Annotated in this window: 102 protein-coding genes and 1 riboswitch (1 of these 103 running past the window's edge); of the genes, 53 read left to right on the top strand and 49 right to left on the bottom strand. The window is 56.3% G+C overall.

Annotation, left to right across the window (positions count from 1 at the left end; all coding sequences use genetic code 11):
* The 3 genes from QT231_RS08350 to gabT (QT231_RS08340) all read right to left on the bottom strand — a co-directional run.
* A protein-coding gene (locus QT231_RS08350) for an Lrp/AsnC family transcriptional regulator (protein WP_308336451.1) crosses the window boundary here: on the bottom strand, positions 1-357 show its 5' portion. The gene continues 132 nt to the left of window position 1, outside the view; 357 of the gene's 489 nt are visible here — the first part of the coding sequence; its start codon is at positions 355-357; the stop codon falls past the left edge of the window.
* 66 nt (positions 358-423) lie between these two features.
* On the bottom strand, positions 424-1068 hold the full coding sequence (locus tag QT231_RS08345) for a hypothetical protein (protein ID WP_308336450.1): 645 nt from the start codon (positions 1066-1068) through the stop codon (positions 424-426).
* Positions 1069-1099: 31 nt separating this feature from the next.
* The gene (gene gabT, locus QT231_RS08340; RefSeq protein WP_308336449.1) at positions 1100-2392 is read right to left on the bottom strand and encodes a 4-aminobutyrate--2-oxoglutarate transaminase; all 1293 of its coding nucleotides are present in this window, start codon (positions 2390-2392) and stop codon (positions 1100-1102) included.
* Between the two features lie 338 nt (positions 2393-2730).
* Between gabT (QT231_RS08340) and QT231_RS08335 the strand changes: the two genes are divergently transcribed.
* Positions 2731-3657 carry a glyoxylate/hydroxypyruvate reductase A gene (locus QT231_RS08335; protein WP_308336448.1) on the top strand — a complete coding sequence of 309 codons (927 nt, stop codon included), beginning with the start codon at positions 2731-2733 and terminating at the stop codon, positions 3655-3657.
* A 72-nt stretch (positions 3658-3729) separates the two neighbouring features.
* Here the strand turns inward: QT231_RS08335 and QT231_RS08330 are convergent, their stop codons facing one another.
* The 11 genes from QT231_RS08330 to QT231_RS08280 all read right to left on the bottom strand — a co-directional run bounded on the left by QT231_RS08330 (position 3730) and on the right by QT231_RS08280 (position 17888).
* Positions 3730-4725 (bottom strand): threonine/serine dehydratase, encoded by a 996-nt coding sequence (locus QT231_RS08330; protein WP_308336447.1) that lies wholly within the window; start codon positions 4723-4725, stop codon positions 3730-3732.
* A 23-nt stretch (positions 4726-4748) separates the two neighbouring features.
* Entirely contained in the window at positions 4749-5735 is a 987-nt protein-coding gene (locus QT231_RS08325) for an ornithine cyclodeaminase family protein (RefSeq protein WP_308336446.1), read from the bottom strand.
* Between the two features lie 173 nt (positions 5736-5908).
* Complete coding sequence (locus QT231_RS08320; RefSeq protein ID WP_374694385.1) at positions 5909-7369, bottom strand: NAD-dependent succinate-semialdehyde dehydrogenase; 1461 nt, start codon at positions 7367-7369, stop codon at positions 5909-5911.
* 32 nt (positions 7370-7401) lie between these two features.
* On the bottom strand, positions 7402-9060 hold the full coding sequence (locus QT231_RS08315) for an ABC transporter ATP-binding protein (RefSeq protein ID WP_308336445.1): 1659 nt from the start codon (positions 9058-9060) through the stop codon (positions 7402-7404).
* Between the two features lie 4 nt (positions 9061-9064).
* A complete protein-coding gene (locus QT231_RS08310; protein WP_308336444.1) occupies positions 9065-9973 on the bottom strand; it encodes an ABC transporter permease in 909 nt (302 codons plus the stop codon).
* A complete protein-coding gene (locus QT231_RS08305) occupies positions 9970-10926 on the bottom strand; it encodes an ABC transporter permease (RefSeq protein ID WP_308336443.1) in 957 nt (318 codons plus the stop codon). Before QT231_RS08305 ends, QT231_RS08310 begins: the two co-directional genes overlap by 4 nt.
* 102 nt (positions 10927-11028) lie before the next feature.
* Positions 11029-12669, bottom strand: a complete 1641-nt coding sequence (locus QT231_RS08300; protein ID WP_308336442.1) for an ABC transporter substrate-binding protein — start codon at positions 12667-12669, stop codon at positions 11029-11031.
* A 207-nt stretch (positions 12670-12876) separates the two neighbouring features.
* Positions 12877-14151 (bottom strand): FAD-binding oxidoreductase, encoded by a 1275-nt coding sequence (locus QT231_RS08295; protein ID WP_308336441.1) that lies wholly within the window; start codon positions 14149-14151, stop codon positions 12877-12879.
* A gap of 34 nt (positions 14152-14185) precedes the next feature.
* Positions 14186-14860, bottom strand: coding sequence for a haloacid dehalogenase type II (locus tag QT231_RS08290; RefSeq protein ID WP_308336440.1), 675 nt, complete (start codon positions 14858-14860; stop codon positions 14186-14188).
* 168 nt (positions 14861-15028) lie between these two features.
* Positions 15029-16360, bottom strand: a complete 1332-nt coding sequence (locus tag QT231_RS08285; protein WP_308336439.1) for an FAD-binding oxidoreductase — start codon at positions 16358-16360, stop codon at positions 15029-15031.
* 52 nt (positions 16361-16412) lie between these two features.
* On the bottom strand, positions 16413-17888 hold the full coding sequence (locus tag QT231_RS08280; RefSeq protein ID WP_308336438.1) for an aldehyde dehydrogenase family protein: 1476 nt from the start codon (positions 17886-17888) through the stop codon (positions 16413-16415).
* 236 nt (positions 17889-18124) lie between these two features.
* Here QT231_RS08280 and QT231_RS08275 point away from each other — a divergent pair, with 236 nt between their 5' ends.
* Positions 18125-18994, top strand: a complete 870-nt coding sequence (locus QT231_RS08275) for a GNAT family N-acetyltransferase (protein WP_308336437.1) — start codon at positions 18125-18127, stop codon at positions 18992-18994.
* Between the two features lie 15 nt (positions 18995-19009).
* Positions 19010-20305: an amidohydrolase gene (locus tag QT231_RS08270; protein WP_308336436.1), complete on the top strand. Its 1296-nt coding sequence runs from the start codon at positions 19010-19012 to the stop codon at positions 20303-20305.
* Between the two features lie 127 nt (positions 20306-20432).
* On the opposite strand, the gene QT231_RS08265 is transcribed toward QT231_RS08270, so the two are convergent.
* The gene (locus QT231_RS08265; RefSeq protein WP_308336435.1) at positions 20433-21278 is read right to left on the bottom strand and encodes an alpha/beta hydrolase; all 846 of its coding nucleotides are present in this window, start codon (positions 21276-21278) and stop codon (positions 20433-20435) included.
* A gap of 411 nt (positions 21279-21689) precedes the next feature.
* A complete protein-coding gene (locus tag QT231_RS08260) occupies positions 21690-22328 on the bottom strand; it encodes an NAD(P)-dependent oxidoreductase (protein ID WP_308336434.1) in 639 nt (212 codons plus the stop codon).
* A gap of 110 nt (positions 22329-22438) precedes the next feature.
* Between QT231_RS08260 and QT231_RS08255 the strand changes: the two genes are divergently transcribed.
* Positions 22439-23344: a LysR family transcriptional regulator gene (locus QT231_RS08255; RefSeq protein ID WP_308336433.1), complete on the top strand. Its 906-nt coding sequence runs from the start codon at positions 22439-22441 to the stop codon at positions 23342-23344.
* Here the strand turns inward: QT231_RS08255 and QT231_RS08250 are convergent.
* The gene (locus QT231_RS08250) at positions 23341-24405 is read right to left on the bottom strand and encodes a LacI family DNA-binding transcriptional regulator (RefSeq protein ID WP_308336432.1); all 1065 of its coding nucleotides are present in this window, start codon (positions 24403-24405) and stop codon (positions 23341-23343) included. The two genes, QT231_RS08255 and QT231_RS08250, sit on opposite strands and share 4 nt — an antisense overlap.
* 185 nt (positions 24406-24590) lie before the next feature.
* Here QT231_RS08250 and ltnD point away from each other — a divergent pair, with 185 nt between their 5' ends.
* The 10 genes from ltnD to QT231_RS08200 all read left to right on the top strand — a co-directional run bounded on the left by ltnD (position 24591) and on the right by QT231_RS08200 (position 34791).
* Positions 24591-25523 carry an L-threonate dehydrogenase gene (gene ltnD, locus QT231_RS08245; protein ID WP_308336431.1) on the top strand — a complete coding sequence of 311 codons (933 nt, stop codon included), beginning with the start codon at positions 24591-24593 and terminating at the stop codon, positions 25521-25523.
* A 5-nt stretch (positions 25524-25528) separates the two neighbouring features.
* Entirely contained in the window at positions 25529-26827 is a 1299-nt protein-coding gene (gene otnK / locus QT231_RS08240) for a 3-oxo-tetronate kinase (RefSeq protein ID WP_308336488.1), read from the top strand.
* Positions 26824-27471, top strand: coding sequence for a 3-oxo-tetronate 4-phosphate decarboxylase (gene otnC / locus QT231_RS08235; RefSeq protein WP_308336430.1), 648 nt, complete (start codon positions 26824-26826; stop codon positions 27469-27471). The genes otnK and otnC overlap by 4 nt, the downstream gene beginning before the upstream one ends.
* A gap of 61 nt (positions 27472-27532) precedes the next feature.
* Positions 27533-28330: a 2-oxo-tetronate isomerase gene (gene otnI, locus QT231_RS08230; protein WP_308321463.1), complete on the top strand. Its 798-nt coding sequence runs from the start codon at positions 27533-27535 to the stop codon at positions 28328-28330.
* Positions 28331-28392: 62 nt separating this feature from the next.
* A complete protein-coding gene (gene denD, locus QT231_RS08225) occupies positions 28393-29355 on the top strand; it encodes a D-erythronate dehydrogenase (protein ID WP_308336429.1) in 963 nt (320 codons plus the stop codon).
* A gap of 104 nt (positions 29356-29459) precedes the next feature.
* On the top strand, positions 29460-30479 hold the full coding sequence (locus QT231_RS08220; protein ID WP_308336428.1) for a TRAP transporter substrate-binding protein: 1020 nt from the start codon (positions 29460-29462) through the stop codon (positions 30477-30479).
* A 73-nt stretch (positions 30480-30552) separates the two neighbouring features.
* On the top strand, positions 30553-31107 hold the full coding sequence (locus QT231_RS08215) for a TRAP transporter small permease (protein WP_308336427.1): 555 nt from the start codon (positions 30553-30555) through the stop codon (positions 31105-31107).
* Complete coding sequence (locus QT231_RS08210; RefSeq protein WP_215092781.1) at positions 31104-32381, top strand: TRAP transporter large permease; 1278 nt, start codon at positions 31104-31106, stop codon at positions 32379-32381. Before QT231_RS08215 ends, QT231_RS08210 begins: the two co-directional genes overlap by 4 nt.
* 51 nt (positions 32382-32432) lie before the next feature.
* Positions 32433-33890: an aldehyde dehydrogenase family protein gene (locus QT231_RS08205; RefSeq protein ID WP_308336426.1), complete on the top strand. Its 1458-nt coding sequence runs from the start codon at positions 32433-32435 to the stop codon at positions 33888-33890.
* Positions 33891-33918: 28 nt separating this feature from the next.
* Positions 33919-34791, top strand: coding sequence for an NAD(P)-dependent oxidoreductase (locus tag QT231_RS08200; protein WP_308336425.1), 873 nt, complete (start codon positions 33919-33921; stop codon positions 34789-34791).
* 13 nt (positions 34792-34804) lie between these two features.
* On the opposite strand, the gene QT231_RS08195 is transcribed toward QT231_RS08200, so the two are convergent.
* Positions 34805-35473 carry a TetR/AcrR family transcriptional regulator gene (locus QT231_RS08195; protein ID WP_308336424.1) on the bottom strand — a complete coding sequence of 223 codons (669 nt, stop codon included), beginning with the start codon at positions 35471-35473 and terminating at the stop codon, positions 34805-34807.
* Between the two features lie 101 nt (positions 35474-35574).
* On the opposite strand from QT231_RS08195, the gene QT231_RS08190 reads away from it, so the two are divergent.
* Genes QT231_RS08190 through QT231_RS08180 form a run of 3 tightly spaced genes read left to right on the top strand, consistent with a single transcriptional unit; the run spans position 35575 to position 40777 of the window.
* Positions 35575-36735, top strand: a complete 1161-nt coding sequence (locus QT231_RS08190) for an efflux RND transporter periplasmic adaptor subunit (RefSeq protein ID WP_308336423.1) — start codon at positions 35575-35577, stop codon at positions 36733-36735.
* Positions 36722-39796, top strand: a complete 3075-nt coding sequence (locus tag QT231_RS08185; protein WP_308336422.1) for an efflux RND transporter permease subunit — start codon at positions 36722-36724, stop codon at positions 39794-39796. The genes QT231_RS08190 and QT231_RS08185 overlap by 14 nt, the downstream gene beginning before the upstream one ends.
* Before the next feature lie 42 nt (positions 39797-39838).
* Positions 39839-40777 (top strand): diguanylate cyclase, encoded by a 939-nt coding sequence (locus QT231_RS08180; protein WP_308336421.1) that lies wholly within the window; start codon positions 39839-39841, stop codon positions 40775-40777.
* On the opposite strand, the gene QT231_RS08175 is transcribed toward QT231_RS08180, so the two are convergent.
* The 8 genes from QT231_RS08175 to QT231_RS08140 all read right to left on the bottom strand — a co-directional run bounded on the left by QT231_RS08175 (position 40774) and on the right by QT231_RS08140 (position 50064).
* Positions 40774-41535, bottom strand: coding sequence for an SDR family NAD(P)-dependent oxidoreductase (locus QT231_RS08175; protein ID WP_308336420.1), 762 nt, complete (start codon positions 41533-41535; stop codon positions 40774-40776). The two genes, QT231_RS08180 and QT231_RS08175, sit on opposite strands and share 4 nt — an antisense overlap.
* 331 nt (positions 41536-41866) lie before the next feature.
* Positions 41867-42631 carry a M15 family metallopeptidase gene (locus QT231_RS08170; RefSeq protein ID WP_374694384.1) on the bottom strand — a complete coding sequence of 255 codons (765 nt, stop codon included), beginning with the start codon at positions 42629-42631 and terminating at the stop codon, positions 41867-41869.
* 49 nt (positions 42632-42680) lie between these two features.
* Complete coding sequence (locus QT231_RS08165; RefSeq protein ID WP_308336418.1) at positions 42681-43955, bottom strand: TRAP transporter large permease; 1275 nt, start codon at positions 43953-43955, stop codon at positions 42681-42683.
* 19 nt (positions 43956-43974) lie between these two features.
* Complete coding sequence (locus tag QT231_RS08160; protein WP_308336417.1) at positions 43975-44466, bottom strand: TRAP transporter small permease; 492 nt, start codon at positions 44464-44466, stop codon at positions 43975-43977.
* A 95-nt stretch (positions 44467-44561) separates the two neighbouring features.
* Entirely contained in the window at positions 44562-45599 is a 1038-nt protein-coding gene (dctP, locus tag QT231_RS08155) for a TRAP transporter substrate-binding protein DctP (RefSeq protein ID WP_308336416.1), read from the bottom strand.
* Between the two features lie 126 nt (positions 45600-45725).
* The gene (locus tag QT231_RS08150; RefSeq protein ID WP_308336415.1) at positions 45726-46652 is read right to left on the bottom strand and encodes a LysR family transcriptional regulator; all 927 of its coding nucleotides are present in this window, start codon (positions 46650-46652) and stop codon (positions 45726-45728) included.
* 67 nt (positions 46653-46719) lie between these two features.
* On the bottom strand, positions 46720-47982 hold the full coding sequence (locus QT231_RS08145; RefSeq protein ID WP_308336414.1) for a D-amino acid dehydrogenase: 1263 nt from the start codon (positions 47980-47982) through the stop codon (positions 46720-46722).
* Between the two features lie 168 nt (positions 47983-48150).
* Positions 48151-48258: riboswitch (glycine riboswitch) on the bottom strand.
* A 135-nt stretch (positions 48259-48393) separates the two neighbouring features.
* A complete protein-coding gene (locus QT231_RS08140) occupies positions 48394-50064 on the bottom strand; it encodes an isovaleryl-CoA dehydrogenase (RefSeq protein WP_308336413.1) in 1671 nt (556 codons plus the stop codon).
* A gap of 207 nt (positions 50065-50271) precedes the next feature.
* Here QT231_RS08140 and QT231_RS08135 point away from each other — a divergent pair, with 207 nt between their 5' ends.
* From QT231_RS08135 to QT231_RS08125, 3 genes are all read left to right on the top strand, one after another.
* Positions 50272-50565, top strand: coding sequence for a hypothetical protein (locus QT231_RS08135; protein ID WP_308336487.1), 294 nt, complete (start codon positions 50272-50274; stop codon positions 50563-50565).
* 21 nt (positions 50566-50586) lie between these two features.
* On the top strand, positions 50587-50883 hold the full coding sequence (locus tag QT231_RS08130; RefSeq protein ID WP_308336412.1) for a YciI family protein: 297 nt from the start codon (positions 50587-50589) through the stop codon (positions 50881-50883).
* A gap of 192 nt (positions 50884-51075) precedes the next feature.
* A complete protein-coding gene (locus tag QT231_RS08125; protein ID WP_308336411.1) occupies positions 51076-51603 on the top strand; it encodes an HPP family protein in 528 nt (175 codons plus the stop codon).
* A 2-nt stretch (positions 51604-51605) separates the two neighbouring features.
* Here the strand turns inward: QT231_RS08125 and QT231_RS08120 are convergent, their stop codons facing one another.
* Entirely contained in the window at positions 51606-52178 is a 573-nt protein-coding gene (locus QT231_RS08120; protein WP_308336410.1) for a gamma-glutamylcyclotransferase, read from the bottom strand.
* 81 nt (positions 52179-52259) lie between these two features.
* Between QT231_RS08120 and QT231_RS08115 the strand changes: the two genes are divergently transcribed.
* On the top strand, positions 52260-53114 hold the full coding sequence (locus QT231_RS08115; protein WP_308336409.1) for a CbiX/SirB N-terminal domain-containing protein: 855 nt from the start codon (positions 52260-52262) through the stop codon (positions 53112-53114).
* A 94-nt stretch (positions 53115-53208) separates the two neighbouring features.
* A complete protein-coding gene (locus QT231_RS08110; protein WP_308336408.1) occupies positions 53209-54798 on the top strand; it encodes an ABC-F family ATPase in 1590 nt (529 codons plus the stop codon).
* Between the two features lie 39 nt (positions 54799-54837).
* On the opposite strand, the gene QT231_RS08105 is transcribed toward QT231_RS08110, so the two are convergent.
* Both QT231_RS08105 and QT231_RS08100 read right to left on the bottom strand, forming a co-directional pair.
* The gene (locus tag QT231_RS08105) at positions 54838-55437 is read right to left on the bottom strand and encodes a cell division protein ZipA C-terminal FtsZ-binding domain-containing protein (RefSeq protein WP_308336407.1); all 600 of its coding nucleotides are present in this window, start codon (positions 55435-55437) and stop codon (positions 54838-54840) included.
* Positions 55438-55469: 32 nt separating this feature from the next.
* Entirely contained in the window at positions 55470-55937 is a 468-nt protein-coding gene (locus tag QT231_RS08100; RefSeq protein WP_308336406.1) for a TspO/MBR family protein, read from the bottom strand.
* 167 nt (positions 55938-56104) lie between these two features.
* Between QT231_RS08100 and QT231_RS08095 the strand changes: the two genes are divergently transcribed.
* Positions 56105-56965, top strand: coding sequence for a LuxR C-terminal-related transcriptional regulator (locus QT231_RS08095; RefSeq protein WP_308336405.1), 861 nt, complete (start codon positions 56105-56107; stop codon positions 56963-56965).
* Positions 56966-57236: 271 nt separating this feature from the next.
* A complete protein-coding gene (locus tag QT231_RS08090; RefSeq protein WP_308336404.1) occupies positions 57237-58205 on the top strand; it encodes a tripartite tricarboxylate transporter substrate binding protein in 969 nt (322 codons plus the stop codon).
* A gap of 99 nt (positions 58206-58304) precedes the next feature.
* On the opposite strand, the gene QT231_RS08085 is transcribed toward QT231_RS08090, so the two are convergent.
* Both QT231_RS08085 and QT231_RS08080 read right to left on the bottom strand, forming a co-directional pair.
* Complete coding sequence (locus QT231_RS08085) at positions 58305-59804, bottom strand: aldehyde dehydrogenase (protein ID WP_308336403.1); 1500 nt, start codon at positions 59802-59804, stop codon at positions 58305-58307.
* Positions 59801-61048, bottom strand: coding sequence for a M20 family metallo-hydrolase (locus tag QT231_RS08080; RefSeq protein ID WP_308336402.1), 1248 nt, complete (start codon positions 61046-61048; stop codon positions 59801-59803). Before QT231_RS08080 ends, QT231_RS08085 begins: the two co-directional genes overlap by 4 nt.
* Positions 61049-61208: 160 nt before the next feature.
* On the opposite strand from QT231_RS08080, the gene QT231_RS08075 reads away from it, so the two are divergent.
* The 3 genes from QT231_RS08075 (at position 61209) to aguA (ending at position 65158) form a co-directional block, all read left to right on the top strand.
* The gene (locus tag QT231_RS08075; RefSeq protein ID WP_308336486.1) at positions 61209-62609 is read left to right on the top strand and encodes an aminotransferase; all 1401 of its coding nucleotides are present in this window, start codon (positions 61209-61211) and stop codon (positions 62607-62609) included.
* 126 nt (positions 62610-62735) lie between these two features.
* Positions 62736-64031, top strand: coding sequence for a Na+/H+ antiporter NhaC family protein (locus QT231_RS08070; RefSeq protein ID WP_308336401.1), 1296 nt, complete (start codon positions 62736-62738; stop codon positions 64029-64031).
* Positions 64028-65158 carry an agmatine deiminase gene (gene aguA / locus QT231_RS08065; RefSeq protein ID WP_308336400.1) on the top strand — a complete coding sequence of 377 codons (1131 nt, stop codon included), beginning with the start codon at positions 64028-64030 and terminating at the stop codon, positions 65156-65158. Before QT231_RS08070 ends, aguA begins: the two co-directional genes overlap by 4 nt.
* Positions 65159-65225: 67 nt before the next feature.
* Here the strand turns inward: aguA and QT231_RS08060 are convergent, their stop codons facing one another.
* Positions 65226-66344, bottom strand: a complete 1119-nt coding sequence (locus QT231_RS08060) for an alkene reductase (protein ID WP_308336399.1) — start codon at positions 66342-66344, stop codon at positions 65226-65228.
* 182 nt (positions 66345-66526) lie between these two features.
* Here QT231_RS08060 and QT231_RS08055 point away from each other — a divergent pair, with 182 nt between their 5' ends.
* Positions 66527-67282 carry an FCD domain-containing protein gene (locus QT231_RS08055; protein ID WP_308336398.1) on the top strand — a complete coding sequence of 252 codons (756 nt, stop codon included), beginning with the start codon at positions 66527-66529 and terminating at the stop codon, positions 67280-67282.
* 19 nt (positions 67283-67301) lie between these two features.
* Here QT231_RS08055 and QT231_RS08050 read toward each other — a convergent pair whose 3' ends face one another.
* The 3 genes from QT231_RS08050 to QT231_RS08040 are packed head-to-tail and all read right to left on the bottom strand — an operon-like array spanning position 67302 to position 70726.
* Positions 67302-68561, bottom strand: coding sequence for an allantoate amidohydrolase (locus QT231_RS08050; RefSeq protein ID WP_308336397.1), 1260 nt, complete (start codon positions 68559-68561; stop codon positions 67302-67304).
* A gap of 53 nt (positions 68562-68614) precedes the next feature.
* Positions 68615-69316, bottom strand: a complete 702-nt coding sequence (locus tag QT231_RS08045) for a DUF1028 domain-containing protein (protein WP_308336396.1) — start codon at positions 69314-69316, stop codon at positions 68615-68617.
* 15 nt (positions 69317-69331) lie between these two features.
* Positions 69332-70726 (bottom strand): TIGR00366 family protein, encoded by a 1395-nt coding sequence (locus tag QT231_RS08040; RefSeq protein WP_308336395.1) that lies wholly within the window; start codon positions 70724-70726, stop codon positions 69332-69334.
* Positions 70727-70799: 73 nt separating this feature from the next.
* On the opposite strand from QT231_RS08040, the gene QT231_RS08035 reads away from it, so the two are divergent.
* Positions 70800-71303, top strand: a complete 504-nt coding sequence (locus QT231_RS08035; RefSeq protein ID WP_308336485.1) for a Fic family protein — start codon at positions 70800-70802, stop codon at positions 71301-71303.
* An 80-nt stretch (positions 71304-71383) separates the two neighbouring features.
* Here QT231_RS08035 and QT231_RS08030 read toward each other — a convergent pair whose 3' ends face one another.
* The 5 genes from QT231_RS08030 to QT231_RS08010 all read right to left on the bottom strand — a co-directional run bounded on the left by QT231_RS08030 (position 71384) and on the right by QT231_RS08010 (position 76131).
* Positions 71384-71758, bottom strand: a complete 375-nt coding sequence (locus QT231_RS08030; protein ID WP_064235385.1) for a hypothetical protein — start codon at positions 71756-71758, stop codon at positions 71384-71386.
* A 137-nt stretch (positions 71759-71895) separates the two neighbouring features.
* A complete protein-coding gene (locus QT231_RS08025) occupies positions 71896-73083 on the bottom strand; it encodes a Xaa-Pro peptidase family protein (protein WP_308336394.1) in 1188 nt (395 codons plus the stop codon).
* 69 nt (positions 73084-73152) lie between these two features.
* A complete protein-coding gene (locus QT231_RS08020) occupies positions 73153-73893 on the bottom strand; it encodes a sulfite exporter TauE/SafE family protein (RefSeq protein WP_308336393.1) in 741 nt (246 codons plus the stop codon).
* A gap of 11 nt (positions 73894-73904) precedes the next feature.
* The gene (locus QT231_RS08015; protein ID WP_308336392.1) at positions 73905-74597 is read right to left on the bottom strand and encodes a lysozyme-like domain containing protein; all 693 of its coding nucleotides are present in this window, start codon (positions 74595-74597) and stop codon (positions 73905-73907) included.
* 115 nt (positions 74598-74712) lie between these two features.
* Positions 74713-76131, bottom strand: a complete 1419-nt coding sequence (locus QT231_RS08010) for a PLP-dependent aminotransferase family protein (RefSeq protein WP_308336391.1) — start codon at positions 76129-76131, stop codon at positions 74713-74715.
* 263 nt (positions 76132-76394) lie between these two features.
* Between QT231_RS08010 and QT231_RS08005 the strand changes: the two genes are divergently transcribed.
* The 7 genes from QT231_RS08005 to QT231_RS07975 all read left to right on the top strand — a co-directional run bounded on the left by QT231_RS08005 (position 76395) and on the right by QT231_RS07975 (position 82801).
* Positions 76395-77810, top strand: a complete 1416-nt coding sequence (locus QT231_RS08005; RefSeq protein WP_064235374.1) for an APC family permease — start codon at positions 76395-76397, stop codon at positions 77808-77810.
* A 30-nt stretch (positions 77811-77840) separates the two neighbouring features.
* Positions 77841-79292 carry an NAD-dependent succinate-semialdehyde dehydrogenase gene (locus tag QT231_RS08000; RefSeq protein ID WP_308336390.1) on the top strand — a complete coding sequence of 484 codons (1452 nt, stop codon included), beginning with the start codon at positions 77841-77843 and terminating at the stop codon, positions 79290-79292.
* Between the two features lie 10 nt (positions 79293-79302).
* Positions 79303-80574, top strand: a complete 1272-nt coding sequence (gene gabT, locus QT231_RS07995) for a 4-aminobutyrate--2-oxoglutarate transaminase (RefSeq protein WP_308336389.1) — start codon at positions 79303-79305, stop codon at positions 80572-80574.
* A gap of 353 nt (positions 80575-80927) precedes the next feature.
* Positions 80928-81548 (top strand): LysE family translocator, encoded by a 621-nt coding sequence (locus tag QT231_RS07990; protein ID WP_308336388.1) that lies wholly within the window; start codon positions 80928-80930, stop codon positions 81546-81548.
* Positions 81549-81647: 99 nt separating this feature from the next.
* On the top strand, positions 81648-82088 hold the full coding sequence (locus tag QT231_RS07985; protein ID WP_308336387.1) for a hypothetical protein: 441 nt from the start codon (positions 81648-81650) through the stop codon (positions 82086-82088).
* 162 nt (positions 82089-82250) lie between these two features.
* Positions 82251-82505, top strand: coding sequence for a type II toxin-antitoxin system ParD family antitoxin (locus tag QT231_RS07980; RefSeq protein WP_308336386.1), 255 nt, complete (start codon positions 82251-82253; stop codon positions 82503-82505).
* Positions 82505-82801, top strand: coding sequence for a type II toxin-antitoxin system RelE/ParE family toxin (locus tag QT231_RS07975; RefSeq protein WP_308336385.1), 297 nt, complete (start codon positions 82505-82507; stop codon positions 82799-82801). Before QT231_RS07980 ends, QT231_RS07975 begins: the two co-directional genes overlap by 1 nt.
* A gap of 145 nt (positions 82802-82946) precedes the next feature.
* Here the strand turns inward: QT231_RS07975 and QT231_RS07970 are convergent, their stop codons facing one another.
* The gene (locus QT231_RS07970) at positions 82947-84524 is read right to left on the bottom strand and encodes an FAD-binding domain-containing protein (RefSeq protein ID WP_308336384.1); all 1578 of its coding nucleotides are present in this window, start codon (positions 84522-84524) and stop codon (positions 82947-82949) included.
* Positions 84525-84630: 106 nt separating this feature from the next.
* Between QT231_RS07970 and QT231_RS07965 the strand changes: the two genes are divergently transcribed.
* Entirely contained in the window at positions 84631-84933 is a 303-nt protein-coding gene (locus QT231_RS07965; RefSeq protein WP_035560873.1) for an antibiotic biosynthesis monooxygenase, read from the top strand.
* 68 nt (positions 84934-85001) lie between these two features.
* Here the strand turns inward: QT231_RS07965 and QT231_RS07960 are convergent, their stop codons facing one another.
* On the bottom strand, positions 85002-86597 hold the full coding sequence (locus QT231_RS07960) for a hypothetical protein (RefSeq protein ID WP_308336383.1): 1596 nt from the start codon (positions 86595-86597) through the stop codon (positions 85002-85004).
* Between the two features lie 225 nt (positions 86598-86822).
* Positions 86823-87749, bottom strand: a complete 927-nt coding sequence (locus QT231_RS07955) for a 1,4-dihydroxy-2-naphthoate polyprenyltransferase (protein ID WP_308336382.1) — start codon at positions 87747-87749, stop codon at positions 86823-86825.
* A 372-nt stretch (positions 87750-88121) separates the two neighbouring features.
* Here QT231_RS07955 and QT231_RS07950 point away from each other — a divergent pair, with 372 nt between their 5' ends.
* From QT231_RS07950 to menH, 7 genes are all read left to right on the top strand, one after another.
* Positions 88122-89900: a 4Fe-4S binding protein gene (locus QT231_RS07950; protein WP_308336381.1), complete on the top strand. Its 1779-nt coding sequence runs from the start codon at positions 88122-88124 to the stop codon at positions 89898-89900.
* A 51-nt stretch (positions 89901-89951) separates the two neighbouring features.
* Positions 89952-90926: an NrfD/PsrC family molybdoenzyme membrane anchor subunit gene (nrfD, locus tag QT231_RS07945; RefSeq protein ID WP_308336380.1), complete on the top strand. Its 975-nt coding sequence runs from the start codon at positions 89952-89954 to the stop codon at positions 90924-90926.
* Positions 90927-90937: 11 nt separating this feature from the next.
* Positions 90938-93532, top strand: coding sequence for a molybdopterin-dependent oxidoreductase (locus QT231_RS07940; RefSeq protein WP_308336379.1), 2595 nt, complete (start codon positions 90938-90940; stop codon positions 93530-93532).
* Between the two features lie 23 nt (positions 93533-93555).
* Complete coding sequence (locus QT231_RS07935; protein ID WP_308336378.1) at positions 93556-94257, top strand: 4Fe-4S dicluster domain-containing protein; 702 nt, start codon at positions 93556-93558, stop codon at positions 94255-94257.
* Between the two features lie 132 nt (positions 94258-94389).
* On the top strand, positions 94390-95712 hold the full coding sequence (locus QT231_RS07930) for an isochorismate synthase (protein WP_308336377.1): 1323 nt from the start codon (positions 94390-94392) through the stop codon (positions 95710-95712).
* 5 nt (positions 95713-95717) lie between these two features.
* On the top strand, positions 95718-97469 hold the full coding sequence (gene menD, locus QT231_RS07925) for a 2-succinyl-5-enolpyruvyl-6-hydroxy-3-cyclohexene-1-carboxylic-acid synthase (protein WP_308336376.1): 1752 nt from the start codon (positions 95718-95720) through the stop codon (positions 97467-97469).
* Positions 97459-98217: a 2-succinyl-6-hydroxy-2,4-cyclohexadiene-1-carboxylate synthase gene (gene menH, locus QT231_RS07920; RefSeq protein ID WP_308336375.1), complete on the top strand. Its 759-nt coding sequence runs from the start codon at positions 97459-97461 to the stop codon at positions 98215-98217. Before menD ends, menH begins: the two co-directional genes overlap by 11 nt.
* A gap of 6 nt (positions 98218-98223) precedes the next feature.
* Here menH and QT231_RS07915 read toward each other — a convergent pair whose 3' ends face one another.
* Positions 98224-99693: an anion permease gene (locus QT231_RS07915; RefSeq protein ID WP_308336374.1), complete on the bottom strand. Its 1470-nt coding sequence runs from the start codon at positions 99691-99693 to the stop codon at positions 98224-98226.
* A gap of 300 nt (positions 99694-99993) precedes the next feature.
* On the opposite strand from QT231_RS07915, the gene frdA reads away from it, so the two are divergent.
* Genes frdA through QT231_RS07880 form a run of 7 tightly spaced genes read left to right on the top strand, consistent with a single transcriptional unit; the run spans position 99994 to position 106568 of the window.
* Positions 99994-101781, top strand: a complete 1788-nt coding sequence (gene frdA / locus QT231_RS07910) for a fumarate reductase (quinol) flavoprotein subunit (RefSeq protein WP_308336373.1) — start codon at positions 99994-99996, stop codon at positions 101779-101781.
* Positions 101778-102521 (top strand): succinate dehydrogenase/fumarate reductase iron-sulfur subunit, encoded by a 744-nt coding sequence (locus QT231_RS07905; protein WP_308336371.1) that lies wholly within the window; start codon positions 101778-101780, stop codon positions 102519-102521. Before frdA ends, QT231_RS07905 begins: the two co-directional genes overlap by 4 nt.
* 16 nt (positions 102522-102537) lie before the next feature.
* The gene (locus QT231_RS07900; RefSeq protein WP_308336370.1) at positions 102538-102933 is read left to right on the top strand and encodes a fumarate reductase subunit C; all 396 of its coding nucleotides are present in this window, start codon (positions 102538-102540) and stop codon (positions 102931-102933) included.
* A 2-nt stretch (positions 102934-102935) separates the two neighbouring features.
* The gene (frdD, locus tag QT231_RS07895) at positions 102936-103322 is read left to right on the top strand and encodes a fumarate reductase subunit FrdD (protein WP_308336369.1); all 387 of its coding nucleotides are present in this window, start codon (positions 102936-102938) and stop codon (positions 103320-103322) included.
* A gap of 47 nt (positions 103323-103369) precedes the next feature.
* Complete coding sequence (menB, locus tag QT231_RS07890; protein WP_308336368.1) at positions 103370-104230, top strand: 1,4-dihydroxy-2-naphthoyl-CoA synthase; 861 nt, start codon at positions 103370-103372, stop codon at positions 104228-104230.
* The gene (gene menC / locus QT231_RS07885; protein ID WP_308336367.1) at positions 104230-105180 is read left to right on the top strand and encodes an o-succinylbenzoate synthase; all 951 of its coding nucleotides are present in this window, start codon (positions 104230-104232) and stop codon (positions 105178-105180) included. The genes menB and menC overlap by 1 nt, the downstream gene beginning before the upstream one ends.
* Positions 105177-106568 carry an AMP-binding protein gene (locus QT231_RS07880; RefSeq protein WP_308336366.1) on the top strand — a complete coding sequence of 464 codons (1392 nt, stop codon included), beginning with the start codon at positions 105177-105179 and terminating at the stop codon, positions 106566-106568. The genes menC and QT231_RS07880 overlap by 4 nt, the downstream gene beginning before the upstream one ends.
* Here QT231_RS07880 and QT231_RS07875 read toward each other — a convergent pair.
* Genes QT231_RS07875 through QT231_RS07855 form a run of 5 tightly spaced genes read right to left on the bottom strand, consistent with a single transcriptional unit; the run spans position 106565 to position 111898 of the window.
* A complete protein-coding gene (locus QT231_RS07875; RefSeq protein WP_308336365.1) occupies positions 106565-107959 on the bottom strand; it encodes an amidase in 1395 nt (464 codons plus the stop codon). The two genes, QT231_RS07880 and QT231_RS07875, sit on opposite strands and share 4 nt — an antisense overlap.
* 2 nt (positions 107960-107961) lie before the next feature.
* Positions 107962-109236, bottom strand: coding sequence for a Zn-dependent hydrolase (locus QT231_RS07870; RefSeq protein ID WP_308336364.1), 1275 nt, complete (start codon positions 109234-109236; stop codon positions 107962-107964).
* 18 nt (positions 109237-109254) lie between these two features.
* Positions 109255-110106 (bottom strand): FCD domain-containing protein, encoded by an 852-nt coding sequence (locus QT231_RS07865; protein WP_308336363.1) that lies wholly within the window; start codon positions 110104-110106, stop codon positions 109255-109257.
* Between the two features lie 11 nt (positions 110107-110117).
* Entirely contained in the window at positions 110118-111641 is a 1524-nt protein-coding gene (locus QT231_RS07860; RefSeq protein WP_308336362.1) for a sodium:solute symporter family protein, read from the bottom strand.
* A 14-nt stretch (positions 111642-111655) separates the two neighbouring features.
* Complete coding sequence (locus QT231_RS07855; protein ID WP_064235348.1) at positions 111656-111898, bottom strand: hypothetical protein; 243 nt, start codon at positions 111896-111898, stop codon at positions 111656-111658.
* Between the two features lie 324 nt (positions 111899-112222).
* Here QT231_RS07855 and QT231_RS07850 point away from each other — a divergent pair, with 324 nt between their 5' ends.
* Positions 112223-113596 carry an aspartate aminotransferase family protein gene (locus tag QT231_RS07850; RefSeq protein WP_308336361.1) on the top strand — a complete coding sequence of 458 codons (1374 nt, stop codon included), beginning with the start codon at positions 112223-112225 and terminating at the stop codon, positions 113594-113596.
* 61 nt (positions 113597-113657) lie between these two features.
* Complete coding sequence (locus QT231_RS07845) at positions 113658-115154, top strand: CoA-acylating methylmalonate-semialdehyde dehydrogenase (RefSeq protein WP_308336360.1); 1497 nt, start codon at positions 113658-113660, stop codon at positions 115152-115154.
* The last annotated feature ends 189 nt before the right edge of the window (positions 115155-115343 follow it).

The raw sequence follows: 115343 nt of genomic DNA, 5'->3' as shown, positions 1-115343 counted from the left end.
AATACTGCGGGTGATAAAGCGCAGTAAATAGTCATAGCCACCGCTGATAAGGTGGCACTCCATGACTTCATCAACCTGACGAATTTTTTGCTCAAAGCGTAGAAAATCTTCCCGGTGGTGATCCGACAGGGTGACCTCTGTAAAAACGGTCACGCTCTCCATTATTTTGGCCAGATTGAGGCGAGCCTGAAACGAAGTGATATAGCCGGCGGCTTCTAGTCGCTTGACTCGCTGTAGACAAGGGCTGGGCGATAGCCCGACTGCATCGGCCAAATGAACGTTGGTCATCCTTCCATCTGCTTGAAGCTGTACCAGAATATTGATGTCGATACGGTCAAGACGAACGCTAGCCACCATGCAAAGCCCTTTATTTATTAGGGGGGCAATAAGTTACGCCCCGTTGATTTGAACTAATACCTTTGTCTAAAGCAATTCGCCGCGCAGGGCAAGCTGGTGTTGATAAATAAAGTCGCTAAGCGAGATACACGCCTGCGTTTGTGGCCGGTCAGCTTTGGCACGGCGCGTGATACGGCAGTGCCCCCCACGGCTATTTACCGAGGCGGGGCCAGCAGTTAAGAGCAGAACCTGGCTATCCGCCTCCATCTCCCGAAGCTTGGCACGCGCGGCCACAAAGCTGCCAGTGGTGAGACGCTCATTAGCTAAAAGGCCTATGCGCTGATTAAAGGCAAAGAACTCCTGCTCATTGAGGGACGTCACCACTTTGAGCCGATAGAACTTGCGCAGATAGTGAATAGCCCCAGGGGCATCTTCATAAAGTGAGCCAAAGCCAAGTGAGCTGGCAAATTCAATTCCTTCTTGCCAATCCACCTCCAGCCCCCAGCAGTTGGCCAGGGCGCGATAGACAGTACAGTGAGCCGAAACGGCGCCCATCTGCTCATCCGTGAGTTCATGCAGCGCCTGTACATAGTCTGCTAATACCTGCTCCTGCGGTGGCGGGGCAGGCATCAACGCTAACAGTGGCGATAGGCCACGCACAATGTCTCTATCGCGATCGATCAGCACGCCATGGGCATCCATGCATAGCGTCGTATAGTCGGTCAATTGCATGACGTCCTGCTCTCCCGGCGTTGGCGATGAATTAGTCAGTGGTGTTCGATAATGCGTTGTCTAACATCGCCACTGCTTCGTCGATTTGTTCGTCGCTCGTATTCAATGGCGCCAGGAAGCGAATGACATTGCGATGAACTCCACACTTGATTACCAGTAAACCCGCCGCACGACAGTGATCGATGACCTGTTGCACCAGTGCGGCGTCTTCAGGTGTGGCCCGCGGGCCGTTGAGAAGCTCAATGGCAAGCATCGGGCCTTGCCCGCGTACTTCGGCAATCAAAGGGTGCTTGGCTTGCAGTCGACGTAGTCCTGTTTCCAGCCGTTTGCCCATGGCGATGCCACGTTCAAGCAGTTGCTCATCTTCAAAAATATCCAGCACCGCCAGTGCCGCCGCACAGCTCAGCGCACTGCCGCCATAGGTGCCGCCAAGCCCACCCGGCGCGGGAGCTTGCATCATCTCGGTACGCCCAACCACGCCTGAAATCGGCAAGCCTCCGCCCAGGCTTTTAGCGACAGTGACCAGGTCTGGCTGGATATTGCTGTGTTCAAAGCCAAACATCTTGCCCGTGCGCCCGAAGCCGGTCTGAATTTCATCGGCGATGAGCACAATGCCGTGGCGTTCAGTCAATGTGCGCAGGGCCTGCATAAACTCGATCGGCGCAGGCAGGAAACCACCATCCCCCTGTACCGGCTCGATCAGAATAGCGGCGACCTGATCGGGGACGACTTCAGTGGCGAACAGCGTATCCAGCTCGGCAAGTACGTCCTCGCTACTGACGCCCCGCAGCGCATCCGGGTAGCTGACGTGGTGGATAGCGGGGGCAAAAGGGCCAAAATTTTGTCGGTAGGGCTGGCTCATGCCGGTGAGCGTGGTGCCCAGTAGCGTGCGCCCATGAAAGCCACCGCGAAATGCAATCACGTTGGGGCGCCCTGTATGGGCGCGGGCGATTTTGATGGCGTTTTCCACCGCTTCAGCACCGGAGGTAAAGAGCACGCTTTGGTAGGCATTTTCGCCGCCAACCAGCTTGGCCAACTGGCTAGCCAGTTCTATATAGCCTGGGTAGGCAGCCACCTGGAAACTCATATGAGAAATACGTTCCACCTGGGCCTGAACTGCTGCCACCACTCGTGGGTGATTATGGCCGACATTGAGCACGCCGATACCGCCCACAAAATCCAAATAGCGATTACCGTCGACGTCATAGACTTCGCTGCCGCGGGCATGAGAAATGACAATAGGGTGGGCGTTCACCACACCGCGGGGAATGTGCTGCTCGCGCTGGCTTAGCATGGCGTGGGAAGGGTGGACGTCGGTCTTCATCTGCGGGCTCCTTGAACATATTCACGGTTATAGTCACGATTTTCATGTTGTGGTGTGTTGGCGCCGCTGGCAGAACGTGGAGCGCGAGCGCCAGCACCCCATACGTTCTTGAGCTTACCGTTGTTAGCAAGCTAGTTACGCTTGGCATGGCGTCGGTAACCGCGTAATCCTTCGTATTTTCTAGTCTGTGCAGCATGATTCACTGTCATGGGGGGCGCAGTGTAATCTGCGCCTTAAGCGCGGATTTAGGCCCATGGCTTCGCTTCACAGCCGCCAAAACAGTATCCGCTGCCTGTTAAACCACCGTAGGATGAAGTTTTAGCTAAGGAGACGCTGCTATGGCACTGCTGTATAAATCCGACCCGGTGCGCGGCGCCCGTTGGAAAGAACTTTTTGCCCAACACGCGCCGGATATTGAGTTCCGCCAATGGCCCGATATGGGTGACCCTAACGAGATCCGCTATTTGTTGGCGTGGATGCCCCCGGAAAATTTGATGGAGTGCCTGCCCTCCCTTGAGGTGCTGTTTGCCACGTCTGCGGGTGTCGATCAGTTTGATTTTGACGCACTGCCTTCAGAGCTGCCGGTCGTACGGATGCTCGACCCCGCCATTGAGGACGGCATGATTGAGTACGCTACCTTTGCAACGCTATGGTTGCACCGCCGCATGGGCGACTATGTGCGCCAGCAGCGCGAGGGAAAATGGCAGGCGCATATGCTGGTACCCACCGCAAAACGGCGCATCGGTATACTCGGTTTAGGTCAGCTTGGCTGCGCCATCGCTACCCATCTGGCAGGTTACGGCTTTGACGTGCGCGGCTGGTCGCGTTCGCCAAAACAGGTGGCGAATGTTCACTGCCACAGTGGCCAGGAAGCGCTGGATGGGTTCCTTGCTGAAAGCGATATTGTGATCTGCGTGTTGCCGCTGACCGACGCCACCCGCGGCATTCTCAATAGCGACTTTTTTGCGCGTATGCCCGAAGGCGCGGCCTTGATCAATATTGGCCGTGGCGAGCACCTGGTTGACCATGACTTGACGCAAGCCCTCGACGAGGGGCAGTTGAGTGCGGCGGTTCTGGATGTATTGAGTGAAGAGCCGCCCGCCGATGATCACCCCTTCTGGCGAGACGAACGGATTTTGCTGACCCCCCACGTGGCCGCGATGACCCAGCCGGATAGCGCTTTCCCGGTTCTGCTGGACAACCTGCGTCGTTATCAGCGCGGAGAGGCAATGATTGGCAGAGTCGATCTGCAGCGTGGCTACTAGGCGTTGTACGAAAACTGCCTGCACTCGCCGTCTTTTCGTGCAACACCTGACCGTTAACAATAGCGTTCCTACCTACTCACTCGCCTTGGGGATTGGCGAGTGAGTAGGTTTGTATATCTCTGCTAGTTCACATAAGTCCCAGTTTCCGCCAGTCAGTACAGCACAGACTTTTTCATCTGGTCTGGTTTTTATATGACCGGCCAACAAGGCGCCGATGCCAATTGAAGCGGCAGGCTCTACTACCAGTTTTGCATCGTTAGCAAGAGTTTGCATGCCTGCAATAATATAACTGTCTTCTACGAGAATGATTTCGTCGACATATTCTTCAATAATAGGGTATGGGTTTTGGCCAGGTACGCTTATTCTTAACCCATCCGCAATGGTGTTTTGTAAAGGAAGCGATATACGCTCTTTATGTATCCTGCTTTGAAAATATTTGGGGGTTAAGGAGGGTTCCACACCGATCACACGCACCGATGGTTTTATTGCTTTTATAGCGGTGGCGATCCCTGAAATAAGGCCTCCGCCGCCCATGGGAATAATGACCGTGTCGACATCTTCCAAGTCTTCTAATATTTCACATCCAATGGTGCCCTGGCCCGCCATTACCATCGGGTCTTCAAAAGCGTGAACAACTGCGTACTTATTTTCTTCCGCAATTTCATACACCCTTTTCCATCTAGCTGCCGTATCACCATCGAACAGTATGACCTCGGCACCAAGCGCTTTTGTATTGGCAATTTTAATTTTTGGCGTGGTTACCGGAAGCACTAATAGCGCTTTTACACCCAGCAACCTAGCGGCGTAGGCAAGCCCCTGTGCATGATTGCCCGAAGAAGTAGCGATTATGCCATTAGCTATCTCTCCTTTTGGGAGGGATAGTGACTTGTTTAAAGCCCCACGAATTTTAAAGGCGCCGGTAATTTGTAGGTTCTCTGGCTTAAGGTATATTTGACAGCCAAGCGCTTCATCCATTTTTTCACCGCGTAATAGCGGTGTGTGCTTAATGTGAGGTTTTAATCGTTCTTGGGCTTCTCGAATATCCTGAATAGTAGGACGGTCGCACATAGTCCTTATCTCCATAAACAGCATTAAAAGAATTCAAAAGAAGTCCCAATGCTGTTCTCTATTGCATTGCTGTAGATTTTGAAGGCAGTGGTGTTGTCTTGTATGGCCATGCCGGTAGAGTCGAAAATGGTAATTTCAGTATCGTTTTCTCTTCCCGGCTTTTGGTTCAGAAGTATTTCGCCAATTTCACCATGGATATCGTTTCTAGTGATGATGTTTTTATTCAAAGGATGCCAAGTTTCTCCTTTTGTAACGCACTGCTCGATGGAGTCATTGACGATTTTTGCGTTTCTGAATATCTCTGGATCCAGTTCTTGTTTACCTTGTTGGTCTGTACCGATGGCCACGATATGTGTGCCGGGCTTAATCCAGTCTGCATCCACGAGTGGGCCTTGACCACGGGTTGTCGTAATGAGTATGTCAGCCTGCTCAACGGCCTCTTTGTTTGAATTTGCTAGTACCACAGGAATACCGAACTCTCTTTCGATATCTTCCTTATAGCGGGAAAGCGTCGCCGGGTTTCTGCTCCAGGCGTGGATCTCCTCAATCTTCATCACTTCATTGATGGCTCGAATTTGCATCCGGGCTTGGTTGCCGGTGCCAATCGTCGTGATTTTTTTTGCGTTCTTTCTGGCCAGCACTTGTACCGAAACAGCCCCCGCTGCTCCCGTTCTAAGGCCGGTGATCAAACTGCCATCCATAGCGCAAATCAATGCGCAGCTCATCGCATCGAACAGCAGTATGTTACCCATGCCGCTAGGCAGACCGTGTGCGGGGTTATCAACAAAACCGCCTGAAGAGGTCTTCATCGATATTATTTCATTGGCTTTATAGTACCCCGCTTTAAAATCAATCTCTCCGCGAGGATCAGGGAGATCTATCCCTATATAGTCAGGTTGTACCACCTTGCCACTGCTGAATGCTTTGTATGCCTCCCTGACAGCATCGATGGTTTCCCTCATACATATTAACTTGCTGACTTCTTCCTTTTTAAGCAAAAGTGTCTTCATTTAAGTGTCTCTTGTTTTTTAATCAGATATAAAATCCGATGTTAATAACGATTGCATGAGACCTCCCCATAAGTGATTTATGGGTATCTATATGTTTTTATAGAAAGAGGCGACCGCCATGGCGCGGGCGCCTCACTTACTTTCCCAGGTACTTTTCCAGGTACTTTCCCAGGCTAGTTAAGTCCGCCCATATGAAACGCTTTCTCTTCCAGGTACTCCTCCAGGCCTTGGTGGGCGCCTTCACGGCCCAGACCCGACTGTTTCATACCACCAAACGGCGCTACTTCCATTGAAATGGAGCCGGTATTGAGGCCGACCATGCCGAACTCCAGCGCTTCGCCCACCCGCCAGGCCCGGCGCACGCTTTCGGTAAAGAAGTAAGCGGCTAGCCCAAAGGGCGTTGCGTTGGCAATACGAATAGCCTCTTCTTCGCTGTCAAATTGCATGATGGGGGCGACGGGGCCAAAGGTCTCTTCCTGGGTGACCAGCATGGCTTCGGTTACCTTGGTGAGCAGTACCGGCGCCACAAAGCGATCCTGACCACTGGGTACCTCGCCGAGCACTCGTTCAGCCCCATGGGATAGGGCGTCATCGAGATGGCGGGCGACTTTGCTCACCGCCTGGTCATTGATCAGTGGGCCAATAGTGGTGCCTTCCTGCATGCCGTCGCCACAGCGCAACGCCTCGATTTCCGTCGCCAAACGGGCCACAAAGCGGTCATGAATACCGGATTGAACCAGAATACGGTTGGCGCAAACGCAGGTCTGACCGGCGTTGCGGAACTTGCTCGCCATGGCTCCGGCCACCGCCAGTTCCAGGTCGGCATCGTCAAACACGATCAGCGGGGCGTTGCCGCCCAGTTCCAGGCTGAGGCGCTTGATATCGTCGGCGCTCTGGCGCATCAGCAGGCTGCCCACCCGGGTTGAGCCGGTGAAGGAGAGTTTGCGCACGGTGGGGTTGGAGGTTAGTTCACCGCCAATGCCTTCGGGCAATCCGGTGACGATATTCACTACGCCGGGGGGGAAACCCGCACGCTCCGCGAGTACTGCCAAGGCCAGTGCTGACAGCGGCGTCAGCTCCGACGGTTTGATGACAATCGGGCATCCGGCCGCTAACGCGGGTGCGCACTTGCGGGTAATCATGGCAATGGGGAAGTTCCATGGCGTAATCGCACCGCACACGCCCACCGGCTGTTTAAGGATCACAATGCGACGATCCGCGCTGGGCGAGGGGATGGTCTCGCCGTAGGCGCGGCGCGCCTCTTCCGCAAACCACTTGATAAAACTCGCGCCGTACTGGGTTTCGCCACGCGCTTCGCTGAGGGGCTTGCCCTGTTCCAGCGTCATCAATACCGCCAAATCCTCGCTGTTTTCCAGTATCAGCGCATGCCAGCGCTCCAGCAGTGCTGCGCGGTCTGCCGCTGTGCGGGCACGCCAGGCGGGCCACGCCGCTTCGGCGGCTTCGATTGCCCGGCGGGTTTCGCTGGCACCCATGCTGGGTACGCTAGCCAGCGCTTCGCCGGTGGCGGGGTTGGTGACGGTCAGCGTGGCCGCATCGTCGGCGTCGCACCATTGTGCGTTGATAAAGGCCTGCTCGCGTAGCAGGTCACTGTCATTAAGGGGCAGCGTCGGCATGCTTTTCTCCTTGTCATTAATAGGGTTAGTGATTAAACGGTCGCGGTTGTGGGCTGCGTATGGGTTGACCATTCACAAGCCTCCAGCCAGCCAGGCTGGAGTTCAGGCACCGAGCCGATCAGCTTGCGGGTGTAGTCGTGCTGTGGCTGGTTGAGCACCGTGCTGCAGGGGCCGAATTCCACACACTCCCCCTGGTAAAGCACCATGACGTCATCGCACAGCGAACGTACCGTCGAGATATCATGGCTGATAAACAGGTAGGCGACGCCCAGTTCACGGCGCAGTTCGGCCAGCAGTTCGAGAATGGCGGCGCCCACCACGGTATCTAACGCCGAGGTCACTTCATCGCAGAGAATCAGGTCGGGTTCGGCGGCCAGCGCCCGGGCGAGATTGACGCGCTGCTTCTGGCCACCCGATAGCCCGCTGGGCTTGCGGTCGAGCAGCGTGCGCGGCAGTTTGACCAGGTCCATCAACTCTTCGACCCGTCGCTGTCGGGCATCGCGGCTCATCTGAAAATAGGTTTCCAGCGGGCGGTTGAGCAGCCGCCTAACCGTGTGGGCCGGGTTGAGCGCATTGTCGGCGCTCTGGAAGACGATCTGAATACGCCGAAACTGGTCGGGTGTGCGTCCTCGCAGCGTCGGCGGTAGCTCACGGCAATTGAACTGAACTTCACCCCGTGACGGTGCCACCAGACCAGCGACCGCTCGGGCAAGCGTCGATTTGCCTGACCCGGACTCACCTATCACACCTAACGCCTGGCCGCGATCAATGCGCAGTTGGATATGATCCAGCACGACATTATTCGGGAGCCCATTGCGATCAGAGCGCCCATAGCCCACTTGAAGATCATCAATACGCAAGAGTTCGTCGCCGCTGGACTGAACCCGGGAGGGCACGCGAGTCTCCGGACGCGCCGCCGCCAATAAGCTACGCGTATAGGCATGGCCCGGATTGTCCAAAATTTGCCCGATGGGCCCTTGCTCCTGCTCTTCCCCGGCCTGTAGTACCAGCACGTGATCGGCAATCTGGGCAACCACAGCAAGATCGTGAGAGACATACAGCGCCGTGGTACCACGCTCGCGCATAACGCGCTTGAAAGCCCGCAGCACATCGACCTGAGTGGTCACATCCAATGCGGTGGTCGGTTCATCCAGAATCACCAGCGCGGGATCGGTAATCAAGGCCATGGCGGCCATAAGACGCTGTAGCTGACCCCCGGAGACCTGGTGAGGGTATCTGTCGCCGATATGTTCCGGGTCGGGCAGCGCCAGCTCGCCAAACAGTTGAATGGCTTTTTGCCGCGCTTGCTGGCGATCCATAACGCCATGGATAAGCGCGCCTTCGATGACTTGATCCATTAGCCGGCGCGAGGGGTTGAAGGCTGCAGCGGCGCTTTGGGCGATGTAGGTCACCCGGTGGCCGCGCAACGCGCGGGTTTCCACGGCTGAGAGGGTGAGTATGTCGGTCTCGCCCAGTTGCACGCTGCCCCCGGCGATCCGACAGCCGCGCCGAGCGTAGCCCATCATGGCCAGCGCAATGGTGGTTTTGCCTGAACCGGATTCACCGATCAGTGCCATCACCTCGCCAGGCTTAAGCGCAAAATTGATCTGACTGACGATCGTGCGCTCATCCTCGCCAGGCGGGGTCGCACAGATATCAAGATCGCGGACGATCAGCGATTCACCTTGCATGGCATCACTCCTTCTGGTTGTCGCGGCTGTTTGAGAGACTGTCGATCAACAGGTTGGCACCGACGGTTAATGAGCCAATCGCCAGCGCCGGGGCAATCACGGCCAGCGCCCCCTGGCTAAGCCCACCGATGTTTTCACGCACCAGGGAGCCCAGGTCGGCGACCGGCGGCTGCACGCCTAAGCCCAGAAAGCTCATGCCGCTGAGCAGCAGGACGATAAACACAAAGCGCATGCCCATATCGGTGAGCACGGGCTGGATCATGTTGGGAAAAATTTCCACGGCGGCGATATACAGCCGTCCCTCCCCCCGGGTACGGGCGACTTGAACGTACTCCAGGGTGGCGAGATTTTTGGCCAAACTATGGGCAATACGGAAAGAGCCCGGCGCGTAGCTGAGCACTGCCGCCAGAATCAGCAGTGGGATAGAGGTGCCAAAGGCGGAGACCATCACCAGGGCCATCATTTTGCTGGGGATCGAAATCAGCGTATCGAATATCCGCCGAACGCTCTCCTCGAGCCAGCGCGGCAGGAGCACCGTCAACATGCCAAAGCCCGCGCCAACCAGGGTTGACAGTAACGCGGCCACTAGCGCCAGCCCCACGGTGTAGCGTGCCCCGGTGAGCATGCGACTGAGCATATCGCGGCCCATATAGTCGGTGCCCAGCAGGTGGGCTGTGCTCGCGCCGCCGTATATCTGATCAGAGACAAAAGCCCCCATGGGATAGGGCGCGAAAAGTGGCCCAAACAGCGCCACTAACAGCCAGAAGCTGAACAAGCTAAGACCGATCCAGCGGGTGAGTTGCCACCCTGAACGATTGCGCTGTTTAGGTACCGCTATCGGTAGGCGGCTTCTTGGCGAGACATAGGGATGACGTTTGCCCTTGCTAACAGGCATTGTCTTGGTGTCGTTCATCGGTTTCGCAGCCTCGGGTTGGAGAGGATCGCGCATAGGTCAGCCAGCATGACCAGCAGCAGATAAGCGCCGCAAAAGATCATGGCGCAGGCCTGTACCAGGGCGAGATCGCGGTTGGAAACCGCATCGACCATTAAGCTGGCGATGCCTGGATAGTTGAAGATGGTTTCGACGATGATCACCCCGCCCAGCAGGTAGGAGAGGCTAAGCGCTACCGCATTGGCAATCGGGCCGACGGCGTTAGGCAGCGCATGGCGCAGTACACGCCGCATCGGGGGAGCGCCTTTGAGCCGGGCCATCTCCACATAAGCGCTGTCGAGCTGATCGATTAAGGCTGCCCGCGTCATGCGCGCCATCTGGGCAATCAACACGCTGCACAGGGTGAGCACCGGCATGGCGTAAACTTTCATAAAGGCGCCCAAACTGTCGACGGTGGATACGTAGGAGAGCGCCGGTAGCCAGCCGAGTTGCACGGCGAAAATCAGCACCGCCAGGGTGGCGACCAGAAACTCGGGTACCGCCACCATCGACAGGGTGATCAAGTTCAGGGTGCGGTCAAGCACGCCACCTCGGCGCATGGCGGCGGCGATACCCATAATCAGCGCCACGGGGACTGATATAACCGTGGTAATCGCGGCTAACAGTAGCGAATTGGGCAGCCGGTCATTGACCAGTTGTATGACATCGACGCCATTACTGGCGGAGCGGCCAAGGTCGCCGGTGGCAAAGCCACTTAACCATTGCCAGTAGCGCAGCAAGGGCGGCTGATTAAGACCTAGCTGGGCTCGCAGTGCCTCCACTTGTTCCGGCGTGGCAAACTGCCCCAGCACCTGCTGGGCGGTGTCCCCTGGCAGCAGCGAGGTAATCGCAAAGATCACCAGGGAGACCAGCAGCAGGGTAATAAGACTGGAGGCTAAGCGACCTAGTACCAGTCCAAAGAGTGAGTCGCGCATCTTTCTTCTCCGGCTCAAGGGCCATGTTCATCATCATCAAGCGTCGTTAGCCGCGCCGGAGATAATACCCATGGCCTGTGATCACAGTAGGGAGAGCAGGAATTAGCCTTTCCACCAGATATGCTCGGCGAACATATAGCCCATGAAACTGCCCAGGGGGACGGTACGATCCATGCCGCCAATGCGGGCATCGAAGCTTTCAATGCTGCTTAGGAAGACGGGGATGCCGATGCCGCCCTCTTCATGGATCATGGTCTGCATGTCGGCGTACATCTGCTTACGGGTGGCCAAATCCGGCTCTCCCCGCGAGGCAATCAGCAATTGATCAAACTGCTCGTTGTGCCAACCGGCTTCGTTCCAGGCAGCGCTGGAGAGGAAAAACTGCGAGAGCAAAATATTCGCCGTGGGTCGGGGATTGATATTGCCGAACCCCAGCGGGTGCTTCATCCAGTGGTTCGACCAGTAGCCGTCAGAGGGAACACGGTTGATATTAAGATTGAGCCCTGCCTGAGCCGCGGACTGCTGGAGAAGCACGGCCATATCTTCCGACGAGGAAGCAGCAGGCGACGCCACCAGAGGCACGGTTGCGCCAGCCAGCCCTGCCTTGGCAAGCAAGGAGGCCGCCCGCTCGGGGTCGTACTCACGCTGGGGTAGCCCATCGAAGTAGTAGGGGGAGCTGGAGATAATCGGATGGTCGTTGGCAATCTCCCCATAGCCGCGCAGGGCGACGCGCTTGATCTGCTCGCGGTCGAAGAGGTACTTCATCGCCTCGCGGAATTCGGGGCGGCTGGTGGGCTGCTGGTCAAAGCGCATGACCAGGTCGGTGTAGTTACCTGCGTTCGTCGCTTTTACCTGATAGCCGTCACTGGTTTTCAAGCGCTCTGCGGAGTTGCCACTGACTTCATTGATCATCTGCACATCGCCAGAGAGCAGCGCATTGACTCGTGATGATTCGTCGCTAATCCCCACCACCTCAATGGCATCCAGATAGGGATGGCCATCGCGCCAGTAGTTCTCATTCCTAACGCCGACCGAACGCACACCGGGGGTAAACTCTTGGCACTTAAAGGCGCCGGTACCCAGCCCTTTCGAGAAGTCGGTCGTGCCATCTGCCACAATCACCAAGTGCGAAACGGCCAGGATAGAGGGCAGCTCGATATTGGGCGAGGAGAGGTTGAATTCGACGCGGTGATCGTCCAGTGCCCTGATACTGTCGATCTGTTCGACCATGGAGGCGACCTTTGAACCCGTCGCGGGATCCTTATGGCGCATGATCGAAAAGATCACATCCTGGGGTGTCAGTGGTTTGCCATCGTGGAAGGTAACGCCGCGCCGCAGGGTAAAGATCCAGTGGCTGCCGTTATCGGTATTCTCGAACGACTCCGCCAGGCAGGGCTGGGGTGTCAGATCTTCATCGTACTGGGTCAGGCCGTTATAAAACATGTAGGCGCGGACATAGTCGATGGCCGTCGCTCCTAAGGCGGGATCCAGTGTGTCTTTTGTGGATGCCGAGTGCGCCGCTATGCGGATACGGCCGCCGTATTGGGGTGTTGCGCTTTCGCTATCCGCCGCCCAGGCCGAGGAGAAACCGGGAAAGGCGCCAGACGCGGCGGCAAAAACGCCCGCCGCGCCAAGGACTTTCATAGCTTCGCGTCGAGACAGCCCGCGCCGCATGGCGTTGTAAACCTGCATGCTTTGTTCGGGAGAAACAAACAGATCATTAGGATTCTTTTCACGTGTCATAAGCCTTCTCCTTACTGCGATTAAGTATTGTTGTGAGTCTGGCAGCGCGTGCTTAACTGGTTTTTGTAATAGCTTTATTTTTAATAGCCTTGTTCTTAATAGCTCTGTTCTTAATAGCTTTTTTCTTAATAGCCCTGTTTTTGTAATCGCCGTTTTGATCGCTCTCTTGGTGAGTTTGGGAAGTAGTGTGAGTGCTGTGGTGATGGCTTAATGCAATCGATCCTGTAGTCGGTACCAACTGCCCACCAGGGGTAAAAACCACGGTTTACCAAAATGGCCGGGGATAGCTGGCCACTTGGTATCCTGCCAAGGATGGTTTTGGCGGTTGCCAAGCATCACCTCGGCTAACACATGCCCCATATGCACCGACATCTGTACGCCATGGCCGCTATAGCCCATGGCGTAGTACATGCCGTTGTGCTGGCCTGCATGGGGAAACCGATCCTGGCTCATATCGACCAGCCCGCCCCAGCAGTAGTCGAGCCGCACCCCTTTTAGTTGGGGAAAGGCCTCCTCCAGCCCGCGGCGCAGTATCTCGCCGCTTTTGGCATCCGATTGGCTGCCGGACATGGCAAAGCGTGCCCGCCCGCCAAACAGCAGTCGGTTGTCGGCGGTAAGCCGGAAGTAGTGACCGACAATGCGGCTGGTGACATAAGAGCGCCGCTGGGGCAGCAATTGGGCACACTGGGCGGCTGAAAGTGGTTCGGTGACGACGATAAAACTGCCCACCGGCACCAGGCGGCGGCGAAACCAGCTTAGTGGGCCTGTCTGCGAAGCGCCGGTGGCCAGCAGCACGTTTTCGGCGCGAATGTCACCGCTGGGTGTGCCTAGCTGGTACGCGGACTTCTCGCGGGTGACGCGGGTCATCGGCGTACGTTCAAAAATATGCGCGCCATGCCTCGCCGCTGCTTCGGCCAAGCCGACGCCGAAGCGCCCCATATGCATCTGGCCGCCGTTACGCTGAAGCAATCCGCCATGGTAGAGCGACGAGTCGACTTCCTCTCTAACGGCGGCGGCGGAGAGCATCTCCACGTCGCTATCCACGTCGCGGCGAATGGCGTCGCAGGTGCGCGCGAGCTTGTCGTAGTGTTCCGGTTTAGCCGCCAGTTTCAGCTTGCCGTGGCGCAGGTAGTCGCAGTCGATCGCTTCTTCGGCCATCACCTGCTCGACGCTGGAGACGGCCTCGGCGTAAGTGGTGTAGTGAGCAATCGCGCGCTCGCGGCCAAGCTGCTCGACCAAGCTGGCGTAGTCTTGGGCCACGCCGGTGTTGCACTGGCCGCCGTTGCGCCCCGAGGCTTCGCCAATGATTTGGCCTGCTTCCAACAGTGCTACGCGGGCCCCGCCCCGGGCCAGCGTGCGGGCAGCCGATAGCCCGGTAAAGCCACCACCCACCACCGCAACATCGTAGTGCTCTTGGGTGAGGGCCTGCTGGCCCCCGGTAAAGGCGGGCGCTGTGGACAGCCAATAGGAGTTGAGTTGCATGGGCGGCTCCTGCACGGTTGGCGAAACAGTCAGCTTAGAGACCGACTAACGCGGGCAAGTCGCGGATATCATTAATCTTGGTCGCCCCATAGCCGTCGCAATAGGGCTCGTGGTTGCGCGCCACAAACGCCTTGTTCTTGATGCCCATTAGGTGAGCTGAAATAAGGTCATAGCGGAAGCTCGATGAGACGTGCAACAGCTCTTCGGGGTGGCAGTCCAGGCTGTCGATCATGGCCTCGAAGGCGGCTAAACGTGGCTTGTAGACTTTGAACGTATCGGCGGTGACGACCTTGTGAAAGGGCACCTCGAGCTTTTGCACGTTCGACATGATTTGGCTGTCATCGGCGTTGGAATAAATCACCAGGGGGATTTTGTCGGCAATTTTCGCCAGCCCCTCAATCACGTCCGGGTGTGGGCCCCAGGTAGGGACGGCCTGGTAATAGAGCATGCCTTCGTTGTCACGGTATTCGATGCCCCAGCGTTTGCAGGTGCGCTCCAGAGCGCTGCAGAGAACCTCCGCATAGGGTTTCCACTCGCCGAGTACTTCATCGTAACGATAAGCGCCAAAGTCCTGCACGAAGCGCTCCATGCGTTCAGCATCAGGGATGCGATCGGCAAAAATTTCGCGCGTCATGCGCCCCATCTGGAAGTTGGTGAGTGTGCCGTAACAATCAAAGGTGATGTACTTAGGGCGCATAATCTCGCTCATGGTGTTTGATCCTCTTGTGTCATGATTGGAGTAATTGGAGAGTCCTTAGCGCAACGACTCATTTCATTACAGCATTCTTGAGCAGGCGCCCGACGCTGAAAGTACGCGCCCGGCTAACACAAACCGCCTTTTTTTGGGATTGATGCAGCACAGAATGCGGCAGGTCGATCACATCATTTCGGGCTGGCGGATACGGCTGCCATCGGAGAAGCGTTTGATGTGGTAAGGAGCAGGATCGACAACAGGCGTTGCATTGGTCGCCAAATCCGCTGCCAGTCTTCCTGCACCAGGCCCAATGCCAAAGCCGTGACCGCTAAAGCCAGCGGCGACGATAAAGCCAGGGATGGCCTCAACCGGAGAGATGATCGGTATCATATCCGGCGTGGTATCGATCATGCCGCCCCAGGCGCGGGCAATATGGACACCTTGGAGCGCGGGGTACTCTGTCTGTAGGGCAGCCAGGGCGGCACGTGCCTGAGGTAGGTCAGGGGCGGGGTCAAGCACCCGCTGGCGCTCAAACGGCGATACCTGATCAAACTGCCAACTGCCGGCCGCTTCTGGCCCGTTAAAGAAAGACGCACCGATGCGTATCTGCAGCTTCTTGGCTAATTTACTGCGGTAGGCGGCGTAGAATTTGCTCGCGTAGCGTAGCCCCTGGGGGCTGATTTCCACCCGGCCAAGGCCCGACAGCGCCAAGGTGTAGCTGCCATCCAGGCGGCGGCGTAGAGCGACCTTGGGGGTAATTAAACAGCCCGGCGTGACCTCCGGTGCGGCGGTAGTTTGCAGTGTGGTGCCCATGATATTGGCCGAGGGGAGCTCAACGCCGTGGCGACGGCAGAAGCGAGAGCTCCAGGCCCCGCCTGCACAGATAACCGTCGAAGTTTTTATCAATCCATGTTCAGTCCACACGCCACTCACACGCCCGTCATGCAGATCCAGGCCGCGCACCGCACAGTTTTGATGAATATAGGCGCCGTGTTCACGGGCGCCAATAGCGATGGCCGAGCAGGCCATCGAGGGTTCGGCCTGGGCATCGTTGGGTGACCAAACGCCGCCAATACAGGGTGTGGTGCTGCCCGGCGAGCGCTCACGGGCTTCTTCGGCACTCAACATATGGCTGATGAAGCCCCGTTCCCGGGCCTGTTTTCCCCATGCCTCCCACTTGGCAAGGCTGGCTTGGCTATCGGTGGTGTAGACGATGCCGTTGCGCCGAAAGCCCACGTCGCGGCCTATCTCTTGGGAGAACGCCTCCCAGCGGTCAAGGCTATACATGGCCAGCGGCAGTTCGAACATGTCGCGATTCTGCTGACGTACCCATCCCCAGTTGCGGCTTGACTGCTCGCCGCCGATAAGTCCCTTCTCCAAAACGGCAACCGAGACCCCTTGTCGCGCCAGTTCATAGGCGGCGGTCGTCCCCACGATGCCGCCACCGATCACCACCACATCAACCTGCTCGGGAAGGGCCGGGCTGTCGTGTACGGCGTCCACGTTGATAAACATGCTTGCTACCTCTATTTGGTAGATAAAGTAATCATCTAATACGCGGTGTCACTCACTGGTCGAGATCGATCAGCACGCTTTTGTGTTGCAGGCAGGCGTCAAAGGCAGCACGGCCCAAGTCCCGGCCCACCCCAGAGCGCTTGTAGCCGCCAGTAGGAAGAATGTAGTCGTTACTGCGGCCGTAACGGTTAACCCATACCGTGCCCGCCGAGAGTTTTCTTACCGTGCGCAGCGCGCGCCCCAGGTCAGCGGTATGAATACCGGCTGCCAGGCCGTAAACATCGTGCTCGGCCAGCGCTAAGGCCTCTTCTTCACTGTCGAAGGTTTGAATGGTCAGCACAGGGCCGAAGATTTCTTCCTCCACGGCGGGATTATGGCGATCGTTTGTATGCAGCAGGGTGGGTTGGTAAAAGTGGCCGCCATCATGGCGTTCGAAGCGCTCTCCTCCGCTCAATAGGTCAGCGCCTGCCTCGCGAGAGCGTGCCACAATCGATTCAATGCGGGTCAACTGGGTGTTGGAAATAATCGGTGAAAACCAACCGCCCGCCTGCCAAGTGTGGCCAGGGGTGAGGGCTTTGAAAAGCCCGCTAAGCCGTTCAATTATGGGCTCAAGCAGCTCGCGTTGGATCAATAACCGCGAGCCGGCGACGCACACTTGCCCGGCGTTGCCGGTAATGGCGGCGGCAAGGGTTTTGGCGGTGCGATCAATATCCGGGATATCGGCAAACACCAGTTGCGGGCTCTTGCCACCCAGCTCCAGGGTGACCGGCTTGGGCCCGGTTTCGGCACAGGCGCCCATGATGGTGCGCCCGGTCACCGTTGAGCCGGTGAAGGTGACCTTGGCCACATAGGGGTGACGGCATAGCGCATCGCCAGTGACCGGCCCATTACCCTGAATGACGTTGAACACCCCTGGTGGCATGCCCGCTTCGATGGCTAACTCCGCCAGCCGCACGGCGGTGAAAGGGGTCATCTCGGAAGGTTTGAGCACCACTGTGTTGCCTGCGGCCAGCGCGGGGGCGACTTTCCAGCAGGTCATGCTGAGGGGAAAGTTCCAGGGGGCGATCGCGCCAACGACGCCCAGCGGCTCGGCAATCTGCATACCCAGGTGGTCGTGGGCGGTCGCCGCGACCTCGCCGCCGTGTTTGTCGGCGAATTCCGCAAAGAAGCGAATACCCTCGGCGGTGTAGGGCACATCCCAGGCCCGCGTCTGATCGATCGGCCGGGTGGAGCCGAGTGATTCCAGTGGGGCGAGATAGTCAATATCGGCTTCAATCAGATCCGCCCAGCGGCGCATAATACGTGCCCGCTCCCGCGGCGCGCAGCGTGACCAGTCGCCGCGCACAAACGCCTGGTGGGCACTGGTGACGGCATCATCGACGCGGTTGGCATCGGCCATGGGCAGTTCGGCATAGACAGCCCCGTCGGAGGGGCGGGATACGCTGAGCGCACTTGGGTCAGTGACGTGCTGGCCCTGAATAAAGTGCGCACAGGGCAAGGCAATGCGGGCAGGATCGAAACTTGGCATAAGAGTCCTTGAAGTTAGTTCAATAGCGTTTTCGTTTAGCTACCATCCTAGGTCGTATGCCCCAGCATGGGGTGCTGAGTACAGGGTGCTTGGGCGCAGGTGATGCGCTCCCCCATAGCAGCGACGGTTAAATCTGCTGAATTGCACGAAGTGCTCTTTTATGGCGTGGCATCGCTGCGTCCTGAGTGCCAAAGTAGCGGCAAACCGATTAACACCAGCGCAAGGAAAATAGTGCGATGACCCACTCCCCTTTGACGTCTGCTTCAGCTAGTGCTCCCGCCCGTTTTGAGCGTGAGGGCTTAACGTGGCGAACAATGACCGTTAACGATCTTGAGGCGGCGCATCGCCTGTCGCTTAAACTTGGCTGGCCCCACCGCATCGACGATTGGCGCCAGATGCTTGATGTGGGTGAGGGCGTCGTGCTGGAAAGCGTTGACGGTGAGCTGGTGGGAACTGGCCTCTGTTTCAGCCAAGGTGCTGTGGCTACCCTGGGACTGGTGGTTATTAGCGACGAGTGGCAGGGCCTCGGGCTGGGGCGCGAGATGATGGTGCGGCTGATGGCGCTGGCAGACACGCGGACGCTGCTATTAGTGGCCACGACCGCCGGCCGGCCCTTGTACCAAAAGCTGGGTTTCGAGCCGTGCAATCGCATTTGCCAATACCAAGGGGTGGTCACCGGCGCACCGCCTGCGCCGCCGCTGCCGGGTTTACGTGGGATGCAGGCAAGCGATCAGGCGGCACTGCTTGCTCTCTCACCCGATAGCCCGGCTCATGCGGCGGTCGCTCAATCGGCTACCCATGGGGTGGTCATTGAAAAGGCGGGCGTGATTGAAGGGGTAGCGCTGAAGCGAACGTATGGGCGCGGTGCGCAAATTGGCCCCATTCTGGCACGCAGTGCTGAACAGGCTCAGGCGTTGGTATTGGCGCTGCTGGCGGAGAGTGAGGGGGAATTTATACGCATCGACTTAGTGGATCCCGACGATGATAGCTGGCTGACTGCTTCAGGGCTCAGCTGCGTCGACGAAGTGACCCGCATGTACTATGGCGAGAGCGTTGAGGAGGGGCCGTTAACGCGCTTTGGCTTGATATCTCAGGCCATGGGCTAGCGGTGGAGAGACCTTATGAACGCGAATATTGTGGATGCTGCTAACGCTATCACCCCCCAACTCAATGCCCAGCGGCGTGACTTTCATCGCTACCCCGAGCAGGGGTGGATGGAGTTCCGCACCGCCAGCCTTGTGGCTGAACGGCTTAGCCAACTGGGGTTCAGCGTTCAGCTGGGGCAAGCGGTGGTGAGTGAGTGCGCCCGCATGGGCGTGCCGGATAGGCAAACCCTGGAAGAAGCTTTGGCGCGTGCGCGCGCACAGGGCGCCATTGAACGCTGGTTGCCTGCCCTGGAAGGGGGCTTTACCGGTGTGGTGGGCACACTGGATACGCAGCGCCCTGGGCCAACCCAGGCGTTTCGTTTCGACCTTGATGCCTTACCCATCGTAGAGTCCAGCGAGGGTAATCACCGCCCTTACCAAAAGGGTTTTCACTCGCTCAATCAAGGCTCAATGCACGCCTGCGGCCACGATGGTCATGCCACCATTGGCTTGGGAATGGCCGAACTGTTGAGCCAATTTTCCAGTCAACTGGTTGGTAAAATAAAATTGATTTTCCAACCCGCCGAAGAGGGCGTGCGGGGGGCCCAGTCGATGGTCGAGGCGGGTGTCGTCGATGACGTTGACAGACTGGTTGCCACGCATCTGGGCCTCGGCCATCCCAGCGGCCAGGTGATATGCGCGGCGGATGGCTTTCTTGCCACCACCAAGCTGGATGTTCACTTTTCCGGTAAGGCGGCCCATGCTGGCGGGCAGCCAGAGATGGGCCAAAACGCCTTGCTGGCGGCCGCCCAGGCGACCCTGGGTTTGCACGCCATTGCCCCTCATAGCCAAGGCGTTTCGCGTATTAACGTAGGGCAACTAACAGCGGGAAGTGGCCGCAATATCATTGCCGATAGCGCCTTGTTAACGCTGGAGACCCGTGGCGCTACTGCGGACATAAACAGCTATATGGAAAACCGTGCGTTTGAGGTGCTCAAAGGGGCTGCCGCTATGCAGGGAGTAAGCATCTCTACCGAACGCGTGGGCGCTGCCAGTGCCTGCGCCGCCACTCCTGATCTGGTAGAAAAAATTGCCGCCTGTCTAGCCGATCACCCTGGCATTACCCAGTTAGTGAGGCACGACGTGACGCCCGCGGGTTCTGAAGATGCTACCTCGTTAATGGCCAGGGTGATGGAGCGTGGTGGTCAGGCAACCTACATGATTTTCGGTGCTGACCTTGCGGCTGGCCATCATCACGCCTGCTTTGACTTTGATGAGGCAGTAATGCCACTGGCAGTCGGCGCATTGATGCAGATAGCCCTTAATCCTTGAAATTAAAAAAGATAATGTCGTTGTTTTTTTGCTAAAGGATATATCAAAACACCTCGCTAAGCGGCGATGGCACTTAGCGAGGTGGCTCTGTGTTGTTGAGTAGCAGTGATAGTCAGCCCCCATTGAGTTAGGCAACCTGACTTTCAAGCTCACCAGGAATCAAGAATCCACGCAGGATTTTCTCCATTCTCTGCCGTGCGTCAGCATGCTCGAGGTCAAGAAAATGGCCTGCATTGGGCACGACTTCAAACTCGCACTTCGGCATATAGTCGTTGGCGATTAGGATGTCTTCTGGCGTCGTGTACTCATCCAGTTTGCCATTTACGAAAAGCGTCGGTATCTCAATATTACCCAGTAGCTGCTCGTAGTCGGTGTCGTTCATGGAAAGTATTTGCTCAATATGAAAGCAGACCTGTTGAAGCTCTTGGTCATCTAACCGCGAGAGATGCCGATAATTAATATATTTTAATAAGCGGGGTAAGTATTTGCCCACTTCGTCATTAAGCAGATTAGCAGCGGTTTTGACATCGCCAATCTGAATATAATGGCGTGCACCATTGATATAGCGCAGCATGCCGTCGTTAAGCTGAGTGGAAAATGAGGCTAGTACCGCTCTTTTAATAGAGGTGGGGGCTTGCGCCAAGGCCCTCATGGCGGCATAACCTCCCCAAGAAACGGAAAGTAACGACGTTGGTTGGTAACGTTCAATCAGGGTTAGGAGGATATTGACTTCATCCTCCTTGGTAATGATACCACCCACAGGGTTATGTGGTTTCGATTGGCCAGCAAAAGGCAAGTCAAACAGGATAACGTTTAACCCGTCACTCAAGTATTTGACGCAATTGGTAAAAGAAGCCGTGGTGGCTAGCGCGCCATTGACCATAATAATACTTTCAGTATTTTGTGGCTGTTGATAGATTTCTACATGCACGCAATGATTGCCTATCTCAACGAGTTCGGTTTGGGCTTTCATGATCTTTTCCTTGCAGTAATTGGGTCAGTTAATGCGAGTTCTATTAATGCGAGTTCTATTAATGTGAGCTCTATGCGCGTGCATGTCTGAGTAATTGATTCTGAACCTATCAAGTTCATTAGCTGTCACAAATGTGCAAGTTTTTTTAGTGTTTCTTTATTTGTGTTTACCTGATTGTTGAGGGTATAGGCTGCTGTGTATGTAGGATATTGTGGACGCGGTTTGTAAGAGATTCGCTATGCTAATGTAAGAAATATCTTATAAGTAAGTTTTTAATGCGCAGTTGTTAAATAATGTGTAGTCGGGTGGTGTTTGGATTAGTTCGCGTAGTTAAATATAACTGATGAATATTACGGGGGATTAAACATACCCCCTCTCCTGTCTCAGGTGAGGGGGTTATGGGAACTGGCTCTAGTACGCGACGCAGAAACGCTGATTGGTATGGCGTGGGTTTTCTAACTCATCAATCATGGCGATGGCGTAATCCTGTACGGAAATACGGCTATTGCCTTCGCTATCGGCCAATAGTGTATCGCCGCCAATCCGGAAACTGCCCGTGCGTTCGCCGGGGAAAATCTCAGCAGCGGGGGAGAGAAACGTCCACGCTTGAGCCGTTTGCCCGCGCAGTGTTTCAAGAGCCGTTTTCGCTCCTTCCGCTGTAGCCCGGTACTCTGCTGGGAACCCCGGGGCATCTAACAAAAACTTACCCGGCGCTACTTCGAGTGTGGCTGCGCCACCTACTACCAGTAATCTAGGCACAGACGCGTGTTGGGTGGCGGCCAAAATCGAATTAAAGCCTTTGAGATAGTAGTCGTAAACATCCACCTGGGCATGGCCGCTAAAGGCGCTGATAACAGCTTCAAAACCGCGGAGCTGCTCGGTAAGTGCATCGGTATTTAACACATCGCTTTTAACGGTAGTGACATTCTCCTGTGCTGCCACCCGTTCAGGGCGAGTCACTAACGCCGTCACGTGATGGCCGCGGGAGCGCGCTTCGGTTAATAGGGCGGAACCAATAAATCCGCTGGCGCCAATCAGCGCAATCTTCATCGTAGTACTCCTTCAGTGGGTAGTCGCTGCATTGTCGGACGCTTTATTGATTTGAAAAATAGCGATTAACGTAATTTACTGTTGTCGATTTCATAACAATAGGGTGTCATATGACCACCGCCAGCGAGTTCGACTTAAACGGTTTGCCGATCTTTATCGCCCTGGTGGAGGCAGGTAGCTTTACCAAGGCGGCGGAGCGGCTAGGCTGCACGAAAACTCGGGTAAGCCTGCAAATTCGCCAGTTGGAAACGCGCCTGGGCGTAACCCTGTTCCTTCGCACCACGCGGCGGGTTCAACTTACCCAGGCCGGCGAGGCGCTTTATCATCAATGTCACCCGCTGTTAACAGATCTACAGGGGGCGCTCGCCAGTGCCGTGAGTGACACCCAACAGCTGCATGGCGAGCTGCGTATCACGGCCCCTGAAGATTACGCCGCCGGGGTGTTGAGCGAAGCGGTGGTGGCGTTCAGCCGCTTGCACCCGGCGCTGCATATAGAGCTACGCAGCGGCGACCAGATAAGCGATATGGTGCAGGACGGTATCGATTTAGCGTTTCGTTTAGGCTGGTTAAAAGACTCAACGCTGCGAGCCCGTCGGCTAGGCGCCTTTCAGCAGCATGTGGTGGCTGCGCCTGATTACTTGAAATGCCACGGCACGCCCTCGTACCCCGAGGCACTGGAAGCGCACGATTGGATCGCCTTTACGCCGTTAAAAGCGCCGTTAACCTGGAATTTTCAGCGAAGAGATGAGCGATACGAAGTGCAAATGAGTGCGGGGTTGGCAGCCAACTCAACGGTGAGTTTAGTTGCGCTGCTGGTCGCTGGCGGTGGTCTCTCAGTATTGCCGGATATTACCGCGGCGCCGGAGATAGCCGCCGGACGTTTAGTACGCGTGCTTGACGAGTGGGCACTGCCCGAAGGAGGTGTTTATGCGGTATATCCGCCAGGGCGACACGTGACCGCTAAAGCGCGTGCATTTATGACCTTCTTTGACGCCTGGTTAGCAGGTAGAACTTAAGTGCTGCCGCCAGTTTGCAGCGTAAAACCTACATCGTGTTGGCGACGGTAGACGTTTTTACCGCTTAGTCGGCGGATGAGCTCTTTGGCAGCGAGGCGTCCCATCTCCTCTCTGGGGGAGAGAATAGTAGTGAGCTGCGGCGTCACATGTTGACCAAGGGGGAGTCCGTTAAACCCCGCAATGGCGATATCTTTCGGTACATTGAGCCCTTGGCGTTGAGCGGCCAGCAGGGCGCCTGCCGCCAAGTCGTCGTTGGCAAAGTGAATGGCTTGGGTGTGAGGGTATTGAGCTAATACTTGGGTAAGCCCTTCCGCGCCCGCCTGCAGGCTGCCCAGGGTGTCTAGTTCCAGTAGTGGGGCGTCGAGCCCTTTCTCCTTTAGCACCGATTGATGCCCATCAAAGCGCATGCTGGCACGATAATCCTGCGAGAGCCGCGCGCCCACATAAACAATATGACGGTAGCCTTTGTCGATAAGATGGCTGGCCATGCAGCGGCCTGCCGCCACGTGATCCAGCCCAACGTTAAGATCCATGCCTTTGCCAAGCTCCATTACCTCCATAATGGGGTGATCCCAGTTCGCCAGCAGCGTATGGCAGGCCTTGTTATGGCGCAGTCCAGCGGTGACCAGTGCAGAGCATGACCAGCCCAGAAAAGTGCGCACCAATTGATACTCTCGGTCTAAATCGTAGTCGGTATTACCCAGCAGTATCTGGTAACCCTCAGCTTCGAGTGTTTCCTGTAGGCCTTTAATGACCTCAACAAACACGCTGTTGATCAGTGACGGCACAATCACCGCTATCAGCCGCGAGCGGGAAGAGGCCAGGCTACCGGCCACTAGGTTGGGTACGTAGCCCAACTGCTCTACGGCTTGTAGAACACTCAGGCGAGCACTATCGCTGACCTTATCAGGGTAGTTCAGGGCTCGAGATGCGGTAATCGGTGAAACCCCTGCCGCTTGGGCCACTTGGCTGAGCGTGACCTGATCCGAGCTTCGGCGCTGCCTGGTAGTGTTGGGAGAGTCAGCGTTGGGAGAAACTTTGCTAGGCGAGTCTTTAGACATTGGTCGCACGATCCTGATTTTCAACTTGTCGTTACGCAAACAGTAATCTAAAACGAATGGTAGCGCTATCATGACAGCGCTACCACTGCGCTGGTGGCGATAAGCTCTGGTGGCGATGAGTGAAAGAAGAAACAGCGAAGCACCGCGAAATAGCAACAAACACAACAACAGCGAGGTGTCGGCGGGTGAGTCAACACGATAAGCAATCACTTCAAGTAGGTGTCATTGGTTTGGGTGCTATGGGCATGGGCACCGCAACCAACTTGCTCCAACAAGGGTTGAACGTAACAGGTTGCGATATCTCCGCTGCGGCCAGAGAGGCTTTTGTGGCAGCAGGGGGCCAAAGCGTAGCGACTCCTGCTGAGCTTGCTCACTGCCATATTGTGTTGGTGGTCGTCGTAAATGGGGGGCAGGTTGAGCAAGTGCTGTTCGGTGAGCAGGGTGTGGTGAGCCACTTGGCCCAGGGCAGCTTGATCGTGCAGTGCGCCACGGTGGCGCCCAGTCAGGCGAAACAGTTTGGCGAGCGTGTGGCGGCAGAAGGGGTGATGTTTTTGGATGCGCCCATTAGCGGCGGTGCTGCCAAAGCCAAAAGTGGTGAGCTATCGGTGATGGCGTCAGGGGCAGAGGAGGCATTCACCTACGCCGAAGTAGTGCTCGATACCATGGCTGCCAAGGTTTACCGCCTTGGCGATACCCCAGGCGTTGGTTCAAGCATGAAGCTGGTCAACCAGCTACTGGCAGGGGTACATATCGCCACCGCTGCCGAAGCGATGGCGCTGGGCATTCGCATGGGGCTCGACCCCGAGGTTATTTATGAGGTGATTACCCACTCGGCGGGTAACTCCTGGATGTTTGAGAACCGCGTGCCGCATATTCTGAGTGGCGACTACACGCCGCTTTCAGCGGTGGATATCTTCGTCAAAGATCTCAATATCGTGCATCAAACCGGCCGTGAACTGGCGCTGGCAACGCCCGTTGCTTCAAGCGCTCTGCAGCAATTTACCGCTGCCAGCGGCGCGGGTTTTGGCCGTGAAGATGACTCGGCGGTCATCAAAGTCTACCAGCGGCTATCCGGCATCACGCTGCCCGAAGCTGCCAACGATGCCGAGGAAGTCTGATGCGCATGGGGGTGGGAGCGAAAATCGTCTTAGGCGCCATTGCCGACGACTTCACGGGGGCCACCGATCTCGCCAATAACCTGGTGCGTGGGGGTATGCGCTGCCTACAGGTGATTGGCGTGCCCTCGCAAGAGGTCAACCTTAACAATATCGACGCGGTGGTCGTGGCGCTTAAATCTCGATCCTGTCCGGCGGATGAGGCCGTCACGGACTCCCTCGCCGTGCTTGGGTGGCTTCGTCAACAAGGCGCTCGACAGCTGTTCTTTAAGTACTGCTCCACCTTTGACTCCACCGATCAGGGCAATATCGGCCCGGTGGCCGATGCTCTACTGGAAGCCCTCGGCGCTAATCAAACCGTGATGGTGCCCGCCTTTCCAGTAAATGGCCGCACGGTGTACCAGGGCCACTTGTTCGTCGGTGACCGTCTGCTTAACGACTGCGGGATGCAGCACCATCCATTAAACCCCATGCAAGACGCAGACTTAGTGCGCGTACTCTCCCGCCAAACGCCGCACCCGGTGGGTTTGGCCAATCGTGCCATGCTGGCCCAAGGAGCAGACGCTACCCGTGCGCATTTATCTACGCTGGCAGAGCAGGGGGTTCGCCATGTGATTTGCGACACCTTGGATGAGCAGGATCTAGACGTCCTAGCTGAAGCGACCGTTTTGATGCCCTTGGTCACCGGCGGCTCTGGTCTGGGGCAGGCGCTGCCTGCTCAGTATCGCAAGCAGGGCTGGTTAGAGACAATTACGCAACCAGGTCGTTTAACCCCTGCTTCTGGCAGTGCGCTGGTACTCTCTGGTAGCTGTTCCCGCGCCACACTCGCTCAGGTGGCGGATTTTTTGGACAAACATCCTGACGGTGGCTTTGCCCTGGATCCGTTATCGCTTAGTGAAGGAGACAAGCAGCAGGAGCAAGCGCTGGTCTTTGCCCGAGAGCGCCTATCTAGCAACTCGCCGGTATTGATTTACGCCTCGGCCGATCCAGACAAGGTCTGCGCCGCCCAGCAAGCCTTGGGCGTTGCGCGCGCGGGCGCACTGGTTGAAGAAACAATGAGCCAACTGGCGGTTGCTTTGGTCAACGAAGGCGTGGGTCGCTTGTTGGTGGCTGGCGGCGAAACCTCAGGCGCAGTGGTCTCGGCGTTAGGTATTACCACCCTACGCATCGGCGAGCAGATTGACCCCGGCGTGCCCTGGACACAAGCCGCGCTGGCGGGTCGTGATGCACCGTTGTCGCTGGCGCTGAAGTCCGGCAACTTTGGTGGCGTTGATTTCTTTACCCGCGCATTTGAGGTGCTGGTATGAGTACTCATGATCAAAACAGTCTGCGTGAGCAGATCAGCACCCTGGGCAAGTCGCTATTTGATCGTGGCCTGACCATGGGCTCCAGCGGCAATATCAGCGTGCGCTTGGAAGATGGCGGCTGGCTGATGACCCCGACCAATGCCTGTCTGGGCCGGCTGGATCCAGTGCGGATCTCCCATCTGGATCAACACGGCCAACTGCTAAGCGGCGACCAGCCCACCAAAGAGCAGTTTCTGCATATGGCCATGTACGAGGAGCGTCCGCAATCTGGGGCTATCGTGCACCTGCACTCTACCCATTCGGTAGCGGTGTCCTGTTTGCCAGGTGTTGACCCTTGCGACTGTATTCCTCCGCTGACCGCCTACTACGTGATGAGGGTAGGCAAGCTACCGCTGATTCCCTATCACATACCCGGCGACCCCAAGCTGGGCGATGCGGTGCGTTGCTTGGCCGGCAAACACAGCGCGGTACTACTGGCCAACCACGGGCCCGTGGTGGCGGGGAAAAATCTCGAAGCGGCGGTGTATGCCACTGAAGAACTTGAAGAGACCGCTAAGCTTTATCTGTTGTTGCGTGGCGAGAATCCCCGTGGGCTAACGCCAGAACAAGTCGCCGAGCTGGAAGCGCGTTTTCCACGTGATTAACACTATTTAATTTAACAACTAAGCACTTAACAACTAAGCACTTAACAACAAGAGCCCCACGATGATTCGATTAGCCGCCAACCTCAGCATGCTGTTTAACGAGCACGCCTTTATGGATCGCTTTGCCGCGGCTGCGCGTGCGGGCTTTAAAGGTGTTGAGTACCTATTTCCTTATGCGTTCTCCCCAGAAGAGCTGCGCCAAGCACTGCAAGAATCGCAGTTGGAGCAGGTGCTGTTTAACCTGCCCCCGGGGGATTGGGAGGCTGGTGAACGAGGCTTAGCGAGCCTGCCAGGCCGGGAAGGGGAATTTCGTGACTCGGTAATCGAGGCGCTGCGTTACGCCGAGGTGCTCAACTGCTCCCGCGTGCATGCCATGGCCGGGCTGCTCCCGGAAGGCGCCGATGCGGCGACCCAGGCTGACCACCATGCGACCTACACCCGCAATCTCCGTTTTGCGGCGAGTGAAGCGGCCAAAGCGGGCCGAGAAGTATTGATTGAGCCAATCAATACTCATGATATGCCAGGCTTCTTTTTGTCCCGCCAAGCCCAAGCCATGGCGGTATTGGAAGAAGTCAGCGCGGAAAACCTGAAGCTCCAATTTGATCTTTACCACTGTCAAATGATGGACGGCGACTTGATTCGCCACCTTGAGCGCCAGTTCAGCAGCATTGGCCATATTCAAATCGCGGGCGTGCCCGAGCGCCACGAGCCTAATGTGGGTGAAGTGCATTATCCCGCCATTTTTGAACGCCTAAGCGAGCTGGGGTATAGCGGCTGGATCGGCTGTGAGTATCGCCCCAAAGCAGAGACTCGAGCCGGTTTGGGCTGGGGCACCGCCTGGGGGCTAACCCCTCAGTGAGCTGGCTACATTGAATAAACAATAGCTGAATAAACAATAACAACAGCGCATAGGAGCAAGAAATGCATATAGCCATCACCGGCGCGGCCGGTTTTCTAGGTCAGCGCTTAGTGCAGCAGTTGCTTGCGAAAGGCGAGCTTTGTCAGAAGGCCATCACACGGCTAACGCTGATTGATCAGGTGGAAGCACCGCAGCCCGCAGCAGGAAACGTGGCTGTGACATCAATAGCGCTGGATATTACCGACCCCGGCGCACTGGATAGCGTATTGAAGCAACGCCCGGACGTTATTTATCACTTGGCCGCGGTGGTCAGCTCTGCCGCGGAAGCCGATTTAGAGCTGGGCATGCGGGTGAATTTTGATGCGACTCGGGCGCTGCTGGAAGGCTGCCGGGAGCAGTCACTGTCCGATACCCGCTTGATTATGGCCAGCTCGGTGGCGGCCTACGGCGGCGAGTTGCCGGAGGTACTGGATGATATGACGGCGCTTCATCCACAGAATTCTTATGGTGCCCAAAAGGCCATGTGCGAGCTGCTTATTAACGATTACAGCCGCCGCGGATTGGTAGACGGCCTGGTGCTGCGATTACCGACCATTGTTATTCGCCCTGGTCGACCTAACGCCGCTGCGTCCAGTTTTGCTTCCAGTATTTTGCGTGAACCGTTAAATGGCGAAGAAGCGATTTGCCCGGTGCCGGTAGGGCTTCCGATGTTTGTGATGTCGCCGGGTAAAGTGGTGGATGCGCTGATTCATGGCGCGGAAGTGCCAAGTGAGGTATTGGCACCTTTTCGAGCCTTCATGCTGCCGGGTATTACCGTCACGGTAGCTGACATGCTGGAAGCGCTGCGTGAAGTCGCGGGAGAGAAAGCGCTTGCGCGGGTGCGTCATGAGCCCGACCCACGCATCGAAGCCATTGTGGCTAGCTGGCCTGCTCAATTTGAAACCACAAAAGCCAAGCAGCTCGGCTTTGTGGGTGATGACAACTTCAAACAGATTATCGATGCGTTTGTGACTGAGCCGTCATAAGTTCCGCCCTGCCTTACGCGGCAGGCAACAGCATGGAGCGATGCTACCTATAGCGTGTGTCGCTTCACTACCCACCCTCACAACAATATAAAGAGGGCACTTCAATGACTAAGCAACGCTTTACAACACCTCCGACACTGACACGCCATGCCCTGGTGGCAGCGATTAGCGGTATCGCTACCGTTGGTATCGCGCTCCAAGCCCAGGCGGCCACGGAAGTGAACTTGGGCCATACCCTCTCGTCTACCTCTCACTACTCGGTGGGTGCTGATGCGTTTAAGGAAACGCTTGAGCGCCTGTCCGACGGCGAGTTTACCGTGACCGAGCACACCTCGGGATCACTCGGTGGCGAGCGGGAGATGATCGAAGGCTTACAGATTGGCACGGTCGACGTGGTGATTACCTCGACGGGCCCGCTGGGTAACTTTGTACCCGAAAGCTATGTGCTTGACCTGCCTTTCCTGTTTGAAAACTACGATCAGGCGCGCTGTGTGCTCGACAGTGAGCTTGGCGATGAGCTGCTGGAAAAAATGGGTGAGCACGACTTGGTGGGTTTAGCGTGGTCTGAAAATGGCTTTCGCCATCTGACCAACAGCCAGCGGGAGATCGCCACGCCAGCCGATGCCGAAGGTCTGCGCGTACGCACCATGGAGAACGCGGTGCATCAGGAGGCATTCCGTCAGATGGGCGCGCGTCCTACCCCCATGGCCTTCCCTGAGCTGTTCACCGCGCTCCAGCAGGGTACTGTTGATGGCCAGGAAAATCCTATCACCGTCATCGTAGCGACCAACTTCTGGGAAGTGCAGGACTACCTCTCTCTCACTGGGCATGTCTACTCTCCGGCTATCGTACTGGGCTCGCCCATTTTGCTGGACGGCTTAAGCGATGAAGAGCGGGGCTGGTTTATGGAAGCCGCTGTAGCTTCTGCTGAAGCGACCCGTGAAGAGGTCTCGCGTTTGGAGCGAGAAGGCGTAGCACTGCTGGAAGAGAACGGCATGACGGTAAAAACTGATATTGATATCGCTCCTTTCCAGGAAGCGGTTCAGCCCGCCTACGAGATATTTACCTCTGAGTACGGCACGGAAATGCTGGAACGTGTTCAGGAACAGGCCAGTAGCTGTTAACTAACACTGTCGAGCGCTTTCCCTTCCTCGGCCTCCGTAAATGCCGGAGGCCGCTTTGGCATGGTGATCTCTTATGCTAGCGGTATTTCTTCGTTTTGAGCGTCAGTTAACCCGGCTCGCGATGCTGATCGCCGTGGCGATGTTGACGATATCGGTGACGCTCAGTTTTTATCAGGTACTCACCCGCTTTGTGTTTAACGCCCCCTCTACCTGGACGGAAGTTGCTTCCCGAGCGGCGATGATCTGGTGCGTGTTTATGGCGGCGGCTGCCACCTTTCGAGGCGGCTATATGATGGCGGTAGAGGTCGTTTATAAAGTCGTTCCAGCACGTTTTATAACGCTACTCGAAATAGCGATTGTGCTCTGCAGCCTGCTGGTTCTCGGCGTACTGATCCATTACGGCATTCAAATGACCATGCGGGTGAGCAATCAAACCATGTCCGGGATGAATATTTCGATGGCATGGGCGTATGCGGCGATACCGACAGGGTCGTTTTTTGCCATTGTGGCGGTGATTGCGCGATTACTGGCGCAGCTTAGCGGCCGCGAGAAAGTGGGGCCGGAGAATAGTGAAATTGTGCCTGAAGCCCAGGATGGGCAGCTCTCTGAAGGAGGGGCGAAGCCATGAATATGGTTATTGGCCTATCGCTGATTATTCTATTCACCTTCGGCGTTCCGATCGCGATTTCAATTATTCTAGCGTCGATTATCGGCATCGAATTCTTTACCCGCCTGCCGCTGTTGTTAGTGCCTCAGCAGATGTTTATCGGTATCGATAAATTTCCGCTGATGGCAATCCCGTTTTTTATTCTTGCCGGGAATCTAATGGCCGCGGGGGGCATATCTCAACGTTTGGTAGACTTAGCAAAATCCATTGTTGGTCGTGTGCAGGGCGGGTTGGCGATGTCCTGTGTACTCACCTGCATGATGTTTGCGGCGGTGTCTGGTTCCAGCGTGGCGACCACCTTTGCGATTGGCGCCATTTTGATTCCAGCCATGGTGAAGCATGGTTATCCCAAACCCTTGGCGGCCTCCATTCAGGCCTCATCCGCTGAGCTTGGGGTGCTTATTCCACCGTCGATTCCACTGATCCTGTATGGCGTAAGTACCGATACCTCCATCGGCCAGCTGTTCCTCGCCGGTATTGGCCCTGGCATATTGATTGGCAGCGCGCTGATTATCTTTCTCTATCTGTTCTGCAAAGTTCGCGGCTACGGCAAAGACGACTACAAAGACAGCACCGGCTTTATGGTCTCGGTAAAGCGTGCCTGGGTGGCGATGTTGATGCCGGTGGTGGTTATCGGCGGTATCTATGGCGGGATATTTACCCCCACCGAAGCCTCCGCTGTAGCGGTATTTTTTGCTCTGATTGTGGGCGGTTTCTACTATCGCGAGCTGAAGCTGGATGACATGTGGCCGATTTTGCGCCAGAGCGTGATTTCTACTGCCGCCGTTATGTTGATTATTGCTGCCGCCTCGCTGTTTAGCTTTCTGCTCAGCCGCACAGGGCTGCCTGCGCAAATCGCCATCTTGGTCACCAACACTATCAATGACCCCATGATGTTTTTGTTGGTGGTCAATGCTTTGCTGCTGATCGTCGGTATGTTTATAGAAACGTCCGCTGCTATTTTGGTACTGGCACCGATCCTCACGCCGATAGCCATTCAGTTTGGTATTCACCCCGTCCACTTCGGCTTGGTCATGGTGGTCAACTTGGCGCTTGGCATGATTACCCCGCCGCTGGGCGTGAATCTGTTTGCTGCCTGTGCCGTCGCCAAAATATCGATTGATCAAATGCTGCCATGGTTGGTGCGCTTTGTGCTGGTCGTACTCGCATGTTTGATGGCGATTACCTATATGCCTTGGATCTCCATGGGACTGGTGAATACTTTCTACGGTTAGAAAAGTCGTTATGTTAAGTGAACTCAACAATGACAATAAAAGGAGCGTTAAATGTCGTATTCAATGGCCTTGCCACCGCAGCAAGCACTGATCGGTGGTGAGTGGGTAGAAACGGCCGCTACCCTACAGATAGAGGCTCCTGCCACGGGAGAACCCCTGGCGCGTATTGCGCGTAGCCAGGCAGAAGACATTGATGCAGCGGTAAAGGCAGCACGGCAGGCATTTTCCGGTCAGCTACGTGAATGGGCCCGCTGGTCTGCCCGGCAGCGCAGCGAATGGCTGCTGCGCTTTGCCGATGTGATCGAAGCGCACCACGAACAGCTAGCACAGCTTGAGTGTGCCGATACCGGTAAGCCGATGACCCAGGCCAAAGGCGATATTGCCGCCTGCGCCCGCTACTTCCGTTTTTACGGCGGCGCGGCGGATAAGCTCCACGGTGAGACCATTCCCTTTGAAAACGACTTCGCCGTGATGACCCTGCGCGAACCCTACGGCGTATGCGCGCAAATTATTCCCTGGAATTATCCTTCCCAGATATTTGGCCGCTGTGTGGCAGCGGCATTATCGGCAGGCAATACCATCGTGCTAAAACCCGCCGAAGATGCCTGCTTGAGCGTGCTACGTTTGGCGGAACTGGCCGTGGGTCATGGCCTGCCTGCCGGGGCACTTAATGTGGTGCCAGGGCTTGGCTATGAAGCAGGCGCCGCGCTTGCTGCCCATCCCAACATTGACCATCTCTCGTTTACCGGCTCCCCGGAAACCGGCACACACGTTGCCCAAGCCGCCGCGCAGCACCATGTGCCGGTTACGTTGGAATTGGGAGGCAAATCCCCCCAGCTTGTATTTGCCGATGCGGATCTCGACGCTGCGCTTCCCGCGGTGGTGCGCGGGATTATTCAGAACGCCGGGCAGACCTGTTCAGCTGGCAGCCGCCTGCTGGTTCAACGTGACATCGCAGATAGCGTGGTAGCGAATCTTTGCGAGCGCTTCGCCGCTCTGCGCTGTGATGCGGGGGAAGCGGATGCGGACTGTGGCCCGCTGATCAATGCGCGTCAAAAAGCCAAGCTGGAAGCGCGCCTGACGACCGCCGAAGCCGATGGTATCCGCGTGGCGGCAAAAGGCCAATTAGCGCCGAGCGCACCGGCTGGCGGTCATTTTGTGTTGCCCCAGCTGTTGATCGATATTCCTGAAGGCCATGAAGTGCTGCGCGAAGAGCTATTTGGTCCGGTGCTAGTAGTGCAGGTGTTTGATGATGAGGCCGAAGCGCTTGCCCTCGCCAATGCCACTGATTTTGGTCTATGTGCAGGTGTCTGGACGCGGGATGGCGGGCGTCAGCTACGCCTAGCCAAAGGTATTCGCAGTGGCCAGGTATTTATTAACAACTACGGCGCCGCCGGTGGTGTTGAGTTACCTTTCGGTGGCGTTGGCCGCTCCGGTCATGGCCGTGAGAAGGGCTTTGAAGGGCTGCGTAGCTACACACGGATTAAAACTGTCGCGATTAAACATTAACGGGTGCTTCACTTGTAAGGAGATAACAATGACAACATCACGCCAGGTAGGCATCGTCGGTGTGGGCCTAATGGGCCATGGGATTGCCAGCAGTCTGCTCCGCGCAGGCCATCAGATCAGCTTTCTTGAGCACCCAGGCAATCAGCCAGTAGAGGACTTGCTGGAAGCCGGCGCCACCATGCTAAATTCGGGACGAGAAGTAGCGCAAAACGCTGAGGTGGTGATTCTGTGCGTCACCGGCTCACCCCAGGTAGAGGCCGTGCTGTTTGAACCCAACGGCGTATTGGAAGGGTTAAAGGCAGGTGGCGTGGTAGTGGACTGCTCTACAGCATTGCCCAGCTCAACAGAAAAAGTCGCTGCCAGAGTCACCGAAGCGGGCGGGCGCTTTATGGACGCGGCCATGACGCGCACGCCCAAAGAAGCGGCTGAAGGGCGGCTCAATTTGATCGTTGGCGCCCCAAAAGCGCTGTTCGATGAAACGCTGCCGCTATTACAGGGCTTTGCCGAAAATATTGCCCATGCGGGCGATGTGGGCGCGGGGCATACCCTTAAACTGCTGCATAACTTTGTCTCTTTGGGATTTTCGGCAGTATTGGCCGAGGCTACAGCGGCATCTCGTAAAGCGGGTATTAGTGATAGCGCATTGCTAGAGGTATTAGGGGCTGGAGGCGGAGGTGGAGTTGTGCTCGAACGACTGCGCCCCTATATCGCTGATAATGATCCTTCAGGCTTTAAGTTTAGCGTTGCCAATGCCAGCAAAGATCTGGGTTACTACCACACGATGACCGAAGATCTCGCCGTAGAGGGAGGTATCGCTGAAGCCGTTCGCAACCTGTATACATCGGTTGAAGATCAAAGCCTTCCAATACCCGCGCTAATCGGTGTGCTTGAGCGGCGTTAAGATAGAGAGTGACTCAACCGTTGTTATCTCGGCTGGGTTCCCCATACGCCGCCAAAAACACATCCACGGCGCTGCTGATTTGGCGGTGAAGCTCTTCATCGCAGGGCGGTTGGCGCACGCCCATACGGACTTCTGTGACCAGCGTGCCCTGCCACATGCTGCACAGTTGGTCGGCGGCAGATTGGGGTGCGGTAAACGTTAAGTGCCCGGTTTTGGCTAACCCCTCCAATTTCTCCTGAAGCCACTGTTTAGTGGCCCACGGGCCTGCCTCGAAATACGCCCGTAGCAGCTCCGGGTACTGCTCGCCCTGGGCGGTCATTACCCGTTCAACCGCCAGCACATGAGGCTCTAATAAAAAGCGTACCAGGCCTAAACCGACCTCGATCAGCGATTGGCGCACCGCCCTGTGGGTGTCGGGCAGTTTATCCAACCCGCGGCGGATGATGGTGGTTTCACGCCGGATCACACTACCAAACAGGGCCTCTTTGGTTACAAAATGGCCGTACACGGTGACTTTGGAAACCCCCGCTTCTCGGGCAACGGCTTCCATCGTTACCCCCTCTAAGCCGTGGCGAAAAAACAGGCTTGTCGCCGCATCCATCATGGCATTCCGTTTAGCCATATCTTTAGGTCGGCCAGCGCGGCGTGTTGGTTCCGGCGATGTATGTTGAGAATCTGTCATCCAGTGCAATCCGTGCCCATCGAGTAAATAAATATTGAACGTACGCGTACAGGTATTATAGTGGACGGTATCGTTCAAGAATAAACCATTTCGAGGCCATTATGGTTAGGTTATTAGCGTCTTCTTGGCGGCACCGACTACGCGGCATGTTGGCGGCGCTGCTGATGATAGGTGTCACACTGGTGGCGGTGTTTTTCCTGACCAGCCAGCGCAGCAGTGCTCAGCTGGCCCGCCAGCAAGGCGCTGATAACGCCCTACTGCAGGTGGCGGCCGAGGCCCTGAAACAGGCTGAACAGCTGCAGCGGGAGGTGCGCTTAACCGGGCGTGTGGTGGCGCGCCAGTCAGTATCACTGGCGTTCGAACCTGCGGGGCGGGTCACTGCTGTGTCCGCCGACAGAGGCGATGCGGTTGAGCAAGGGGATGTGCTGGCCACGCTGGATACCCGCCGATTAGAGAGCCGCTTGGCGGAGGTCGCCGCGCGCAGTGAAGAAGCCCGTGCCAGCCTCGCCCTTGCCCAGCGCCAGGAGGAGCGTGAAGCGCAGCTAAACCAGAATAACTTTGCCAGCCGTACCGCACTGGATCAGGCCCGTACCGATCGGTTAACCCTTCAGGCTCAACTTGCGGCGCTGGCTGCCGAGCGCGATAGCCTGACCGCCGATTTGGATGACAGCACATTAAAAGCGCCCTTTACCGGACGGGTGATCGAGCGCCATGTCAGTGTCGGCAGTCTGGTGAGTAGCGGCACGTCGGCTTTCGATCTTATCGATGTCGAGCAGTTAGAAGCGCGTCTTGGCCTACCTGCCGCGCTAGCTGCCACGTTTACCCCAGGCGAGGCCGTTGAACTGAGTGTCAATGGCGAGGCGATCCGCGCAGAGGTGCGTGCCCGGCTGCCCCAGGTTGACAGCGACAGCCGTACCCAGACGCTGGTGGTATCACTGGGTGAGCCCGGCAGCGCCGTGCCCGGCGACTTGGCAGAACTGCGCTACACGATTACCGAGCCCGCAAGCGGCTACTGGGTGCCTTTGGATTCCCTGCAAGCCGCTGAACGCGGCCTGTGGAACGTATTGGTGGCCGAGCCGCTAGAGAATGATCACTACCGTGTGGCCCAGGCCAGCGTGGAACTGCTGCATAGCGAAGGCGACCAAGCCTTTGTGCGTGGCACGCTAGCGCCGGGTATGCGGCTGATTACCAGCGGCACCCACCGGATTACCCCAGGACAGCAGGTCACGTTGAGCGAGGAAGTGGCCAATGAAGCGCCTTGAGTGGTTATTTAACCGACGACTGCTAGCGCTCGCGCTGGGCCTTCTCGTGGTTGCCGGGCTGTCAGCCATTCAAACGTTGCCACGTGCGGAGGATCCTCACTTGGTAGCGCGCATGGCTACCGTACTAGCGACTTTTCCGGGTGCCACCCCAGAACAGGTCGAAGCCTTGGTGGCGCGCCCCATTGAGGATGAGCTACGCACCATCGCCGAAATTAACGTGCTGGAATCCACCTCACGCCAAGGCATTGCGGTGATTAGCCTTGAGCTCGAGGACGCGGTGACTAACGTAACGCCGGTGTGGAGTCGCGTGCGTGACAAGCTGGCCGACGTGGCGCCTACACTGCCTGATGGCGTGCAAACGCCAGAGCTGCTGGATGACCGGGGCTACGCGTTTAGCATCGTGGCCGCGCTGCGCTGGACATTGGACGCCCCACCCAATCCCCAACTGATGGAGCGCTACGCCGAGCGTTTGGAAGCAGCGTTTCGAAACGTCCCTGGCACGGAGTATACCCACCGCTTCGGCGTGGCGGGGGAGCAGGTAGAGGTGAGCGTTAACCCGCTTGAACTGAACGCCTTGGGGCTCTCGGTTGGGCAGTTAGCGGCCACTATTGAGGCAAGCGACGGTCGGCGTACCGCTGGTGAAGTGGTTACCGACGGCCACCGGCTAACGGTGGGGCTAAGCGGTGAGTTCGATGCGCTTGATAGGCTGCGCGATATAGAAGTGGCGACTCGTCAGGGGCAAACCGTCAGGCTTGGCGAGTTGGCAGAGCTACGCCGCGGCGTACAAGCCCCCCCAGCCGCGGTGGCACTGCTAAACGGCGAGCGTGCGGTGTTTGTCGGCGCACGTATGGCGCCCGGCCAGCGTATTGATCGCTGGGTGGAACAAGCCCAGCAGCAGTTGGCGGCGTTCGCCGACGAGCTGCCGATCGGTATCGCGGTTGAAGAGGTCTTCGAGCAAGCCAGTTACACCAATCAGCGTTTGAGTGACGTGGCAGTTAGCCTATTGATAGGGCTGGTGCTGGTGGTCGCGATCCTGTTCCTGACTATGGGATGGCGCTCTGCGGTGACAGTGGGACTGGCGATCCCCGCTACGGCCCTGCTTACCCTGGCGTTCTTCAAGCCGCTGGGTATCGATATCCACCAGATGAGCATTACCGGCATTATTGTGGCACTGGGGTTGATGGTCGATAACGCCATTGTGATGACCAACGCGCTGCGCGAGCGTTTTTTGAAAGGCGATTCAGCGCTGGCCGCTACCCGGGACACACTGCGCCACTTGGCAGTGCCGCTGCTGGCCAGTACCTTAACCACCATTCTGGCGTTTATGCCGATTGTGTTGATGCCAGGCCCTGCGGGGGAGTTTGTAGGGCCCCTGGCCATGGCGGTGATGGTTGCGCTGGTAAGCTCTTATCTGGTCTCGTTGCTGCTGGTGCCGGCCCTGTCACCCATGCTGTTAGCCAAGGTCGCTGACAAACCTCCAACACCAAGCGGTAGCGGCATCAGTCATAGGATTAAGCGCGGCTTTCGCCGAACGGTACGTAGCGCGCTGTGTCACCCTTGGGCCGCGATGATCATTACCCTGTGCGTGCCGGTGGGTGGCATGGCGTTGATGCCCACGCTCGACGTGGCGTTTTTCCCACCCGCAGACCGCGATCAATTTCATATAGAGGTTCGCTTGCCTCCTGCCAGCAGTATGGCCAACAGCGAAGCTCTGGCCCATGAGGTCGAGGCCATGATTCGGGAGCTGCCGGGCGTCACCCGCGTCTCGGCGTTTGTGGGTGAAAGCGCGCCGATGATGTACTATAACGTGCTTACCAATGAGGATAACAACCCAGCGTTCGTGCATCTGATTGTGGACACAACGTCTTTACAGATCACTAACGAGCGGGTGCCCGCCCTGCAGCAGGCGCTTGATCAGCGGTTCCCCCAGGCCCAAAGCGTAGTGCGCAAGTATGAACAGGGGCCCCCGTTTAAAGCCCCGATTGAACTTCGTGTCTATGGTGATGATCTAGCGGTACTGTCATCGCTTGGGCTTGAATTGGCGGGGCTCATGCACCAACTGCCGCAAGTCACCCATGTGCGGGCGGGCATGCAGCGTGATTTGCCCAGGTTAACCCTTGATATCGACCACACGGCACTAAGTGATGCAGGATTAACGCCGCAGCGACTAGCGGAACAAGTGGGGGCGGCGCTCTCGGGACAATCGGCAGGCATGCTGCTGGAGGATACCCAGCAACTGCCGGTGCGGGTACGCTACGCTGATGAGTGGCGCACTAACGCCGAGCAGTTGGCAGCGCTGCGCTTGGTCAGCGATCAAGTAGCGGAGGGCCTGCCGCTGGCGGCGGTGGCGGAGGTGTCGCTCACGCCTGCCTGGAGCGCGATTACCCGTCGTAACGCTGAACGGGTGCAGTTGGTGCAGGGGTACCTGGTGGCTGACGCTCTTCCAGCGGTTTCTATGGCTCAACTAGATGCTAAACTTCAGGCGGCGTTGCAATCGGGGGCATTCCAATTGCCTCCAGGTTACCGAATTGAGACCGGTGGCGAAGCCGCCGAGCGTGATGAAGCCGTGAACCAGTTGCTTGCTTCGGTGGTGTTGCTGGTCATCGCCATGGTGGCTACCGTGGTGTTGGCCTTTAACTCCTTCCGGCGGGCCGCCATTGTGTTCATTGCCGGAGCTCAAGCAATGGGCATGGGTATTGTGGCGCTGCTGCTAAGCGGGCATGCGTTCGGCTTTGTGATTATCGTCGGCATCATGGGGCTGGTAGGGGTGGCAATTAATGCCACTATTATCATTATTGCTGCCTTTGATGACGATGAAGCCGCCCGCCGCGGCGACATTGAGGCCATGCTGGCGGTGATCAGTGGCCCCACCAGTCGACATATCGTCTCGACTACGATCACTACCTTTGCCGGTTTAATACCGCTGATGGTGACTTCCGGCGGCCTTTGGCCACCCTTCGCGCAAACTATTGGATTTGGTCTACTCTTAGCAACGCTAGTGTCGTTTGTCTTTACCCCAGCGCTATATCGGCTGTGGGTATCGCGACCTGTAGATGTTTAGCACCATGACCGCACGACTATTTTACAAGGACGAGTAAATAGCATGTATCAGCACTATAGCCAGCAAGGTTCGGAACTTGATGAAGAGCGGCCAGGCCACGCGGTGGCAATTCTCCGCTTTAAAGGAAGCTCACCTGGGGTTCACATTGTCGACGTTAATACCGACTATCAGCGGTTATGGGGTGGCAGCCGTGAAGATTGGCTGGGAGTGGCGCCCATTATCGTTCAGCAAGAGGCCGCCAACCGGCAAATTTTTGACCAGTTGCACGATGCTCTGAACCCATTGATCAATGATGCGGAAAGTTTTTTTGAGGGCATTGGTGGGCTGGAAGTAAACCGCCGTCATGATGGGTCGCGTCGATATGTTGAATGGCGAATTACAGCGATGGGCGTAAGACACAATGACGCGATTACGCTCGTGTTAACCCAGCGCGATGTGACCGAGCAGAAGGAGAAAGAAGCCCAGCTTAAGCGGCTAGCAACCACCGATATGTTAACCGGGCTCGTTAACAGGTCTCAGTTTGATACGGTACTGAAAAGCGAAATCAACCGCCAAAACCGCTACGCTCGCCCGCTCTCTTTGATCATGTTGGATATCGATTATTTTAAACAGATCAATGATAACTACGGGCATGATGTCGGTGACCAAGTACTGGTTGAGCTCGCTGATTTGCTTAAGCGCAATCTACGTAAGGCGGATTGTTGCGCACGCTGGGGTGGTGAAGAGTTTATGCTGCTGGCGCCTGAAACCTCGCTTGAACAGGCCGTGCGGCTGGCAGAAAAAGTGCGCGGCGCAATAAAATCCACCGACTTCCCCGTGGAAGGTTGGGTCACGGCAAGCTTTGGTGTTGTGGAAGTGCTCTCCAATGAGTCAGTAAAGAGCGTTATGAAGCGAGTAGATAACGCCCTTTACCTTGCAAAAGAGGAAGGGCGTGATCAGGTGTCAACGGGTGGTTTATTATCGTCTGCCAAGCAAGCTTAGGTAGGGTCGCGGTCAATCGCAAACGAAGACCACGCTTGGCGAACGGTCATGATTTCCAAGCGATTGATATTGATATGGTCGGGAAGCGTAGCCAAATAGTAAAGTTGCTCGGCAATATCTTCCGCCTGAAGTGGTGTGGTGCCTCGGTAAAGCGCATCGGAGGCGGCTTGATCGCCTTTGGTTCTAACCAGAGTAAACTCGGTTTCTGCCATACCGGGCGCTAGATCAGTGACCCGCACGCCTGTGCCCAATAAGTCGCAGCGTAGGTTATAGCTGAACTGTTGCACAAAGGCTTTGGAGGCGCCATACACATGCCCGCCAGGGTACGGCCACTGCCCCGCCACCGAGCCAAGATTAAGAATACTCGCCCCTTTTCCGGTTTTAAGTAGCAGTGGCAGCGCCGCGTGAGTCACGTTGACCAGGCCCGTGATATTGGTATCGATCATGGTGTGCCAATCTTCCAGCGCCACCTTTTGTGCCGGTTCCGGCGCCAGGGCTAAGCCCGCATTATTGATCAAGCAAGTTAGCGGTAAAAATTCTGCTGGCAGATTACTGATGGCACTTGTGACTGCCTCACTATCTCGTACATCAAGCGCCAGCGTTAGCACAGGTACCTGCTCGGAGAGCTCCTCTTCCAGTGCTTTTAGGCGCTCAACGCGTCGCCCGGTTAGAATTAACGACCAACCCGCTTTGGCAAAGCGCTGCGCTGCCGCTTTACCAAACCCCGAAGTAGCTCCCGTGATAAGTACGCTAGGCATTGCACTATCTCCATGTTGGTTAATGCTTAATAGGGCGACATTGCCCATGATTATTTCACTGTAAGCAACGTTGGCCCAAGGCATTAGGGCCAGATAACAACAGCCGATGTGACATTCGCTGTCCCGTTGATGTGTCGCGACTGGCCCTACAGCCTCAAGGATCAAACTCACTAGGCTGGCAAGCACACTATTTCCTAATGGATTAAACAGGGTGCCTGCCATGAATGCCACTATTGCTGCTTCTTATTCATCGTGGCTTACCGTTTGGCGGCAAGCAGGATCGAAATAGTTGATGTTCTGCACGCGCGCCAGGATTATCCCTAACTCATCATTACCCCAACTGCCTGCGCCAGCGGTTCTCAATGGTATCCAGCTCGGCCGGGCCGTAAAGGGCATGATCATGTTGCCCGTAGTAGGCCCATAATTGATCGCCGTAATCGAAGTGCCACCACTCGCTGGGCAGGTTGGTGAAGCCTTGCTGCCGCATGGTGTGATAGAGCAGGCGACGGTGATCCCGCGCCTTGTGTTGCTGTGGGCTCAGCGTTTCCAAATGCTCGAAATAGTCGCTATGAGAGGCCGGTAATGCCTCGTCAAACAAGGTGCCCATATCCAGCGGTAAGCCATCGGCATCACACAGCGTGACGTCGACCGCCCCGCCAGTAAGGTGCGGGCTGGGGGCGAGAGGATCACGGCTGGGTACCGAGACAAACTCTCTTGTGCGCTCCAATAGCTCCGCTTCAGTGAGGTCGGGTTGGTGGTGGTGGATGGCTTCGTGCAGGGTGTCGAACAGATACTGCTGCACCCGCCATGGCCGCCAGCCGTCCAGTACGATTAAACCGATGCCATCGGGTAAGCTGCGTGCAGCAGCGAGTAGCGCCCGATAAACACCTTCACGTACAAAACACTCCGCTACCGCACCTGGAATGCCCAGCCGCGCATAGGCGGGGAACACGCTGACCGGTGCCGGGGCGAGACTCATCGGCATCAGGCGCTCGCCGTTATCTTCAATAGGCGCACGGCGGAGCTGTTCCCAGCAGGGGGCTGGGTAGCTGAGGATAGGCGGCAAAGCCTTCAATAGTGTGTTTAAAGGCATCATGTTATCCAAGCAGAGTGTTCTTCAAGAAGAGCATTAGCAAAACTGGCTATCAAAACTGAGTCGGTAGCCACAGCGTCAGCGGTGGAAACAGGATTAATAGAATAAGCACCGCAATTGCTGTCAGCACAAAGGGCCAAATGGTTCTGAACAGCGACACTATCTCTAGCCGACTGACCGCGGCGGCCACGAACACACAGGCCCCCAATGGTGGTGTGATTAACGCAATAGTAATGTTCAGCGTGATGATGACGCCTAGATGGATGGGGTCGATACCCGCCATCATGGCCACCGGCGCAAAAATAGGCGTCAGTAGCATTAATGCCGACACCTCCTCCATAAACATCCCCGTTATAAAGGTAATGGCACTCAGTAACAGTAGAATCAGTACTGCGTTATCTATGTAAGGAGATAACAGTGAGACAAATTGCGCGGGCACTTGCGCATAGGAGAGCAGCCAGCTAATCGTGGCCGAGGCTGCCATGATCAAAAAGATCGCTGAGGTTAAGCGTGCCGTATCAAGGATGGCTTGCCAACACTCCTTGAAACGCAACCCTCCCAGCACAAAACCACATAGGGCCACGTACAGCGCTGTCAAAGCGCCCGACTCAGTAGGCGTCACAAAGCCCAGCACGATACCCGCAACGATAATGAAGGGGGCGATAAGTGCAGGCAGGGCGGCTACGAAGGCTATCGCAAGCTGGCTGAGCGAGGGCAACTGACCGCTTTTAGGCAATCGGTGACGCCAGGCATACCAGGCGTTCATGCCCATAAAGGCAACACCCAGCAGCAGTCCGGGCACGACGCCTGCCATAAATAGATCACCTACTGAGGTGTTCGTCAGTGAGGCATACAGAATCATAAAGATACTGGGGGGAATGATCGGGCCGATCAGCGAGCTCCCAGCAGTTAAACCAGCGGCAAACGCCCTTGAGTAGCCCTCCTTCTCCATGGCCGGCACTAACAGCGACCCCAGCGCCGAGGTGTCGGCCACCGCTGAGCCATTAACGCCTGCGAAGAAAACGCTCGACACCACATTGACGTGGCCCATGCCGCCCCGCAAGTGCCCTACTATCAGGCGGGCAAACCCCATCAGGCGCTCCGTTAAGCCGCTGACGTTCATTAGGTTGCCTGCGAAGATGAACAGCGGGATAGCCATTAAGGAGAACACATTGATACCGCTAAAGAATTGCTGAGGCAGCATACGCGGAATCATCGAGGGGTCGACAAACAGAAAACCCACTATCGCGGTGGTAAGCAGTGCGATGAACAGAGGAAGCCCAAGTAGTACATGGCCTAAGAAAACCGCCAGCATCGTCGCAATCATAAAGAGTCCTCAACGGTTTTCATAAAGAGTCCTCAACGGTCTTGAGCGGCGCGGGGCCATAGATAAGCGCATGCCAAGCAAGTAGCAAAAAGCCAATGGGTAGCGAGAGGAGTGGCACCGTGCGGCTAATGCCGAGCCCGGACGTGGTAAACATGTTGACCGATAACGCATAGCGATAGCTTACCCATGCACCCCCGGCTGCAATCACCAGGGTGAGTAGCCACTGGTACACATTGAGCAAACGAGCGAAGGGGGCGGGCAGCAGTTTCTCCAACAGCCCAACGCGCATATGCCCACCTTCCGACCAGACGGCCCCAGCCGCAAGCATCACCGTGGCGATGATTAAGAAACGCGACAGCTCATCTGTCCAGATAGGCGCGCCACCGGCGATATAGCGGGCAAACACACCGTATAGAATGGCCGCAACGTTGAGGGATAACAGCGCGCCCGCCAGGGTCAGAGTAACCGGGCGGCTAATAGCCAGTAGCCGGGATCTAAGCGTATGAAACATGGCAGCCTTCCATGAAGCGCTAGAACATTAAGCACAGAAAATAGAGGGCCAGTAAGGTACCAGCCCCTGTGGTTGCAGCAGTGTTGAAAAGCCCGTTAGTCGAGCAGTTCGCTCATACCCGCGTCTTCAAGCGCCATATCGATCCAGCGTTGCTCGATATCACGCTCTTCGAGCCATTCAAGATAAGCAGGCTGACCAATTTCGCGGAAAGCGGTGAGTTCCTCTTCAGAAGGGCGAATCACTTCCATACCTTGTTCTTCCAGGTAGGCAATACGTGAATCGACCTGCTCCTCGTTGTGCTCACGGGCATTTTGATTAGCTTCGGCGACGGCTTCCTGAAAGGCGCTACGAAGTTCCTCATCCCAACCAGCGATCATTTCGCTATTTCCCACCAGGAACTGGTTGGAATACTGGATATTGGCGAGGGTCAGGTAGTCCTGTACTTCGTAGAGGCTGCCCAGAATGATATACATCGGCGGGTTCATCTGGCCGTCGGCCACCCCTGTGCGCAGTGCCATGTAGGTTTCTGTCCAGGGAATAGGCGTGCCAGAGGCGCCGAAGGATTCGTAGAGAGCTACCTGGCTGGGATCCATGGCTCGGAAGCGCAGACCTTCGAAGTCGTCAGGGTGGCTGATAGGTCGTTCGTTATTGGTGAATGCTAAGAAGCCCCCTTCTTCGACAACCGCCAGCATATCGATACCGGCACGCTCTTGCAGAGCATTCCCAACTTCCTGCCAATATTCGCCTTCATCGAAGAAGTTACGTGCCGCCTCAAAGTCGTCGAATAGAAACGGAATCGCGCTGACGAAAATTTCATCAACGAGAGGCGAGACACCCGCAAAAGACGCCACGTTGAGCATTGGTGTGCTCATGGTCTGCTCCATGCGCTCCTGCTCCTCGCCCAGCATGCTGTTCGGGTAGAGCTCAAGCTGGATCTCACCGCCGGTTTTCTCATCTACCAACGCTTTAAGGTTCTCTGCAAAGACGTGGACAGCATTCTTCTCGGGATCGGGGGCACCGTTGTAACTCAGATTAATCGTGGTGGCTGCAAGGGTGTTTCCTGCCATAAAAGCAGAGCCAAGCAGGCAAGCTGAAATGAGTCGTTTAGGTGTAAACATAGGTTGAGCAAGCATCGTAAGTCTCCTGGTTTATTGTCGTGAGCTAGAAGGCGCTAAAGGCGCGTTATTAGATTTATAAGGAGTGCCTACTAGAAGACTATGTATTGAAGCGTTGACTATGCAATACCCAAACTGTGGCTTTTATTGCAACAGTCGTGGCGCATCGGCCGAGAAAAAGCGCATGCCTTTGTGCAAATGATCGATGCAGGTGGTTGAGGCAATAGTGAGGTCTTGTCCTTTCAGGCTAACAATTTGGGCGCGGGTACCATTCATCACCGGGTACTGCATCGGTAGCGTAAAAATTTCACCTCGCTCTATCTCATCCATTACGGTGAGCTCAGGCATAAACGTAATGCCGATGCCTGAGCGGACGAAATTCTTTAACACCGAAACAGAGTTGGTATGTAGGCGTGCTTCAAGATGAATACGCTCCTGGTGAGCCACCATATTGACCATTTGTCGCATACCGAAAGGGTTGTCCATCAACGCCAGCGGCCAATCTTTTAAGTCATGCAGCGTTACGGGGCGATTCAGCTCAATGAGAGGATGTTTGGGGGGCACAATGACATCGAGTGGCTGGCGCGTTTCCACATGGCAAAAAAGTTGTGGGTCTACCGGCGGTGCATAAAGTAGCGCTATATCCACTTCACGATCTTTGAGTAACGACATCGCTTCATTAACGCCCGCCATGCGAATTTCAACATTGATACCTGCAAATCCTGACATGAAAGTGCCTAACGGTGCTGCGATCAGGTCAGCGATAAACCCTTCTCCCACGGCAATGCGAACTTCGCCTTTCGCTAGGCTCTGAAGTGCCATGAGCTGGGATAGTACGGCCTCTTCTGATGCTCGCTGGGCATGAAAATGGTGCACCAGGAGCTGGCCCGCTGCAGTAGCACGCATCCCCCTTCCGTGCCGCTCACATAGCTGGGTATCCAACTCTTCTTCGAGCGCTTTTAATTGGCGGCTAACGGCAGAGGCGTCAACATTGAGGTGGGCGGCGGCGCGCCTGAGCGAGCCGCGGCGAATCACTTCATTGAGGTAGGTTAATGCACGCTGGTTAAGCATAAAACACGCCTATGATGGGAGGTTTTATATCTTACCGGAAGCCTGCCTGGACTTATCATGGTTGAGACTAGCTAAGCGACTGGGCAGCTTGCTGAGCGCGAACGTTTTTATCCTCTACCGCATCCGCAAGCATATCGGCGGTAATGGCTGAGAGTGTCCAGCCGAGGTGGCCGTGGCCGGTGTTGTAGAATACCGTGGGCAGTTTGCCGGGGCCGACCTTGGGCAGCATATTGGGAAGCATTGGGCGCAGGCCCGCCCAGGGCACCACGCGGCGGGTGCTGACGCCGGGGAAGCACTCTTCGACCCAGCGAATCAGCGGGCGGATGCGGTTGTCGCGGATATCGCGATTAAAGCCGTTAAACTCGGCGGTGCCGGCGATACGGAAGCGCTCATCCCCAAGGCGGCTGGTGACCAGCTTGGTTTCATCATCCAGTAAGCTAACGGTAGGGGCGGCCTGTTGGGAGGCGGCATCGTCAAGCTGCACGGTAATCGAGTAGCCTTTGACCGGGTAAATATTGACCCGGTCGCCTAGCTTGGCGGCCAGGGCACGGCTGCCCACCCCGGCGCATACCACCACGCTATCAAAGGTTTCGCGCACGGGTTCGCCGTCAGCCTCGCCTTCAATAGTGGCGGTGACCCAGGCATGGTGTTCGTCCGCGCTAAGATCCTGCACGCTATGGCCATATTTAAGCGTTACGCCACGGCGCCCAGCGGCTTGGGCTAACCCATGGGTAAACTTATGAATATCGCCGGTGGCGTCGCTTTCAGTAAAGAAGCCGCCGTAGTAGCTGCCCGCCAGCGTCGGTTCGATGGTGCGCATTTCCTCCGGCGTCACCGGCTGTCGCTCGAGGCCGCCTTTACTGAGCAGATTGGAGACCTTGGCGGCGTGGTCGTAGCCCGCTTTATCGCGGTAGATATGCAGAATGCCTTTCTGCTTTAAATCGAAGTCGATCTGCTCGTCTTTTGCCCACTGAAACAGATGTTCGCGGGCCGCGATGGCCAGCCGCGTGGTCTCGGTGGTGTTGGCAGCGTAGCGGGGGATCGAGGCGATAAACTCGCCAAACCAACTGAGCTTGTGCCAGCTCGGTCGAGGATTGACCAGCAGCGGGGCGTCGTTTCTGAGCATCCAGCGCAGGCCTTTGATCACGGTCGGCCAGTGGTTCCACACTTCGGCATTGGAGGCAGAAAGCTGACCGCCATTGGCGAACGACGTCTCCATCGCGGCGTAGCGATGCTTTTCAAAGACGGTGACCTCATAGCCACGTTTGGCCAGGGCGTAAGCGCTGGTAATGCCGGTGATACCACCACCGATAACGGCAATGCGTTGCATAACTCTCTCCAGATTGTATGAGCGTCGGGGAATCCCACCTAACGGCGTAAATGCTGCTGGGCGTACCCCTTCCGTCATGGAACCTGAGAGATTCGCGTGCCGCTGCGAGGCGCGCTTGCTCCTTCGGTGGGCTGAGTGACGCAGTCATCAGCCGCTCTTCGGAAAGTGATAATAATAGCGGTCCGGTTGCCTGAGAGTTTCCGGGGCAGTTGCTCCTTCGGCGCTGGCGTCATCGCGATTGCTGTCAGATGCGCCAAGCTCTCCCGCTATTACCTTGTGTCTTATTGTCTTAAATGCTGCTGTCTTTATGTCTTTATGTCTTTAATACGGTCAGTTGTAACGTGATTAGTTTTAGCATGAAAGACGACGATGGTCTTGAACGCTTATTCCACGGGTCTCATTCCAAGGGCTTTATTCCAAGGGCTGGGCCCGCGCAATAATCGCCGCACAATCAAGCCCGGTGGGCAGGGTGCCGGTGTTGAGGCCACTGCGCTCAGCGAGCCGCCCCGCGCAGAACGCATCGGCCACATCAGCGGGAGCGTGCTGTACCAGCAGGGCGCCTTGCAAAGCCAGGGCCATGCCGTCGGCCAACTGACGAGCGCGGTATTGGAGCGCTTGGGTATCCTGCATTTGCTGCTGTAACTGGTGAATAAAGCGATCCAGATGCGCATCAGCGCCTTGTGCCTTGGCGAGTTCGGCAAAGTAGGCGTCGAGCACCTCGGGCTGCTTTTCAATCGCGCGCAGGATATCCAGGCACTGAACGTTACCACTACCTTCCCAGATGGCGTTGATGGGCGATTCGCGGAACAGACGCGGCATCATATGGGTTTCCATAACGCCGCTACCGCCAATCACTTCCATCGCTTCATAGGCGTGGTGGGGCGTGCGCTTACAGATCCAGTACTTGCCGACCGGCGTGGCTATGCGCGAAAGCAGGCGCTCGTGCTCGTTATCTTGCTGATCCATCGCTCGGGCCATGCGCAGCATCAGGGTGGTGGCGGCTTCGCTCTCGAGGGCCAGGTCGGCGAGCACATTCTGCATTAGCGGCTGCTCGCTTAGGCGTGCCCCGAAGGCATGGCGATGGGTGGCGTGGTGAATCGCCTGGGCGGTGGCCTGGCGCATGCCAGCCGCGGAGCCGATCATGCAGTCGTAGCGGGTCATGGCTACCATCTCAATGATGGTGCGCACACCGCGCCCTTCATCACCCACCATCCAGGCAAAGGCACCCCGCAGCTCCGTCTCACTGGAAGCATTGGCCACGTTGCCCATTTTGCGTTTTAACTGCTGGATATGGAGCGGGTTTTTAGTGCCATCGGGCCGCCAACGTGGCAGCAAAAAACAGCTCAAACCGCCGGGCGCCTGGGCGAGTACCAGGAAAGCGTCGCACATCGGCGCGGAAACAAACCACTTATGCCCTACTAACTCGTAAGCTTTACCTGGCCCGCCTTGATCAATCGGGTAGGCGCGGGTGGTGTTAAGCCGCACATCGGAGCCGCCCTGCTTCTCGGTCATCGCCATGCCCAGGGTGACGCCCTGTTTTTCGAAATAAGGCACATTGCGCGGGTCGTAGTGTGGCGCGGTGATTTTATTGCCCCAGCTCTCAAGCAGGCTGGGCTGGTGGCGTAACGCAGGCAAGGCGGCGAACGTCATGGTGATCGGGCAGCCGTGAGCCGCTTCCACCTGAGTATTCAGATAATAGTTGGCGGCGCGTGTAACATGGGCGCCCGATCCTGGATTTCGCCAAGGGCTGGCGTGTAGGCCTTGCTCGAACGCTGTTTGCATTAGCTGGTGATAGGCCGGGTGAAACTCGATCAAATCGACTCGATGGCCTTGCCGGTCGTGGGTTACCAGCTGTGGCGAGTGGCGGTTGGCGTCAAACCCTAAGGCGATGGCTTCAGACGAGCCTGCCCACTGTCCAAACGCCTTGAGTGAAGCGTCGTCAGTGCCGCCTTCGCGCTTGACGCCTTCCTGAAGGGCCTTGTCAGAGGTGTAGCTGTTGTAGTTCTCAAGCGATGGCGGCTGGTTTTCCACCTGATGGGTGCTGGCTTGTAGTTGGTCGGCAAGGGGGTAGTGGTGAGTCATAGCAAGAACCTAGCGGGTAGAGGCGATAATTGTGTTTATTTAAACGAACGTTTTATAGTTCTCATAGTAGTTGCTTGGCAGGAAAGACGCTAAACATTGAAGGCGAAAGGTAGCGAGATAGTGTGCTGCTTTGCTCAGTCAGCGTATTTAAACGACAATGCTTCTTATCTTTCTCATTATTGAGTACTATCAATGCAAGCAAACGCGATGCAGGCAAATGACTTTTTTGACGAAATCGGCGAAACTATTGGTGAAGCGATCCGGGTGGTGGTGGAGTTTTTGCTGGGTATTTTTACCAACTTCTTTGGAGCGTTCGGCGATTTTATCGACGGCCTCACTCGTTCGCTGGGAATCAATGATTCTTTTTTCAGCATTGCCGTCTTAGTGATCGGGCTGCTGATTCTGTGGGGCGGTTTGCGCGCGTTTCTGCGCGGCTCGCTGCTAGGCGGTATTGTGCGTACTGTATTGGGGCTATTTATTCTTTCATGGTTGATGATGTAGACACACAGTGAGGAGTAATAAATGAAGCAATACGCGTTAGTAGCCTACGACTACACCGATGAGGGCGCCTTGGGCCGTCGCTTGGCTTGTCGCGAGCCGCACCTGGAAGGCCTGCGTACCCTCCACCGTTCGGGTAATTTCGTCAGTGGTGGGGTGATATTGAATGATGAAGGCAAAATGGTCGGCTCTAATGCACATTTCCGATTTGCCACCCGAGAAGATTTAGAGGTTTGGTTGGCGCAGGAGCCTTATATGACTGAGCGTGTTTGGGAACAGGTCGATATACGCGAAGTTAAACTGTTTGACCCCTCTATTTAGTCCCTGTATCTAATAAGACGAGCGAGCCAGGCGTTTGTTTATAAAATTGTGCGTAAAAATCATCCCCCGCCTGGGGGCTAGCCTGGGTTAATTTGCCCTTGAGTCAGTTTCATCAAGGGCATGATGGATTGTCATTTGCTTATTTGGTGCATTTTGGCATCATTTGCACTCATTTTGTGCAAAGCGAGTGCAATGAAAACTTATCTTGGCAAGATGCGGGGGCAGCCAGTTAAGCGCACCCGGGTAGGCTGGCAGGATGCTTTTTGGTCATGGGTCGGTGCCTTTACCGGTATGGCGGTCATTTGCTGGTTAAGCTCGGCTTGGCTGTCGCAACAACTGCTAATCGTAGGCTCCTTCGGCGCAACCTCGGTGCTCATCTATGCGGCACCTGAGAGCCCCTTTGCTCAACCCAGTCATGTGCTGTTTGGCAGCATGCTCTCTGCCGGTATTGGCGTTGCTTGCTACCAACTGCTGGGGGCGACACCGCTCTCTATGGCCCTGGCCGTGTCACTATCAGTGCTGGGTATGCAGCTAACTCACACGGTTCACCCACCGGGAGCAGCGGCGGCTCTGATTGCGGTAGGCGGAGGTGCCAGCGTTCACCAATTGGGGTGGTGGTATCCTCTTTTACCAATCGGTGCGGGTAGTGTTGTGATGCTAATAATCGCCATCCTGGTCAATAACCTTGCCCGTCACCGGCGCTATCCGCGCTACTGGTAATGTTAAAAACGGCTCAACTGCTGCTCCAAGGCAAAGATATGGGCGTCTTTGGCGCCTAGCTCGCGCAGCGCCTTGGCCAGGTTGACCAGGTACTCGCGGTTGGGGCCGCTGGGGCCATGGGCGTTGGCAATTTGCTGGGCGATCTCGGCAAGCGGCGCTTCACCCAAAAAGGCGGGATTGTCATCGCTGGCCAGATAAATAAGCCCTTCGCTCTGTTCGATCCCATTGCCCTTCTCATCAACAAACGTCAGTGGTACTTTTTCCCGCAAATAGCCGTTTTTCTCCCGCACATCCAGCGGGGCGAGCACTTCAGGGGTGATGCGGTAGGCCATACCGTGGCAAATCGAATCCTTGGCGCGGATCAGCGTCGCTACACGCCCAGGTGCTTCAGGGGTGCCGCGATGGTCGTGGGAAGCCTGCCAAAACCGCCGTTCCCAGCCTTGAATATAAGCCGGGCGGCGCTCCAGAAAGTCAAAATCGGCCTTCCAGATCAGCGAGCCGTAGCCAAACAGCCAGATAGCCGCATGGCCCTCGAAGAAGTTTCTTTGCTGGTTTAAGGCAGTGGTGTCAAACATTAGTATCAAGCATCATGTTCTCGGCGTATTTGTTTCAGCGTCTATCTTATCATGTCACTGACGATCACTTGGGAGACAGACATGCGCGCGATTTTTCTGGTCGATAATGGCTCCCTGCGGCCCCAGGCAACGCTGAATTTGCGCCGCGTGGCGGCCTTGCTTAGCGAGCTGATTGGCGAAACCGTGCAGGCGGCTTCGCTGCTGCACTCCAACAAGATACCAGCTGAAAAGGTTGAGGGTATCCCTGCGACAACGCTTGGCCCCGCTGCCGAGCGCAGTGCCGAACAGGGGGCAACGGAGATCGTCGTACTCCCGTTCTTTTTTGGCCCTAGCAAAGCCCTCACCGGCTACTTGCCTGAACGTATGGCCACGCTGCAAGAGCGCTTTCCTCATGTAAAAGTGCGTGTCGCTCAGCCCTTGGTGGATGAGTTCGGGGATAACGATCTGCGTTTAGCCCATCTGCTGGCCGACAACGTGCGCGATAAACTTCAGCCAGGTACCAAGCCGCATGTGGCGCTGGTGGATCACGGCAGCCCGATTCCTGAAGTTACCGCCGTGCGTAACCGCCTGACAGGCCAGCTTAGTGTGCTGCTTGGTGAAGAGGTGGCATGCGTTGCTGCTGCCTCCATGGAGCGCCGCGAGGGCGAGGAATACCGCTTTAACGAGCCGCTGTTGGAAAACTTGCTTGCATCACCCGAGTTCAGTTCAGGGCCAGTTATCTTGGCGATGCTGTTTCTTTCGCCGGGTCGCCACGCCGGGGAGGGCGGCGATATTGCCGAGATTAGTGCGGCCGCTGAACAGCAGCATCCAGGGCTTTCCGTTACCACGACCAGGCTGGTGGGGGAGCACCAAGGGATCGTCGATATTTTGCACTCGCGGCTGCGCCAAGCACTTGATGATCAACGCTTTCTACTCGATATTCCGGCAATCACCTGATGTGACGAAAGTCTGATGGGTGAATACCCGTCCAATAGCGCGTAGAATCGCGAGCCTTTCGTATTGTAAATGTAAGCTAACCGGGCTCCTTTTTGTGATCGCAACCGCCAATATCACCATGCAGTTTGGGGCCAAGCCCCTGTTTGAAAATGTCTCCGTTAAATTCAATAACGGCAACCGTTACGGCCTGATCGGCGCGAACGGCTGCGGCAAATCCACCTTTATGAAAATTCTTGGTGGTGATTTGGAGCCCTCTTCCGGCCAGGTGATGCTGGATAGCAGTACCCGGCTAGGTAAGCTACGACAGGATCAGTTCGCGTTTGAAAACGAGCGCGTTATCGATACCGTGATTATGGGCAACGTCGAGCTCTGGTCGGTCGCGGCCGAGCGCGAGCGCATTTACTCGCTGGCAGAGATGAGCGAAGAGGACGGCATGGCCGTCGCTGATCTGGAAGTGCGCTTTGCCGAGCTCGATGGCTACACCGCTGAGTCCCGCGCAGGTGAACTGCTGCTAGGCCTGGGGATTCCCATTGAGCAACACACCGGCCCGATGAGCGAAGTCTCACCGGGTTGGAAGCTGCGCGTGCTGCTGGCCCAGGCGCTGTTCTCAGACCCGGACGTGCTGCTACTGGATGAGCCTACCAACCACTTGGATATCAACACTATCCGCTGGCTGGAAGATATTCTTAAAGCGCGCAGCAGTACCATGATTATCATCTCCCACGACCGCCACTTCCTGAATAGTGTCTGCACCCATATGGCGGATCTGGATTACGGCGAAATTACCCTGTTCCCGGGTAACTACGATGATTACATGACCGCTGCCACTGCCGCCCGCGAGCGTCAGCACTCGGATAACGCCAAGAAGAAGGCCCAGATTGCCGAGCTACAGCAGTTCGTTAGCCGCTTCTCTGCCAACGCCTCGAAGGCCAAGCAGGCCACTTCGCGAGCGCGTCAAATCGATAAAATCAAACTGGAAGACATCAAACCATCCAGCCGGGTTAGCCCCTTTATCCGCTTTGATCAGGCCAAGAAGATCCACCGCAACGCCGTTAATGTGGATGGCATTACCAAGAGCTATGGTGGTGAAAAGCCGCTGTTCGAGCGTCTCTCCATGACCGTAGAGGCCGGTGAGCGGATTGCGATTATCGGCCCTAACGGCATTGGCAAAACCACACTGTTAAAAACCCTGGCGGGCGAGTTGCACCCGGATGCTGGCGAAGTGAAGTGGACCGAGGCCGCTGAAGTGGGCGTTTTTGCCCAGGATCACAGTGACGATTTTGCCGTCGATGCCACGCTGTTTGAGTGGATGTCGCGCTGGACCAAGGGGGGCGAGCAGGTAGTTCGCGGTGCTTTAGGACGGATGCTGTTTTCCAGTGATGATATCGGCAAGTCAGTGAAGGTGATTTCCGGTGGCGAGCAGGGGCGCATGCTGTTCGGTAAGTTAATCCTCACTCAGCCCAACGTAATGCTGATGGATGAGCCGACCAACCACCTGGATATGGAGTCTATCGAGGCATTAAACCTAGCCTTGGAGAACTACCCCGGGACGCTGCTATTTGTCAGCCACGACCGCGAATTCGTTTCATCATTAGCCACGCGCATTATTGATATGCAGCCGGAAGGCATCGTCGATTTCAGCGGCAGTTATGACGACTACCTGCGTAGCCAGGGGGTGGTGTAAGCCTATGTGTACAAGCTATTTTTATAAGCATCGCTAAGGCTATTCGCCAATGATCTGAGCGTAGGTTCCTTCGGTTGCCGCTTGGTGCTCGGTATCCAATACATTGGCATTGAATAGCGTCGCCGCTTCCTTAGCAAGTTCAACAAAAACAACCATTTGCTGGTTTCGGCGTTTACGCAATGGGGGCTTGACGATAAGGCTGATACCTTTGATCTTTTCGCTGCCGCGCTCATCTCTGAAGAGATCCGGCAGCTCTCCCGGTAAAAAGGCATTGGCAATAGTAATGGGGTTAGCGGGTTGCTGTCCGTTGATTAAGAATACTTTTTTGAGCGGTTCGTAATGAGCGTCTTTCTCACGCAACCACTCGGTAAGCTGCTCATCTGAACGCTCACTCGGCTGATCAAAAATAATAAATAGTGAGTGCTGTTTCACATTGTTAGTGCGCTTGGCCGGTGTGGATGTTTCGGACTGTTCTGGAGGGCTATTCGCTTGAGTCGGTGTTGGGTTAGCGGCTTTCTCTTTCGCTGCGCGCCGTCGGCGCCGCCAGGGCACAATGACATAGATAAATATCGCCGTTGCCATTGCACCTAATACCAGCGATATGAAGGCGAGTACTATTATAGTGGTAGTGCGATCCATACTCTCAGAACCCTTTGTTTTTTAATCAACGCTCAGGCTTTATTGAGCCGAAAAATAGTGGCATTTAGGGCTAGCGCAAGTGCAACCCAGAGCCAGTAGGGCACCATAAGCCACGCGGCTAGGGCGTCTACCTGGAAAAACAGTGCGATGGCAATCGTAATTAACGCCAATAACGCCATGATATCTACCATCGCAGCGACAATTCGTTTACGCCCAAAGAACAGCCACGACCAAGCAGCATTGACCAAAAGCTGCAGCGCGTAAGTCACTAAGCTTGCCGAGCGCCATGCTGAGTCATCCACTATATAGATACGCCATGCGGCGATAGCCATCAATAGATACAGTATGCCCCAAGCGATAGGGAAAGCGATATTCGGAGGTGTCCAACTTGGCTTACTTAGTTCGCGGTACCAACCATCAGGCCGAAAGCGCGCACCGGTCGTGGCGGCAAGGCCGACGAGCAGTAGAGACACCAGTAGCGCTAACAGCGAACCAAACATTCATCACCCGTGTGTTCAAACGAAAGAATCAATAGCTTAGCAGCGTTTATCTAGTGCGCTCAACACAAAGCCATTAATGGAAGCAATCAGTCAATGGTATTTACTGAGTTTACCGTGTTATTGCAAAGCAGTATTGTCTTGTCTAACAATCTGATGAAGCGCTTTTTATGAAATATTGCCCGACAACCGATGATATCGATTGCGCCTTTCTGGCGAGTGCGGGAAGTGCTGCTTGGCATCGGCATATGGCGATCTTAGTAAGTTCATCGGGGCAGCGCGATTTCCCCTTACGGCTGGAGCAAGTGCTGCGTGCGATAACCGGGTTCGATACGATTCTGATCAATACTTACAAAGGGCGTCACAGACCACTTCTAATTCATGATGATTACCCGCCTGAAAATCGCCCTCAAGCAATAGATCGCTACCTCAGCGGAGCGTATTTATTGGATCCCTTTTTTACCGCCATGAGTGGTGGCCTGGATAGCGGAGTGCACCGTTTGCGGAAGCTAGCCCCTGATCGTTTTGAATCCAGTGACTATTATGCCCACTATTATCGCGGGTTAGGGTTGGCGGATGAGGTTGGTCTTTTCGCGCGTGTGGGGGATGATGTTTTGATGGTGGTATCGCTGGGTTTTCAGGCAAAAGCGCCCTTGAAGCGACGTGCGCTGCAGGTGCTGAAGAATGTGGAGCCGATGATCGAAACCTTGTTAATGGAGTTCTGGAAATGGCAGGGCGCCCTCTTCCAGCCCACATTGGAAAAGTACGCCCCAGTGGAAGCTGCTTTCGCCAGCTTCGGCCGAGAGGTTTTAACGGCACGTGAACAAGAAATCGTTCGCCTGTTGCTCGCGGGGCACTCTACCAAGTCGGCGGCCCGGGAGCTGGATATTAGCGATGGCACTGTGAAGGTACACCGTAAGCATATTTACCAGCGCCTGGATGTCTCCAGTCAATCCCAGTTGTTTCAGCTCTTTCTTGAACACATTTCTCTCGTCTCGCTGCAAATTAATGCGAGAAGCGACAGGAACTGAGTATGTCGAACGGCATATGAGGACACTGTGTGTGGCCAAAACAGATTAATGGCTGCCCCCATCTATCCTGCAACTGAAGAAACGTTTCTGCGCATCCTGATCGCTGCAATTGTTTGATGGGACGGCCGAGTGGGCAATTTACGTATACCCCAATGAGGGTATTTTTTTTAATTTCTTATGTTGCTAGTTTTCTTATTAAATAACGATAACGATTTTCTAAAGTGTAATGGCGTCAGCACACAATAACTAACTAATTAATAAGGTGATGACCATGTTGGATAAAAAAGTAACGCGCTTTATCTCTGCTATCGTAATCGCTTCGAGCACAGTAGCATTAAACGCTTCAGCGTCAGATTATCCCCAACAAGATATCCGTATGGTTATCCCCTATGGCCCTGGAGGGGCAACCGACGCCATATTTCGTTTAGTCTCGAAAGAAGCAGAAAAGCATTTAGGCGTGTCGGTGATACCTGTCAATATGGCAGGCGCTGGGGCAACGACCGGTTCACGTCATGTCAAAGAAGCGCAGCCGGATGGCTATACGCTTCTGGGGAGTCACGATACGATCGCGCTTTCACGCCTCGCGGGCACGGTCGATTACTCTTACGATGCCTTTGAGCCCGTGGCACTGTTGACCCAAACGATTGTGATTCCGATGACCTACGCTGACCATCCCGTAGGCGATATAACTGAACTGGCCAGCTATATCTCTGAACATCCGGGTGAAGTAACTTTTGGAATGACGCCCTCTTCGGTGGATCACTTCTACTGGGTGCGGCTATTCGATGCGCTTGGTGTTAACACAGAAGACGTACGATTTGTCGGGTATCAGGACACCAACGAGCAGATTGCGGCACTGATGGCGCAAGAGATAGATTTCGTTAACGCTGATATGCCTTCAAGCCGTGCTTTTTTCGAGAGTGGTGATTTCCGGCCTTTAGGTGTGTCTCATGATGAACGCCTTAAAGGGTTAGAGGAGGTGCCTACCTTAAGAGAACAGCAGGTGGACTTGGTCAGTGCTACCAATCGAGGCATTTTCGCTCCCAAAGGCACCCCCTCACATATTTTAGAGGTATTGGCGGATGCTTATTCTAAAGCGCTTGAAGATGAAAGTATTAGAAGTCGTATAGAGAATGAGTTTGGCTCAGTCGTTCATTTCCTACCCACCGATGAATATCAGCTTTTCTTAGACGAAAATGAAGCTGCGTTAACACGAGCCGCAGAAAATATCGATTTCTAAAACTAACTGTTGAGTGTCTATAGCGCCCTGTATGGCTTTTTAAATCAGCATACAGGGCGATTGTATTGATAAATTGTATTGATGAGTTGTGGTTTTATATCAAGCGTTGAGGGACATCCAGATGGTCTTGATCTCCGTATATTCGTCAATGGAGTGCAGTGATTTATCCCGCCCATTTCCAGACTGCTTCACCCCACCGAACGGCACTGTCATGTCCGGGCCTGCCCAGTTATTAACGTAGACCTGCCCAGAGTGCAGCTTGCGTGAAACGCGCATAATACGATCAATGTCCTGGCTCCAGACGGCGGCAGCCAAGCCGTATTCGCTGTCGTTGGCCAGGGCCAACGCCTCTTCTTCGGTATCGAAGCCAAAAACCGACAGCACCGGCCCGAAGATCTCCTCGCGACCTATGGTCATGGCCGGGGTGACATCGTCAAATACGGTGGGAAGAATAAAGAGCCCGGGGCTATCTAATGGCTGTCCGCCGGTACGCAACGTGGCACCCTCTTCTTGCCCCTGGCGGATATAATCAAGCACCCGCTGGTATTGAGTGTCATCTACCATCGCCCCCATAAAGCTTTGCGGGTCGAGTGGGTCGCCTGGTTGCATGGCAGCCGCAGCGTCCACCACTTTCTCAACGAAGGCATTGCGAATGCGGTTTTCCACCAACAGCCGTGAGCCAGCGATACAGACTTCACCTTGATTATGAAAAATGGCAGCGGCGGCGTGCTGAGCTGCGACGTCTAGATTTTTGCAGTCGGCAAAGATGAGGTTGGGGCTTTTGCCGCCGCACTCCAGATAAACGCGTTTCAAATTGGACTGGCCCGCGTACTGCATGAGCTGTTTGCCCACTTGGGTGGAGCCGGTAAAAGCGAGGCAGTCGACCTGCATCGATAGGGCAAGCGCTTTACCTACGGTATGACCATAGCCGGGGAGTACTTGGAACACCCCAGCGGGCAGGCCTGCTTGTTGGCTTAGTTGAGCAAGGCGTAGCGCCGATAACGGCGATTTTTCTGAGGGCTTGAGAATAACGCTGTTACCGGCCGCCAATGCCGGTGCAATCTTCCAGGCGGTCATCATGAGCGGGAAGTTCCAGGGGACGATGGATACCACTACCCCGAGTGGCTCGCGCACAATCAAACCGAGGTGATGATTGTCTGTCGGGGCCACTTCACCGTAAAGCTTATCGATACTTTCGGCGGTATAACGCAGGCAGCCGATGGCGCCGTCAATATCCCCCAGGGCACTGGTAATCGGTTTCCCCATATCCAGAGTGTCTAGCAGCGCAAGCTCGTGTCTATGGGCCTGCATTAACGCCGCAAGTTCAAGCAGCGTGGCTTTGCGCTGACCTGGCGCGCGTCGCGACCACTCTCCTCGATCAAAGGCCTGCCGAGCAGCATGAGTAGCGAGCTCGGCATCAGCGTCATCACAGCTGGCGACCTTGGCTAACACCTTGCCGGTGGCTGGGTTCACCGTGGATAGGGTGGCGCCGCGCTGTGCCTCGACAAAGGTGTCGTTGATATAGGCGCGGGTTTCAAAGGAGAGCGTGTCTGCCAGTGATTGCCACTCGGACTGGTGCATGGGGACAGTTGTACTCATTGGGTAACCTCAAGGTCATTAGCGTTATGCAGTAGCGCGTCGCAAAGCACTTGGGCGCCAAGTGCACACTGCTCCGGCGTTGAGTACTCGGCTTCGTTATGGCTAATGCCATCGCGACAGGGAATAAAGATCATCGCGGTGGGAGCCACCCGTGCCACATTCACCGCATCGTGGCCCGCACCACTGAGCATTCGGCGGTAAGCAATGCCGCGTGTCCTTGTCGCCTGTTCGATGGACGCAATACACTGCTCGTTAAATGCGACCATTGGGGAGTTCCAGAGGCGCTGCGGCGATACCACTACACCAAAGGTCTCTACCAAGGCATCTAGCTCGGTATAAAAGCGGGCCTCCAGCGCGTCTAGCTGATCGTCGTGCACATGACGAAGATCGACAGTCATGGTGACCTGGGCAGGAATCACGTTGCGAGAAGGCGTATCGATCTCCAGACAGCCAAAGGTCACCTTGCTGTCACCGCTGGTGTCGGCGGCGGCGATGGCGTATAGACGATCAATGAGCCGGGCGGCAGCGGCGAGGGCGTCATGACGATATGCCATGGGGGTAGTACCTGCATGAGCAGCGTTGCCTTCAATCGTCAGATCAAACCAGCGCATCCCTTGCACCCCGGTGACCACACCGATATCTAAGCCCTCTTCTTCAAGCACCGGCCCCTGTTCGATATGCAGTTCCAGAAAGCTGGCTAACCGAGGCTCGCCAATAGGCAGGCTGCCCTTCATGCCTGTCTCATCAAGGGCCTGTTCAAAACTGACCCCCTGTTCGTCCTGGCGAGCTAGGGTTTCATCCACAGTAAACATCCCCGCATAGGTACCAGAAGCCACCATCGCGGGGGCAAAACGGCTGCCTTCTTCGTTCGTCCAAACGATCAGTTCCAGTGGTCGCTCGGTAACGATTTGGTGATCGTGCAGGGTGCGAAACACTTCCAGACCCGCGAGAACCCCCAGCACGCCGTCGAAGCGGCCACCTTTCGGCTGGGTATCCAGGTGGCTGCCGACAGCGGCGGGCGCCAGATCGTCACGTGCGCCGGGTCGACGAAAAAAAAGATTGCCCACTGCATCACTGCGAACGTGACAGCCAATGTCGGCGCACCACTCAATCAATAGCTGCCGACCGGCAGTATCTTCTGGCGTAAGTGCCAAGCGGTTGCTGCCGCCGTTGGGGGTAGCGCCGATCTCTGCCATCGCCATTAAACTTGACCATAATCGCTGGGCATCAATGGAAACTTGCATGGCGTATCTCCTGTTGTGTTTGTTGGGTTAAGGAGATCCACCTTAGGCGGCCTTCCGCGCAGCCGATATACCCCAATCGGGATATATTCCCGGCACTGTTTTCCCCGCTAGCCTGTGAAGCCACCTCTACAACGGCTTCCTAATAAGCGAGGGCATAATGATGACTCAGCAGCAGGCGCAAGCCTCTTACGACGCGCAAGACCTTTGGCAAAAAGATAAAAATCACTTTATTCACCCATTCACCGACTTCAGCTTGTTCCACGAAAAAGGCTGTGACTTGATTACCGACAGTGATGGCATCTATGTCGAAGATGTACACGGCAATCGCTTTATCGATGGGATTGCGGGCCTGTGGTGTGTCAATGTGGGCCACGGCCGTGCCGAAATTGGCCAGGCGATGGCCGAGCAAGCCACTCGCATGGCCTACTTCTCCACGTTTAATAACCTATCCAATGCCCCGGCCACTGAGCTGGCTGCCAAGCTAGCCGAGCTTGCGCCTGCTCACTTGAATCATGTGTTTTATAGCTGCGGCGGATCAGCGGCAAACGATGCCACCATCCGGCTTGTGCATTACTACTTCAATCGCTTGGGCAAGCCTTCGAAAAAGCGGATCTTGTCGCGCACCAATGCCTACCACGGCACTACCTACATGGCGGCGAGCCTGACCGGTATTGCCAGCAATAACTGGCAGTTCGATACGCTTGATCTGGTGACACATTTGAGCGAAGCCAACTGCTATCGCCGTCCCGAGGGGATGAGTGAGGCCGAGTACTGTGATCACCTGGTCGATGAACTTGAGCAGACCATTGACCGGCTAGGGGCAGATAACATAGCAGCCTTCATTGCTGAGCCCATTATGGGCGCGGGCGGCGTATTGGTGGCACCGCAGGGGTATCACTCCCGCGTACAGGCCATATGCCGTGCCAACGATATTCTGTTTATTGCTGATGAAGTGGTGACGGGCTTCGGTCGTTTAGGGCATTTCTTTGCTTCAGAAGCCGTGTTTGAAACCCAGCCCGACATTATCAACGTGGCAAAAGGGCTTTCATCTGGATATGCCCCACTGGGGGCAACGCTGATATCTGACAACCTTTATGAGGTGCTCAGCACCCCTCAAGGCCCGGGCGGGGTGTTGAGCACTGGATTCACCTATTCAGGGCATCCCGTTAGCTGTGCTGCAGCGTTAAAAAATATCGAAATCATTGAACGCGAACGCATTTGTGAAAATGTTCTAGAGGTTGGCCCCTATTTTGAGTCACAGCTCAAAACCCTCGCCTCTCATGAAACGGTAGGCGATATACGTGGCAGTCATTTCATGATGGCGATTGAAAATGTGGCAGATAAAACGACCAAGGAGTTGCTCCCAGTGGAAGCACGCGTGGGTGACCGCGTGGCGGCTGAAGCACAGAAGCGAGGCGTAATAATTCGACCCGTTGGCCATCTCAATATCATTTCTCCGCCCTTGATCTGGACGCGCCAAGTCGTGGATGAAGTCGTAGCGATTCTTGATGACGCTTTTGCCGCCACCACGCGCTCTCTCAAAGCGGATGGTTATCTATAAGCACTTGCTATTAGGGACGGGCGTTAGCGCCCGTCTTGAGTAGTGATCTACTACAACGATAAAGAGGTATAACCAATGGAAGAGTATGGAGTTTTAAGCCTTATACCCACGCTAGTGGTTTTAGTCATGGCGATTATTACCAGGCGCACGATTGAGTCCCTGTTGACTGGGGCGTTGGTAGGCTTATTAATGTTTCAACCTCTCAATGTTATTACCCAAGGGTCGGATATTCTATTATCGGTATTGGGTAATGACACGGTGACGTGGATTATTCTGGTGTGCGGGCTATTTGGTAGCTTGATTGCCTTGCTGGTAAAAACGGGCGGTGTGTTAAGTTTTGGTGATGCCGTTACCCGACGCATCCATACCCGTCGACAGAGCTTGTTAGCTACCTGGGGGCTGGGACTAATAATTTTTGTCGACGACTATCTCAATGCGCTGACCATTAGCGCTTCCATGAAGAAAGTCACTGATCGCTTTAACATATCCCGCGAGAAGTTAGCGTATATCGTTGATTCTACTGCAGCGCCAATCTGTATTCTTGTACCTTTTTCCACCTGGGCTGTGTTTTTTGCAGGTTTGCTGGAAGAGAACAATGTCGCTGGTAACGGCATGGAGCTGTACATCCAAGCCATACCGTTTATGTTTTACGCTTGGATAGCGGCGGCGCTGGTGCCCTTGGTGGCATTGGGTATTATCCCCAACCTTGGCCCAATGCGAGCAGCTGAGGCCCGTGCTGAAGCTGGCCAGCCGCAACCAGATGGCGCTGACGACAGCGCGCTGGAAATAGAAGACACAGGCAAAAAACGCCCTCATCTGCTCAATTTTCTGCTTCCCATTGCGACGCTGATTTTCTTCACCTGGTATTTTGAGATTGATGTGCTGCGCGGCGTGATTGTGGCGCTTGCAGTGACGCTAGTGCTTATCGCGGTGCAACGGCTGTTAAGCTTCAACGATACGTTTGACACCGCGTTGGATGGCTTCAAAGCCATGATTATGCCACTCGGCACGCTGGTGGCTGGGTTTGTGCTTAAGGAGGTGAATGACCTACTTGGCTTAACCAACTATGTGATCGAGAGCGTTCAGCCTTTAATGACCGCGGGCATGCTACCGGCGGTTGTCTTCGTCACCATGGCCTTTCTCGCTTTTGCGACCGCCTCCTTCTGGGGACTGTTTGCCGTGGCGATGCCTATCGTATTGCCGCTTGCCAGTAGTATGGATGCGCATATGCCGCTCGTTGTGGGGGCTTTAATCTCCGCCAGTGCCTTCGGCAGCCACGCCTGCTTTTACGGCGATTCAACCGTCCTGTCTGCCCAAGGGGCGGGGTGTACGCCAATGGCCCATGCGTTAACGCAACTTCCCTATGTCTTAATAGCCGCTGGCGTGGCAACTGGCTTCTTTATAGTGGTGGGGAATATATGAAACACGCCACTAGCATACCTACAACGGCCACCGAGTCTCTGACGCGCGAGGCAACACCCAAAGCGTTGGGCTTTTCGATGCCGGCAGAGTTTGCCCCTCATGCTGCCTGCTGGATGCTGTGGCCCCAGCGCCCAGATACATGGCGCTATGGTGCAAAACCCGCCCAGCAAGCCTTTGTCGATGTAGCGCTAGCGATTGCCGAGAGTGAGACGGTCTTTGTGGGTGTCAATGATGAGCAGTATGAAAATGCCCGCAATCAGTTGCCTGCGCATATTCGGGTGGTTGAGCTGTCCAGCAATGATGCCTGGATGCGCGATGTCGGGCCCACCTTTATTACCCACCCCGATGGGCGGCTTGCCGTGGTGGACTGGGAGTTCAATGCCTGGGGCGGGTTGAAGGAGGGGCTCTACTTCCCATGGGACAAAGATAAGCGGATTCGTTGTAAAATCAGTGAGATGCTGGGTATTCAGCGCTTCGAGGCCCCACTCGTATTAGAAGGAGGAGCCATTCATGTGGATGGTGAAGGTACGCTCATCACCACAGAAGAGTGCTTGCTGAATCCTAACCGTAATCCGGAGATGAGCCGTGCCACGATCGAATACTGGCTGCAGGAGTATTTAGGTGTCAGTCACATCATCTGGTTACCGCGTGGCTGTTATCTTGACGAGACCGATGGCCATGTGGACAACTTGTGCTGCTTTATTGCTCCTGGCCATGTGGCGCTAACGTGGTGTGAGGATGAGCAGGATCCCCAGGGCGCTATTTGTCGGGAAGCATTGCGTGTGCTGGAAAATGCCACGGATGCTCAAGGCAGACGGCTCACTATCCATAAACTGCCCCAGCCAGGCCCGCTCCATATTGCCGACGATGAAGCCAGTGGGATTGATCGCCTGAACAGCTCGCATCCCCGGTTACCTGGGGATCGCATGGCAGGCTCTTACGTCAACTTTTATATTAGTAACTCGGTCATTGTAATGCCCTTGCTGGATCCTCGTTACGATGAACAGGCTAAAGGCATTCTATCCAGGTTATTTCCCACGAAGAGGGTGATCGGCGTTACGGCAAGGGAAATACTGCTTGGTGGCGGGAACATTCACTGCATCACTCAGCAGCAACCACGCGTGTAGTGCTTCGCAGGGAAAACGCCCTGTTCAGTCACAGGCTGAACAGGGCGCGGGGGGTTACATTTGTCTGTTACTGGATGCGATCATAGCCATTATCCATAAACGGATAGTCGGTGTAGCCCTTCTCATCGCCGCCGTAGAAGGTTTCATGGTTGGGCTCGGTGAGCGGTGCGTTAACGCGGAAGCGTTCCGGTAAATCAGGATTGGCAATATAGGGGCGTCCGAAAGCAACCGCATCCGCAGTGTTTTCACTAATGCGGGCTTCAGCGCGCTCGGCATCGTAATTACCGCAGTAGATCAGGCTGCCGCTAAAACGCTTGCGCAACTGCTCGCGGAAACCGTCAGGGAAGGTGATATCACCACCGGCCCAGTTGGGTTCGTTAAGATGCAGATAGGCAAGGCCGCGCTTTGACAACTGCTCGGCCATGTAGAACGCCATCGCTTCTGGCTCATCGTCGGTCAGGCCAAACAGTTCGATAAACGGCGTCATGCGAATGCCGACCCGGTCAGCGCCATAAATTTCAATCACTGCGTCGACCACTTCCAGCGGGAAGCGGGCGCGGTTTTCCAATGAACCGCCGTACTGGTCGGTACGCTGGTTGGTGCCGGTGGCCAGGAACTGGTTCAGCAGGTAAGCGTTAGCGGCGTGGACTTCGACCATATCGAAACCGGCCCGCTTGGCGCGCACAGCCGCCTGGCGGTAGTCGTCGACAATGCCGGGAATCTCATCGGTTTCCAGCGCGCGCGGTGTGCTGGTAGGGTGCTGGCCTGCGGTGCCATCTTCAAACTCGACGAAACACTGGGCGCCTTCACCTTTGAGTGCACTCGGCGCAACGGGCTGTTGACCATCAGGTTGAACCATTTCGTGGGAAACGCGCCCAACGTGCCACAGCTGCAAGGCAATACGGCCACCCTTGGCGTGTACTGCGTCCACCACACCTTTCCAGCCAGCTTCCTGCTCATCTGTCCAAATGCCAGGTGTATAGACATAGCCACGGGCAGTGGTGGAGATATTGGTGGCTTCGCTAATAATCAGCCCCGCACCCGCACGCTGGCCGTAGTAAGCTTCCTGCATCTTACCCGGGACACTATCTGGCGTACGCGAACGAGTCAGCGGCGCCATGATCACCCGGTTAGGAACCGATAGGCTGCCCATCTGGGTGGGAGTAAACAGTGTTTCGAAAGCCATCAATTGCGCTCCTTTTGAATGCTTCGATGAAATAGTACGCGTTAGAATAGACCAGTTTACTAGCTGACGCCAGCCGGGGGTTTAAAAACCTATTCGTGCGCTAGATAGCTGTCTTTTGCACATCCCAATGTGTGCTCTCTCTGGTAATCTTGTAGCTTATTAGTCAGGAAGTTCTCGTCGGCATGTTAAAAAACGCAACACAACGCCGCCCTTATCGGGTGGCGGAAACCATCAAGTGCTGGATCGTGGATAGGCACCTGAAGCCAGGTGACCGACTACCTAGCGAGTCAGAATTAATGGACACGCTAAATGTGTCGAAAGGCACTGTTCGAGAAAGCACGCGGGTACTGGAAGCCCAGGGGTTGGTTGAAACTCGCACAGGGCCCGGAGGTGGAGCCTTCGTGCGCGAAATGAGTGATGCCAAAGCAGTTTCATTGCTAAGCAATTATCTGTTTTTTAAAGATATTTCAATTAAGGATATTTACCAGATACGTTTGGCGTTAGAGCCTGAGCTAGCCGCCTCGTTGGCGGGCAAGGTGGCCGACAACGATATGGCACGCTTACGTGAAAGTCTGCATAGCTACGCAGACCCTGCGGAGGATAGCGAGACTGAACGTCAGCAGCATCTTGATTCTCTGCATTTTCACCTAATGCTCGCCGAATTAGCCGGGGGAAATCAGCTGCTGACGTTTATTATTCGCTTTACCATACAGGTGCTTTCGGATTTGACGGTTTATCACCGTCTCTATGAGCCTGTTACCCATGATCTAGGGCAGACAGGCTGTCGCTATCATGCAAAAATTTTGGATGCCATTGAGCTAGGCGATGCTGAAAGCGCTTATAGCATCATGCGCGAGCATATGTTGGATGCTCTGCGGGTAATGAATCATCAGGAGGCGCAGGTGCGTAGAGGCTTTCTGCCTGAGCCACTGTTATAACGAGCCACAGTTATCAGTGTTATGGGCGCCCAAGCTGCTGTAAAAATGCCATGATCACTCGTGTCGCCGCTTCGCCATCTGCTGCGCTGATGGCTTCGTCGGGGTGGTGGCTAAGCCCATCTTTGCAGCGCACAAATAGCATCCCTATGTCGGTTAATGCCTGCATCGCTAAACCGTCGTGCCCCGCACCGCTAAATAGCCGCTCTGCAGGTTGGTCTGCATGGGCGCAAGCCTGTTCGAGAGAGGCCATCATCCAGTCTGCACAGGTGACCGCGTCGGCACTGTAGGTGTTTTCCATATCAAGCGCTAAGCTGCGGCGGGTAGCCACTTCCTGTAAGGCAGCTGTTACCGCTTCTCGCCCTCGCTGGCGAATGTTGGCGTCTGGTGAGCGTAGCTCTACTGTGAAAGTTACCTGTGCGGGAATGACGTTGACCGCATTGGGGTGGACGTTGAGCTTGCCGACCACGCCAACCAAGTTGTCGGTACTCTGCAGCACGCTATCGATGGCAAGCACCATTTCCGCCGCGCCTACTAGCGCATCGTAGCGCATGTCCATCGGTGTGGTACCTGCGTGCCCGGCCTTGCCGCTTAGCTTGACCCGGTGGCGTTCGATGCCTGTTAGCGCGGTCACGATTCCCACCGCATGATTACGCTGTTCAAGAATCGGGCCCTGCTCAATATGCACCTCTAAAAAGCCCAGCGTCTTGGCGGGATCGCGGGCAATATGTGGGATATCTTTAGGTGTGCAGCCGAAGGCTATCAACGCCTCTTGCAGTGTGGTGCCCTCGGCATCCTTTGCTTCAAGTTGGTCTGGAGTCACGCTCCCAGCCAGCGCTTTACTGCCAACCAGGGTGGTAGGAAATCGCACGCCCTCTTCGTCGCCAAACGCGACCACTTCAACCCCATAGGGGAGGGTAATTCCTTCGCGTTTCAGCGCTTCAAGTGCCAATAGTGGTAGGGCAACGCCCAACATACCATCGTACTTTCCCCCCTCAATCACCGAGTCCTGGTGGGATCCCATAATGAACGTTTTTTCGCCAGCCTGGGCCTTGGAGCAGCGGCCCACAAGATTACCGGCGGCATCCAGTTGTGGAGTGAGCCCAGCCTGCTCCATCCAATGGCTGATCAGCGGCAGCACATCACGGTGTTCTTGAGAGCAGAATAGCCGTGTGACGCCGGAACCGGGTTCAGAAAACTGGGCGGCTTCGTCCAGGCGGTCGATTAATACTTGCCCTAAGGCGCCTTGGCTAAACGCAGTGTATACAGCGGTGTTGGTCATAAACTCTCCGGTCAGTATTGGCCTGGAAGGCCAGCAAAAGAGTAGGAAAGCTGTTAGCGCAGCGGTAGCTGGCGCCAAAAGGCTTGAAAATCGTCGCCCATAAACTGGTCAGCTAGGCGCTGGAGAGCGCCCACGACGTCTTCCGACCAGTCGACGCGCAAATCAATAGGCGCTTGATGAAACGACTCAATGCGCAGCGCTGCCGAGCGGGCACCGCGCCTATCGCCACCCGCGGTTAGTGCTGCTTCCAGTGCGCCAATGAGATGCGCCAGCAGCTGTTGATCGTGATGGCTGGGGTAGCAGGGCGTCTCGTTACCTTGAATAGCCGCACTGCTATTAGTGGCACTGCGGGTTAAAAATTGGTCTGCGAAGATCTGTACGACGTCGGTGTTCTGCAGCATATTGCCGACGGCAGAAACGCTTGAATAGCAGGCTTCGCCTATCTCGGCCACATTCGCAGCGCCGGAGTGCACCGATGAGCGGCCATATGCATCCATTACCAAGCACTGACGCAGCGCAGAGTCGCTATCTTGGCTAACGGCGGCGCTCAATGCCTGTTGAGCACTGGCGCCAGCGGCAAGGGCTTCGTATACCCGAGCCGGGTACCATGGATTGGTAAACCGCCCCTGGGTAACGCATGCCCCAATACCCCGCCAGCAGTGATGCACATAGCCACCCACCGCCACTCCTCCAGTGGCGGTGATGGTCGCGACGGTGCCCGTGATGGGATGACAGTGAACCAGTGAAAGTGTCATCGCGATTCCCTGTGGTCAGTAGCCCACCAGATGGCCAATCACCAGTCCCACCCAGGCCAGAACATACACCAGTAGCATAAAAGGCATAATCGCCTTCAGCCATTGGGCGTAAGAGACACGACCCAGGGCGAGCATGGCCAGGGTGCCGCCCGATGTTGGTACAATTAGATTCGTTAAGCCGTCGCCAACCTGGAAAGCGGTAATCATCAGTTGACGGCTCATGCCGACAAGATCTGCCACCGGAATTAGAATCGGCATGGTCACTAGCGCCTGGCCAGAGCCAGAAGGGATAAAGAGGTTGATAACACCCTGCACCACACTGGCCATAATCGCGGAAAATATTGACGGAATACCGTCGATCATAGCGCTCAGCGAGTTAACGATGGTGTCGATAATCACGGCTTGCTCAAGAAGAACCTGAATAGAGGCCGCCACCCCGATCACCAGTGCGCCAGCGGTTACGCTGGCGGCGCCCTCCATCATCTGTTTAACAATCCCATTCGCCGAGAGACCATTTAGGGCGCCAATGATGATCGCTAGCAGTAGGAAAGTGCCGGCAATTTCGTTGATGTACCAGCCGCGGGTGAAAACGCCGATAAGCATGGCGATCAAACCACCCACAAACACGACCATGGTGAGAATGTTGCGTTTGGTAAGACGGTATTCATTAAGCGGTTTGCTCAGCGCTTCAGCGTTATCTGGCTCTTCAAACTCCATCTTGACCACTCGCTTGCAGATATATAGGGAAAGCAGTGCAAGCGATGAAACCACCAGTAGTGTACGCAGCCATGCGCCAGAGAACGTCGGAAGCTCTGCAATACCTTGAGCCACCCCAACGGTATATGGATTGATAGGGGAGAGTGCAAAGCCGATCCCGATACCACCAACGGCCATCGCGGTGCCCACCAAACTTGAACAGCCAATGGCACTGGCGATGAGTACCGCAATGGGCACTAGCGCAATGTTATTTTCAAACCCAACGGCGACGCCAAAAAAGCCGTAGATAAAGGTGCCGACGACGATAATCATGTTACGCCGCTCAACCCCAACGCGGTTAACCGCAACGCCAATCGCGTTCTCTAACGCGCCGGTCTTTTGCAGAATATGAAATAGTCCTCCGGCGATAAAAACGATAAATAAGTACTGCGAGGCGGAGATAAGCCCTTCAGGAATCGCCACAAAAATATTGAATAGCGGAATATTGGCGACATCTTCCAAGTAGGCAAAAGAGCCTGGCACGACCACCGTTCGGCCGTCTTGGGTAACACGTTCAAATTCGCCAGCAGGAATAATAAAGGTCAGCAAATACGTAGCGACCAGGATAATAAAGATGAGCACCATGGGGTCGGGAACCGCCTGATACCACTTTTTACGCGAGCCAGAGGCTGCCGCGGAGTGTTGTTCGGCCATGAGGATACCCTTGCTTGTGATGTGTCTCAGCGTAGACGCTCATTGGCGCCTTACTTTGAATTTATCATGATAAATAGCAGGGTCAAGCAGGAGCTATTTTTTAGAAGCAGGGCGAGCTTCGATCAGTCGCCGCTATCGAAACCGGCGTATCGGCGAGTTTTTAAAAGAGCTGGATTTAACTGAAGGACGTTCAACGGGGGTTCCCAAAATTCTTCGGGTGATGAAGGCAAATGGTTCCCCATTGCCGGTGTTCGAAACCGACGATGAACGCAGCTACTTTTTAATTCGTTTACCCGTTCACGAGGGTTTTTTGGTCGGCAAAGAAGCAGTAGATGATGTCACCCCCGGGATTTTACGCCTGCTTGAGTCATTCGAAGGTGAGGCAGGAAGAGCTGACTTGATGGCTGCCTTGAGGCTACAAGCTGAAAAGCACTTCAGAGAACATTATCAGCAAATCGCAATTAAGCAGGGCTTAATAGAGATGACGATCTCGGACAAACCTCGTAGTCGCCTGCAAAAATACCAATTAACCGATCTCGGTAAGCGCGTTCTTGCCACTAAGAATACGCATCAATGAAAACCAGCCCTATCATCTGCCACACTAGCAATCGCCATGAGCGCATACCCACTTGGAGCGAAGAAACGCCAGAGGGTTGGTCAGTGCCACTTCGTCCAAGGCCAGCGCCGCTTGACGGGGGTATCGATCTGCTGGAGCGCGCTAGAGAGCGGCAGCATAATGGCACCCAATTGACGATGGCAGACGGCACTACTGAGTACCCCAGGGCACTGTTTGAGTAGCAGCTCGCACTGCTGGGAGGCGATATAAAGCTGTTCGATAACAGGTGGGGCGAACAGCGGTTTGGCTTGTTGGCAGCAGCGAGTGAGTTCCCGCGAGAGCATTGACAGCATGCTGGTATCGAGCCAGCAGGGCAACGGGTCTTCCAGGCGGCCAGCAATCGAGTGCTGAACCGCTTCAAAAGAGGTGCGCAAAAATATCAACGTTTGGCGGAGTTGGCGCTGCTCACTGGTCATGGTGCTTACCCTTACCTCAAATGATCGTCACCTCATATAGATGAGAGAGCTAAAAATAGTGTTTCTCATTTGCATCTATGCTGACGATAGCGCTACTCCATCGACCTGTCAATACGGTGGCTATAAGGCGCAAGCACCTATGAGTGCGCCTCAAACAGCTGCCAGTCGTTAGTGGTCAGCGGTTTGGCGCCGTTTTCAGTCACCACCACGGTGTCGCTTATGCCTACCCCCCACTGGCCGGGTACGCGCAGGCAGAGTGGCAGGTGGAAAACCATATTGGTTTCAAAGGTGCGGTTCTGGCCTTTGGCGATAAAGCCGGTACCTTCCACCCAGCTAGGTGGAAACTGCGCGCCCACGGCGTAGCCAAATACACCGGAGAAGAAATACTGGTCGCGCTGAGGGGCGAGCAGGGCGTCGGCAGCCTGGGCGGCGTCATCAAAGGTGTTGCCTGGCCGCATGGCGCCGCACAGCGCTTCAAAAATTGAGCGGCATAGATCCCGGGTGGCAGAGAGAGCTAGGCTTGGCACGCCGGTTACCGCGGTGCGCATCATGGGTGCCGTATAGCGTTGATAAGCGGCGCCGAACTCTAAGAAGACCGGCTCATTGGCCTGGATGACACGCCGTTTATGGTTGACATGAATCACGCCAATGCGGTGTCCGCTGGTCACAATGGGCTGCAGGCTCATAAACTCGCTGCCATTTTCGAGCAGCGCTTTGGCTCCCACGGCGGCAATATCGTTATCGGTCATGCCGGGGCGAATGCTCTGTATGGCGATCTCTAAGCCTAGGGCGGTAATTCGTGCGCTCTCTTGCAGCATCTCAAGTTCAGCAGGGCTTTTAACAATTCTGAGGGCATCGACTAACGCGCCTGCCTCGTTAAAGCGTTCACGGCCAATGGTTTGCATCAGCGCATCAATCACTCCAAAACGTAGCCCGCTGCTCCAACCATCTATGCCGATTTTTTGACAGGGGGTAAGAATATCGGCCAACGGTGTGATGATTTCGTCCAGATTTTCCCAGCGATAGCCAATGATCTCATCCACGCGAGCGGTCACCACTGCGGCGCCGGTTTCAATTGAAGCGACTTGCAGCACTAACCGCTCCTGCGTGCAAACCAGGCAGGCGTGAACCGAGACTTCAAAGGTGTGATAGCCGGTGAGGTAATTAATGTCGGCGGGATCGGTAAGCAGCAGAGCATCTAAGCCATGTGCGGTCATTGCCTGACGGATCTTATCCAGGCGTGCCTGATATTCGGCAGCGGGAAAGGGCAGTTCACTCTGGGCGAGCGTTTCCGCAAGGGCTTCGCGGTAGTGGTGATAATCCATAGCGACCTCCATCAATAGGTAAGGTCAGTATAGGCACCAGCTTTAAGCTCGCCGTTATCTCCCTCAACGCTAGCGGGTGAGCAGGAATATCCCCTGAAAGAAGTAGAAGGCTCCAATACCAGTAACGATCCAGCGCGTCCAGGTGCGGAAGTTGGCATCGGTGAGGCGGTGTAAAATGCGGTTGCCGGTGTGGGTGCCAAAGATCGCAAATGGTGCCGCTAACAGCACAATGCCCCATTCGCCGGCGCTAAGCGCCATGGCGGCACCCAGGTAGAAGATGATCTTAATGCTGTGGGCCACTACCTGAATCATCGCCTTGGTGGCCACGACCTGGCGGCGATCCATGCGTGAGCGCACAAAGAATATATCGATTAGCGGCCCTGAAACCCCGGCGGCAATTGTCAAACCGCCAGAGGCGATGCCACAGCACAGCGCATGACTGGCGCGGTTAGCATCCAGGTGAAACCAGCGCTTGGGCATCCATACCAAAATCGGCATTAGGCCAATCAAAATAGATACGCTGGCGGCGTTAGGGCTGTAGTTGAATAGCATCAGCAGGCCAGCAGCGCTCAGCACGCCCAGCGTCATAAACGCGACGATACGCCAGACAATAAAGCGCCGCGATAGCCACGCTCGTGATCCATTCGCGGTGAGCTGTATCACGCCGTGCACCGCCATCGCCGTGCCCGCGGGAAAAATCAGCAGCAAAAACCATAGCAGTACCAAACCGCCCGCCATGCCAAACACACCGGAGAGCATCGAGGTGAAAAACACCACGCTAACCAGTGCCGCACCTATCCATAGTGACATTGTTAAACCCCTTAACTACGGCAAAACGGCCAGACCTGATAAAACTTGCGGCACTGAAACTCTGCTTCGCATGCGTTGAGCTGGGATTGATAGCGGTTCGTGCGGGCCGCTACTTGTCTGCCCGCACTCAATACATGAGGCTTGCCACGGTAAGTGCCTCGTTGGTAGCCGCCCGCGCCTTCGTGGTAGGCGTAGTAGAGATGCTCAGGATTGCTGAGCGATATACCCGCCTGCTGCTGGGATCGGCGGTTGTACCAGCCAATAAAATCGGTGGCGTGTTTCATATGGGTACGCCGGGCGAACAGGCTGCCCGCTTGATCCTCATACTCTTCCCACACAGGGTCTTGGGCCTGGGCGTAGCCCTTAGCAGAAGAGGGGCGTGGGCCGGGGATAAAGCCCAGGTAGTATTTGCGGTCTGGGCGGACATGGCTGCGAAACGATGACTCCTGCTGAATAAAAGACATCTGAGTGGCGATCGGCGTGCCCCACTTCTCCTCTGATTCCTGGGCATAGTCGTACCAACTGGGCTGCTCGCGGAATATTTCGCAGATATTGCTTTGATCCTGGGGCGGGTTGGGCGCAAAGGTGGCGCAGCCAGACAGGAGCAGCACGAAGCTCAGCGTCAGCCACAAGCGTAATGTAGAGACAGCCGACGGGAGAAAGGGCGAGGCGAAAGCAGTCAAACTATCAACAGGGTGACGCATAAAATGTCCTTATAGGTAAGCTCTTCTAGATAGGAGCTTGTGAATAAGTTATTGAGAGCTTGTGGATAAGCTGTGTGATTAATGTTCCACAAGAACTGCTGAGTAACCCAGCCGACTAGCGGAGCAGCGCCTCTAAGCAGCGTCTTAGCCGCTGTGCCTCGCGCACTAAGGTTTCACCCGAAAGCATACCCACGCCCATCACGAGCCCCGAGCGCGAGTCGCCCTTAGCGCATACCGGGCTTAGTGGGCGGACAATCAAATGCTCTTTTAACAGCGTTTGAGCAATCTGCACGTCATTGATATGCGGTTCAAATTCTACGCATAAGCTGATGGCGTTGCTCGGCGGCGAAACGCGGCGCACCTGCGGCAGCGAGCGTAGTTGATCATGCAGCACCTGTTGGCGCCCTAAGTAGTCGCGCTGAATGCGTCGACACCAGGCATCCAAATCGCCATCAAAAATAAACTGTGCCAGCACGGCCTGATCAAGCATGCGCCCTTCGCGGAATAGCTCGCTACGTAGGCGGTTCATTGGTCCCGCTAAGTGGTGCGGAACGACTAAATAACCTAAGCGCAGGCCTGGAAACATCATCTTGGAAAACGAGCCTACCAGCAAGTGACACTCCGAGTGTGGGTCGAAGAGCAGGTTAGGGTGGTCATCGCGGTTAAATTCGTAATCATCTTCGACAATATAAGCAGGCGCTAAGGCATCGCATAAGCGCTGTTTATCCACCGCGCTGGTAGGCACGCTAAGCGGATAGTGGTGCGAGCCGGTCAGGTAGGCCAGTTTGACCGGGCCAGAAGCAGGCGGAAGGGTGTGCCCCTGGCCTGGCAGCCACGCTACGGGTTCGATTTCCAAACCTGCGGCGGTAAAGACATTGCGCGCGCCCCAGTAGCAGGGCGACTCCATGGCAACGGTGTCACCCACATCGGCCAACGCCACGGCGCATAGCTCAATGCCGTTATGGGTGCCGTCGGTGATGATGATCTGCTCTGTGTCGCAATTGATATTGCGCCAGCGCGCCAAAAAATCGCGGATCGCGCGCTTTAACGGCCCGTAGCCACCGGTGGAGTAGGAGAGCAGCAGGGCGTTTTGCGGCACTGTCACGCTGGCGTATAGCTGCCGCCATTTACGCATCGGGAACTGGGCGATATCAGGAATGCCAGGTACGAAGGCGCCACTTTGGATCATGCTCGCGCCTGGGCCATCCAATACCCGCTGGGCGCGCGAGGAGAGCTGCGCATTGCCACGCAGGGGAAGAGTGGGCGTAACCGGCCTACACGTCCAGGTGCCTTGACCATGGGCGGTTTTAAGCAGTGCCTCTGCGAGTAGCGTATGGATCGCCAGCGCCAGGGTTTGGCGAGCAACGCCCAAGGCATCCGCCAACTGGCGGTGGGAGGGCAGCCGCAGCCCGGAAGGCCACTGCTGGGTAATGGCTTGGCGCAAGGCTTGCTCAATACGCACCTGTTTACTCAACCGCTCCGGCTGGAGTGCATAAAGTTGTACAAGTTGGTGCACGACCTCCTTGCGATTCATCTGAATGCCTCCTTAATCCCGCTTGACCCGCTAACGGCGGGCTCTTAGACGAAAGCAGTAGGAAAATATTGCACCCTTTCGGTGCGCCTAAAAAGTGGTCTAGTCGAACCTAAAAGTGGTGCATTCGCGTTTTCTCTCCCGCCTGCTAGCGTGTTGCTATCTTGTTTAGTAAGACCGTTTAAAACGCGGTCGTTAATCAGGATCAGGATACTGCGCCCCTGAGCGCCAACGACAACATCCAATAACTCGCAGGACACTCTACAATGACTACTCCCTCATCAGAACAGGAAGGGCTCGTCCGGGTATTGGCCCGTGGCGATGTATTAGCGCTAGCTTTCGGCGCGATGATCGGCTGGGGCTGGATTGTACTGACCGGCACAGCGATTCAATCCGCTGGCAGTCTAGGTGCCATTATAGCGTTTATTATCGGTGGCTTAGCGATTGTCTTGGTCGGCCTTACCTATGCAGAGCTGGCCGCTGCGATGCCTAAAGTCGGTGGCGAGCACGTTTACAGCTACCGCGCTTTAGGCCACTTGCCTTCATTTTTGTGCACGTGGGCAATTATTCTAGGCTACTTAAGCGTGGTGGCTTTTGAAGCCGTCGCCCTGCCCACGGTTATCGAGCACTTGGCGCCCAACTACGCCGTTGGCCACCTCTGGACAATTGCCGGGTGGGAAGTTAAAGCCACTTGGGTCGCGGTAGGCGTGGGCGGTTCGCTGGCCATGATGGTCATTAACTACTTCGGCGTGACCACCGCTGCGCTGCTGCAAAAAGTTGTCACCGGATTAATTCTGCTGGTGGGGGTGATGTTTGTCACCGGTTCGCTGTTTGAAGGCGAAACCATCAATATGATGCCGCTGTTCACCCAGGCCGATACCGGCGTGGTAGCGGGGATTGTGGCAGTGCTGGTCATGGTGCCGTTCCTGTTTGTGGGTTTTGACGTTATTCCTCAGGCCGCTGAAGAGATTAACCTGCCCTATAAAGCCATCGGCAAAGTGCTGATGATGTCGGTGATTTTGGCCGTAGTGTGGTACGCGCTGATTATTCTGGCCACCAGCTTGGCATTGAATAGCGATGAGTTGGCGGCAAGCTCGCTGAGCGTGCCGGATGCCATGGGCTCGCTGTTTAACGCCGCGTGGGCTAGCAACTTAATGGTCATGGCGGGTATTGCGGGCATCATTACTAGCTGGAATGCCTTCTACATTGGCGGCTCTCGGGCGATTTACGCGCTGGCGAAAGCCGGTATGCTGCCTGCCCCATTCGCCAAGCTGCACCCGCGCTACAGAACCCCGACCAATGCCATCTTTATGATGGGTTTTCTCTCCTGCATCGCGCCCTTCTTTGGACGCCCTGCGCTAGTGTGGATCGTTAACGCCGGTGGCTTAGGCATCGTTTTGGCCTACCTGTTTGTGGCGATCTCCTTTGTGGTGCTTCGGGTGCGCGAGCCGGATATGCCCCGCCCATTCAAAGTGAGTAACGGCAAACTGTGCGGCACCCTAGCCATCATTCTGTCCTTTGGAATGGCATGCCTCTACCTACCGGGTAGCCCTGCGGCGCTAAGCGGTGCGGAGTGGACTATTTTTGCTGGTTGGGCGGCGCTAGGTATTGTGCTGTATGTGCATGCACTGCGCACCTACGGGCGTGAGTACAGCGACCGCCATATGAAAGTGGATCTGTAAGCCTCTAACAGCGTTACTCAGGAGAATAATATGAGCTTTATTGAACAGTGGTTGCACGATGGCGTCGCTGGCCTGATCGGCGATGAGTGGCGCGCAGGGAAACAGACATTTGCGGTCGATAATCCCGCCACCGGCGAAACGATTGCCCGCGTAGCCGACATGGGCGCGGATGATGCCCGTGACGCAGTGGCCGCCGCTTATAACGCGGGTGCCAGCTGGCGCGCGACACCTGTGAAGCAGCGCTCGGCGGTACTGCGTCGCTGGTTTGAACTGATCATTGAGCACGCCGACGACTTGGCCCGCCTTATGACCTTAGAGCAGGGCAAGCCGCTGGCAGAAGCCAAAGGTGAAGTGGTCTACGGCGCCTCATTTATCGAGTTCTTCGCCGAAGAAGCTAAGCGCATGGCCGGTGAAACCCTGCCCAGCCACGGTGCTGACAAACGCCTGCTGGTGCTGCGCGAACCGGTGGGCGTGGTCGCTGCGATTACCCCCTGGAACTTCCCGCTGGCGATGATTACCCGCAAGTGCGCCCCGGCCCTGGCCGCTGGCTGCACCGTGGTGATCAAACCTGCCGAAGCCACGCCGTTAACGGCCCTGGCCGCTGCCTATCTGGCGCTTGAGGCTGGACTGCCCGCCGGTACGATTAACGTCATTACCGCCTCAAAACCGGCGGCGGTGGGTGAGGTGCTCACCACCGATTCACGGGTGCGCAAAGTTTCGTTCACCGGCTCGACCCCGGTGGGCAAACACCTGCTTGCCCAGTGCGCCAGCACGGTGAAGAAAACCGCCATGGAGCTGGGCGGCAACGCGCCGTTTATCGTCTTTGACGACGCCGATGTAGATGCCGCCGTCGACGGTGCCATTGCCTCCAAATTCCGCAACGCCGGGCAAACCTGCGTGTGTACCAACCGCTTTCTGGTGCAGGACGGCATTTACGACACCTTTGTCGCTAAGCTCACCGAGCGTGTGAACGCGTTAAAAGTCGGTGACGGCCTGGCGGACGGCAGTATCATCGGCCCGCTGATCAATCAGGCGGCGGTAGATAAAGTGCAACGCCACGTAGACGACGCGTTGAACCAAGGCGCGCGGCTACTCTGCGGTGGCAAGCCCCACGCCGCAGGCGAGCGCTTCTTCACGCCCACGGTACTGGCGGATGTCACCACCAAAATGGCCGTAGCCGACGAAGAAACGTTTGGCCCGGTAGCGCCGGTGTTCCGTTTCCAGCGCGATGAAGAAGCCATCGCCATGGCTAACGATACGCCGTTTGGTCTGGCGGCCTACTTCTACGCCACGGATTATCGCCGCATCTGGCGCACCATGGAGCAGTTGGAGTACGGCATGGTCGGCGTCAACGAAGGGCTAATCTCCACCGAATTGGCGCCGTTTGGCGGCGTAAAAGAGTCCGGGCTGGGCCGTGAAGGCTCCCACCACGGTCTCGACGAATTCACCGAGCTGAAATATGTCTGCGTTGGCGGTCTTTAAAGAGAAAATGATGACTAACCAAGAACTGAACGAGCTAAAAAACCGCTACGTAGCCAACGGGGCCGCCACGCCGACCACCCAGTTTGCCGAGCGCGCTGAAAACGCCGAGCTATGGGACGCCGACGGCAACCGCTGGATCGACTTCGCGGGCGGTATCGGCGTGCTGAACCTGGGCCACCGCCACCCGAAAATCGTTGCTGCTGTAGAAGCACAGCTGAAAAAAGTCATGCACACCAGCGCGGCGGTCATCTCCTACGCCCCTTACGTGCAGCTGTGCCAAAAGCTGTGTGAATTGAGCCCGGTGCGCGGCCCCGAGCGCAAGGCGATGCTGGTCAACACTGGTGCCGAAGCGCTGGAAAATGCCGTGAAGATTGCCCGTGCAGCCACTGGCCGCACTGGCATTATCACCTTTGACGGTGCCTTCCACGGCCGCACCATGATGACCCTGGCGATGACCGGCAAGGTGCTGCCCTACAAGAACGACTTCGGCCCGATGCCGGGCGACGTGTTCCGCGCACCGTTCCCCAACCCGCTGCACGGTATCAGCGAAGAGGCCTCGCTCAACGCCATTCGCACGCTGTTCAAAACCGATATTGCCCCGCACCGCACGGCGGCCATCGTGATTGAACCGGTACAGGGCGAAGGCGGTTTCTATATCGCCTCACCGGACTACCTGAAAGCGCTACGCGCCCTGTGTGACGAGCACGGCATTCTGCTGATCGCCGATGAAGTGCAGTCCGGGTTCGCCCGCACCGGCAAGCTGTTTGCGCTGGAACACAGCGGCATTGAGGCGGATATTCTCACCACCGCCAAGAGCCTGGCCAACGGCATGCCGCTCTCGGCCGTGGTAGGTTCCGCCAAGGTGATGGACGCCTCTGGCCCCAACTCGCTAGGCGGCACCTACAGCGGCAACCCGCTCTCCTGCGCGGCTGCCCTGGCGGTGATTGAGGTAATCGAAGAGGAAAACATCCTGGCCCGCAGCGAGCAGATGGGCAAGATGCTGGCCGAACGCTTTGCCGTATGGGAAGAACGCTTCCCCGCCGTTGCCCATAGCCGCCAACTAGGCGCCATGGCGGCGTTTGAACTGCTCGATAGCCACGGCAAGCCAGATACGCAGATGACCGGCGCGCTATGTGCCAAAGCTCGCGAGAAAGGCCTGATCCTGCTTTCCTGTGGGTTCTACGGCAACAGCATCCGTATTCTGGTGCCGCTAACGGTATCGTCTGCGGTGTTGGAGGAAGGCTTGAGCATTATTGAGCTGTCTTTGGAAGCGCTTAGTTAATAGCGTTTAGGCAGTACCAAGCCCGCCCTCGTCAATTAGCGCAAGCTGTTGGCGAGGGCGGTTTTTTATGCGTTGAAAGCCCAATTCTGAGTCAATTAGCCGCCCTAAGCACCTTGTGCTAAGCTGAATTTGGTACGGTGAATGAGAAAATAGTAGGACAGATAACCTTCCAACGTGGAGGTGTTGGCAAATGCAGCAGATGTGCGAGTTTTAGATATGCACCCTAATAAATATAAGAATCATAGGTTTGGGAGGTTGTGGCAGGCTTTTTTTTCGGACAATCATGTCGGCGCGTTCATTCAATCATAGGATGCGCTGTCTAGTATCTGTTAGTTCAAGGAGGAGAATTAGTTGTGTCGCTAATGACTATTTTATTGTTCATACCAGCATGCTTTGCTTTGAACATGGCACCTGGACCAAACAATCTGCTGTCAATGGCTAATGCGAAGCGGTACGGCGTTAGAACTGCCTGCTATGCTGGGGTCGGTCGCCTTGTTGCATTCGTGGGTATGATTACTCTTGCGGCAACAGGGCTCGCAACCGTGTTACACACATCCGAAAAGTTATTTCTTATGATAAAGGTTGGCGGAGGCCTTTATCTGCTTTGGATTGCTTTTCAATTGTGGACTGCAGATCCTTCGGACAGTGGCAACGAAGCGCTCGGAGGAAGGAGCTTGTTCCAATTAGGGCGGCAAGAGTTTCTTCTCGCAGCTGGAAATCCCAAGGCTATTTTGATTTTTACAGCTTTTTTGCCTCAGTTTGTTGACCCCACTGGTTATGTAGGATTTCAGTTTTTGGTGCTAGGTATCCTGTTCTTGATGCTTGAATGGTTAGCAATTGCTGGGTATGCATTTTTTGGCAAAGCATTGCGGCATTGGTTCTCTCGACCTTCGATGCGTCGCGTGTTTAATCGGATTTGCTCGGGGTTGCTTGGCAGTGCTGGCATTGGGCTTTTACTGGCTCGTCGTGAATGAACTAACAAAGCAATTAAACTCGCTCTCTGCGGTCGCCGGACGCTCGTTCCTCGCGCCGTTTTTTGTGGGCGTTGGGTGGCCGTCTAATAGGAGGATTTGATGTCTATTGATCCGATTGCAGTATGGGCGAATATGAAGTTGAAAATCTGGCCTGAACGGTACTGGATGTTAGATCTAGGAGATGCATCTGCCTCTGCTGCCGCTAGCGTGTTCATCGAATTTGATGACCGCTACAGCTGTTTGATTCGCGACCAAGCGGGTGTGTCAGCCATTGTCGAGGAAACAGCATTTGAACGCTTAAAATCCGAAGTGACTGTCAGGGAGTACTTCGGTCCGTTCCGGGTCGTTTCAACGGATGGAGACCTTCCATTCGACGTCATCGGATTCCTTCGTCCTGTTTTAGAATTGCTAAATAATGAAGGGATCAAGGCTGGTCCCCAATGCGGTGCCGTGTTTGATCACCTGTTCATTTACGAACGGGATATTGAGCGTGCAAACACTCTGCTAGAGGATTTCATTAGTAAGGCTCGGGATCGATGATCCTACCCAACAATTCACGTCACGCGGATGACCCTTACTCCGCTTCGCTTTATAAGGGCCACTGATGCGCTTCGGCGCTGGGCGACAAGAAGTTGGGCATTGCTCCGGTGCAGCAGAATGGTATGATAATTTCATACACTTAATGTTTCAGGAGCTCCAGCGATGAGCATGCATCGGAAAACCATCACGCTGACTGAACAACAAGACGACTGGGTGAAAGGCCAAATTGCAAGCGGTCACTTTGGTAATGATAGTGAGTATATCCGCGATCTTATCCGAAAAGATCAGCAGGCCAAAGAACGTCTTGCCACGCTTCGGCAGGCCCTCGCTGAGGGTGAGTCAAGCGGTAAACCGAAGTTGCTCGATATATCGGCAATCAAAGCGGCTGGCCGTGAGCGCATGAAGGTGGCTGATTAGTGCTTAAGCTGAGCGTCACGCCAAAGGCGGAATCAGACTTGATCGGGATTTGGATTTACACCTGTGAAGAATGGGGGGCTGAGCAGGCGGATAAATACTTAGATCAGTTGGAGGTAGGAATGAGACGGCTGATTGAACATCCATCGCTTGGCTCGGACTATGCCCATGTTTTTCCTGGGTATCGCAGATTGCAGATCGAGCATCATGCTGTTTTTTATCGAGTGCTTGAACCGGAGGTGCTAGTTGTTCGTGTACTGCACGAGGATATGGATGCCCCTGAAAGACTTCTCGATTAGTGGCAGCTGTTTTGGCGCAGTGGCGGTTTTCGGGAGGATCACCGGAGGCTTATCTTGAATTATTAGGGATGAAGAAAAGCGGTAAGTCAGGGTTTCGAAGGCTACGGTAAGGGGCATTGTCATCGAACTGTGACGGCATTCATGCTTAGGTTTCCAACCCGCCATCATCAAACAGCGAAAGCTGCTGGCGATTGGCGGGTTTTGCTTTTTTAGCGCGCTGCTTTGAAGGTCGGCGCTGGCTGGCGAGTTTATCCACAATCGCTTGGCTCGATTCCCTGGCTTCTGGGGTGCGGCGCAGTTCATAGAGCATCTTCTTCCAATGGCGCGCTTCAGCTTCAAAGTCGTTGGGTAGCGGGTAGTGTTCGCCGGGCTGGAAGCCGAAGCGCTTTTGCAGGCTTTCTGGCAGCGTCCAGGGTTTGGCGCGCCATTCTAACGGCAACGGCGCTAGTTCTGGTACCCAGCGGGCGACAAACTCGCCGTCCGGGTCGTTATCTTCTGCTTGTTTGATGGGGTTGTAGACCCGCAACGCGTTGGTGCCTGTGGCGCCCGCCTGCATCTGCACCTGAGGGTAGTGAATGCCCGGTTCATAATCGGTAAATAGCCGCGCAAGGTGCAGGGCGGGCTCATACCAGTGCAGCCCAAGGTTGAACGTAGCGTAAGAGATCAGCATGGCGCGCATGCGAAAGTTGATCCAACCGGTGGCGATCAGGCTGCGCATACAGGCATCCACTAGCGGCATGCCGGTTTGGCCATGTTTCCAGGCGATTAAGTTGGGGTGTTCGGGGTCGCGCTGCCGCAGGCCGCGTAGCGCTGGATGCAGCGTTTGATGCTCAATGCTGGGCTCACTTTCGAGCTTTTGAATAAAGTGGCAGTGCCAGTAAAGCCGCGAAGTGAAAGCGCGCAGCGAGCGTGCCCACTGTGACTCTGCCGCATGTTTTTCACGCTGACGGCGCAGCGACTGCACCACTTCACGCATAGAGAGCGTGCCCCAGGCCAAGTGGGGCGAAAGCCGCGAGCCAAACTCCCAAGCAAGCAACGGCTTAGATAGCGAACCGCGATAGCGCCGCCCGCGCTGGGCGACAAAGCTGCGCCACAGTGCGCGGCCTTCGCTGCGGCCGCCTAACTGGCGCTCGGGGCACGGCGTGGTATCAAACCCCAGGGTTAGGCTGTGGAGCTGATCAACGTCAATATGGTGAAAGGTTTGCCAGCCCTCAGCCGTTTGGGCGTTTTGCGGGGCAGCGGCGGTGGGGGCGGTCATTAGCGTTTCCCAATGCGACTCCCAGCGGCTCTGGTGGCCTGTGCGGCTCGTCAGCCCACGCACCACGCCCTGCTGGCGCGCTTCCAGCCAATTCACGTGGTGTTCTCGACACCATTGATGAACGCACTTATCTCGCTCAAAGCTCCAGGCGTTGCCTGTTTCCTGATGAGCGTGCAGGGTAAATTCGCCGTAATGGGCTTTCAGGGCATTCAGCAAATCGACCATATCGCCTTGCCAAATACACAGCGGCAGGCCCAGTGTTGCGAGTGCGTTGGAAAGATCGATCAGTGAGTCAGCGGCAAACTGCCAGTGGCGCAGGGCGCTATCCGGCGCTTGCCACTGGCCGGGTTCAATGGCAAAGATAGGCAGCACGGGGCCAGCCATGGCAGCGTTGCCGAGCGGCGCATGATCATGGATACGTAAATCGCGTTTGAACCAAACAACCTGAATGGGTGCCTTAGCCATACCTTACCTTGGTGGTTGCGGGCTATTCGCCGCTAAAGCATGACGTTACCATCAAGGTAGCGTTTGCGTAATCAACACAGCAGGATCCAACAGTAGGAGATTAACAGTGTATATCGCCATGAACCGTTTTCGGATTGCCCCAGGCCGCGAAGAGGACTTTTTAGAGGTGTGGCGCAACCGTGATTCTCACTTAGATGAAGTGCCGGGCTTCAAGCAGTTTAAGATGCTGCAAGGCGAAAGCCAGGAAGACCACACCGTGTTTATCTCCCACAGCGTGTGGGAGTCGGAAGAGGCTTTCCGTGACTGGACAAAGTCAGATGCGTTCCGCAAAGCCCACGCCAATGCCAAAGCGCCGGAAGGCATTTACCTTGGCCCGCCCAAGTTTGAGGGTTATGAGGTAGTGCTGTAAGCCATAGGCACTAACGCCAACGCTAGACAACAAGCAAGAGATGCGCGCGTTATCCAAGCGGTATGGATTTATAAGTTCATCACCATCACCAAGCCAATAAGTGCGGCCGCACAGCCCGCTACGACCCACTTGAGCTTGGTGCTCCCCATATTGCCGGTCTCGCCCTCAAATGCGGTCAGCAGAGCATTGACGCGCATTCTGGAGATGAATTTGGATCGAAGTCGCTGATTGCTGACCCGTATACCCCGGTACCAATAGTCGGGGAAGTCGATAAGTGAGGTTGGTATCGCTAGCTTGTCGAGGTTTGGTGCCAGCACCATAAGCTGTGATTCCCTAATAATTAACTCGCTGCGATTGGGAACCAGGGTAGAGACATCCGCTTCCGGTATCTCTATAAATTTCATGGGCTTGCATACGTAGTTGCCCCCTTCCTGCCCCAGCAGGAGTACCGGCACTTGGTGCTCGCCGCACTGAAAGCGCGCCAAGCAGGGGAAGCTGCTGCCCGCGTAGTCTGGCTGAAAGTGGCCATAGCTATTGATAAGGGAACCGGGGAGCAGCCCATCGAGGTCGTCATCGAACAGGCCAAAATCAAAGCTACGGCCTCGCTGGAAGAGTGTCCAGGCAAGATGGTTGACGATGCGTTCGCGCAATATCTCGCTGGCTCGATGGGTACCAATGGTATCTGGAAGTTCTGCATTGGCTTTACATAACGAAATATCGATCCAGTCCGGTGCAAACAGAGCTTTGATGCCCATGGGTGTGGTGAAGGAGATCTTTATTTCCCAGCGCTCAGGGCTGTTGGCAGGCTCGTCATCCAGCCTAGAGGCTTTGATTACGGTCAGGGTGATCTCGTTTGCAGGGGGCACAAAGTCCTGATTCACCATAGCGCGTAGTTGATTGAAGGCGGTGAGGCGATCCGCATCAATCAGGTTACTTTGATAGCTACGCTCTGGAGTGGTTGGCATCTCCGGCTCTCCGTCCCAGCTCGGCAGCAGTGGCACCCTCATACGCTCGAAAAATGCTTGAGCGCTGGGAGATAACGTACTTAGTGCCTTTGCATTATCCGGTAGGTTCGGGAACAGGGGATTGCTCCAGTCTAACTGATCATCAAATACGTGCAGCGATTCGATTTGGCTCAGATCGCGGTCAGGATCGTACTCCAGCTCGATGTCCAGCCAATACTGGACGGAGCCGTATGGCAAGGTTGCAGCCTTACTAACCGACTCGAAAGGGAAGGCTTCGGCTTGGTAGATGACTTCTTTACCCTGCAAGTCTTGCACGATAGCCGTTACCCCCAATATCGACATGCTCGGCTCTACGATATGCAGAGTTGTCTGCCCATCGCTCAGGTGGATACCGAAATGATAGAGATGAGCATTGCGAGCCAGCTCGGCAAGCGACAGTGACTTGACTACCATCTCCGTGCCTTCTTCAAGCGGTGCGCTGGTAAACAAGGTGTGTAGAACTTCAGCATTGGTGGAAGCTGCGTAGCAGCGCTGCTGGCCGATTTGAATCACCGCTGGCTGCTCATGGCCGGAAGCGTGGCGCAAAAAGGCCACACAGAGATCGCTGCCAGCCCAATGCAGCAGCTTGCGTTTGTTTGCCGTGGACAGATCCTGCTGGAATTCAGTGAAAGAGAAGGGCGTAGATATGGCTGTGGTCATAATTCATCATCCTTGATACGGAAGGCATGCTGTCTAGGCGTGTTGTCAAAAATAGTGCCGAAGAGGGGCAACCAGAGGCAGATACTCGTACGGCTGGCGTATTTAGAGCGGCTTAGTTTACCTAAGTAAGTTGTAATTTTCCCTGCGGCGGAGCTCATAATCGCCAGAGTGAGGATCTGTTCTGAGCTGGGCGGCTGTTAAGTGCTAACTAAGGTCGGTAAAAACTTAAAACAGCGCCAAGCCAATAGACAGCAATACGCTGTAAAGCAGCGTCGAAATGGCGGTTTTCTTCAGCATGCCGGTCAGAATCTCGCCATCGCGGGTATGGCGAAGTGTTCTGGCGGCATCCGTCAGTGGCTTGGCCACCAGCAGGCAGCTCCAGCTCAACCAGGGAGCGGGGAGGGCTAAGAGATAAACCACAGTGAGAAGCAGCGCCAGTCCCAATAATGCCCAGTGGTAGTTAATCGCGTTCTCGCGGCCCAACCGCACCGCCAGGGTAATCTTGCCGTTGCGTGCATCGCTTTCGATATCGCGCACGTTATTCACATTGAGCACGGCGGTGGCCAGCAGCCCACACGCCGCGGCGGGTAGTAACGGTAACCAACTGAGTTGCTGCGTATAGAGGTAGTAAGTGCCCAGAACGCCTAAAAGGCCGAAAAATATAAAGACGGAAATATCCCCCAGCCCCCGATATCCATAAGGTATTCCGCCCAACCCAACGGTATAGGTCACCGCAGCCATTAGTGCCGCCGCCCCTAACAGTATAAAAGTGAGAATCTGCCCCCACTGGCTGCCAAAGGCAGTGACCAGCAATAACAGCCCTAACAGCGCTGCTACGATTGCCGTAATGACCATCCCTGTGCGCATTGCCTGTGGCGTTAGCAAGCCTGAAGAGACCGCCCGCACCGGCCCAATGCGTGCCTGATCATCAGCGCCGGAAGCCGCGTCGCCATAGTCATTAGCGAGATTAGAGAGTATCTGTAGCGCAATGGCCGTCAGCAGGGCGAGCAAAAGCACCGTGCCATTAAAGGCATCCACGCTAGCCGCTAGCCCACTGCCCAATAGAATAGAAGCGCATGCCAATGGGAGAGTTCGGGGGCGAGCGGCTAGCAACCAGGCTTGGTAGTGGCGGCGTTTAGCGGGTGATTCCATTACGTCATTGTTCCTATTGACTATTTTCATTTAAAAAGCTGATGGCAGTTTGCCGCATTTAGGCTCGGTAGATCAGTATCCGCGGTTGCCGAGACACTTCTCCACAAAGAACACAATACTTCTCTGATGCTTGACCTGAATCAAGCTCGCGCCGATCAATGCTGGCACGCTACCTCAATGCTCCTAGAGTGATGTGAATGCAGGTCGTTGCCTGCCAAGGAGCCCAATCCATGTTCCCCGAACCTTGCCACCATCCCTATGTTTGATGTTAGCACCTGGGAGCTGTTGGTTGTTTGTCTGATCACCTTGATCGTCGTCGGCCCGCACCGTCTGCCAAGGGTCATCTACACCCTGGGCCTGTGGGCCAGCAAGTTGCGAACCTGTTGCCTCGACTTGAACCGACAGTTCCAGCGCGAAGCCCTGGCTGAGGAAGTGCAGCAACTTCGTCAACGTTTGGAGCAGGCAAGAAGCGATACCGAGTGCAGCCTGCTGGACACAGTAGATATCGACAGGGAATACAGGCAGCCGCGGGCTGTTGCAACGTCAGCACTGGGTGATGCCCCTATCCGCAATGGAGTCGAAATGAATCAGCAACCCTTCAGCAATGGATCAACCTGTCAGACACCGACGCTGACGCGCGTCGCTGCGGGAAGGGCAGCAGCGAACGGGGTTACCTATCAGTCTGACGGGGTTGTGGCGCTGATCAGTGACCGCGCATCGACGCTGCTGGCACTCGCCAGTGATTTTACCCAGGGGAGCATCATTGCCATAGCGCCGGGGCTGGCGGCCAGCCGAACTCCCGAGAGCTGGACGGTGGTCGACACCGCGCAGTTACACATCGAGGGATGGCTGGGCGATTTTCGTATCGAAACGGCGATGACGGAAACCAACGCCTCCCACTCTCTGACCGCCGATATCATCATTGATCTCTCGACTCGCCCGCTACTCGCACGCTCGGTTCATCCCCCAGGCTATTTGCATGCCGATGCGTCGGTCATGCCGTCGGATCTCGCCGCCCAGGCAGGCGATCTGGTGGGTACGTTCGAGAAACCCCGCTACTTCAACTACTCAGCGGAAATCTGTGCCCACGAGATCGCCGGGCAGACGGGCTGCACGCGCTGCCTGGATGTCTGTGGCGCTGACGCTATCCGCTCCGAAGGCGCCCTGATTCGTGTCGAACCTCACCTCTGTCAGGGGTGCAGCGCCTGTACGCTGGCCTGCCCAACGGGGGCCCTGAGCGTCGCCGAGCCCGGTCGGCTCGATCTGCTGGAGCGCATGAACAGTGTTATCAAGGCGTTCGAATCGCCCCCGTCGACACTGCATGTGGTGGCAGGAGGTGTCAGTCCCGATTGCGACGCCAGTGAGTCACTCGGCTCGCATGCTGTTCTGGAGGCGCCGGTGATCGCTGCCTTTGGTGAGGAACTCTGGCTGGCTGCGCTAGCCCGTGGCGTCAAGCGCGTGGTGCTGTCGCCCGAAGCCGGGCTGCCCGATGACACTCGTCAACTGCTGGATAAGCGTCTGGCCGAGATCGCCTGCATCACCGAGGCCATGGGGCTGGGACAAGACGCTATCAGCATCGGCAGCGATCGCCATCAACATGAACTCGAGCCTGGCATCGCCAGGTTCCAGCACATGCTCAACGAGCCTCTTGTGCTCTCACAGGATTCACGCAAGCGTGAGCTGCTCAATGCCGCCCTGCGTCGTTGGCAGGAAGCCCTGATGCCTGGCGACCAGCAACCTCTTGAATTGCCGGTCGGATCGCCGCTCGGCGGGATTTCAGTCGACCTTCAAAACTGCGTCATGTGCTCGGTATGCGCCCATTCCTGCCCGACGGCTTCGATTCGCTATGGTGAGAACGAGCATACTGCCCGACTGGAACTCGCCGAGGCTAACTGTATTCAGTGCGGTCTCTGCGAACGACTCTGCCCGGAGGACGCCATCACCCTGCAACCTCGACTGGCCAGCGCGGCACAACGCTATCGCTGGCAGCCTCTCAATGAAGTAGTGCTTGCCACCTGTGACGCCTGCGGCAGCTCGCACATGCCGGTGACGCTGCTGGACTCGATGATCGCAAAGCTCGCTTCGGCGACCGGGGCCGCCGATATCGAACGACAATTTCGCCGCTGTCCCGCCTGTCGACACGGCCAATGACTGCGGGTAGCAGCAGACAAAACAACCCTCACCATCACAAAGAGGTCGATCATGGATACGTCATCCTTCTCTGAGACACAGTTCTATGAGATACAGCCCGGCATTATCTGGGACGCGCGGGTTGCCTGGGATCTGTCCCTGGGCGGCCTCGGCGTTGGCGCTTTCCTGCTCGCCTTCCTGCTCTGGTGCCTGGCGGATCGTCGCTATCGGCCCCTGGCCCAAACAGCCGCGGTGATTGCCCCGGTAGCGGTGGCCATCGGCCTGACCCTGCTGTTTTCGAAACTCGGCTACAAGTTCCACGTCTATCAGATGGGGCTTAATTTCGCCCCGACCTCGATCATGTGGTGGGGCGCTTTGCTGCAGGGCGCCTTCGTGGGCTTGAGCGCCATTTTTGCCTTTCGATTGCTGCTCCCCAACGTCTCCCTGCTCGACTGGCTGAGTGCACGACGGGTGGGCTGGGTCGCGGTTCCTCTCGCGGTGCTCACTGGCCTCTATCACGGTGTGCTGCTGGCGGTGATTTCCTCGCACCCGCTGTGGGCCACGGGCCAGATGGTCATCGCCTCTGTGCTGCTTTTCATGATCACCGGGAGCGCTGGAGCCCTGCTGGTGCACATGATTCGCACCGCCCTCCTGGGAGCCCGTTCGGAGGAGGGGAGCCTGAAAGACTATTGGGCAGGGTTGCGTCCGTTGGTTCTGGTCATGCTGGTGTCGACGGCTCTGTTGCTGGTCACTCTACTGGCCTGGTGGATGGATCTCCGCTTCGGCCCAACGCGCGATCAGGAGGTGATAACTGCCGTGCTGGCGACCTATGGCAGCCTCATTACCCTGGCCATCACTGCACTGGTCGGAGCCCTGGCCCTATGCGTCGCCGCCTTGCTGGCGGGTCTACGTGGCCGTTCCTTGCCAGCCTTTGCCACCGCCATCCTCTGCGTGCTGATGCTGGGGGGCGGTTTTGCCATCCGTTACGTAGCGGTACTGGGCGGACAGCTGAGCCCGCCGGTCTCGACGCTGGCCACTTTATCCTGAGGAGTTTTTCCATGACGGATCAGATCCCGACATCCAAACATGATGACGCTTGGCAGATTTCTCGCCGAGGCTTTCTTCAGGGCAGCGCCGGTACCGTCGCCGCTGCGGCAGGGGGCCCGGCACTGAGTTTATTCTCGACAGCCAGCGCCCAGGCACAACCTCCGGAAGCCGCTGGAAAATGGATGCCCTCTACCTGCCAGGGCTGCACGAGCTGGTGCCCGGTACAGATCAAGGTGGTCGACGGCCGCGCCGTTCATATGCGTGGCAATCCGCTGGCCAAGGCCAACCACGGCAAAATCTGTCCACGCCCGCACCTGGCGTTGCAACAAGTCTATGACCCCGATCGAGTCCGTCAGCCGATGAAGCGCACCAATCCTGAAAAGGGGCGCGGTAAGGATCCAGGCTTCGTGCCGATTTCCTGGGACGAGGCGATGGACATGCTCGCCGACAAGATCATGGAGCTGCGCGATGCCGGGGAGCCCGAGAAGTTTGCGCTCTTCCGCGGCCGCTATACCTACCTGCGCGATATCCTCTACTCCGCCGTGCCGAGGATCATCGGCAGCCCGAATAATATCAGTCACTCGGCCATCTGCGCCGAGGCCGAGAAGTTCGGCCCCTACTATGTGGAGGGCCAGTGGGACTATCGGGACTATGACCTGGAGCACACCCGTTATGTGCTCTGCTGGGGCGCCGACCCGGTGAGTTCCAATCGGCAGGTGCCCCACGCCATCAATTTCTGGGGCAACATGAGCGACAATGCCACCGTGGCCGTCGTCGACCCACGGCTGTCCGCCACCGCCGCGAAAGCCGATGAATGGTTGCCGGTGATCCCCGGGGAGGATAGCGCGCTGGCGGTGGCCATGGCTCACGTCATCCTCGCCGAAGGCGTCTGGAACAAGGCCTTCGTCGGAGATTTCATCGATGGCGAAAACCGCTTTGTGGCGGGACAGGCCGTCGACGAGAGCCAGGCTACGGTGCCGATATTCAACGAGATCCATACCCATGGCGTGGTTCAGTGGTGGAATATCGAGCTCAAGGATCGCACCCCGGAGTGGGCGGCAGAGCGCACCGGCATTCCCGCAGAACAAATTCGGCGTGTGGCGCTGGGGTTCGCCGCTGCCGGTTCGCGGGCCATCAGTTGGCTGTCTCCCGGTGCCTCCATGCAGGCCCGTGGTGGCTATTCATCCATGGCCACCCATGCCCTCAACGGCCTGGTGGGTTCCATTGATGCCAAAGGAGGCGTGGTCGCCAAGGTCAAGGATCCTACCGGCGATATACCCGACCTGACGGCCTATCAGGACGAGCTGGCTGCCAGCCATAGCAAGTACGACAAGATCGATCAGCGCGGCACCCTGGCCTTCCCATCACTCAACGGCGGCAAGAGCGGGGGCGGTGTGGTAACCAATGCCGCCGCCGATGGCATGCTCGCCAAGAGTCCCAACGAGATTAAGGTGGCCATCGCCTACTGGTCGAATTTCGGCTTCTCCACCTCCGGCTCCTACCGTTGGGAGCAGGCGTTGTCGGAGCTTCCCTTCTTTGTGCACCTGACCACCAATGCCTCGGAAATGTCGATGTTCGCAGACCTGGTTCTGCCCGCCGCTCACCAGCTGTTCGAGAAGTGGGGATTCATCAAGAACAAGCAGAATCTGCACAGCTATGTCTCGCTGAATCAGCGGGTGCTTGAGCCGCTTTGGGATGTAAAGCAGGACGAGACGGAAGTGCCCTTCATGCTGGCGGAGAAACTGGCCGAGCGGGGCTTCGATAATCTCTATCGCTACTACACCGAGGCCTTCGCTGATCCGGAAACCGGTGCGGCGCCGACCAATGGCGAGGAATTTACCGAATACGCCCTGAAGATGCTGACGCGCGGCTGCTGGGACAGCACCCACCCGGATTATGGCCGGTATGGCGACAGGCTCGAGGGCTGGGAAGACTTCAAGGAGAAGGGCGTCTGGAATTCCCATCGCTATGAATATGGTCAGCGTATCGACAACTTTGCCACCCAGACAGGCAAGGTCGAGTTCTACAGCGAAACACTCAAGGCCGCTCTGCAGGGGCATGCCGACCGTCATGCCACCACAGTAGACAAGGTACTTGAGGCAACCAACTATGTCGGTCGCGGAGAACTTGCCTTCGTTCCCCACTTCGAACCTGCTCTTCGCCATGGTGACGAGGCCGAATACCCCTTCATCTTTTTTGAACACCGTTCTCGCTTGAACCGCGAAGGGCGCTCGGCCAACTGTACCTGGTACCAGGCGCACAAGAACGTCGACCCAGGTGACGAGAACTGGAGTGACGTACTCAAAATGAACCCGGTCGATGCAGACGCCCTTGGGCTGCACGACGGCGACAGGGTCAAAGTCACCTCGACGACGGGTTCAATCACCGTTCAGTTGAAGCGCTGGGAAGGGCTCAGGCCGGGCACGGTGGCGAAATGCTATGGCCAGGGCCACTGGGCCTATGGCCGGGTCGCCGCTGCCAACTTCGCCGAGCATGTGCCGCTTGGCGGCAACAACAACGAAATTCTGTACCCTGAGTTCGAGCGCCTCAGCGGCTCGACCGCCCGCCACGGTGGACAATCACGCGTCAAGATCGAGCGGGTCTAACCCCTGGCACTGGAGGCTAGTATATGAGCGACAAGCGTTATGCCATGGTGATCGACCTGCATCGCTGCGTTGGCTGTGCGGCTTGCGACATCGCCTGCAAGAGCGAGAACAACGTGCCAGTGGAGTTTCATTGGTCGAATCACATCATCGAGACTTCCGGTACCTTCCCGGATACCCGTTACAACTACATCCCGACACTCTGTAACCACTGTGAAAATGCGCCCTGTGTCACTAACTGCCCGACCACGGCGATGCATAAGAGTGAGGATGGGCTGACCCTGCATGACCCCGACAAGTGCATCGGCTGCCGCCTGTGTCAATTGTCCTGTCCCTATGGCGTCATCTGGTTCAACAAGGAAGATCCTCACCAGAACTTTATGCGCGACAGCGAGCCGGCCATACCGGGGGGCACCTCGACCGGCCAGGAGGTCGCCCAGGCGGCTGATGCGCCGATTCCTTACTACAACCCCGCAAGGGCCACGACCTATCAGGGTATTCGTGATCGCGGCATGGTCGAAAAGTGCACCTTCTGTGACCACCGTCTTGCAGTGGGTGAGGATCCCGCCTGCGTGGTCGCCTGCCCCGCGGATGCCCGCATCTTTGGTGACCTGAACGACCTGGAAAGCCCGCCCAGCAAGGCTCTGGCCAAGTACACCCCACGGGTGCTCCAACGGGATCAGGGAACAAAGCCTCACGTCTTCTATATCCGCAACTTCAATAAATGACGCTGACTCTCTTGAAGACGAAGCTCAGACGAAACCGTATCGCACCTGGGCCAGGAGTTTGCATCTTGTTGAGAAAGGTATTTAGACAAGACAAATATGCGGCGCTAGTAATGCTTTCAGAGCAGGCGAATTATGCGATTTAACCCTATTGAAGCCCTCAGGCAGCAGCTTGATACGCTTTGCCATGCCGATAAAACAGGGTTTATCCGCCTAACTACTCCCTGTCAGGTAGATAACCTGATGGGGTGGCTAAACGTGCAGAGCGTTTATCCTCGTCTCTATTGGCAGGCGCGTGATACGCATGCCGTTGAGTGCGCGGCTTTGGGGGCGGTTAAAGCGTTTGATTCGCCAGCGGCGCTGCAGGCGGATCTTGCCGCGCTGGCCGATGCTGGCGGCCAACAGCCAGACTATTTTGGCGGCATGGCCTTTGACCCTGGTGCGCCGGGGTGGGAGCACTTTCCCGTCTGTCACTTTGTGTTGCCCCGCATCGAACTTAAGCGTGATCAAAGCGGCGCGACGCTGTCGCTTAATCTGCGTTTCGACGACCGTGGCCCGACTGCCGAAATCGCCCAGGCTTATGCCTGTTTGGACGCCTTGGTAGAAGAACAGCCGTTGCCTCACCTGCAGCCCCTTGTTTACCAGCGTGAAGACCACCCTAGCCAACAAGAGTGGGTGGCGTGGGTGGGAAAGGTAACGCACCCCGACCACCTTATGCATACGCCCAAGGTGGTGCTTTCCCGTGAAACATGTCTGGCAACACCGGAAACTCCCAATCCCTGGGCGCTGCTGTCGCGCTGGCAGGCGGGGGCCGCCGACTGTTTTCATTTTGGTGTTCAGTTGACACCCCATGAGGCCTTTATCGGCTGCCCACCGGAGCGGCTGTATCAGCGCGAAGGCCGGCATTTAATCACCGAAGCATTGGCGGGCACCACGCGCCGTGGGCGGGATGCCGAGCAAGATCTAGTGCTTGCCGATGAGTTGCTGGCGGATAAGAAAAACACGCTGGAAAACCAGTGTGTTTATCAGCAACTGTTGTCCCAGCTTGAGCCCCTTGCCCATCACATTCAGATGGGCGAGGCGCATACGGTTAAGCTGCGCTCGGTGCAGCATATACGGCGTTTGATTCATGCTGAACTTCATTACAGCGTCACCGACCAGCAACTGCTTTCAGTGCTGCCGCCTACACCGGCGGTGGGCGGTGTTCCCCGCGAGTCGGCGCTAGCGTTTATCCGTCAGCACGAGCGTCATCAGCGCGGCTGGTACTCAGGTGTGTTTGGTAGAATCAGCCACGCCAGCAGCGATCTGGCGGTGGCTATTCGCTGCGCCCATATCGGCCCACAAGCGATTCGCCTTTATGCCGGTGCAGGTATTGTGGCGGGCTCCCAGCCACATGAGGAGTGGCAGGAGCTGGATACCAAAATCGCCGATATTATGTCGCTGCTAGGAATGGGATAACGTACATGGCAACACCTGTATCGAGCGGTTTTGCGCGAGAGCATGCCACCTTTAATCACGTTTGGGCGGCACTAATGCTGGAGGAGCTCTACCGCTTAGGCGTGCGCGACGTGGTGCTGGCGCCGGGCTCGCGTTCGTCGCCTTTAACGATGGCCGCCAGTGAGCATGCCGATTTACGTTGCCACTGCCATTTTGATGAGCGCGGGCTGGGGTTTATGTCCCTCGGCATTGCCCGAGGCAGTCAGCGGCCGGTAGCCATTATCACCACCTCTGGCACCGCCGTGGCGAACCTCTACCCGGCGGTGGTAGAGGCGAATCTGCTCGGCGTGCCGCTGATAGTGCTTTCTGCCGACCGCCCCGTTGAACTACTGGATAACGGTAGCAACCAGGCCATTGACCAGCGGGATGTATTCTCCCGTCACACGATTTTTCACCACGACCTGCCACCCCCAGATACTGAAATAAAAGCAGCGTTTCTACTCAGTACGATTGATCAAGCGATAGATCAGCAGTGCCGCACTCCAGGGCCCCTCCATATTAACTGCCGTTACCGTGAGCCTCTTTACCCCGGCACCTGCTTAATGGATGCCAGCGACTATCTCGCCCCTCTAGGGCGCTGGCTGATGGCTTCAAAACCGTGGAGTGATTGGCCATGGGGAGATGAGCAGACCAGCACTATCATTCCAGCGCTCAACAACGAGTGGGAAGCGTTTGCCCAGCAGCGGGGCCTGATTGTTGTAGGTAGCGTTGGTGACCTCCAACAGGCGCAGCAGGTGGTTGAGTTATCCAAGCAGCTGGGCTGGCCATTGTTGGCGGATGTGCAGAGCCAGGTGCGTTTTGACCCTCATAACCTGATTCATTTTGATCTGGCGCTGCATGACGAACGTTTTAGCGCGGAACTGGCTAAGGCAGAAGTGCTGCTGCAGTTTGGCGGCCGGTTAATCTCCAAGCGTTTAACCCAGTTTATTGCCCAGCAGCCCTGGCAGGATGTCTGGTTGGTTGACCCACTGCCCCAGCGGCTGGATCCCGACTACTGCGTTAAACGCCGTTTGATAGCCTCACCTGCTGACTTTATCGCAGCGTTGCCAGCGCACTCTGAACAATCGCCTTGGCATCAGTTGGATAGCCTTCAACGCCGCACTAGCCAGTTGGTGGAAGATCGGTGTACGACATTCTCAGAGCTGGGTGTTTGCCACCAGCTCGCGCAGTTGGCGGAAGGACAGTTGTTTATCGGCAACAGCCTGCCTGCACGGTTGATGAATATGCTGGGTACACATCGCCAAACGCCCTTGCAGGTATTCGCCAATCGCGGTGCCTCCGGTATTGATGGCCTGATCGCCACGGCCTATGGCATTAGCTGCACATGCTCGCAACCCACGACGATTGTGCTGGGCGATACCAGCGCGCTGCATGACCTCAACAGCTTGGCGTTGCTGAAACAGGCCACCCAGCCGCTGGTGGTGGTGATCCTCAATAATGACGGCGGCAGTATTTTTCATATGCTGCCGGTGCCCAAAGAGGGTGAGCTGCTGGAGCGTTACTATCGCCAGCCCCATGGCTTGGGTTTCGAACATGCGGCGAAGATGTTTGGGCTTGGCTATGCGGCACCGAGCTCATTGGAGGCCTTCATGGCGGCTTATACCCAGGCGTTAGAGGTGGGCGTTACACTGATCGAGGTTAACGTACCCCATCAGCAGGTCGCCGATGATCTCAAGGCGCTTGGCGCAGCGATTCGAGGGGAGCCGCGTGAGCCGTAAACCTCTGCAGCAGGCGCCAACCCTGGTACTGCTACACGGCTTGTTGGGCGATCGCCAAGACTGGGGAGAGGTTCTCGCCGGCTTGGATGGTATCAATTGCCTAGCGCTGGACTTGCCAGGCCACGGTCAAAATCACCAGGTACAGGTAGCCTCTTTCCAGGCGTTTCACGACTGGCTTGGCGATACGCTGATAAGCCACGGTGTAAGCCGTTACTGCCTGCTGGGCTACTCCCTGGGCGGGCGTTTGGCGCTGTACCATGCCAGCCGAAAACCGCCGGGTCTGGAAGCGCTCTGGCTGGAGAGTGCCCACCCAGGGCTGCCAACCAGTGAGCGCTCGAATCGCATTGCCCATGATGAAAAGTGGGCCAGACGCTTTGAACAGGAGCCGCTGAAAGACGTGCTTGCCGACTGGTATCAGCAGCCGGTATTTGCCGATCTCACCGAAGCGAAACGTCATCGGCAGATTCACCGTCGACTGGCTAATCACGGGCCAGCCGTCGCTGCGATGCTGCGGGCAACGTCGCTCGGTCATCAGCCCTCGCTATGGAATTGGCTGGAAAATACCTCACTACCGGTCAGCTATTTTTCGGGCCAGCGAGACGCCAAGTTCCACACCCTGGCGACTCATCTAACAAAGATGGCCCCGCGCCTGCGCCATATCACGCTGGAAGGGGGCCACAATCTTCATATTGAGCAACCAGAGGCGTTCTCACAGCCGCTCAACGACTGGTACCGCACGCTAGGCTAATGTCTATCAACTGATCACCATCAACCAAGGCAGGCCGATCACCAGCCAAACCACCAGGAACAGCAGACCGAAGATCGCTCCTAGCCGCCAAAACAGCGCGCTGGGCAGATAGCCGCTGCCATAGTAAACCGGGCTTGGCCCAGTGCCATAGGGAGTGAGAATACCCATAAAGCCGAGGGTGGGGAGTAGCAGTAGAATAAACATCTGCATATCCAGTCCGGCAATGCCCGATGCCGCCGCCAGAATCACCGGCAGCAGGGCAGTAACGTGGGCCGTTACGCTGGCAAAGAAGTAGTGCAGCAGGTAGAAAATAACCACTAGCGCCACCATGGCCATCAGCGGGTCGAAGTGGCTGATCTGCCCGCCGACTACGCTGCCAAACCAGTTAACGAATCCCACCTGACTTAGCCCACCCGCGAGCGCCACCAGAGTGGCAAACCACACAAAGGTATTCCAGGCAGCACGGTTATCGAGAATATCGCTCCAGGTCACAATGCCGGTTAACAGCATGCCGCAAATCACCACCAGGCCTACCAGCGATCCAGAGATAATGTCGCCCGCGAAAATCCACAGTAGCAGGGCGGTGACCACCATAATGACCAACATTATTTCATGGCGGGTCAGTGCCCCCAGCTTGGTTAACTCCTGTCCCGCCCAATCAGAAATTTCATTACCCGCTTTCACTTCGGGCGAGCAAAGCCAGTAGCTCAGCAGCGGCACCAGCAGTAGCAGCAGAATGCCCGCCGGTGCGACCGCCATAAACCACTGCCCCCAGTTTATATGAATGCCGGTGGCGCTCTCGGTTAGTGCGATGGCCAGTAAGTTAGGTGCCAGGGCAGTCAAAAACAGTGAGCTGGTCACACAGGTCGAGGCCAGCGCTGTCCACATTAGCAAGCTGCCCATGCGCTTCATGCTGGGGTCGTTGGGGTGCGAATCGTAAAGCGGCGGCAGGTTACGAATCACGGGGTAGATCGTGCCTGCGCTGCGCGCCGTATTGGAGGGCGTAAACGGCGCCAAAATGCCATCGGCAATCATCACCGCATAGCCAAGGGTTAAGGTGCGCTTGCCCATTGCCTTGACCAGCCAGAGCGATATTCGCCTGCCCAGACCGGTTTTTTCATACCCCAGGGCAAACATAAAGGCGCCAAAAATCAGCCATACCGTAGAGTTGGTAAAGCCCGATACCGCCCAGGAAAAGGCTTGGCTGGCGGGATTGAAACCGTCAGCAGCCAACTGCTCGGGAGAGAACAGCACCCAGCGAGAAAGCAGCGCCACCAGGGTGACGCCGACAAGGCCTACCACCGCACCCGGTAGTGGCTCAAGGATCAAGCCCACCACGACGCCCAGAAAAATAGCGAAGAAGTACCATGCGTGAGGCGCAAGCCCCATAGGTGTGGGTATCAGCGCGACGATGATAGCAACTGCTAGCGGCGCTAACAGTTTCCATCGCGGTGAGGGTTGGGCATTGGTTGTCATGCGGCACCTCTCTTAAGCCTGTTTGGGCTATTTTTATTGCTTGGCAGATAGCTATCTGCCCGGCAGTGAGTTGCTTGCAGAGTAGGGTCTGCGGAGCGGGGGGGAACAGCAATACCCACTCGATTCACTGCTTCCTTGATACACGTCAATAGTCCTTTCGACTAATGAACAGGGCCTGCCAAGGGCGTGCTAAGTTCGAATAATGAATAAGTTCGAATAATGAATAAGTTCGAATGATGAAAGGGCATCGATAGAGTGCCGCCAGTACCACCTTTGACTTGGCTAATGGAAGGGGTTGTCATGCAGCAGCGAGATTTCGATATCGTGATTGTCGGTGGGGGTGGCGCAGGCTTACGCGCTGCCATTGGTGCTGCAGAGCACGCCAAAGAGCACAACACCCCGCAACGCATTGCGCTGCTGTCCAAGGTGTACCCCATGCGCTCGCATACCGTGGCTGCTGAAGGTGGCGCCGCCGCCGTGACCAGTGCCGAGGATACTCATCAGGCACATTTTGACGACACCGTTTCCGGCGGTGACTGGCTGGTTGAGCAGGGTGTCGTCGACTACTTTGTCCATCACGCTTACCAAGAGCTGGTGCAGATGGAGCGCTGGGGCTGCCCCTGGAGCCGCAAGGATGATGGGCAGGTGCAGGTACGCCGCTTTGGCGGCATGAAAACCGCCCGCACCTGGTTTGCCGCCGACAAAACCGGTTTCCACATGCTGCATACCTTGTTTCAGACCTCGCTGAAATACTCCGAAATCGAACGCTTTGACGAGTACTTCGTGCTCGATCTTGCGGTCCATGAAGGCGCTGTGATTGGCGTGATTGCCCTGCAGATCGCCACCGGTGAACTGACCCTGCTGCGTGCTAAAGCGGTGGTGCTGGCGACCGGCGGCGCGGGGCGCCTGTTCCGCTTCAATACCAACGCGGGCATTGTTACCGGCGATGGTATGGCGATGGCTTACCGCCATGGCGTGGCGCTGCGGGATATGGAGTTTGTTCAGTACCACCCCACTGGCTTGCCCGGTTCCGGCATTTTGATTACCGAAGCGTGCCGGGGCGAAGGCGGCATTTTGCTCAATAAAGACGGCTATCGTTACCTGCAGGATTACGGCCTTGGCCCGGAAACGCCGCTGGGCAAGCCGGAAAACAAGTACATGGAGCTGGGCCCGCGGGACAAACTCTCCCAGGCCTTCTGGCAGGAGCAGCAGGCGGGCCGCACCGGCAAGTTTGGTGACAGCGACGTGGTCTATCTCGACCTGCGCCACCTGGGCGAAAAGTATATTCTGGAGCGCCTGCCGTTTATCTGCGAGTTGGCCAAAGCCTATATCAACGTCGACCCGGTGAAAGAGCCCATCCCCATCCGCCCGGCGGTTCACTACACCATGGGCGGCATTGAAACCAATCCCCAATGCGAAACCTCCATTGCCGGGCTCTACGCCGCGGGGGAGTGTGCTTCGGTGGGGCTGCACGGTGCCAATCGTTTGGGCTCAAACTCGCTGACGGAGCTATTGGTGTTTGGCCGCTTGGCCGGTGAACAGGCAAGCAACCGCGCGGCGCAAACCGAGTGGGCCGATGAGCGCCTGTTGGAAGCCCAGGGCGACCGTCAGCAGGCCAAGCTGCTGCGGCTATGCGATGGCAGCGGCAGTGAGGAGAACTGGGTAGAGCTCAAGCACGCCATGGTGCAGGCCATGGAGAGCGGCTGCGGGATTTATCGCACCGAAGAGGGCATGCGCAAATCGCTGGATACCATGCGTCAACTGCGCGCGCGCTTTAACAAGGTTCGCGTTAACGATACCAGCAAGATTTTCAATACCGAGCTTCTTGAGTGTCTGGAACTGGAGTGTGGCCTGGATATTGCCGAAGCATCCTGTTTGGGCGCGCTTGAACGCCGTGAATCCCGCGGTGCCCACCAGCGCCTGGATGAAGGCATGCAGAAGCGCGATGATGTTAACTACCTCAAGCACAGCCAGGTCTTTTACCAGGGCGAAGGGCATGCCGAGCTGCGCTGGCAGGACGTTGATGTTCGATTCTCCGCGCCAGCTGAGCGGGCCTATGGCGATGCAGGCAAGGGGGAAAAGGCATGAACATTCAAACCAAACACATCAGCGTCAAGCGCTACCTGCCAGACAGCTCGGCTGACCCCTATTGGCAGCAGTACGACCTGCCGGTGGACGACAGCACCTCGATGCTGGATGCCCTCAACCATATCAAGGAGCAGCTGGATAGCACCTTGAGCTACCGCTGGTCGTGCCGGATGGCGATCTGTGGTTCCTGCGGAGTCATGGTCAACGGCATTCCCAAGCTGGGCTGTAAAACCTTCCTGCGCGATTACGAAGGTGATATTCGTATCGAGCCGCTGGCCCACTTTCCGGTGCAGCGGGATCTGGTGGTGGATATGGAGATCTTCCTTGAACACCTGGCGGCGGTGAAGCCCTACCTGATTGACGATAACCCGGTGAAAGCTTACGACCCCAGGGCGCCGGAGACCTATCAACAGTCGCCTGAACAGCTTGCCCGCTACAAGCAATTCGCTAACTGCATTAACTGCGGCCTCTGCTACTCCGCCTGCCCGCAGTTTGGGCTTAATCCAGAGTTCCTCGGCCCGGCGGCGCTAACGCTGGCTCACCGTTACAACCTGGATAGCCGCGACCATGGCAAAAAACAGCGCATGGCCGAGCTTAATCGTCACGACGGCGTGTGGAGCTGCACCTTTGTGGGCTTCTGCTCGAAGGTATGCCCCAAACACGTTGATCCGGCGGCAGCGGTGAATCAGGGCAAAGTGGAAGCTGCCAAGCACACGCTTATTGCGCTGTTTAAAGGGTAGGGTGAGGAGAAAAATCATGGATAAATCATCATCGCAACGCCTGCCGCCGCTGAAACGCAACTGGTGGCTGAAACACCGCTTTTTCAAGCTCTATATGCTGCGCGAAGCCACGGTGCTGCCGCTGGTGTTTTTCACGCTGTGTTTACTCGCCGGTATGGTGGCGCTTCTTCAAGGGGCCGAGAGCTGGCAGGGATGGATCGCCTTTATGGGTTCGCCCATCGTATTGCTGCTGAACCTTGTCGCATTGGCTGCCAGCTTGTTCCACGCTGCTACCTTCTTTGTGTTGTTCCCGCGGGTGATGCCGATTCGCATCGCTGGTCACAGCCTGCCTGACAATGCCATTGTCGCTGGCCAGTGGGCTGGCGTGGTGGCGGTTGCGCTGCTGTTTTTCTGGCTACTGGGGAGGGTGTAGGCATGAGTATTAGTAAACATGGTACACAGCATAAACAAGCCTTTGATGAACCGCTCTGGTGGGGGCTGTTTAGCGCAGGTGGTGTCTGTTTCGCCGTCTTGCTGCCCGCCGTGATTCTGTTTATCGCCGTTTTACTGCCCCTGGGCCTGCTGCCCGCCGAAGCACTGAGCTATGAGCGGGCTTCAACACTGCTATTTAGCGTGCTGGGCTTTCTGTTTGTTGGCGCGGTGGTCTGCCTGCCGCTGTTCCACGCCGCCCACCGCTTACGCCATGGAATGTTTGATATCAGCGTGGGCAATGACGCCACCAATAAAAAGCTTATGTATGGCGGTGCCGCGCTGCTAAGCATTCTAGCGTTAGGCTTGGTCGTGGCAGGCATGCTGGGTTAAGCGGCGCGTGGTAATCACTATCCCTGACAGATAAAAAAGAGATTGTCATGATTAACGGACTCACTGAAACAGACCTCTATGCACCGGTAGAGTGGCAGGATCGCTCAGATGGCTACCAGGATATTTTGTATCACACCACTGCCGATGGCATTGCGCGGATTACCATCAATCGCCCCGAAGTACGCAACGCCTTTCGCCCGCTAACCGTGAGCGAAATGGCCCAGGCGCTTAATCGCGCCCGCCACGACAGTGCCATTGGCGCGATTATTCTCACTGGTGCAGGCGATAAAGCGTTCTGTTCTGGCGGTGACCAGCGCATTCGCGGTGACTACGGCGGCTACCAGGATGAAGAGGGCACCCATCACCTTAACGTACTGGATTTTCAGCGCGATATTCGCACCTGCCCCAAGCCGGTGGTCGCCATGGTGGCGGGCTACGCCATCGGCGGTGGTCATGTGCTGCATATGATGTGCGACCTGACCATCGCCGCCGATAACGCGGTTTTCGGCCAGACAGGCCCCAAAGTCGGCTCCTTCGATGGCGGCTACGGCGCCTCCTATATGGCGCGCATTGTGGGTCAGAAAAAGGCTCGGGAAATCTGGTTCCTATGCCGCCAGTACAGCGCTGCGCAGGCGCTGGAAATGGGGCTGGTCAACCATGTGGTGCCGCTCGACGAATTGGAAAAAGAGAGCGTGCGCTGGTGCCGGGAGATGCTGCAGCACAGCCCCATGGCGCTGCGTTGCCTGAAAGCCGCGCTCAATGCCGACTGTGATGGTCAGGCCGGGCTGCAGGAGCTGGCGGGTAACGCCACCATGCTCTACTACATGACCGAAGAGGGGCAGGAGGGGCGCAACGCCTTCAATGAAAAACGCCGCCCGGATTTTTCCCGCTACCCGCGCAACCCGTAATGCAGCTGGTGCTTTACCGCTACTCCTTACCGTTTCGCCAGCCGCTGATGTTTAAAGGCAATCGGCTAGCAAACAGAGAAGGGCTGTTGGTGTGCATCAATGGCCAGTGGGGCGAGATAGCCCCGCTGCCCGGTTTCTCGACTGAAACTCTTGTTGATGCGGAAGCTGAGAGCCTGGCCTGCCTTGCTGCTATACAACGCGGTGAGAAAGCCACGCCAACGTTACCGTCAGTGCAGTTTGGATTCGACTGCGCCCAGCGCCAATGGCCTGCCAACCTTCCTGCGCCTTTACCGCCCTATCCACTGCTCCAGGGCGTGCCCAGGGAATTGTTGCTCGGGCTTGATAATATCGTGACCGGTTGGGGGGCTTTGCCACCGTCTAGGCTTAAGCTAAAAGTAGCGCGCTACGCCATGGCTGAGGAGCTGGCGCTGATTAACCAGCTCGCCATTCAGCTACCCAAGACTAAGCTGATTCTGGATGCCAACGGCGGCTGGACGCGGGAACAAGCCCAGCGTTTCTGCGCGCGCCTCCCCCTTAAACAGATCGACTACCTGGAAGAGCCCTGCGCTGCCTTTGCCGACACCATCGCCGTGGCCGAGGCAACAGGGGTATCCATCGGCCTGGATGAAACGCTATCGCGCCAGGAAGAGTGGCGCTATCACCCGCAGCTTAAGGCCCTGGTGATCAAACCCACTTTGATCGGCTCACTAAGTGCTTGCGAAGCACTCGTTAAGCGAGCCCGTGAGTGCAACCTGCGGGTAGTGATCTCCTCCAGTTTTGAGTCTGACTTGGGTCTCGGGCTGTTGAGTCGGTTGGCCAGTGAGTGGTCGCCCACTGAGCCGCCGGGGCTGGATACGGGGCATTGGCTTAGCGGACGTGTTACTAATCTAGCAGGCGCAGTGATGATAGAAAATTTGCACTGTCTCTCTACAATGGAAAATTCAGCGTGATAGACACCTGCCCCATTCACTACTGGGCAAAAGAGAACCCCGAGCATATTGCGATAGAGGCTGGCTCGATGCGCCTTAGCTACCGAACGCTCAATCGCCGGGTGGCCTCTTTAGCGCAACAGCTGGCGCGGGCAGGTTTTGTGCCCGGGGGGCGCTTAGTAGTCCCCGCCAAAGGCTCACTTGAATCCTTGCTGTTGGCGTGGGCCTGCCTGCGAGTAGGGGTTATTTTTTGCCCGCTGAACCCTGCGTTCCCTATTGCCCAGCAGCTCAGTCTAGCCAAGCGTTTGCAGGCTGGCCGGGTTTGCCAAACGGAAAGTGACCACCATTATCCTGCCGAACTAACGCCGATTACCCTCGATTTCTTGGCGGAAGTTGATGTGGCTAAGCCTCCGGCGCTGAATGGCAACCAGCTGTGCAACACAATTTTTACCTCCGGCTCCAGCGGTACGCCCAAGGCGGTGCTGCATCGTTTGGGGAATCATTTGGCCTCTTCCCGTGGCTCGGCGTCGTTGATTCCCGTTGATCAAAACAGTGGCTGGCTACTGTCGCTGCCGCTGTTTCATATCGGCGGCTACGCAATCCCGTTTCGCGTCTTTCTTGCCGGCGGGCGGGTGATCCTTGACGATGCTCCCCATACGCTGGCGGAGCGTCTGGAACAGCAGGCGATTAGCCACCTCTCCCTGGTGCCCACTCAGCTGTGGCGGCTACTGAAAGCGGGATTTACACCCCAACGCACTCAACTGCGGGAGCTACTGTTGGGCGGCGCAGCGATTCCTGCGCCGCTGGTGGCGCAGATGACATCCCTGGGTCTAATGCCGAAAGTGAGCTACGGGCTATCCGAGATGGCCAGCCAAGTCTGTACTGGTATTCCCACCGCACCGGGTGTGGTCGGAAAACCGCTGCCGGGCCGTGAGGCGAGGGTGGTCGATGGCGAAATTCAGGTGCGCGGCGAGACCCTGTTCTGTGGCTATTTAAACAATGGCAACCTAGACCCAGCGCTGAATGAAGAGAGTTGGTTTGCCACCCGAGATAAGGGGCACTTCAACGCGGACGGGGCGCTGGTGGTGGAAGGGCGGCTCGATAATGGCTTTATCTCCGGTGGCGAAAATATTCAGCCAGAAACTATCGAGCAGCGCTTAGTCGACCACCCCAGCATTGCCCAAGCGCTAGTGGTAGCAGTGCCCCACCCCGAATGGGGCGAGCGCCCGGTGGCGTTTATCGATTGGCACGGCGAGGCCGTATCGGAACCAGCGCTAAATGCCTGGGTACGCGAAGCACTGCCCGGCTTTATGGTGCCCGATGCTTGGCTGGCCTGGCCACCTGGAGTGGGCTTTAAACCCTCCCGCAAACAGTTCGCTACGCTGGCGCGGGAGCAGACTAATCGTTAGTTGGGCGGCGTTAGTGGTGGTAAGTAGCGCTCCAGCAGTTGGGCAGCATGCAGCACTTTTAGATCTTGGTATTTGCCTGCCACAAGGTGTAGCCCCACTGGCAGCCCCTGGTTATCCAGCCCGCAAGGCAGTGATGCGGCGGGCTGTTGTGTAAGGTTGAAGGGGTAGCTAAACGTCGTCCAGTCCATCCAGTCTTTATAGCGCCCGCTTGGCGGCACATTGTGGCCCGCGGCAAAGGGTGCAATGGGCATCGTAGGCGTGACCAGCAAATTATAGCGCTTATGAAATGCCGCCATCTGCGCCGTTAATTCGCTGCGCTCACGCCGGGCGGCGAGGTAGGCGGAAAGCGATACATCCTGCCCACGTCTGGCAATATCCAGAAATCCTGGGTCGAGCGCTGCCTGCTGCTGTTCGTTGAGTTTTTCGATCGCTTGGGTAGCACCCGCAAACCAGAGGGTATTAAAGGTTTTAATTGGATCGCTAAAGCCAGGATCCACGCGTTCTACGGTCGCGCCCAGTGCTTCTAAATGGGCAACGGCCTCCTCAACTTGCTGGGCAATATCCGGGGCTACCTCTACATAGCCAAGATCAGCGCTAAAGGCGATGCGCCAGCCGCGTAGGTCAGCAGGGGGTGGCGTTCGCCAGTCTGGCCCGAGTGGGTTGCCGGAATAGCCATCCCGCACATCCGGCTGCGCCATCACGCTAAGCATAAGCGCGCTGTCGGCGGCGGTGCGGGTCATCGGCCCCAGGTGGGAGAGTGTACTCATGGCGCTGGCGGGCCACTGGGGCACCCAGCCAAAGGTGGGCTTAATGCCAAAGGTGCCGGTGAAACTGCATGGAATGCGGATGGAGCCCCCCGCGTCGCTGCCCTGGTGAAGCAAACCCAAATTGAGCGCTGCCGCCGCGCCTGCGCCGCCGGATGACCCCCCTGGTGTGAGTTCAGTGTTCCAAGGGTTGCGAGTAATGCCGTGCAGCGGGTTATCGGTGACGCCTTTCCAACCAAACTCAGGCGAGGTGGTCTTGCCAATCACGATGGCCCCGGCGTTTCGCAGGTGGCGGCTGATCGGGGCGTCTACCCCCCAAGGGCCATCTGCCGAGGTGGTGGTTGAGCCCATGCGCGTAGGCAAACCTTGGGTTAAGGTGAGGTCTTTAATGGTAATGGGTATGCCATCCAGCGTGCCGCAGGGCGTGCCTGCCTGCCAGCGTCTAGCCGAGTCTGCGGCCAGGCGCCGAGCCTCTACATCATTAACGCAGGTAAATGCATTGACCTTGGGGTTATCGCGCTCAATCCGCGCCAAGCAGTCATCAATTAGCGTTTCCGGCGAGAGCGACCCCTCGCCGAAACGAGCCAATGCGCCGACGGCCGTTAGTGTTTCAAAGGTATCGGCCATGACTATTTATTATCCCCAACACCGGCCGCTTCAAGCATGGCGTGTAGCAGCACGTTACAGCCTGCGTGAACGTGTTCAGGCGTGGCGCTCTCAATTTCGTTGTGGCTGATGCCATCCTTGCAGGGAATAAAGATCATCGCGGCGGGAGCCACGCGGCCGACAAACATCGCATCGTGGCCAGCGCCGCTGATGATATCCATATGCGAGAGATTGAGTTTCTCCGCACCTTGGCGAACCGCATCAACACACGCTTTATTGAAGTGTTCAGGTGCAAAATCTGCGGTGGGAGTTAGCTCGTACTCTAACCCGTGACGTTGGCAGATTTCCTCAACAGCAGCGGCAACGGCCTGGCCCATTGCGATAAGGGCTTCGGGCTCCCAGTGGCGCATATCCAGGGTCATTTTGACCTGGCCGGGGATCACGTTGCGCGAACCTGGGTGCAGGGTCATGCAGCCCACTGTGCCGCGCCCGTGGGGCTGATGATCAAAGGCAATCCTGTTGAGTGCTTGGGTGACTTCTGCCGCGCCCATCAGGGCATCGCGGCGTAGATTCATTGGGGTAGGGCCTGCATGGGCTTCGAGCCCGGTCAGGGTTAAATCAAACCACTTCTGGCCAAGACCACCAATGACCACACCAATGGTGGTGTCGGTGTCTTCCAGAATAGGGCCTTGCTCGATATGCGGTTCAAAGTAGGCTTTTATCTCGCTTGGCGAGACCGTATCGCTGCCGCGGTAGTGAATAGCATCTAACGCATCGCTTACCGTGACGCCATCGGCGTCGGTGCGCGCTAGCATGGCGTCAAATTCCAACACGCCACTAAATACCCCGGAACCCATCATGCAGGGAGGGAATCGGCAGCCCTCTTCATTAGTCCAGGCGACGACTTCGATGGGGGATTGCGTCGTAATGTTGTGCTGGTTAAGGGTGCGAATGACTTCCAGGCCGGAGAGCACGCCGAAACAGCCGTCATACTTGCCGCCGGTTGGCTGACTGTCCAAGTGGCTGCCCGCCATGACCGTTTTGGCGTTGGGGTCGCTGCCTTCCCGGCGGGCAAAGATATTGCCGATATTATCAATCCGAATCGTGCAGCCCTCGGCGCGACACCACTGAATAAACAAGTCGCGGCCCTGGCGTTCTAAATCGGTAAGCGCTTGACGGTTGACCCCGCCTTTGGGAGTGGCGCCCAGTTTGGCCATCTCCATCAGCGACTCCCATAGGCGGTCGCTGTCGGTTCTTAGGTCGGTGATATCATTGGTTGGCGTAACGTAGGTGTTCATTTCACTCTCCTCGCAAGATTAGACGGACGCATTTTCCGTCGGTAAGTCGTGTAGCTTGGAACGGTGATTCTGAAGGTTGGGCGATTCGTTGCTGATCAGCATCTGTTCAGCCATTTCCGCTTCCAGCGCGCTCATATGATGCTCGGCATCGGCCATATGCTCGGACATTACCTGACGCACCCGCTGGGCATCTTCAGCGCGGTAAGCCTCTATCAACTGTCGGTGATAGTCCTGATTGGCGTGATCGAATTGCTTACGCTCGGGCACGTACGCTTTTTTGATCACGACCAAATCACGCAGCATGTCGTTTAAAAACTGGCACATAAACGCGAGTAACGGGTTAGGGCAGGCACGGGCCAGCAGTTGGTGAAACTCCAGCTCTAAAAAGCGCTGGTGGCGATGATCCTCCTCGCCTCCGCAGCACGCACAGGCCGATATATTGGCTTCCAACTGCTGGAAGTCGTGCTCGGTGAGCTTTCCCACCACTGATGCCGCAAGCTCTACTTCCAATAGCTTGCGCAACTGATATACCTGCTTGCCACTCAGTTGTTGGAAATGCAGAAAGTTGCGCAGCATGCGGCTGGCGGGCTCCATGCCTGGCTGGTTGATCACCGCGCCCCCTTTTGGCCCGGTTTTTAAAGTGATAAGCCCCTCAACCTCAAGGATCTTGAGCGCTTCGCGCACGGTGGCCTTGGCGCTACCGTAAAGCTCCATCAGCGCTTTTTCGTTTGGTAGCCGGTCGCCTTCCCCTAATGACTCGGCGGCAATCCAGCGCTTGATATCGTCGCTGATCAGCTCGGCGAGTTTGGGTCTACGCCTTGAGGCTGGACCAGTGGTTGAAACTGTTTTTGTAACAGGGGCTTGCGTCATCAACACACTCCTTATCTGTGGTTAGCGCTGCTGGTAACGTTTTGGGTATAGGCGGGCAAACGTTCAGGGTGGTACTCAGCATCGTAGTCGTAGCGTGCCTGGGTAAACCTTTCCACTACTGCTGTATCGCGACGGTGCAACGCATGGCTTAGGCCAACAAAGAGCACGGCATTCAGCAATAGCCCCCAAATACCTGCATGGTAACCAAAGGGGGCGCTTAGCGGGCCAAAGGTCATTAATAGCACGCAGGCAACGCCAGCCCATAACCCGGCGAGCGCAGCGGTAGGGTGGGCCTTTTTCCAGGTGATGGCACCGATGGTGGGAATCACCAGCTGTGCGGTGCCCGCCAGTGCAGCAATACCAATGGTGACCAGTACACCGGGTACGGTAAGCGCCATGATATAAGCCGCCAGAGAGAAGCCCACCAGCGATAGACGACCGATATAAACAATACGTGCCTGGCTTGCTTCACGGTTCACATAGCGTTTGTAGATATCCATCGTTACCACGGTGGAAACCGCGTGAATCTGCGAGTTAGCCGTGGACATCGCGGCCGAAGCGCCTGCTGCCATAATCAACGAGGCAAGCAGGTAAGGGGCATACTCCATCAACATGATGGGCAGGATTTGATCGGGATTCTCTACATTGGGCTCAAGTAGCACGCCGGAGTAGCCAGACAGCACCGATCCCACATAAGCAAAGGCGGCCAAGCCCAGCAAAAAAGGCATTAAGTTAAACAGCTTGCCGTGTTTGACCGAGTACATGCGCAGCCAGATTTGCGGGCCCATAAAGGCACCAATAGCGGTAATAGCAAACAGCGAGAACCACATAGGGTAGCCCATCGTGCCGTTAGGCCCAGGCATGGTGAGATGTTCAGGAGAGGTCTGCTGAAGCTGGCTAAAGAGGGCGGTTGGCCCACCTACCTGGCTGGAAATGTAGTAGCCCGCGTACAGCATGCCGAAGAATAGCAGGGCGCCGTAAATAACGTCGGTCCAGGCAATGGCGCGGATGCCGCCAATCCAAACGTAGATAATAATGATGAAGTAGAACAGCAGCGCGGCGAGCCAGAACGGAATCAACCCGCCGGAGGCGACTTCGATTAAATAGGCGCCCCCCGTTAGCTGAATCTGCAAATAAGGCACGGTGAAAATCAGCGTAATAGCGGCAACGGTAATGCGTAGCGCCTCGCTATTATAGAAGTCGCCAATTAAATCCGAAGGCGTTAAATAATTAAATCGCTTGCCTAAAAACCAAACCCGCTTACCGATCCAGTAATACATAAAGCCAAACAGCAGGTTCCAGGCTAACGCAGTAAGAAACACCGGCCCATTGGTATAAAAGGTCGCGTTGGAACCGAGGAACGCAAAGGCACTCCACCAGGTTGCCGCCACGGTGAAAAACACCGCGATACTGCCCATGGCGCGCCCCTGAACGAAAAAGTCTTCGCTGGTTTCTTGCGATTGACGCGCCGATAACATCCCCACCATCAAGGGGATAATCATAAAGGCCGCAATAATTAATAAACTACCGGTCATGGTTAATCCCCTTGCTATGGCTGTTTATTGGTGTGAGCAGTTGTCGGTACGGGGCTGCCCCAATTGGTGAAGTAGGCCACCAAAAACAGCGCCGTTATCACAAACCACCAAAACAAGTTCCACACCAACAGAAAGGGGATGCCCATCACCATGGGCTCTATGCGGTTAGCTAGCATAATGAGGGGACTTTCCAGCATAAAAAAACTGAAAAGCATGCCGCCATAAATCGACAGCTTTAGCGGGGTTAAATATTTCATAGCGAGTTAGCCCTTTATTTACGTTGAACTGTTTGTGTTGAATTTGTGAGCAGTATTTCCAGCGTGCGGTGACGAATCACATCGCTTGTTGATGCAACGTTATCGGTGCCGAGTACTGTTTGGGCGTGTTCCACTGATTTGTTGTATTTATTCGTATAAATATAATGATTAGGTGCTTTTTTAACCGGCGTCAAGGTTAAGAGATTTTCAACGCGGCTCTATTACGTATGGATTCCCTAACGTGAACAAAAGAAAAGGGTAATTTTATAAACGTGTTCAGTGGCGCATGCTGAAGCCATGCCACATACGATGGAGCTGGACACCATGTTTGGAATAAAAAGCAAAACGAAGTCTCAAACTTCGCACTCTTCTCAGCAAGATACGCCTTCAAAAACGGCACTTAACCAGCACTACTGGATGCCGTTTAGCGCCAACCGCGATTTTCACGCCAACCCGCGTGTTATCACCGGGGCGGAAGGGCGCTACTACATTGATGACCAGGGTCGGAAGCTGTTTGATTCGCTGTCAGGCCTGTGGACATGCGGCGCGGGCCACAATCGCGAAGAGATCCAAAAGGCTGTGTCGGCGCAGCTCGGCACGCTCGACTTTGCCCCCGGTTTTCAGCTTGCTCATCCGCTGGCATTCAAACTGGCGGAAAAGGTCGCTAGCCTGACGCCTGCTGGGCTTGATCATGTGTTCTTCACCAACTCGGGTTCAGAAGCCGCCGATACCTCGGTCAAGATGGCCAAGGCCTACTGGCGGCTGAAAGGGAAACCTGAGAAAACCCGTATGATCGGCCGTGCCAAGGGCTATCACGGGGTGAATATCGGCGGCACCAGCCTGGGCGGTATTGGTGGTAATCGTAAACACTACGGCCAGTTGATGGATGTAACGCACCTGCCGCACACCCTGCAGGCGGGCCATGCCTACTCCCGTGGTCAAGCTGAAACCGGTGCCGAGCTTGCCGATGCGCTGCTCGATCAAATCGCGCTCCATGATGCCTCCACCATTGCCGCGGTGATTGTTGAGCCGATGTCCGGCTCTGCAGGCGTCATTGTGCCGCCAAAAGGCTACCTGGATCGGCTACGCGAGATCTGCACCGCCCACGATATTCTGCTGATTTTTGATGAAGTCATCACCGCCTTTGGTCGCAGTGGCGCGACTACCGGCGCCGAGGCTTTTGGCGTCACGCCGGATATCATGAATGTAGCCAAGCAGATCACCAATGGCGCCATTCCTATGGGCGCAGTGATCGCTTCCAGCGAGATTTTCGACACCTTTATGCACGCCGGTGGCCCCCAGCACGCCGTGGAGTTTCCCCATGGCTACACCTACAGCGCCCACCCGGTGGCTTGTGCGGCAGGGTTGGCTGCGCTTGAGATGATGGAGCGTGAGAATTTCCCCGCCCAGGTTAGCGCTATTGCGCCCGCCTTTGAGAAAAAGCTGCATGCCCTGCAAGGCCGCAACCATATTGTTGATATTCGCAACTACGGCTTGGCTGGCGCTATTCAGCTAACGCCCCGGGACGGCGATCCCATTATCCGCCCCCGCGATGCGCATATGGTGCTATGGGAAGCGGGCTTTTATGTGCGCTATGGCGGCGACACCCTGCAGTTTGGCCCTCCCTTTGGCACCACCGAGGCTGAGTTAGAGCGGCTGTTTGATGCGGTGGCGTCCACCTTGGATTCGTTGGCCTAAGAGACACGGGCATAGACTTCGTTGGCAAAAGTGACTGAACTAAATTTTAGAGAGTTTAAATATGAGTAATGTTTCCCACCTGATTAACGGTGAATTAGTACAAAGCCAGCGTAAGCTGGACGTAACCAACCCCTCAACGGGCAAAGTGATTCGCCAAGTGGCGGATGCCAATGCCGCCGACGTAGAGCGTGCGATTGCCGCCGCCCAGGCGGCTTTCCCCGCTTGGCGCGATACCCCGCCCGCCAAGCGCGCCCAGGTGATGTACCGCTTCAAGCAGCTGCTCGAAGATAACGCTAACCGCCTGGTACAGCTGGTCAGCGAAGAGCATGGCAAAACCCCTGAAGATGCCATGGGCGAGCTCAAGCGCGGCATCGAGAACGTTGAGTATGCCTGCGGCGTGCCGGAATTGCTCAAAGGCGAGTACTCCCACAACGTAGGGCCGGGCATAGATGCGTGGTCTAACTTTCAGCCGTTAGGCGTGGTGGCGGGCATTACCCCGTTTAACTTCCCCGCTATGGTGCCGCTGTGGATGTATCCCATGGCGATCGCCTGCGGTAATACCTTTATCCTCAAGCCCTCGGAGAAAGACCCCTCGGCGCCCATGGCCGTGGCGGAATTGCTGCAAGAAGCCGGGCTGCCCAAAGGCGTGATGAATGTGATTCACGGTGGTCGCGAAGCAGTGGAAACGCTGCTGGACGCCAAGGCCGTAAAAGCTATTTCCTTTGTTGGCTCAACGCCCGTAGCGGAAGCGATCTATAGCCGTGGATCTGCTGCTGGCAAACGCGTTCAGGCCTTGGGCGGGGCGAAGAACCACGCCGTTGTGCTGCCCGATGCCGACCTGGAGAACGCCGCCAATACGCTCATGGGCGCAGCGTTTGGCAGCTGCGGCGAGCGCTGTATGGCGATTTCGGTGGCGGTATGCGTTGGTGATGAAACTGCCAATCGCCTGGTTGAAACCATGCTGCCTAAAATCGCCCAACTGAAAGTTGGCCCTGGCACTAAAAAGGATCTGGATATGGGGCCTCTGGTGACGGCTGAGCACCGTGATAAAGTACTTAGTTTTATCGAGGACGGTGTAAACGCCGGGGCAACGCTGGTCGCCGATGGCCGTAATCTGCAGGTCGCAGGCTACGAAGAAGGCTACTTTGTGGGCGGCTGCCTATTCGATAACGTCACCGCTGAGATGCGCATCTATCAGGAGGAGATCTTTGGCCCGGTACTCTGCGTGGTACGGGTCGGCAGCCTGGACGACGCCATGCAACTGATTAACGACCACGAATACGGCAATGGTACCTGCCTGTTCACCCGCGATGGCGAAGCCGCCCGCCGCTTTACCGACGGCGTTGAAGTGGGCATGGTGGGGGTCAATGTGCCGCTGCCGGTACCGGTGGCCTACCACAGCTTTGGCGGCTGGAAGCGCTCGCTGTTCGGTGACCTTCACGCCTACGGCCCGGATTCAGTGCGCTTCTATACCCGCCGAAAAGCGGTTTCCCAGCGCTGGCCGTCAGTTAGCGAAGCGACCCGGGCGGAGTTCTCTTTCCCCGCCAATCAAAGTTGACGTTCTAGGGTAAATAGGACATCTTCTCAGCACCGTTGCCCTGCGACGGTGCTTTTTTAGTGGTGCGCCAGGCATGGCGCGCAGCGCCTTGACTGGCGCTGTTCCTGGGGGTGGTGCCTCAGGATGACTTGGGGGTGAAAGTCCCCTGCACGCCCGGCAAGGGGAAGTGCTAGCCGACGGCAAGGGTGT

Origin of the sequence: Halomonas sp. SpR1 (assembly GCF_031010175.1) — a bacterium.
Lineage (GTDB): Bacteria > Pseudomonadota > Gammaproteobacteria > Pseudomonadales > Halomonadaceae > Vreelandella.
Note: the sequence above shows the minus strand (reverse complement) of the source record. Positions and strands in the feature narration are given on the sequence as shown.

Coding starts and splice junctions, on each gene's coding strand:
- QT231_RS08345 (WP_308336450.1), bottom strand. CDS start 1,068: ATGCAATTGACCGACTATACGACGCTATGCATGGATGCCCATGGCGTG.
- gabT (WP_308336449.1), bottom strand. CDS start 2,392: ATGAAGACCGACGTCCACCCTTCCCACGCCATGCTAAGCCAGCGCGAG.
- QT231_RS08335 (WP_308336448.1), top strand. CDS start 2,731: ATGGCACTGCTGTATAAATCCGACCCGGTGCGCGGCGCCCGTTGGAAA.
- QT231_RS08330 (WP_308336447.1), bottom strand. CDS start 4,725: ATGTGCGACCGTCCTACTATTCAGGATATTCGAGAAGCCCAAGAACGA.
- QT231_RS08325 (WP_308336446.1), bottom strand. CDS start 5,735: ATGAAGACACTTTTGCTTAAAAAGGAAGAAGTCAGCAAGTTAATATGT.
- QT231_RS08320 (WP_374694385.1), bottom strand. CDS start 7,369: ATGCCGACGCTGCCCCTTAATGACAGTGACCTGCTACGCGAGCAGGCC.
- QT231_RS08315 (WP_308336445.1), bottom strand. CDS start 9,060: ATGCAAGGTGAATCGCTGATCGTCCGCGATCTTGATATCTGTGCGACC.
- QT231_RS08310 (WP_308336444.1), bottom strand. CDS start 9,973: ATGAACGACACCAAGACAATGCCTGTTAGCAAGGGCAAACGTCATCCC.
- QT231_RS08305 (WP_308336443.1), bottom strand. CDS start 10,926: ATGCGCGACTCACTCTTTGGACTGGTACTAGGTCGCTTAGCCTCCAGT.
- QT231_RS08300 (WP_308336442.1), bottom strand. CDS start 12,669: ATGACACGTGAAAAGAATCCTAATGATCTGTTTGTTTCTCCCGAACAA.
- QT231_RS08295 (WP_308336441.1), bottom strand. CDS start 14,151: ATGCAACTCAACTCCTATTGGCTGTCCACAGCGCCCGCCTTTACCGGG.
- QT231_RS08290 (WP_308336440.1), bottom strand. CDS start 14,860: ATGAGCGAGATTATGCGCCCTAAGTACATCACCTTTGATTGTTACGGC.
- QT231_RS08285 (WP_308336439.1), bottom strand. CDS start 16,360: ATGTTTATCAACGTGGACGCCGTACACGACAGCCCGGCCCTTCCCGAG.
- QT231_RS08280 (WP_308336438.1), bottom strand. CDS start 17,888: ATGCCAAGTTTCGATCCTGCCCGCATTGCCTTGCCCTGTGCGCACTTT.
- QT231_RS08275 (WP_308336437.1), top strand. CDS start 18,125: ATGACCCACTCCCCTTTGACGTCTGCTTCAGCTAGTGCTCCCGCCCGT.
- QT231_RS08270 (WP_308336436.1), top strand. CDS start 19,010: ATGAACGCGAATATTGTGGATGCTGCTAACGCTATCACCCCCCAACTC.
- QT231_RS08265 (WP_308336435.1), bottom strand. CDS start 21,278: ATGAAAGCCCAAACCGAACTCGTTGAGATAGGCAATCATTGCGTGCAT.
- QT231_RS08260 (WP_308336434.1), bottom strand. CDS start 22,328: ATGAAGATTGCGCTGATTGGCGCCAGCGGATTTATTGGTTCCGCCCTA.
- QT231_RS08255 (WP_308336433.1), top strand. CDS start 22,439: ATGACCACCGCCAGCGAGTTCGACTTAAACGGTTTGCCGATCTTTATC.
- QT231_RS08250 (WP_308336432.1), bottom strand. CDS start 24,405: ATGTCTAAAGACTCGCCTAGCAAAGTTTCTCCCAACGCTGACTCTCCC.
- otnK (WP_308336488.1), top strand. CDS start 25,529: ATGGGGGTGGGAGCGAAAATCGTCTTAGGCGCCATTGCCGACGACTTC.
- otnC (WP_308336430.1), top strand. CDS start 26,824: ATGAGTACTCATGATCAAAACAGTCTGCGTGAGCAGATCAGCACCCTG.
- otnI (WP_308321463.1), top strand. CDS start 27,533: ATGATTCGATTAGCCGCCAACCTCAGCATGCTGTTTAACGAGCACGCC.
- denD (WP_308336429.1), top strand. CDS start 28,393: ATGCATATAGCCATCACCGGCGCGGCCGGTTTTCTAGGTCAGCGCTTA.
- QT231_RS08220 (WP_308336428.1), top strand. CDS start 29,460: ATGACTAAGCAACGCTTTACAACACCTCCGACACTGACACGCCATGCC.
- QT231_RS08215 (WP_308336427.1), top strand. CDS start 30,553: ATGCTAGCGGTATTTCTTCGTTTTGAGCGTCAGTTAACCCGGCTCGCG.
- QT231_RS08210 (WP_215092781.1), top strand. CDS start 31,104: ATGAATATGGTTATTGGCCTATCGCTGATTATTCTATTCACCTTCGGC.
- QT231_RS08205 (WP_308336426.1), top strand. CDS start 32,433: ATGTCGTATTCAATGGCCTTGCCACCGCAGCAAGCACTGATCGGTGGT.
- QT231_RS08200 (WP_308336425.1), top strand. CDS start 33,919: ATGACAACATCACGCCAGGTAGGCATCGTCGGTGTGGGCCTAATGGGC.
- QT231_RS08195 (WP_308336424.1), bottom strand. CDS start 35,473: ATGACAGATTCTCAACATACATCGCCGGAACCAACACGCCGCGCTGGC.
- QT231_RS08190 (WP_308336423.1), top strand. CDS start 35,575: ATGGTTAGGTTATTAGCGTCTTCTTGGCGGCACCGACTACGCGGCATG.
- QT231_RS08185 (WP_308336422.1), top strand. CDS start 36,722: ATGAAGCGCCTTGAGTGGTTATTTAACCGACGACTGCTAGCGCTCGCG.
- QT231_RS08180 (WP_308336421.1), top strand. CDS start 39,839: ATGTATCAGCACTATAGCCAGCAAGGTTCGGAACTTGATGAAGAGCGG.
- QT231_RS08175 (WP_308336420.1), bottom strand. CDS start 41,535: ATGCCTAGCGTACTTATCACGGGAGCTACTTCGGGGTTTGGTAAAGCG.
- QT231_RS08170 (WP_374694384.1), bottom strand. CDS start 42,631: ATGATGCCTTTAAACACACTATTGAAGGCTTTGCCGCCTATCCTCAGC.
- QT231_RS08165 (WP_308336418.1), bottom strand. CDS start 43,955: ATGATTGCGACGATGCTGGCGGTTTTCTTAGGCCATGTACTACTTGGG.
- QT231_RS08160 (WP_308336417.1), bottom strand. CDS start 44,466: ATGTTTCATACGCTTAGATCCCGGCTACTGGCTATTAGCCGCCCGGTT.
- dctP (WP_308336416.1), bottom strand. CDS start 45,599: ATGCTTGCTCAACCTATGTTTACACCTAAACGACTCATTTCAGCTTGC.
- QT231_RS08150 (WP_308336415.1), bottom strand. CDS start 46,652: ATGCTTAACCAGCGTGCATTAACCTACCTCAATGAAGTGATTCGCCGC.
- QT231_RS08145 (WP_308336414.1), bottom strand. CDS start 47,982: ATGCAACGCATTGCCGTTATCGGTGGTGGTATCACCGGCATTACCAGC.
- QT231_RS08140 (WP_308336413.1), bottom strand. CDS start 50,064: ATGACTCACCACTACCCCCTTGCCGACCAACTACAAGCCAGCACCCAT.
- QT231_RS08135 (WP_308336487.1), top strand. CDS start 50,272: ATGCAGGCAAATGACTTTTTTGACGAAATCGGCGAAACTATTGGTGAA.
- QT231_RS08130 (WP_308336412.1), top strand. CDS start 50,587: ATGAAGCAATACGCGTTAGTAGCCTACGACTACACCGATGAGGGCGCC.
- QT231_RS08125 (WP_308336411.1), top strand. CDS start 51,076: ATGAAAACTTATCTTGGCAAGATGCGGGGGCAGCCAGTTAAGCGCACC.
- QT231_RS08120 (WP_308336410.1), bottom strand. CDS start 52,178: ATGTTTGACACCACTGCCTTAAACCAGCAAAGAAACTTCTTCGAGGGC.
- QT231_RS08115 (WP_308336409.1), top strand. CDS start 52,260: ATGCGCGCGATTTTTCTGGTCGATAATGGCTCCCTGCGGCCCCAGGCA.
- QT231_RS08105 (WP_308336407.1), bottom strand. CDS start 55,437: ATGGATCGCACTACCACTATAATAGTACTCGCCTTCATATCGCTGGTA.
- QT231_RS08100 (WP_308336406.1), bottom strand. CDS start 55,937: ATGTTTGGTTCGCTGTTAGCGCTACTGGTGTCTCTACTGCTCGTCGGC.
- QT231_RS08095 (WP_308336405.1), top strand. CDS start 56,105: ATGAAATATTGCCCGACAACCGATGATATCGATTGCGCCTTTCTGGCG.
- QT231_RS08090 (WP_308336404.1), top strand. CDS start 57,237: ATGTTGGATAAAAAAGTAACGCGCTTTATCTCTGCTATCGTAATCGCT.
- QT231_RS08085 (WP_308336403.1), bottom strand. CDS start 59,804: ATGAGTACAACTGTCCCCATGCACCAGTCCGAGTGGCAATCACTGGCA.
- QT231_RS08080 (WP_308336402.1), bottom strand. CDS start 61,048: ATGCAAGTTTCCATTGATGCCCAGCGATTATGGTCAAGTTTAATGGCG.
- QT231_RS08075 (WP_308336486.1), top strand. CDS start 61,209: ATGACTCAGCAGCAGGCGCAAGCCTCTTACGACGCGCAAGACCTTTGG.
- QT231_RS08070 (WP_308336401.1), top strand. CDS start 62,736: ATGGCGATTATTACCAGGCGCACGATTGAGTCCCTGTTGACTGGGGCG.
- aguA (WP_308336400.1), top strand. CDS start 64,028: ATGAAACACGCCACTAGCATACCTACAACGGCCACCGAGTCTCTGACG.
- QT231_RS08060 (WP_308336399.1), bottom strand. CDS start 66,344: ATGGCTTTCGAAACACTGTTTACTCCCACCCAGATGGGCAGCCTATCG.
- QT231_RS08055 (WP_308336398.1), top strand. CDS start 66,527: ATGTTAAAAAACGCAACACAACGCCGCCCTTATCGGGTGGCGGAAACC.
- QT231_RS08050 (WP_308336397.1), bottom strand. CDS start 68,561: ATGACCAACACCGCTGTATACACTGCGTTTAGCCAAGGCGCCTTAGGG.
- QT231_RS08045 (WP_308336396.1), bottom strand. CDS start 69,316: ATGACACTTTCACTGGTTCACTGTCATCCCATCACGGGCACCGTCGCG.
- QT231_RS08040 (WP_308336395.1), bottom strand. CDS start 70,726: ATGGCCGAACAACACTCCGCGGCAGCCTCTGGCTCGCGTAAAAAGTGG.
- QT231_RS08030 (WP_064235385.1), bottom strand. CDS start 71,758: ATGACCAGTGAGCAGCGCCAACTCCGCCAAACGTTGATATTTTTGCGC.
- QT231_RS08025 (WP_308336394.1), bottom strand. CDS start 73,083: ATGGATTATCACCACTACCGCGAAGCCCTTGCGGAAACGCTCGCCCAG.
- QT231_RS08020 (WP_308336393.1), bottom strand. CDS start 73,893: ATGTCACTATGGATAGGTGCGGCACTGGTTAGCGTGGTGTTTTTCACC.
- QT231_RS08015 (WP_308336392.1), bottom strand. CDS start 74,597: ATGCGTCACCCTGTTGATAGTTTGACTGCTTTCGCCTCGCCCTTTCTC.
- QT231_RS08010 (WP_308336391.1), bottom strand. CDS start 76,131: ATGAATCGCAAGGAGGTCGTGCACCAACTTGTACAACTTTATGCACTC.
- QT231_RS08005 (WP_064235374.1), top strand. CDS start 76,395: ATGACTACTCCCTCATCAGAACAGGAAGGGCTCGTCCGGGTATTGGCC.
- QT231_RS08000 (WP_308336390.1), top strand. CDS start 77,841: ATGAGCTTTATTGAACAGTGGTTGCACGATGGCGTCGCTGGCCTGATC.
- gabT (WP_308336389.1), top strand. CDS start 79,303: ATGACTAACCAAGAACTGAACGAGCTAAAAAACCGCTACGTAGCCAAC.
- QT231_RS07985 (WP_308336387.1), top strand. CDS start 81,648: ATGTCTATTGATCCGATTGCAGTATGGGCGAATATGAAGTTGAAAATC.
- QT231_RS07980 (WP_308336386.1), top strand. CDS start 82,251: ATGAGCATGCATCGGAAAACCATCACGCTGACTGAACAACAAGACGAC.
- QT231_RS07970 (WP_308336384.1), bottom strand. CDS start 84,524: ATGGCTAAGGCACCCATTCAGGTTGTTTGGTTCAAACGCGATTTACGT.
- QT231_RS07960 (WP_308336383.1), bottom strand. CDS start 86,597: ATGACCACAGCCATATCTACGCCCTTCTCTTTCACTGAATTCCAGCAG.
- QT231_RS07955 (WP_308336382.1), bottom strand. CDS start 87,749: ATGGAATCACCCGCTAAACGCCGCCACTACCAAGCCTGGTTGCTAGCC.
- nrfD (WP_308336380.1), top strand. CDS start 89,952: ATGGATACGTCATCCTTCTCTGAGACACAGTTCTATGAGATACAGCCC.
- QT231_RS07940 (WP_308336379.1), top strand. CDS start 90,938: ATGACGGATCAGATCCCGACATCCAAACATGATGACGCTTGGCAGATT.
- QT231_RS07935 (WP_308336378.1), top strand. CDS start 93,556: ATGAGCGACAAGCGTTATGCCATGGTGATCGACCTGCATCGCTGCGTT.
- QT231_RS07930 (WP_308336377.1), top strand. CDS start 94,390: ATGCGATTTAACCCTATTGAAGCCCTCAGGCAGCAGCTTGATACGCTT.
- menD (WP_308336376.1), top strand. CDS start 95,718: ATGGCAACACCTGTATCGAGCGGTTTTGCGCGAGAGCATGCCACCTTT.
- QT231_RS07915 (WP_308336374.1), bottom strand. CDS start 99,693: ATGACAACCAATGCCCAACCCTCACCGCGATGGAAACTGTTAGCGCCG.
- frdA (WP_308336373.1), top strand. CDS start 99,994: ATGCAGCAGCGAGATTTCGATATCGTGATTGTCGGTGGGGGTGGCGCA.
- QT231_RS07905 (WP_308336371.1), top strand. CDS start 101,778: ATGAACATTCAAACCAAACACATCAGCGTCAAGCGCTACCTGCCAGAC.
- QT231_RS07900 (WP_308336370.1), top strand. CDS start 102,538: ATGGATAAATCATCATCGCAACGCCTGCCGCCGCTGAAACGCAACTGG.
- frdD (WP_308336369.1), top strand. CDS start 102,936: ATGAGTATTAGTAAACATGGTACACAGCATAAACAAGCCTTTGATGAA.
- menB (WP_308336368.1), top strand. CDS start 103,370: ATGATTAACGGACTCACTGAAACAGACCTCTATGCACCGGTAGAGTGG.
- menC (WP_308336367.1), top strand. CDS start 104,230: ATGCAGCTGGTGCTTTACCGCTACTCCTTACCGTTTCGCCAGCCGCTG.
- QT231_RS07875 (WP_308336365.1), bottom strand. CDS start 107,959: ATGGCCGATACCTTTGAAACACTAACGGCCGTCGGCGCATTGGCTCGT.
- QT231_RS07870 (WP_308336364.1), bottom strand. CDS start 109,236: ATGAACACCTACGTTACGCCAACCAATGATATCACCGACCTAAGAACC.
- QT231_RS07865 (WP_308336363.1), bottom strand. CDS start 110,106: ATGACGCAAGCCCCTGTTACAAAAACAGTTTCAACCACTGGTCCAGCC.
- QT231_RS07860 (WP_308336362.1), bottom strand. CDS start 111,641: ATGACCGGTAGTTTATTAATTATTGCGGCCTTTATGATTATCCCCTTG.
- QT231_RS07855 (WP_064235348.1), bottom strand. CDS start 111,898: ATGAAATATTTAACCCCGCTAAAGCTGTCGATTTATGGCGGCATGCTT.
- QT231_RS07850 (WP_308336361.1), top strand. CDS start 112,223: ATGTTTGGAATAAAAAGCAAAACGAAGTCTCAAACTTCGCACTCTTCT.
- QT231_RS07845 (WP_308336360.1), top strand. CDS start 113,658: ATGAGTAATGTTTCCCACCTGATTAACGGTGAATTAGTACAAAGCCAG.